The organism is Aureimonas psammosilenae, from assembly GCF_009176975.1.
In the GTDB taxonomy this organism is placed as follows: Bacteria; Pseudomonadota; Alphaproteobacteria; order Rhizobiales; family Rhizobiaceae; genus Plantimonas; species Plantimonas psammosilenae.
The window spans coordinates 388237-500111 of the sequence record NZ_WEZG01000002.1 but is presented as its reverse complement, the minus strand read 5'-3'; the positions used below and the strand labels follow the sequence as shown (position 1 = coordinate 500111).

Sequence of the window (111875 nt, the reverse complement as noted above, 5' to 3'; positions counted from 1 at the left end):
AACCCGGCGCTCAGCGAACGGCCCGGCTCGAGGTCGCGCGGCGCATCGCCGACGATCTGAAAATAGGTCCCCTCACTCGAGGCCACCTGCGACAGCGCGGAGTTCAAGAGCGCCGTCGCCAGCGCGCGCTGCGATTCGGCCTGCGCCACGTCGGTGCGGGTTCCCTCGCCCACGTCGAAGCGGGCCTGCGCCGCCCTCACCTGCTCTTCGAGGAAGGCGAGGTTCTGACGACGCAAAAGGGAAATCTGCCTGTCGCGCAGCACGTTCATGTAGGCCGACACGGTATCGGCCAGCGTGTTCTGCTCGGTATTGGCGAGGTTCTGCTGGGCAGCCTTCACCTGCGCTTCGGCGGAACGGACGTTGTTCGGCGTTTGAAAGCCGTCGAAGATCGTCTGGTTGAGCTGGATGCCGCTGTTCAGGGTACCGGAGCGCGAATCCTCGTTCGGAAGACTGTCGCCGTTCTTGGTGAAGGAGCGCACGCCGGACACGGAGCCGGAACCCGAAATGAACGGCCGCAGCCCGGATTTCGCCTGCGGTACCGACTCATCGGTGGCCCGAAGCTGGGCACGCGCGATGTTGAGCGACTGGTTGTTTCGGTAAGCGCGGGCCAGGACGCCGGAAAGGGTTTCGGCACTCACGGGGGCAACGGGCAGAAGCATGCTGCCAGCCGCGAGAACCTGCAGGAGGAGTTTCAAACGCAAGGAACCATACTCCGGAATACCTTTCATTCGAAACGACGGCGACAAAGCACCGTGATTCAATCGACTTCGGAACGACCTATGGGCCGAATCGCGCTCACATTCGCACCATGGTTAGCATCAGTCGAACCCAGCCGATGTGTCCGACGCACCACGCATGGCAGTTTTTCGTCAATTACACGATTAACCGCGCAACCTTTCCCCAGGCTCTGCCCCGCTTGAGAGCAGAGCCGCAGCGCCGTCAGAAGACGAAGGCCGGGGGGCGAGTGAAGCCGGGCAGCATGGGAACGCTGCAGTTGAAGGCGAAGCGGTTCGACACGCCACCCCCTTCCTTCAGATAAAGGCGCGCCGTGGCCGCATTCCCGCGCCCTTCGACAACCACCATCCGGCCACCCTCGACCAGTTGGTCGGCAAAGCCGATCGGAACCTCTTCGACGGCGCCTTCGAAGAAGATGCGGTCGTAAGGCCCTTCGCTCGCCCATCCATCCGTCAGCGGACCGGCAACGAGCTTGACGTTGGAGACCGCAGCGCGTCCGAGCGCGTTTCGCGCCAAACCAACCAGCGCCTCGTCCTCTTCCAAGGCGACCACCTTGCCGGCGAGCGGCGCGATAACGGCGGCGGCGTAGCCGGTGCCGGCCCCGACGATCAGAACCGACTGCCCGCGCTGCACCAGAAGAAGTTGAAGAAGACGCGCAAAAGCCGAAGGCGTCATCAGGCGACGTCCGTTCGGGAGAACGAGATCCTTGCCGATATAGGCCAGCGAACGCTGGTCCTCGGGCACGAACTCCTCTCGCGGCACCGTCAGGAACGAACGCAGCACGTCCCAATCGGTGACGTCCTCCGTCCGGATCTGATTGTCGACCATCGTCGTGCGGGCGTGCGTGAAGTCCATCTGCCGGTCCGGCCTGCTCGATTTCGCTGCCTTGTCCTTAGTCAGGCTCGCCTTCCCGCGCAAGGCTATCGGGCGGCTCGGCGATCCGACTGGCGGGACGGCACAAGATTAACGAAGCGTGAACGAGCAACCGTCAAAGCCATGCAAGACCTGCATATCAGGGGTGCAGGGACTGCACTAAGTTTGAGCAGCAATGCATACTATATGTGCATCATCAGTTTCACGCGTCGAAAGCCGTCCGATGATCAACCACCTCACCTCCCGCATCCGCCAGTACCGCGACTACCGCAAGACCGTCAGCCTGCTCGCCCAGATGGATGATCGCCAACTGTCCGACATCGGCGTCAACCGTGGCGATATCGACCTCGTGGTCCGCCGCGGACGTCTGGCTCTTTAAGAACCGCGCCCTTCTCGATCGCGGGAATGAACGAGCGGCCCGGAAGGGCCGCTTTTGTTTTGAGCGCAGGCGAAACACCGTCCTGCATTCCACGTCTTGCCAACCGGCCGGAATCGTCCATTAGTCGCACCATGAACGAACCGACCGGCCAATCCAGCCCAGGCAGCGCCCGCATCCTCGTGGTGGACGACGACGCCCTTGTCGCGATGAGCATGGTGTCGCTTCTGGAAGACCTCGGACATTCGGTGGTCGAGGCCACGTCCGGCGCGCAGGCCCTGGCGATCATCCAGGGCGACGCCGCGATCGATCTCGTGATCACGGACCAATCCATGCCGGGCATGTCCGGCACGGAACTCGCGCGCGCCGTGTTCCTGCTACGCCCTTCCTTGCCCGTGATGCTCGCGACGGGTTATCGCGAGGTTCCGGAAGGCTCTGAGTTGCGATTGCCGCAGTTGATGAAGCCCTACGATGACGAGGCCGTCGGCAAGGCGGTGACGCAGGTATTGTCGCGTACCGAACCTCGCTGAGGTCGGGATACGTCCCAACATCCGATCACCCCGTCGTCCCCTGCCGCTACCTGCTTCCGGCGAGTGAGCCCCGTGAGAACAAGCTCGGTCATCACCCTTTTTGCCATGCTGACGCTTGCCGGCTGCGAGAACTTCGACGCGATGCATCGCACCGACCGCGAACCCGGCACCGACGCAACGCGTGCGTCCTCGAAAAAAACCGAGAGCGCCGAACGCCGAACTTCTCGCCGATCGCGAACGGTCTACGGCGCGGTCAGCGCCCATGCCTCACCGCCCGACGACGATCCCGGCGCGAAACCCGGTCCCTATGTCCTGCCGAAATTCGTCACCGTCCCGGTGATCAGCATTGAGGACAGCCGCAGGATTCTGACCGACGGAGGCTCGGCTCGACAGCGCGAGCGCCAGATGGCGGAAGACCGCGCACGCTAGGCGAAAGCGGGGCGCGGGTCGTAGCAGATCAGCAATGTACGATGTTTGGAGGCCTCGTCCGGAATCGAACCGGAATACAAGGATTTGCAGTCCTCTGCGTAACCACTCCGCCACGAGGCCTCACGAGGGCTGTACCTACTGAAGGCGGCGGCGATCCGCAAGAGAGGATTTCGCTGAAACCGACCGGACCGGCTCTTCCCGGCGGGGGTGGATATCCGAAGCCAACGGCAAGCTCGGAACCGAATTCTCGTTGGAGAAGTCAGCGGGTGTTCGCTTGAGCCTTCGCGGCTGCTTTGCGAAGTTTGCGCCGCTCCCACCAGATCTCGGTCCGCCTCCGCCAGCGCCGCACGATGGGGATGTCGATGGACAGAACCATGAAACCGAGCGGCAGCATCCAGACGCCGAGTATGGGAAGAAAGGACAGGCAGCCCCCGACCAAAAGGAGGATGCCGATGACGATCCGCGCGATGCGCGATGCCGGAAGGTCGAAGCCGCGGCCGAAGACCTCGATCCGGCGGCCCTGCATTCGGAAGAAGCGCCGCTTTTGAAGTTCGTTCGGTTGGGTCATCGTCCTCGCGTTCGGTTTCGAGCCTTGGTCCCTCTCCGGCCAATGTGGGGGCTCCGGCCTTGTTCCCAAACCCGTTGCCCGGAAAGTTTCAAAAGTGGCTTGGCAAGCGCGATTTGGTTCGCTATACGCTGCCTCACGCTCAACAGAGCAAGCGTTCCCCGATAGCTCAGTTGGTAGAGCATTCGACTGTTAATCGAATGGTCGTAGGTTCGAGTCCTACTCGGGGAGCCACTTTTCCAAAACTCCCGGCTGTATGTCCTGACCTATCGGTCAGGAAACGAATGCCAGTTGCAGGGGCGGCAGGTCACGCTCTTCGCGCCGCGTCGTCCAGTCCGATCCGATATCGTGCGAGCGCGCCATGGCGAGGGTGATCTCGTCGTTCCAGTGCATGCCGTAGAGCGGACGCACCGGGTCGAAGCCGCGCCATTCGCGCATCAGCATGTCCCACACGCTCGGCGTCTCGTGGAAGCGACCCAGCATCCACAAAAGCTTGCTTTTCTTGATTCGCACCGATCCGTAGTCGCGAATGTCGTGGAAGAGGGATTGAAGAAGTTCGGGTTTCATCATGGATTTCCGGGCAGGTTGGCGGTCATCCCGATATGGTGATTTTGTCCATTATTTACAATGGAATGAGAGGAATTGCCGAGCCAAGGCCGAGGGCGCGAATTTCGGCTCGCAATCTCCCCTTGCGGCGCTGGGCGTCCTTGCCTTGGGCCGGGGGCGGCAATAGTTTCACGCTACCTTTGCATAGTTCGGCCGCGTATCTTCATGTCCAGGCATCTCAACGTTCTCGGCGCGATCGGCAACACGCCGCTGATCCGACTCAATCGCGCTTCCGAAGAAACGGGATGCGAGATCTACGGCAAGGCCGAGTTCATGAATCCCGGCCAATCTGTGAAGGACCGCGCCGGCCTCTTCATCGTCAAGGATGCCGAACAGCGTGGCCTTCTGGAGCCGGGCGGAATCATCGTCGAGGGCACGGCGGGAAACACCGGCATCGGCCTGTCGCTCGTGGCCGATGCGCTCGGCTACCGCACCGTGATCGTGATTCCGGAAACCCAGAGCCAGGAGAAGAAGGACGCCCTTCGCCTTATGGGCGCGGAACTGGTGGAAGTGCCGGCCGTCCCTTACCGCGATCCGAACAACTACGTGAAACTGTCCGGCCGCCTCGCCGAGCAACTGGCCAAGACACATCCACAAGGCGTGATCTGGGCCAATCAGTTCGACAACACCGCCAATCGCGACGGCCATATCGTCACCACGGCGGAGGAGATCTGGGCGACGACGGGGGGCCAGATCGACGGCTTCATCTGCGCCGTCGGCACCGGCGGCACGCTGGCCGGCGTCGCCCAAGGGCTGAAGAAGCATAGCGGCCACATCAAGATCGGCATCGCCGACCCGATGGGCGCGGCGCTCTACAGCTACTACACGACCGGCGAGATGAAATCGGAAGGCTCCTCGATCACGGAAGGCATCGGCCAAGGCCGCATCACCGCCAACCTCGAAGGCTTCACCCCCGACTTCGCCTACCAGATCCCGGACGAGGAAGCGGTGCGGATCATCTTCGACCTTCTCACCGAGGAAGGCCTGTGCCTTGGAGGCTCGTCGGGCGTGAACATCGCGGGCGCCATCCGCATGGCGCGCGAGATGGGTCCCGGCCATACGATCGCGACCGTGCTCTGCGACTATGGCAACCGCTACCAGTCCAAGCTGTTCAATCCGGATTTCCTGCGCAACAAGAACCTTCCCGTTCCAAGCTGGCTGGAGAAGCGCGCCTTAAGTTTCGACATTCCCTTCATGCCGGCCGGTTGATGGAAACCGAGCAGCTTCACGCGCAGGATGCCTATCTGCGATCGGCGGAGGCGAAAGTCCTGCGCATCCATGGCGAGCGCGGCCTCGTTTTGGATCGCACCCTCTTCTTCGCGGCAGGTGGCGGGCAACCGGGCGATACCGGTTTCGCGACGCGCGCGGACGGCACGCGGCTCGCGATCGTGGATACGGCCTACCTGCCGGATCGCTCGGCGATCGTGTCGACGCTTGCGGAGGGCTCGCAACTGCCGGCGCCTGGCGAAAGCCTGCATCTGACGCTCGATTGGGAGCGCCGCTTCAAGCTGATGCGGATGCACACCGCCTGCCATCTCCTGTCCGTCGTCTGCCCCTTCCCGGTCACCGGCGCGGCCGTCGGCGAGGAGGAGAGCCGCGTGGATTTCGACATTCCCGAAGCGGATGTGGACAAGGCGGACGTGACGGCGCGCTTGATGGCATTCGTGTCCGCCGATCACCCCGTTTTCACGCGCTCCATCACGGATGCCGAACTCGACGCCAATCCGGGTCTTGTGAAATCCGTCAATGTGCGCCCGCCGCGCGGGTCGGGCCATATCCGGCTCGTCTGCATCGGCGAGAACGGGGCGGTGGACGCACAACCCTGCGGCGGCACGCACGTTCGCTCCACGGCCGAGATCGGCCTCATTCATGTCGGCAAGATCGAGAAGAAGGGTCGGAGCAATCGCCGTTTCCGGCTACGTTTCGGCAGCCCATCCGTTTGACGCGGAGAACATTTTCATGAGCGATAACCCCCACATCATTTCAAGCGAAGAGCTGGCCGGCATGCTGGGCCGAGCGAACCTCTCGGTCGTGGATGCTTCCTGGTATCTGCCGGCGCAGAAGCGCGACGCGAAGCAGGAGTTCGCGGCGGCGCATCTGCCGAATGCCGTGTTCTTCGATCAGGACGCGGTGGTGGACCCGGCCTCCGCCCTTCCCCACACCCTGCCGCCCGCCGAACTCTTCGCGGCGAGCGTCGGCCGGCTCGGCATCGCGGAAAGCGATACGATCGTGGTCTATGACGGGCTCGGTCTCTTTTCCGCGCCGCGCGTCTGGTGGCTTTTCCGCACGTTCGGCGCACGGGACGTTCGGGTCCTCGATGGAGGCCTCCCGGCTTGGGTCGCGGCGGGATTGCCGACCGAAAGCGGTTCCGTCGACCCGGCCCCGCGCGTCTTCACGCCTCGCTTCGACCGGCAAGCGGTGGTGTATCTGGACGAGATGCGCCAGCGTGTGGCCGCCGGCGATGTGCCGGTCGCCGATGCCCGTTCCGCAGAGCGCTTCGAGGGAAGCGCGCCGGAGCCGCGCGCCGGGGTGCGCGGCGGCCATATGCCGGGGGCCCTGTCGCTGCCCTTCGGGGACCTCGCTTCGGACGGTCGCTTGAAATCGCCGGCCGAACTGAGGCAGGCCTTCGAAGCGGCGGGGCTCGATCCGCACGCGCCGGTGATCACGTCCTGCGGCTCGGGCGTTACCGCCGCCGTGATCAATCTCGCGCTCGCCACGCTCGGTAACGAGAAGGCGCGGCTCTTCGACGGCTCCTGGACCGAATGGGGCTCGGCCACCGACACGCCGATGGAAACGGGGCCAGCGCGACGGGCGGTGCGCTCTTGAGGCATCTCGTCAGCGCGGCGGTTTCGCAGATGGAGCTTCGCGGGCCGACGCCGCCCACACGGAAGCCCCAAACGGCCGAGACCCTGACGCTGCGAAGCATTCCTGAAATCCCGCTCGACCTGTATCGCAGCCTCTACGACGCCGTGGGGCGGCCCCATCACTGGACCTCGCGCCGGCTGCCGGACGATCTCCTTCGTGCCGAGATCCATGCGCCCGGCATGTCGGTTCACGTTCTGGAAGCCGATGGCGAGCCGGCAGGCTGGTTCGAACTGGAAGCCGGACGGCGACCGGGGCGAACGCGGATCGTCCATTTCGGCATCATGCCGCGCTTTCGCGGGCGCGGGCTCGCGCCCTATCTCCTGGGCGAAGCCATCGCGGCGGCCCGGGCGACAGGCGTGGAACTGGTGACGCTGGAAACCAATTCCCTCGATCATCCCGCGGCTTTGCCGCTCTACGAAAAAGCCGGCTTCGTCTGCGTCGACAAGCGCTTCGTTGCAACGCCCGCTATCGAGAGCTGAAGAATGGCGAAACGCCGGTTCCGCACGATCCTCAAGGTCGTGGTCGTTCTGTTGTCGATCCTGATCGTGGCAGGAGGTGCGCTGTGGCTCTTCGGCCCGCGCGACTCGTCAGAGTATTCGATCGCGTTCGATCCGGCTCTTATCGGCGACGACCCTGCCGCCTATCTGGCGCGAACCGAAGTGGACGTGCCCAATCTGCGAGCCGACGCGCAGAAGGAGATCGTTTGGGCCTATCCCGCAAGCCGCGCCCGAACGCCCATCGCGATCGTCTACATCCACGGTTTTTCCGCTTCCAAGAACGAGCTGCGGCCGCTGCCCGATCTCGTGGCGAAGAAGCTCGGCGCCAACCTCTTCCTGACGCGCCTTGCCGGGCATGGCCGCGACGGCGCGGCGATGGCGGAAGGCAGCGTGAACGACTGGATGAACGACTATGCCGAAGCGCTCGCCATCGGGCGACGGCTCGGCGAGCGCGTGGTGGTGATCGGCAATTCCACCGGCGCGACGCTGGAGGTGATCGGTGCGAGCGATGCTGGCCTGATGAAGGATGTCTCGGGGCTCGTGATGCTGTCGCCCAATCTCGGTGTCGCCAATCGCTGGGGTTTCGTTCTCGACCTGCCCTATGCCCGCGACTTCGCGCCGAAGCTTTTCGGCGAGGAATGGGGTGGCGACACAAGCGATCCGGCAATCGCGGCGGTCTGGACCATGCGCTATCCGTCAGTCGCCCTCATGCCCATGGCAGCGGCCGTGCGCGGCGCCTGGGCGAGCGATTTCTCGTCCGCCACGATACCGGCCTTGTTCATGTTCTCGGCCCGCGACACGGTGGTCGATCCCGCCAAGACGCGCCGTCTTATCGGTGAATGGCAAGGCCCGAAGGAGGTTGAGGAACTTTCCGACAGCCAGGACCCGAACCAGCACATCCTGGCGGGTGACATCGTTTCGCCGACAACGACCGCCCCCTTGGCCGATCGCATCACCGCATGGATCGAGACCCTTCCGAAAAGCTGAGGAGCTTCGTCAATCAAGGTGGAAGGAGCGGCTCGCTTCCCGCTTCGCCGCCTCGCGGGTAACGCCGATATCCTGCAACTGATCGTCCGTCAGTTCGATGAGTTGGCGGCGGGTGCGTCTGAGGAAAGCGGCGCGCAGAAAGCTCCTGAGTTCTCGTAACGCGACTTCGGAACGCGACGGAACGCGAAGCCCACCCGCAACGAGGCCCGTCGGCCACCAACCACGCCGAACGCCCGGCTCCCATTCATCGTCGAACATATTGTCACCATATCAATTGACATTCAAGAGTGACAATTTATAGATACGGGAAGTCGAAGGATGCAATAAGCTGAATTGTCCTCATGACACGATCATCGATTCAACCCCGCGATGGCGAAGGTCCCTATTATACACGGTTGGCTGACGCCCTCGAGACGGCTATCGAAGCTGGTGACCTTGCGCGTGGTGAAAAGCTTCCGCCGCAAAGGGACCTTGCTTACGATCTCGGGGTGACAATCGGTACAATCGGTCGAGCCTATACCCTGCTCCGCGAGCGCGGGCTGGTCAGCGGAGAAGTCGGCCGGGGAACCTATGTCCTGGAACGCAGCGGCGGCGTTTCGCAGGAGGCCTCCGACTCCTTTTCGCGGCATTACGCCGGCACCCGTTATCCAGACGCGCCGCCCGGCAAGCTGCGGATGGATACGACTGCCGCGCCCGATCTCGGGCAAAGCACCGTCGTCAGTTCCGTCTTCGCCTCGGTGATCGCCGATCATCCGCTGGAGATCGCCAGTTACTCACGCACCCATCACGCCACATGGATGGAAGCGGGTACGCGCTGGCTTGCGCGCAACGGCTGGGAGCCGGAGGCCGAGAACGTCGTTCCGACGCACGGCGCCCACGCGGCGGCGCTGGCGGTGATCGCAGCCGTCACCGCGGCGGGGGACCGGATCGTTTTCGAGAACCTCACCTATAGCCAGATCAGCCGCGCCGCCCGGCTGATCGGGCGCCGCACCGTGACGGTGGAAACCGATGCCGAGGGCATGGTGCCGGACGACTTCGAGCGGGTCTGCGCCCGTCAGCATCCCAAGCTCGCTTTCCTGATGCCGGCCGCGCAGAACCCGACGCTCGCCGTCCTGCCCGAAGACCGTCGTCGCGCCATCGCCGAGATCGCGAAGCGCTATGGCGTCTGGCTGATCGAGGACGAGGTCTATGGTCGCATGTCGTCGGATCAAACCCCGCTTCTCGCCAGCTTCGCCCCGGAACGCACCTTCGTCGTCGGCGGCTTGTCGAAGGCGGTGGCGGCCGGGGTTCGCGGCGGCTGGGTGGCCTGCCCGCCGCATTTCGGCAACCGCCTGCGCGTGACGCACAAGATGACCACCGGCGGCCTGTCCTTCATCCTGGCCGAAGCGGGCGCGCGGCTCGTTCTGTCGGGAGCCGCGAGCGAGTTGCGCGAGCGTGTCGCCGGCGAGATCGCCGCGCGCGAAGCGCTGGCGCGGACGATCCTGTCGGGCGCGGAGTTCACTTCCGATCCGCGCATTCCGTTTCTGTGGCTGAAACTGCCCGAGCCCTGGCTGTCGGGCACCTTCAAGAACGCCGCGAACCGCGAAAACGTCCTCATCGACGACGAAGACGAGTTCAAGGCCGACCGGCTGGACCGCAGTTATCACCGCGTGCGCGTCGCCTTCTCCGGCTCGTCGCGCGGTGACATGGAAACGGGCCTCGGCCGGCTCCGGCAGCTTCTGGAAAGCGGCGCTGCCGGCTACGACGGCGAGGAATGACGGCGCGTCAGATCAGGAGATCGGCCATGATCGGGTCGTCGGTGATGTCGCGATAAGCGGTGCCGCTTTCGTCCAGGCGGCGGAAGATCGCGTCGAAGCTCGCCGGGTTCTTGGTTTCGATGCCGATCAGGATCGAGCCGAAGTCGCGGGCCGATTTCTTCAGATACTCGAAGCGCGAAACGTCGTCGTCCGGTCCGAGATTTTCGAGGAAGTCCCGCAAGGCCCCCGGCCGCTGCGCAAGGCGCAGGATCAGGTACTTCTTCAGCCCATCGAAGCGCAGCGCCCGCTCCTTCACGTCCGGCAGGCGTTCGAAGTCGAAGTTCGAGCCCGACACGACCAGCACGACGGTCTTGCCCGCGATCACGGGCGCGAGGTCCTTCAAGGCATCGATGGCGAGCGCCCCGGCGGGCTCCAGCACGATGCCCTCGATGTTCAGCATTTCCAGCATCGTGCCGCAAAGCCGGCCTTCCGGCGAAAGCACCACGTGTTCGGGCCGCACGTCGCGCAAGGTTTCGAACGGAATCGCGCCGATCTCCGCAACGGCCGCCCCGTCCACGAAGCCTTCCACCTGCTTCAAGCGCACCAGCCGGCCTTCGCTGAGGCTGGTCCTGAGACTCGCCGCACCGGCGGGCTCGGCGTAGCGGATCGCCGGCCGCGATCCCGCATTCTCGCGGAAATAGCGCGTGACGCCGGACGAGAGACCGCCGCCGCCGACCGGCAGAACCAGCATGTCCGCGTTTTCATCGCCGAGTTGTTGGACGAGTTCAAGCGCCACCGTCGCCTGACCCTCGATGATATCCTCGTGGTCGAACGGCGGCACGAGGGCCGCCTGCCCCGTCGCGGCATAGGCCTTGGCGGCGGCATAGCAATCATCGAAATAATCGCCGATCAGTTCCACCTCGATCGCGTCGCCGCCGAAGATCTTCGTTTTCTGGATCTTCTGCTGCGGCGTCGTCACCGGCATGAAGACGCGGCCCTTCAACCCGAAGAAGCGGCAGGCGAAGGCGAAGCCCTGGGCGTGGTTGCCGGCGGAAGCGCAACAGAAGGCCCCCGACGACAAACCCGCTTCGATGCGCTTTCGCATGAAATTGAACGCGCCGCGGATCTTATAGGAGCGGACCGGCGTCAGATCCTCGCGTTTGAGAAAAATTCGCGCCCCGTACTTTGCCGACAGGTGCTCGTTGAACTGCAGCGGCGTTGCCGGAAAGAGTTCGCGCAACGCCGTTTCGGCTTCGCCCACGCGGGAATGGAAGGTGATCTCGCTCATGTGTTTCCGGCTAATCCGGCGGGAGGCCTTTGTCCACTCCGCGCTGCGCGAAGTGCTTTCCAAGCGGGCGATCGCCCTCTAGAGAGGTGAGCGGGCGGACGTGGCGGAACTGGTATACGCAGCGGACTTAAAATCCGTCGCCTTCGGGATTACGGGTTCGATTCCCGTCGTCCGCACCAAGCCGATCCGACGGCGGGTTCGGCCAGCACGGCAGCGACGGCCCGCGTATCCTGCGACTCGTTGTCTGGGGCCGGAAATTTAGGCTTGGCAGCCCTTGGCGCGGGCTCGGCTTTCATGCCTAATTCCGTCAGGGCCATGTTCCGGCGCGTAGAAGCCAGCCGTCCGGAGAAATGATCGTGACGTTGCTCTTCCCCCCGTCTCTCGCACTGCTTTCCGACCTTGAAGCTCCGATGCTCGACCTTTCGAGCGGTGCCGCGCCGGAAGCGGTGCTCGACCGTCTTCGACTCCAGAACTTCGCGCTGGAGCGCCTTCGCGAAGCCTTGGCGCGCGAGGAAGTGCGTCCGCGAGGAGACCTCAGCCTCGTCGCGTGACGCTTCGTTGAGCATGAAGCTCGTTCAGCCGAAGAGCTTCGTCGCAATTTCAGCGATGTGCTTGCCCTGGAAGCGGGCGCCGTCGAGTTCCGTTTCGCTCGGTTGGCGGGAGCCGTCACCGCTGGCGATCGTCGTCGCGCCGTAGGGCGAGCCACCAACAACGGTGCTGGTGTCCAACTGTCCCTGGAAAGAATAAGGCAGCCCGACGATCACGAGGCCGTGGTGCAGCAGCGTCTTGTGAACCGAGAGCAATGTCGCTTCGTTGCCGCCGTGCTGGCTCGCGCTGGAGGTGATGGCGCCGCCGACCTTGCCGATCAGCTTGCCCTGCGCCCAAAGCCCGCCGGTGCGGTCCCAGAACGATGCCATCTGCGAGGCCATGTTGCCGTAGCGCGTCGGGACCGCGACGATGATCGCGTCATAGGCGGCGAGGTCGTCGGGCTGGGCTTCGGGATGCGACGTGTCGGTCTGGAAATGGGCAGCTTCCACGACTTCGCGCGGGGCGGTTTCCGGCACGCGCTTCACGTGCGCTTCGGCGCCGGCCGATGTGGCCCCCTCGGCCGCGGCGACCGCCATCTGCCGCACATGGCCGTAGCTCGAATAATAAAGGACGAGGACCTTCGCCATGAACTGCAACTCCGTTTGCGTTTCGGGCGAACTACCGCGCCGACCGGTGGCGGCAAGAAAGCCGATGGCGAGGGGAAACGAAAGGGGCCGGCCGGCGACAAACCGTCTTCGCCCTGAAGACGCCAAGTCCTCGCCGCTTGCCTTTTGGCCAAGCGCCCCTTCCTAATCGCCATCCGTTTCGAGAGATTCACCGATGACGCAGAGCCCCGCCCCCACCGCCGCGATGATCGCCATCGGCGACGAGGTTCTGTCCGGGCGCACCAAGGACCGCAATATCGGGCACCTCGCCGAGCTTCTGACCATGGCCGGAATCGACCTCAAGGAAGCGCGGATCATCGGCGACGAGCCGACGCAGATCGCCGACACGGTGAACACGCTGCGGCGGGCCTATGATTTCGTGGTCACCTGCGGCGGCATCGGCCCGACGCATGACGACATCACGGCGGATGCGATCGGCGCGGCCTTCGGCTTGGGCGTCATCGAGCACCCTGAAGCCTTGCGGCGCTTGGCCGAAACTTACGAAAAACGCGGCGTGGAATTCACCGAGGCGCGCCGGCGCATGGCGCGGATGCCGGAAGGCTCGACGCTGATCGACAATCCGGTTTCTACCGCGCCCGGCTTTCGCATCGACAACGTCTTCGTTCTGGCCGGCGTGCCGTCCGTGTTCCAGGCGATGGTCGACAACGTGCTGAAGGAACTGCCGACCGGCGTGCCAATCCTCAGCGAAGCCCTGCCCTGCCGCTTCCCCGAAGGCGATATCGGCGGGCCCTTGCGCGACATCCAGAAGAACCATCCGGGTGTCGCCATCGGCTCCTATCCGCGCTTCGACGGAACGCGCCATTCCACTGAGCTCGTGATGCGCTCGCGCGACCGCGAGGCGCTGGCCGCCGCGAAGGCCGACGTTGCCGCCATGCTGGCCGCCTTCGAAGCGGCGGGCGCGAGCGAGAAGGTTTGAGGATCGGGCCTGCCCATCCCCATGATTCGAAACGAGCCGGCTTGCATGGAGCCCGGTGATTCGCGTAACGGCACGCCCACGAAAGAGCGTGAGGCCGGTTTGATGACGCCAGACAAATCCTTCCCGGTTTCCTGGGAGCAGTTCCACCGCGACGCGCGGGCCCTCGCCTGGCGGCTCGCCGGTGTGCGGGCGGAATGGAAGGCCATCGTCTGCATCACGCGCGGCGGGCTGGTGCCGGCCGCGATCATCGCCCGCGAACTCGGCACCCGGCTGATCGAGACGGTCTGCATCGCCTCCTACCATGACTATGACGAGCAGGGTGAGTTGAAGGTCCTGAAGGACATCGCGCCCCAGCTTCTGGAAGGCGAAGGCGAAGGCATTCTGATCGTCGACGACCTCACCGACACCGGCAAGACCGCCGGTCTCGTGCGCGCGATGCTGCCGAAGGCGCATTTCGCCACCGTCTACGCCAAGCCGAAGGGCCGTCCGCTGGTGGATACGTTCATCACGGAAGTCAGCCAGGACACCTGGATCTTCTTCCCCTGGGACCTCGGCCTCACCTTCCAGGCCCCGCTCGCCAAGAACACGGCGGGCTGAGGCTCGCGGGAGTCCACGCTCCTTCCAGCGTTACTTTCCCTCGCCCCCCGTTGTGCCGGCCGGATGTTTGCGTCCGGCACCTTGCCCAAGAGTTCGAGTCTCCGGAGAAACCGATTCGCGGTAGACGGACTCCGTTGGGACGCGTTGTCGAGTCTAATTCGGCATCCACGACCGAGAACTACTTAATTCTTCGTTGATGTTCCAAGACTGTGGATAAGCTGAGCTTCCCCGGAACCTTCGGTCCCCGCCGCGCTTGAGTCCATCGTGCAGAACCGGGCCGTCTGACGGTTAACTAAGACTTTAGACGATTTTCGGTACACTGGACGAATGGGGCGGGCTCAGCTAAGGCTATATGTAGTAGCCGCGAGCTTTATCGGGCACTAGATATCGGTTGACCTCGGCTATAGTCGCGACCAGACTCCTCTGGCCGCTCGCTTAATCGCGTCCGACCGAATTTCGAACTGGAAGGTTCAGGGCGATGGGTATGAAGATCGAACGCCGCTACACTAAAGCGGGCGAAGGCGCCTATGCCGCCGTGGAGTTCCGCAAAGCCACCAGCGAGATCCGCAATCCGGACGGCTCGGTCGTGTTCCGCCTCGCCGATATCGACGTCCCCGCGCAGTTCAGCCAGGTAGCGTCCGACATCCTGGCGCAGAAGTATTTCCGCAAGGCCGGCGTTCCGAAGGTCCTGAAAAAGATCGAGGAGAATGACGTTCCTTCCTGGCTCTGGCGCTCCGTCGCCGACGAGGAAGCGCTGGCCGCCCTGCCGGAAGGCGAGCGCTTCGGTTCCGAAATGGACGCGCGCCAAGTCTTCGATCGCCTCGCTGGCACCTGGGCCTATTGGGGCTGGAAGGGCGGCTACTTCACGGATGAGGAAGACGCGGCCGCCTTCCGCGACGAACTCGCCTTCATGCTCGCGACCCAGAAGGTCGCGCCGAACTCCCCGCAATGGTTCAACACCGGCCTGCATTGGGCCTATGGCATCGACGGCCCTGGCCAGGGCCACTTTTATGTCGATTACCGCACGGGCGAACTGACGCGCTCGACTTCGGCCTACGAGCACCCGCAGCCGCACGCCTGTTTCATCCAGTCCGTCGCCGACGACCTCGTGAACGAGGGCGGCATCATGGACCTTTGGGTTCGCGAAGCGCGCCTCTTCAAATACGGCTCAGGGACAGGCTCCAACTTCTCCCGCCTTCGCGGCGAGGGAGAGAAGCTGTCGGGCGGCGGCAAGTCCTCCGGTCTCATGAGCTTCCTGAAGATCGGCGACCGCGCGGCGGGCGCCATCAAATCCGGGGGCACGACGCGGCGTGCGGCCAAGATGGTCGTGGTCGACATCGATCACCCGGATATCGAGGCCTATATCAACTGGAAGGTGCGCGAAGAGGAAAAGGTCGCCGCGCTCGTCACCGGCTCAAAGACCGTTTCCAAGCACCTCAAGGCCATTCTGTCGGCCTGCGTGAACTGCGAAGGCACGGGCGACGACTGCTTCGACCCGGCCAAGAACCCCGCGTTGAAGCGCGCGATCCGCGACGCCAAGCGCGCCCAGGTGCCGGAGAACTACGCCAAGCGCGTGATCCAGTTCGCCCGCCAAGGCTACACGCAGATCGAGTTCCCGATCTACGACACCGACTGGGATTCGGAGGCCTATCTGACGGTCGCCGGGCAGAACTCCAACAACTCCGTCCGCGTCACCGACGAGTTCCTCCAGTCGGTGGAGAACGACGGCGACTGGAACCTCACCGCCCGCATCACCGGCAAGACCATCAAGACCCTGAAGGCCAAGGAACTGTGGGAAAAGATCGGCTACGCCGCCTGGGCTTCCGCCGATCCGGGCATCCAGTTCCACACCACCATCAACGACTGGCACACCTGCCCCGAGGCGGGCGAGATCATCGCGTCCAATCCGTGTTCGGAATATATGTTCCTGGACGACACGGCCTGTAACCTCGCCTCGATCAACCTTCTGCAGTTCCGCGAGAGCGACGGGCGCTTCGATACGGTCGCGTTCGAGCATGCCACGCGTCTTTGGACCGTTGTGCTCGAAGTCTCCGTGCTGATGGCGCAGTTCCCGTCCAAGGAAATCGCGCAGCGCTCCTACGACTACCGCACGCTCGGCCTCGGCTTCGCCAATATCGGCGGTCTCCTGATGACGGCCGGCATCCCCTACGACTCGGCCGAGGGCCGCGCGATCTGCGGCGCGATCTCGGCGCTGATGACGGGCGTGTCCTACAAGACCTCCGCCGAGATGGCCGTTGTCCAGGGTCCCTTCCCGGACTACGAGCGCAATGCGGAAGCCATGCTGCGCGTCATGCGGAACCATAGCCGCGCCGCCCACGGCATCGCCAACGGCTACGAGGGCCTGTCGGTCGATCCGGTTCCGCTCGACCATTCCAACATCAAGGACAAGCGCTTGTCGGGCCGCGCCAAGGCCGCCTGGACGGAGGCCGTGGAACTCGGCACCCGCAACGGCTACCGCAACGCGCAGGTTTCCGTCGTCGCCCCCACCGGCACGATCGGCCTCGTGATGGATTGCGACACGACGGGCATCGAGCCGGACTTCGCTCTGGTGAAGTTCAAGAAGCTCGCCGGCGGCGGTTACTTCAAGATCATCAACCGCGCCGTTCCCGAAGCCCTTCGCACCCTCGGCTATTCCGAAGCGGAGATCGGCGAGATCGAGGCCTATGCCGTCGGCCACGGCAACCTGAACCAGGCGCCGTCGATCAATCCGGGCTCGCTCCGCGCCAAGGGCTTCACGGAGGAGGAAGTCGAGACTTTGAACGCGGCGATGAAGTCGGCCTTCGACATCAAGTTCGTGTTCAACCGCTGGACGCTCGGCGACGACGCGATGCGCCGTCTCGGCGTGTCGGAGGAACAGCTCGGCGACATGACCTTCGAGCTCCTGCCCTTCCTCGGCTTCACGCGGAAGGACATCGAGGCTGCGAACGTCCATGTCTGCGGTGCGATGACGCTGGAAGGCGCGCCGCATCTGAAGGACAAGCACCTGCCGGTCTTCGACTGCGCCAATCCGTGCGGGCGCATCGGCAAGCGCTACCTGTCAGTGGAAAGCCACATCCGCATGATGGCCGCCTCGCAGCCCTTCATTTCGGGCGCGATTTCGAAGACCATCAACATGCCGAACGACGCCACCGTCGAGGACTGCAACAACGCCTATATGTTGTCGTGGAAGCTCGCGCTGAAGGCGAACGCCCTTTACCGCGACGGCTCCAAGCTGTCCCAGCCCCTCAACGCCTCCCTCATCGAGGACGAGGAGGACGAGGACGATTTGGTGGAGGAAACCGCCGCCGCCCTCGCTCAGGCTCCTGCCGCCGCGAAGGCCGCGGAGGTTGCCGAACGCATCGTGGAGCGGATCGTCGAGCGCACGGTGGAGCGCGTGTCGCGTGAGCGCGAGAAGCTGCCGAACCGCCGCAAGGGCTATACCCAGAAGGCGATCGTCGGCGGGCACAAGGTCTACCTTCGCACCGGCGAGTTCAACGACGGCCGCCTCGGCGAGATCTTCATCGACATGCACAAGGAAGGCGCCGCCTTCCGCGCGATGATGAATAACTTCGCCATCGCGATCTCGCTCGGCCTGCAATTCGGCGTGCCGCTGGACGAGTATGTGGAGGCTTTCACCTTCACCCGCTTCGAGCCGGCCGGCATGGTGCAGGGCAACGACGCGATCAAGAATGCGACGTCGATCCTCGACTACGTGTTCCGCGAGCTCGCCGTGTCCTATCTCGGCCGCAACGATCTGGCCCATGTCCAGCCGGAGGACATCGCCGCTTCCACGATCGGGCGCGGCGTCGAGGGCGACAAGCCGGCGCCTTTGCCGATCTCCTCCGGCATGGTGCGCGGCCAGACGGCGAAGTTCCGCGTCGTGTCTTCCAACGAACCCGCAGGCTCTTCAACCGTCGCACCGGCAACGGGCGCGGCAACGCCGGCGGCTCCGGTTCGCGCGGCCTTGTCGGGGCCGGTGCCCCGCGCAGCCACGACCTCCCGCCCGACGGCGCTTGCCGTCGCCGCGAAGTCAGAGCCCGCGACGAGCTTCCGCCGCGATCTCGACCCCGTCTCGGAGCCGGCGCCCACCGCCGACATCTCGCCGGCCCAGGGCATCTTCGACACGCCCCTCGCCTTCCCGGCGACGGAGCGCGAAGTTCAGGCCACGGCCACCGCGCCCAAAGCCTCGCAGGCCGACCGGCGCACGCTCGCGATGATGAAGGGCTACACGGGCGATAGCTGCTCGGAATGCGGCAACTACTCCATGGTCCGCAACGGCACCTGCCTGAAGTGCGACACCTGCGGCTCCACGAGCGGCTGCAGCTAAGGCCTGAAGACAAGCTTCGATGAAAGGCAGCGCTGCTTCGGCGGCGCTGCCTTTTTCGTTTTTGATCCGATCGCTCTACCAGCTTGACGGGACCGCTCGAAGCATCGAGCTATGAGTGGTCATGACTGCCGCTCCCAGAAACATCCGCGCTTTGACCCGGTCGGAAGCCCGCCGCATCTGGCTTCGGGCGCAGCGGTTGGATGAGCGGGAGCCGTTCGGCGGGGGGCTGGAAGCGGTGCCGCTGGCGGTGCGGCATCTGGGTTATGTGCAGATCGACACGATCAACGTGATCGAGCGCTCGCACCATCATATCCTCTGGACCCGCATTCCGAGCTACAAGCGCGAGCATCTCGTGGCCGCGCAGAGCGTCGAGCGCAGCCTCTTCGAATACTGGACGCACGCCCTTTCCTACGTGCCGACCGAGGACTACCGCTTCTTCATGCCGGCCATGCGCCGGCATCGGCAGAACCCGAACTCCTGGTTCTCTTCCGTTTCGCCGAAGGACCTCGCCAAGGTCATGCGGCTCGTCCGGGAGGGTGGCGCGCTGTCGATCCGGGAGATCGAGGACGATGTTCTGGTCGAGAAGGACCATGCCTGGGCGAGCCGCAAGCCGTCCAAGCGCGCTCTGCAACTCGCGTTCTATACCGGCGCGCTGACGATCAGCGCGCGCTCAGGCATGCTGAAGAGCTATGAACTCGCCGAGCGTCATTTCGGCTGGGAAACGCGTCCGAGACCTGCGACGGAAACGCAGACCCTCGACTACATGCTCGACCGGGCCTTGCGTTCCCAAGGCGTCGTGAGCCTGGACTCGATCTGCCATCTTGTCCCGAGCCTGAAGAGCGCGGTGCGCGGGCGGATCGAGACGCGCCTGCGGCGCAGGAGTCTGGTCCCGGTGGTGATCGACGGCGCTGAGAAGGTGGAGCACTGGGCCACGCCCGAAGCCCTGGAGGATGGATCGGCACCAGACGGCGAACCGATGATCCATCTCCTGTCACCCTTCGATCCCCTGGTGATCCAGCGCAGACGGCTTGCCGTGTTTTTCGGGTACGAGCATCGCTTCGAAGCCTATGTGCCGAAGGAAAAGCGGCTTTTCGGCTATTTCGCCCTGCCCGTTCTTCTCGGCGACCGGATCGTCGCGGCGCTGGACCTCAAGACGGATCGGCTCGCCCGCCGCCTCCTGATCCAGAAGGCGACGTGGTTTGAGGAGCCGTCAGTCGAGTCGAAGGCGCGCATCGACGATGAACTCGGCCGTTTCGAGCGTTTTCAGCTCGAAAGCTGATGCGTCAAAACGCGGGATGCCTGGCGGCTGGCGGGGCAACCGTCGCCGGCTCGCTTTCCGTTGCATCGAGGCGCACGAAGACGGCGCCCGCCTGTTTCAGGGCGAGGATACCGGCGGCGACGCCCGCGCCGGCCGAGCGCGTCGGCTGGTTGATATGGGCGATCACCACGTCCCCGCTTTTCGCCCCGGACAAGCGCTTGGCAACACTCGCGGCGGGAAGCGATGCGCCCATGTCGGCGTTCAGCGAATAGCCCGCGATGCGATAGCCTTCCGCCTCGATGGCCGTGGCCGCATCGGTGCTGTAGCGGGCGGTCGCGCCGCGAAACCAGTGCGGCGTGATGGCGAAGACGCGGCGGATGGATTGCGCGCCGCCATCCACCTCGGCGCGCACGGCCTCCAGCGAGCCGGCCGAGGCGATGCCGAAGACCTGCGGCCTGTCGGTGACGGCCGGGATGTGATGATCGCCATGATTCTCAATCTCGAACAGATCGGGATGAGCCTTCAGCACCGCGACCGTTTCGGCATTGCGCTTCAGCCAGCGCGAGGTGACAAAGATCGTCGCCGGAATGCGCTCGTTCAGGAGAACATCGAGAATGCGGTGATCGACGGCGCCCGAGCAGGCATCGAAAGTCAGCGCCACTTCGCGCGCCGGCCCGGCGTGAACGAGGTGCAAGGCAGGTTCGATATCCTTCGCGAAAACCGGAGAGGTGAGCGTCGCGCAAAGCACGGCGGCGGCGAAAGCAAGACGATACATCAATTGTCCGAAGGCGATGGGAGCTGTCCGTCGAGGCGGCTTCATAGGTCGTCGAGCTTGCGCGGCGCGAGTGCCGCGCGAAACCTCGAATGTTCAGGCGGGAATGTCCGCTTCTTCTGCCTCCCGCATCCGAATCGGCGATGCGGCGGAAGGCGGGCGGCGCAGCCAGCTCGGCACGATGCCTGCGGCGGCGAGAAACGCCGCAAAGCCGAGCGCTGCGACGAAACGCTGGTCCGGCAGGAGGCCGAAGATCACCGCCGCAAAGGCGACGCCCATCGACTGCCCGACGAGCCGGGCGCTGGACTGGATGCCGCTTGCCCCGCCGCTGCGCTCGCGCGGCGCGCTGGTGATCAGAACCTTGTTGTTCGGTGTTTGGAAAAGCCCGAAGCCGAACCCCGACAGCACCAGCCGCCAAAGGAGATCGGCATCGGTAGGATCGATGGACATCAAAGCGAGGGAAACGAGGCCGGCCGCGAAAAGGGCGAGGCCGAGGGCCGATAACTTGCCGGGATTGAAACGGTCGGCGAGACGCCCGGCGATGAACGCGGCCGCTGCCGTTGCGATGGGCCAGGGCGTCATCAGGAGGCCGGTTTCCGACGCCGAGCGGTCGAGCTGGTCGTGAAGCAGGAACGGCAAGGTGACGAAGGCCAGCCCCTGCGCGCTGAAGGAGCAAACGGATGTCGTGGCGGAAAGGGCAAAGATGGGCCGGGCAAGAAGATCCACCGGCAGCATGGGCGCGGCCAACCCCAACTGATGGCGCACGAAGACGATGCCGATGCAAATGCCCCCGACGATCTGCAGGAGGGCAAGGCCGAGCCCTTCCGAATGGCCGAGCGCGTTGACGCCGGAGATCACCAGCCCGAACGTCGCCGCGCTCAAGGCCGCACTCTTGAAGTCGAAGCGGCGCGCGGCGCGCGGCGTGTGCGGCAAGGTGAGCGAGCCGACCACGAGCGCGAGGACGCCGACCGGCAGGTTGACGAGGAACAGCATCTGCCAAGGCGCGACGGCGAGGATCGCGCCGGCAATGGACGGGCCGGCGGCCGAGGAGATGCCGACGATCATCGCCACATAGCCGACCGCGCGGCCGAGCATGGCATGGGGAAACACGAAGCGCACCAGTGCCATGTTGATGCTCATCACGCCCGCCGCGCCGAGCCCTTGGAGAGCTCTGGCCGCGATCAGTTCCGGAAGCGACCCGGAAAGCGCGCAGAAAAGCGAGGCCAACGTGAAGATCGCGAGGCCGCCGATATAGACCTTCCGGTAGCCGACGATCTCGCCGAGGCTGGCGAGCGGCAGGAGCGCCACCGTGACGGCGAGCTGATAGGCGTTGACGATCCAGATCGCGTCCACCGGCTCGATGCCGAGTTCCATGGTGATCGGCGGCAGGGCGATGTTGGCGACGGCGCTGTCGAGCACCGCCACGAAAAGCGCCATCGCGATCGTGGCAAAGGCAAGCGAACGCTGTGGCTGGGCAAGTCCGTCGGTCATGAGGATAGGCTCGGGTGTTTTCCGAAAAAGGCAGCGACAGGCGCTGGGCGTCGAGCGGCGCGAAGAGCCCGTCTATCTGCCTCCCGGCCGCAGAGCGCAACCACTTGGCACCCGAAAGAATATTGCTCAAAGCGACGCAGGCTGCATTTCCACGTCGCCGCGCGCCCGCCTGTCGAGGAAGCGCCGGTCGATCTCGGGCAGCGGCTCGCCTTTGATCAGTGCTTCGAAGCCATGGAGGCGCTTGTGGATGGACAGGAGTTCCACCACCGTCGTCCACGAATTGACGAGATACTGGAAGGACCCGCGCACCTGATCGAAGGCCGCCGTGATCTGCTGCAGGACGCCGAGCGTGATCGCGCCCGCCACGATGGTCGGCGCGAGGGCAAGGTAAGGAAAGACGTTGTCGATCTGGAGGTAGCCGATGCGGGCGACGTTGAAATAAACGTAGTGGAAGTAAAGGCGAAAATAGTTCTGCCGTACATCGTGGAACAAGGCTCCGACCGTCGGCGGACGGGCCGCCTGCGGGTCGTTCTCGCCTATAACCAGTTCCTTTCGATAAGCCGCCTCCACCCGCTGGTTGCGAAATTCGAGGCCCGGCAGCTTGATGCCGACCATGGCCAGAAAGGCCGTGCCGAAGGCCGCCCAAAGGATCGACGTGACGACAAGCGGATGCGGAATGGCCCCGACCAGCGGCAGTTCGGTGACGTTGGCGGAAAGATGCACCAGCACAGGGACGAAGGCGATCAGGGTCATGACGGCGGTGACGAGCTTGACGCCGAGCGTTTCCATCGTCGTGGAAAAGCGCATCGCGTCTTCCTGAACGCGCTGTGACGCCCCTTCGATATGGCGCAGGCGATCCCAGTAGCTCATGTAATATTCGTTCATCGCCGTGCGCCACCGGAAGATGTAGTGGCTGACGAAGAAGCCGGTGAGAACGCCGACGACGACAGCGACGAGCGCGATTTCCAGAAAGGTCTCGATCTGGGCGTAGAAGGCGGAAAGGGTAACATTGCCGGTCTTGGACACGGCCGCCTGAATGAGATCGTAGAACGGCCCGTACCAGCCATTAATCGCCACACTGACCTCGACATCGAAATAGGTGACGAAGAGGATCAGTGCCGATCCGAGCACGGACCATGTGGCCCAGGGATGGGGCGCCTTCCACCGCCAGAACAAATGGAAGGCGAGAACGGCCGCGCCGTAGAAAACGTAGAACCACAGAAACGGCGGCGACCAGAACAAGGAAACCCCGACCGCCGTCTGCGCATCGCCTGCCGCCGCGCCGAAACCGATATGGCTGCCGAGATCTCTGAACCCCGCATACCACGCGACGATGGTAAGAACGGTCCAGCCGATGGCCGAGAGGAAGAAGGGCTTCGGCTGCGGAAAGAAGGATCTGAACATCGACCGCACTCGGACGGGTTATGACCAGCCTCCATAGGCCGAACCCGTACGCGTGGTTAGTGAACTCGCGGTAATCCTCCTACCCCAGAAGGAAGTCCGTGATCAGCTTCACGTTCAAACCGGCGATCACCAGAGCGATCAAAACCGCGATGGCGGAGAGCCAGCGCGGCGCGACGAGATCGCCCATCTTCGTGCGGTCGGCGGTGAAGAGAACGAGCGGGAAAACAGCGAAGGAAAGCTGAAGGCTGAGAACGACCTGCGTCAGCACCAGAAGCTCGGCCGTTCCGGCATCGCCGTACCAGATCGTGACGAGCGCGGCCGGCACGATCGCGATGATGCGCGTCACGAGCCGCCTGATCCATGGGGCAAGCTTGATGTTGAGGAAGCCTTCCATGACGATCTGACCGGCCAGCGTCGCTGTGACGGTGGAGTTCAGCCCGCAGCAAAGAAGCGCGATGCCGAAAAGCGTCGGCGCGATGGCGGCGCCCAGAATGGGGGACAGGAGGCTATGCGCTTCGCCGAGCTCGGCGATCTCGGTGCGGCCCGTATGGTGGAAGGCGGCCGCCGCGAGGATCAGGATCGAAGCGTTGACGAAAAGCGCGAAGCAGAGCGCCACCGTGGAATCCAGGGTGGCGAAGCGCAGTGCCTGACGCTTTTCCGGCAGCGTCGTGCCGAAGTCGCGCGTCTGCACGATGCCGGAATGGAGGTAGAGATTGTGCGGCATCACGGTCGCGCCGAGAATGCCGAGCGCGAGATACAGCATGTCTGGGTTCTTCACGATCTCGGTGGTCGGTGCGAAGCCCCGGATGACCTCGCCCCAGTTCGGGTCGGCCAGCGCGATCTGGATGGCGAAGCACGCCGCGATCACGCCGAGCAGCGTGATGATGAAGGCTTCCACCCAGCGAAACCCGAGCTTCTGCAGATAGAGGATCAGGAACACGTCCGTCGCCGTGATCAGAACGCCGATTTCCAACGGAATCCCGAACAGGAGATTGAGGCCGATGGCGGTGCCGATCACCTCGGCGATGTCGGTGGCGATGATCGCGATCTCGGCCAGGAACCAGAGCGGATAGGCGACGAAGGCGGGATAAGCGTCGCGGCAGGCCTGCGCCAGATCGCGGCCCGACGCGATGGCGAGGCGCGCGCAGAGCGACTGGAGGATGATCGCCATGATGTTGGAGATCAGCGCGACGCTGAGGAGCGTATAACCGAAGGCCGAACCGCCGGCGATCGACGTCGCCCAGTTGCCGGGGTCCATGTAGCCGACCGCGACGAGATAGCCCGGACCGAAGAAGGCGGCGGCCTTCCGCCAAGGCTTGGCCGTGCGTGACACCGCAACCGTGCGGTGCATATCGAGAAGCGATCCCTCCCGGTTCTTCTGCCGCCAACCGTCTTCGCGATCGGAGCGGATCGTCGTCGTCATGAATGGCAGCCTTGTCTCGAAGCGTTCCAGACAAACTGTCCTTCGGCATAAGGTTTGTCCAGTGGCAAACTTTGCCGAAACCGGAAACATCCGCTAGGAGCGAGGGCGATGGAAAGCGACCCGATCAAACTCTCCCCCACTCAGCCCGGCGACGGCCCGAGCGATGCCGAACGTTTTGCGCGCGTGCGGCAGGCCAACCAGTCCGAGCTGGCCGAGGACTACGTGGAAATGATCGCCGAGCTGATCGAGCTGCATGGCGAAGCGCGCGCCACCGATCTCGCGGACCGCTTCGGCGTTTCGCCGGGAACGGTCGCGCGAACCATTCAGCGGCTGGCGCGCGACGGTCTGGTGGAAAGCCAGCCCTATCGTTCGATCTTCCTGACATCCAAGGGACGCGAACTCGCGGCCGCAGCGCGCGAGCGCCATCTTCTGGTGCGAGACTTCCTTCTGGCGATCGGCGTCGGGGCGCACGCGGCGGAAATGGATGCCGAGGGTCTGGAGCATCATGTCGGCGAGGAAACCCTTGCGGCCTTCCGCCGTTTTCTGGATCGCGGAACCGCCTGACGAGGCGTTCGTGATGCAGCGCAGCAACAGTCGTTGGTCGGCTTTCGATCCAGCGATGGAACGTCCGCGCAAATGCTCACTGACAGGGAACGCGGACAGGGCTTTTGCTCTTTAGGGATTGGCCATTCGAATCCGGAGCCGGTTCCACGTGAACATCCAACTGCCTTCCACACATCTGAAGTCCTTCCAGTCGAGACCCGCGCTGCGGCGGTCCCGTATCGAAGAAGGCAGGCCCTACCCGCTCGGCGCGACATGGGACGGCCTCGGCGTGAACTTCGCCATCTTCTCGGCGCATGCCACCAAGGTCGAACTCTGCATCTTCGATCAGGAGGGCGAGACCGAACTGGAGCGGATCGAGCTTCCCGAATACACCAACGAGATCTTCCACGGCTATCTGCCGGAAGCCCGCCCCGGTCTCACTTACGGCTATCGCGTCCATGGCCCCTACGAGCCCGATGCCGGCCACCGCTTCAACCACAACAAGCTGCTTCTCGACCCCTATGCCAAGCAGCATGTGGGCGAGGTGAAGTGGGACCATGCCCTGTTCGGCTACACGATCGGCCACAAGGATAAGGACCTGTCCTTCGACGAGCGCGACAGCGCGGCCTTCGTGCCGAAGTGCCGCGTGGTGGACCCGGCCTTCACTTGGGGCGACGAGATGCGCCCGAAGGTGCCGTGGGAAAAGACGATCTTCTATGAAACCCACCTGAAGGGCTTCACCCAGCTTCACCCCTCCGTTCCGGAAGAGCACCGCGGTACATTCCTCGGCATGGCGAACCGCGACGTCATCGGCTACCTGAAGAGCCTCGGCGTCACCTCGGTGGAGTTCCTGCCGATCCATTCCTTCGTGGACGACAGCTATCTGGTCGAGAAGGGTCTCAGGAACTACTGGGGCTACAACTCCATCGGCTTCTTCGCGCCGGAGCCCCGCTATTGCGGCACGCCGTTCATCGGCGAGTTCAAGGAAATGGTCTCGCAGTTCCACAATGCCGGCCTCGAGGTCATTCTCGACGTGGTCTACAACCACACGGCGGAAGGCAACGAGCTCGGGCCGACGATCTCCTTCAAGGGCATCGACAACGCCACCTACTACCGCCTGCTGCCCGACCAGAAGCGCTACTACATCAACGACACGGGCACGGGTAACACCGTGAACACGAGCCATCCGCGCGTGATGCAGCTCGTGACGGACTCGTTGCGCTACTGGGCCGGCGAGTGCCGCGTCGACGGTTTCCGCTTCGATCTCGCCACCATTCTCGCCCGTGAGCCCTACGGCTTCGACGAGGGATCGAGCTTCCTCTACGCCTGCATGCAGGACCCCCTCCTGTCCTCGGTCAAGCTCGTCGCCGAGCCGTGGGATTGCGGTCCGGGCGGCTATCAGGTCGGTCGCTTCCCGCCGGGCTGGGCCGAGTGGAACGACGGCTACCGCGACACGATCCGCTCCTTCTGGCGCGGCGACGAGGGCAAGATTCCGGCGGTCGCCGACAAGATCAGCGCCTCAGCCGGCATCTTCAACCAGCGCGGCCGCAAGCCGTGGGCGTCGGTGAACTTCATCACCGCCCATGACGGTTTCACGCTACACGACCTCGTTTGCTACAACGAGAAGCACAACGAGGCGAATGGCGAAGACAACCGCGACGGCCACTCGCACAATCTCTCGAACAATTACGGCGTCGAGGGGCCGACGGACGACGAGGAGATCACGGAAACCCGTTACCGGCAGCTCCGCAACTTCTTCGCGACATTGCTCTTCTCGCGCGGCACGCCGATGATCCTGGCGGGCGACGAGTTCGGCCGCACGCAGGGCGGCAACAACAACGCCTATGCGCAGGACAACGAGATCGGCTGGGTGGACTGGGACGTGACGGACGAAAGCCGTGACCTCGCGGAATTCGTCCAGAAGCTGATCCTGCTGCGTCAGTCCCTGCCGATGCTGCGTCGTGGCAAGTTCCTGACCGGCGCCTATGACGAGGAATTCGGCATCAAGGACCTTGCCTGGATCACACCGGCGGGCGTCGAGTTCAGCCAGGAAAACTGGAACGATGGCGGCGCGCGCTGCTTCGGCATGCTGCTCGACGGCCGAGCGCAGTCCAGCGGCATTCGCCGTCCGGGCAACGACGCGACCATGCTGATCGTCATGAACGCCCACCACGACGTCGTGAACTTCAAGCTGCCGGAAGCGCCCGGCGGCGAGCGCTGGCACTGCGTGATCGACACCAACCTGCCCGATCGCTCGGAACTCGTGCCCTTCGACTTCGGCACCGACTACATGGCGACGGGCCGGTCGTGCCTGATCTTCGTGCTGGAGCCGGTCGACGACGAGGATCACGTAACGGCGCAGCGTTCCTTCGCCCATATCTCCCGTGCCTTCGCCAAGGCGGCGGCCAACCAGATCCACTTCTGGAACCGCTGACCCGAAAGCAGATAGCTAAAATGAAAGGGCTCGGCTTCGGCCGGGCCCTTTTCGTTTGCCTCGGCTTTGAGAGCGCCTAACAATACCTCCGGGCGGAGGATGGCCGGAGGATTTTCGTTGTCCCGCGAGGCGCCAAACGCAGTCGATGCCGGCGGCATCGGCGGCCCGAAGGGCGGGCGAGACAAGTGGCTCGCCCCGAGGCAACGAAGCGGGCGACGGAAAGACCCGGCCAGCCGACCCCGCGAGGTTTTGTTAGGTGCTCTTAGTGCGCGCCGCCGGCGCCCTGCTTCTTGCCGAGGTCGATGTTCTTGAGGATCAGCGCCAGCGGGATCGCAGCGGCCGAGATCAGCATCAGCGTGAAGAATACGTCGATATAGGCGAGATAGCCGCGCTGGGTGTCGACCATTTGGCCGATATAGGCGGTGGCCTGTTCCTGCGCCTGCGGCAGGCTCGCGCCTCGCTCCGAAAAGAACTGGGTCAGCGTCTTCAGCGTCTCTTGGTAGGCCGGTTCGGACGGCGCGACATGCTCCACCAGCCGGCTTTGATGCCACTGTTCGCGATGGGCGAGGACGTTGGAGGCGATCGACACGCCGATGGAGCCGCCTGTATTGCGCGCGCCGTTGAGAAGCGCGGAGGCCTGATCCGTCTGGTCCGGCCGCAGACCGAAATAGGACGCGGACGTGATCGGGATGAAGATCAGCGGCAGGCCGAGGCCGATGATGATGCGGGACTCGGCGAAGAACCAGAAGTTCAGATCGGCATAAAGGCGGGTCAGGTCGTACATGGCCCCGGCGATGATCGCCGCGCCGATGGCAATGAGATATTTCGGCTGGAACTTGGACGAGAGCCTCCCGACCACGAACATCATCGCCATGGTGACGACCCCACCGGGAGACAGCGCGAGACCCGCCCAGGTGGCGGTATAGCCGTAGAAGTCCTGTAGCAGTTCGGGAAGGAACTGGGTCGTGGAAATAAGGATCGCGCCCGTTGCGCCCATCACCAGAAAGCACGAGCCGAACTGTCTCTGCCCCAGAAGCCGGGCATCGAGCACCGGGTTCTCCTTCGTCAAAAGCCAAGGGATCGAAAGAAGGAAAGCCGTGGCGCTGATGCCGGCGGCGATCAGGATGAAGGTCGAGTTGAACCAATCGTCGGTCTGGCCGCGATCCAAGACGACTTCCAACGCGCCGAGGAATATGGCGACCAGCCCGAAGCCGACATAGTCGAAGCGGATGCCTTTCTCCCGCATTTTCGCCCGCTCCTTGCGCAGGGATGCCGGCTCCTTCACCAGATACCAGACAAGGGCGAAGGCGAAGACGCCGACCGGGCCGTTGATCAGAAAGCACCAGTGCCAGGAATAGTTGTCCGATAGGAAGCCGCCGAGCGTCGGGCCGATCACGGGCGCGACCACCACCGCCACGCCGAACAGGGCGAAGGCCTGTCCGCGCTTTTCCGGCGGGAAGCTGTCGGCGAGAATGGATTGCGAGATCGGTACCATGCCACCGCCCGCAAAACCCTGGATGACCCGGAAGAACAGGAGGGATTCGAGATTCCAGGCAAAGCCGCACAGAATCGAGGCGGCTGTGAATGTTGCAAGGCAAGCGAGATAGAAACGACGACGCCCGTACCGCTTCGCGAAGAAGCTCGACGCCACCAGAACGATAGCGTTCGAAACCAGATAGGACGTGACCACCCAGGACGCCTCGTCCGAACTGACCCCGAGGCCGCCGGAAATGTAGCGCAGCGCCACATTGGCGATGGTCGTGTCCAGCACCTCCATGAAGGTCGCAAGCGAAACGACGAGCGCGATCAGCCACGGGTTCGTCGGCCGATCCCCGGCACCGCCCTCAGCAGTGGCCGCCATCTCAGTTCCTCGGCCGGACGGTGGCGGTCGGCACCACCGACATGCCGGGGCCGATGGACACGTCCTGCGGCCAGTTGTCGACCACGATCTTCACCGGAACGCGCTGCGTGACCTTCACGTAGTTGCCCGTCGCGTTCTCGGCCGGCAGCAGGGAAAAGGCCGTGCCGGAACCGGGCTGAACGGAGTCGATCCGCCCTTTCAGCGGGTGGTCGGGATAGGCGTCGATGGTGATATCCACCGCCTGACCGGGCCGCATGTCGGTGATCTGCGTTTCCTTGAAGTTCGCCGTCACCCATTTCTCGTCCGGCACGAACATGGAAACGCTCTGGCCGGCATCGAGAAACTGTCCCTTGGCGCCCGACAGCCGCACCACGCGGCCGGGCTGCGCGGCGGAGATCGTCGTATAATAAAGGTTCTGCTCGGCCTGCTCGACCTGGGCATCAGCCTGATGCCGGCTGGCGACGGCATTGGCCTTTTGGGCCTGCGCCGAGGCAACGTTCTTCAAGGACGACGCCAACCCCGCCTGCGCTTCCTGGAAGCTGCCTTGGGCTTGAAGGAGGTTGGAGCGCGCCTGCTGCGCCGCCTGCAAGGTCCCCGCCCCCGACTTCACAAGCGCATCCTGGCGCGACGCTTCGTCCTGCGCGAATTGCAACGCGGCGTTGGCCGAATTGATCTGCGCCTTCGACTGCTCGACGGAAGCCTCTGCGGCGGCAATCTGTGCTTCGGCATTGCGGATGCCGGCATCGGCCGATTCCACCTGTGCCTTCGCCTGATCGAGCGCGATCCGGTAATCGCGCGGATCGATCTTCAGGATCACGTCGCCGGCCTGGACATGCTGGTTGTCGGTCACCGGCACATCCACCACGTAGCCCGAGACCTTGGAGGCGACGGAAAACTGGCGGGCGTCCACGAAGGCGTCGTCCGTCGTCTCGTAGGGGTGAAAGAAGACGAGCCAGGCAAAATAGCCCGCAACCGCCACGGCTGCGAGAACGACAAGCCCGAGCACGATCCAGACCGGATGCCGGCGGATCAGCGACGGCTTCTTTTGCCGAGCGTCGTCGGTTTTATCTTCCGTCTCGTCGGCGGGCATTTCGTCCTGCCCTTCACCGCCGCCCCGCGCCTTGGCGACGGCGTCGCGCTGCCAGTCGTCGATGTTGCGCCGGTCACGAGGGGCCTCCGCGTCGCCGACCGTCTTCTTCTGATCGCTCGGCAGGGCCTGATCGTCGGGCATGGCGTCTTTTTCCGAGAATGTCGCGAAGGGCGAACGAAATCGAACTCACCGGTTCAGTGAAGATAGTTCCAGCTTTCTTCGCTGAAAGGGGCGCGGCGGGCGAATGCCGCACCGCATGAAAGATCTCGTTGGAAATCGGGGGCGATTGCCGAAAAACAGACTTCTCGTTTCTCTGTCGGCAAGCTAATCCAAGACTTCCTCAGCGTCATTCTCCTCGCGCCGGCCAAGGCGATGCCAGATCCCTTCATCCAGCATTTGCTCGACGCCAACCGCATCTTCGCCGACCAGATCAAGGTCGCGGATCAGAAGGCCGCGACGATCTTCACCTTCGTTCTGGCGCTCCTGATCTGGTCGACGGAAACGCGCAAGGCGCTGAACTTCCACAATTTCGTCCTGGCCGACCCAATCAAGCTGCCGGTGACGCTGCTTCTCCTCGCCTCGCTGGTGACGACGCTTTGCGCGGCGATCTGCGTGGTGCTGCCCCGGCGCCGCCCGAGCGGCAGCGTGTTCTACTGGGGTGCATGGCCGGAAGCCGGCAACACCCTCAGCACGGCGCGCGCGCAAGGGGATCACGCCTTTATCGAAGCGGACCTCCTGAAAAGCACCGCGACGTTGGCCGCGATCTGCCAAGCCAAGTACCGGCTCGTGGTGCTGGCCTTCCGGGCGCTTCTTCTGGTTGTCGGCTGCTATCTCGGACTTCTCATCATCTCGAATTGATCCGAGGGCCCACCGCGCGGACCGTCGCGATAGCGGCCGCGACATTCCGCCCTAGTTCGTGTTGAGCGAACGAGGACGAATCCACGATGATCGATCTCTGGTACAAGAACGCCGTCATCTATTGTCTCGACGTCGATTCCTTCTTCGATTCCGATGGCGATGGTGTCGGCGACTTTCGCGGCCTCGCCGATCACCTCGACCATATCGAAGCGCTCGGCGCGACCTGCATCTGGCTCCTGCCCTTCTACCCCTCGCCTAACCGCGACAACGGCTACGACATCTCCGACTATTACGGCGTCGATCCGCGCTACGGCACGCTCGGCGAGTTCGTGGACTTCATGCAGGCCGCCAAGGACCGCGGCTTGAAGGTGATCGTCGACCTTGTGGTCAACCATTCCTCGATCGACCATCCATGGTTCCAGGCGAGCCGCGCGGACCCGAACGGCAAATATGGCGACTGGTATGTCTGGTCGAAGGAGAAACCCGCCAACGCCGAAGAAGGCGTCGTCTTCCCCGGCGTCCAGAAATCGACCTGGACCTATGACCGCAAGCGCGGCGAATATTACTTCCACCGCTTCTACGAGCATCAGGCCGACCTCAACATCGCCAACCCGGCGGTGCGCGAGGAGATCGAGCGGATCATGGGCTTCTGGCTCGCGCTCGGCGTTTCAGGCTTCCGCATCGACGCCGCGCCCTTCATCTTGGAGGACTTGGAGAAGGTAAAGGGCATGGACCCCCATGCCTATCTCGCCGAACTGCAGCAGTTCCTGTCCTGGCGGGAGGCCGAGGCGATGCTGCTCGCCGAAGCCAACATCACGATGGACCAGGCGGACGAGTTTTTCGGCAGCGGCGACCGGCTGCACGTCATCTTCAACTTCCCTCTCAACCAGAAGCTCTTCCTGGCCTTCGCGCGGGGTGACGCGACGCCGGTCGCCGGCTTCCTCAAGAACCTGCCGCAGATCCCGATGATCGGCCAATGGGCGACGTTCCTGCGCAATCACGACGAGATCGATCTCGGCCGCCTCGAACCGGCGGAAAAGGCGGAGGTCTTCGCCGCCTTCGGGCCCGACAAGTCCATGCAGCTTTACGAGCGCGGTCTCAGGCGACGACTCGCCCCGATGCTCGGCGGCGACGAGCGGCGCATCGCCATGGGTTTCAGCCTGATGCTCTCGCTGCCGGGCACGCCGGTGATCTGGTACGGCGACGAAATCGGCATGGGCGAGAACCTCGACCTGAAGGAGCGGGATTCCGTGCGCCTGCCGATGCAGTGGAACGGGCGCGGCCATGGCGGCTTTTCCAGCGCCGATCCGAAAAACTGGGTCCGTGTGCCGCAAGCCGATGGCCCCTTCACCCATCGGTTCGTCAACGCGGAAACCCAGCGTACCCAGCCGGCCTCGCTTTTCTCCACGATCCAGAAGCTCATCCGCGTGCGGCGCGGCTGCCGCGAGATCGGCTGGTCGGAGGCGGAGGTTCTGGATGCCGGCGACCCGGCCGTTCTGATGCTTCGCGCTGAATGGAAGGGCGGAACGGTCCTGACCCTTCACAATCTCGCCGAACGGCCGGTGACGGTCGATATCGGCGATGCCATAGGGGCGGACGCCCAAGCACACGATCTTCTGAAAGACGGCGGCGAGTTGCGCCCGGATGCGGACGGGCGCTGCCTCCTGCGCCTTCCAGCCTACGGCTACGAATGGCTGCGCCTTACCCATCGAACGGACCGCTGACGATCAACCTTTACGGGCAGACGCGGGTCGGTCATGCTGCCCTCGCCGGAGCCGGATGCTTCGGCGAAGGAAGGAGGTGAGGCATGTGAGACTTCGGAAGGTGATCTTGGAGATCAGACTGTTTGGCTGGACCCTGACACTGATCTTCGAGTAGCCCAAAGGGGCCGGCGCGAATGCCGGTCCCACCGAAGGCGAAGTGCCTCACCTCCTCCGATCGACAACATAACACACGCCTAAAGCGTATCAACACCCCGCCCATACACGAAATTCACGTATGGGTGTGCTGCAGCCGTACTGATGAGTGGACCGCGTTGTTGACACCTCAAGCCACCATCGCGCCAAGGCGCGAGCGGCGGAAGGAGCGTCCGTCCTCTCCGAAGACGTGCAGGTCGTCGGGGTCGGCGGACAGCGAAACCCTCTCGCCGCGCTTGATCCGGCTTTCGCCATCGAGCTTGGCGACGATCGGCTCGCCCGCTCCGATATCCACATAGATCAATGTCACCTCGCCGAGCTTCTCCACGAGATCGACCGTTCCCGAAAACAGTCCCGGTCCGTCGGAGAGCGCCAGGTCTTCGGGGCGGACGCCCAGCGTGACCTTGCCCTGCCTCGCACCGGCCGGCAGTTCCACCGAAGCCGCGACCTTCGCACCATCATTCAGTTCCACCGTTCGGCCGTCGCCGATACGGGCTGCCACGAAGTTCATGGCGGGCGAGCCGATGAAGCCGGCGACGAAGAGGTTTTCGGGGTGATGGTAGAGTTCCATCGGCGCCCCCACCTGCTCGACCTTGCCGCCGTTCAACACCACGATCCGGTCGGCGAGCGTCATCGCCTCCACCTGATCGTGGGTGACATAGATCATCGTCGTGGTCGGCATGGTTTCATGGAGCTTGGCGATCTCGATGCGGGTCGCGACGCGGAGCGCGGCATCGAGGTTGGACAGTGGCTCGTCGAACAGGAAGACCTTCGGATCGCGGGTGATGGCGCGGCCGATGGCGACGCGTTGGCGCTGGCCGCCCGATAGCTGCTTGGGCAGGCGGTCAAGATATTGCGTCAGTTGCAGCATCTCGGCGGCGCGGCGCACGCGCCGGTCCACCTCGCCCTTGTCGGCCTTGGCGAGCGTCAGACCGAAAGCCATGTTCTGGTAGACGGTCATATGCGGATAAAGCGCATAGGACTGGAACACCATCGCGATGCCGCGCTGGGCCGGCGGCAAGCCGTTCACCACCTGTCCGTCGATGGCGAAGGTGCCGCCCGAAATCTCCTCCAGCCCCGCGATCAGCCTCAGAAGCGTGGACTTGCCGCAGCCGGACGGGCCGACGAACACGATGAACTCGCCCGACCGGATGTCGAGATCGACGCCCTTGATGACATCCACCGCACCGAAGGTCTTGCGGACATTGGTCAGCTTCAGATCGGCCATCTGCCTGCACCCTACCCTTTGACGCCGCCGGCGGTGAGGCCGGAAATGATCTTGCGCTGGAACACGAGCACCAGGGCGATCAGCGGCACCGTCACGATGATCGACGCCGCCATGATGAGGCCCCAGGGAATTTCGAAGGACGTCGCGCCGGACAAAAGCGCGATCGCGACCGGCACGGTGCGCTGATCGTCGCCGGAGGTGAAGGTCAGCGCGAAGAGGAACTCGTTCCACGCGGCGATGAAGGCGAGGAGCCCGGTCGTCACCAAGGCCGGCCACATCAAGGGCAGGAACACCTTCACGATGATCGTCCAGGGAGACGCCCCGTCGACGATCGCCGCCTCCTCGATCTCGATCGGCAGGTCGCGCATGAAGGTCGTCAGCACCCAGACCGTGAAGGGCAGCGTGAAGATCATGTAGGAGAAGATCAGCGCGAACGGCGTGTTGTAGATGCCGAGCGCCCGAATGATCTCGAAGAGACCCGCCAGCACCGCGATCTGCGGAAACATCGACACCGACAGAACGGTGAGCAGCAGCAGCCCCCGCCCCCGGAACGAGATGCGCGATAAGGCGAAGGCCGCCGTCAGCCCAAGCAGCATCGACAAGGCCACGACCGCCGCCGCGACCACGACGGAGTTCAGGAAGTTTCGCGGAAAGGCGCCGCCGCCGAGCACCGCCTGGTAGTTCGTGAGTGAAAAGGCTTTCGGAATATAGTCGATCGCGAAAAGCGACGAGCCCATTTTGAACGAAGTCATCACCGCGTAGTAGAACGGAAACACCGCCTGGAAGACGATGACGGCGACCAGAAGATAGAAGCCTGCGGTCTTCAAAGCCTTCATCGCGTCACCGCCCTTCCGAGCCGAGATCGACCCGGCCGATCTTGATGTAAGCGATGGTGATGAAGGCGATGGTCAGGAACAGAAGAGTCGAGGACGCGGACCCGTAGGCGAACTGGTCGAACTGGAAGAGGTTTTCCTGCGCGAAGACTGACATGGTCTTGGTCTGATCGTTCGCCGGGGTCAGCACATAGATGAGATCGAAAACGCGAAGCGAGTCCAGCGCCCGGAAGATGATCGCGACCATCAGCGCGGGGCGGATCAGCGGCAGCGTCACCTTCCAGAACACCTTGACCGGATGGACGCCGTCGATCTTCGCCGCTTCGTAGATATCGCCCGGCACCATCTGAAGGCCCGCCAGGATCAGAAGCGCCATGAAGGGCGTCGTCTTCCAAACGTCCACGATGATGACCGCCCACATGGCGGTGTCGGGATTGGCGGTCCAGGCGATCGGCGCTGCGATGAGACCGATCCGCATCAGCATGTCGTTCAAGATGCCGAACTGGTCGTGCATCATCCAGGCCCACATCTTGGCCGAAACAACGGTCGGGATCGCCCAGGGGATCAGAACGGCGGCGCGCACGAGACCACGCCCCTTGAACTCGGCGTTCAGGACCAGGGCGACGACGAGGCCGAACACGGTTTCGAGCGCCACCGAGACGAGGGTGAAGTAGACGGTGTTCCACACCGCGTTCCACCAGCCGGGCTCGGCGAGAAGTCCGAAATACTCGCCGGTTCCGTCGCCGTAATCGACATATTCGAGATAGTTGGTGAAGCCGACGAAGGCTGCCTCCCCGAGCGAGGAAAGCTTGGCGTCAGTGAAGGAAAACCAGATCGTGCGCACCAGCGGCCAACCGGCGGCCGCCGCCAGAACGAGCAGCATCGGCAGAAGGAAGAGCCAAGCCGAGCGGATACGTTGCGCCCGCAACTGCGAGCGCCCCGCGCCTGCCGCCAGATCGATCTGCGCGTCGGACGCTCTCGGCCGTTCGGCGGAGGTCATGGCCATGGTGGCTATCCCCGAAGAGCGTTCACCATTCCTTGCCCTTCAAGCGCTTCAGCTTGGCGTCGAGGCGCTTGAAGTTCGACGCCGCGTCGCCATTGCCCGCCAGGGTGTTGTTGACCGCCGTCCAGAACTCGCTGGATGTCTCGTTGTATTTCGCCTTGGTCGGTGCCGAGGGGCGCGGTACGGCGGCGAGGAAGACTTCCTGCCAGCGCGCGATCAAGGGCTGCTTTTCCTTGATCTCGGCGTCTTCGTAGAGGGACGGAACGGTCGGCAACCGCGAATTGCCGAGCGCGCGGATCTTCTGCTCCTCTTCCGAGGTCCAGAATTTCACGAAGGCCACCGCCGCGTCCTGGTGCTTCGAATATTTCGACACGGCGACGTTCCAGCCGCCGATGGTCGCGGAAGATGAGCCGCCCTCTCCGGCCGGCAAAGGCGCGACGTCGAACTTGCCCTTGATGGCGCTGTCGCCACCGTTGCCGAGCGCATAGGCATAAGGCCAGTTGCGCATGAACACCGCCTTGCCCGTCTGCCAAACGCCGCGCGCATCCTCTTCCTTGTAGGCGAGGCTTCCGGGCGGTGAGATGGTTCCGATCCAAGACTTGGCCGCGTCGATGGCGGCGGCGGCTTTCGGGTTGTTGATCGAGATCGTGCCGTCCGGCTCGACGATCCGCCCACCGCCGGACGAGGCGATCCATTCCAGGGCGTTGCAGGTCAGTCCTTCATACGGCGCTGCTTGGAACAGGTAGCCCCACAGGTCGCTCGCGCCGCCGGCCCGCTCCTTGTCCTGAATCTCCTTGGCCGTCGCGGCGAGCTCGGACCACGTCTTCGGCGGTTCCTTGCCGTATTTCTCCAGAAGATCCTTGCGGTAGTAGAGCGCCGGCGCATCGGCCCAGGTCGGCAGGGCGACGAGCTTGCCGTCCACCGTCTGACTCTCGATCACCGCCGGAAAATGCTTGGAGACCACATCGCCGAGAAGCGGCTTCAGGTCGATGAAATGCTCGGCAAGCTGCGGCGCCCAGATCACGTCCGTGCGGTAAACGTCGATATCCGCATTCCCGGCCGCGAGCCAAAGCCGATACTGGCCGAACTGGTCGGTGGAAGAGGCCGGCATATTCACGACCTTCAGCGTGTGGCCGGTTTGTTCCTGGAAGCGCTTTCCGGCCTCCTGAAGCTCTTGGATGTCGGTGCCGACGGAGCCGGAAGCGACGGCAACCTCGTCGGCGAGCGCACCGGAAACGGACGCCAAGCACATCACGCTCGCGAGAAGCGCAGACTTCAAGCCATAGGTCACAGCCATCCTCCCAGAAGCCTCGCCCTCGAAAGGGGTACGCCAGAACAGATCCGACCGGCGATCGCCGTCCGGCCCTCCCCCGAGAAAGCTCATTCCCGGAACCGAACTCGCCCTGTCCTTCACCACTCAGGATGGTGCCAAACCTTGCGGTGCTCAGTCAACTGAAAGCTTGACCAGCCGGCAGCGATGTCAAGACCAGCGCCTCCTGGCGACGCCAGCTTCCTCGAAACTCGCGAATGTTCGGCTGAGGGAACCGTCGAGATCGATGGCGCGACAGGCATCCTCGGCAACGATGACCTCGAACCCGGCGCCTCGCGCATCAAGCGCCGTCCAGGCGACGCAGAAATCAAGCGCGAGACCCGCGACGACGACACGCTCGACGCCGCGCTCCCGCAGATAGCCCGCCAATCCGGTGGGACTGCGCCGATCCGCTTCGGTGAAACCGGAATAGCTGTCGATGCCGGCGCGGAAACCCTTGCGCACGATCATCTGCGCCATCGTGGCATTGAGAGCGGGATGGAAGGCGGCGCCCGGCGTGCCCTGCACGCAGTGGTCGGGCCAAAGGACCTGTGTCCCGTAGGCGAGTTCGATCGTGTCGAAAGGCGCAAGACCGTGGGTCGAGGCGAAGGAGGCATGGCCTTCGGGATGCCAGTCCTGCGTGAAGACGACGGTCTGGAAGTGGCGTGCCATCTCGTTGACGAGCGGCACGACCTCGTCGCCCCCCGACACGGCCAGCGCGCCTCCAGGGCAGAAGTCGTTTTGTACGTCCACGACGATCAGCGCGTCGGTTTCTCGCGTCTCGATGGCCATTCTTCGCACGCCTTCGTGTTTCACGTCCGACGCCACCTAATCTTTTTCGCGTCGCTCGCGCTAGATCGCCCGTGAAGAGCAACGGATCACGGGCATGGACGAGCGGAAAATCTATCGGTTCGGCTTGGGCGCACCCAGAACGGTCGCGGGCTGGGCATCGCATTTCATCGGCACGCGGATGATGATCGGCCTCCTGGCGATCGCGGGCGCGCTCGGCTTCTTCATTTTTCTGGCCGAGGCCGTCGCGGAAGGCGAAACCCGCGCCTTCGACGAGGCGGTTCTTCTGGCGATGCGCAATCCGCTCGATCCGCAGATGCCGTTCGGACCGGGATGGCTGCAGGAACTGATGCGCGACTTCACGGCCTTCGGCGGCGTCGGCATCCTCACCCTCGTGACGCTGTTTGCCGCGAGCCTTCTCTGGATACAGGGCAATCGCCGGTCGATGATGTTGACGATCGCGGCGGTGGCGAGCGGCATGTTGGTTTCGTCGGCGCTGAAGGCGGTCTTCGAGCGCCCTCGCCCGGACCTCGTGCCGCACGGCTCGATCACCTATACGGCGAGCTTTCCGAGCGGCCATGCGCTGCTTTCCGCCGTGACCTATCTCACCATCGCCGCGCTTGTGGCGCGCGTGCAGGTCAAGCGCCGGATCAAGATCTATATCCTGTCCGTCGCCGCCCTTCTCAGCATCACCATCGGGATCAGTCGGGTTTATCTCGGCGTCCATTGGCCGAGCGACGTCGCGGCGGGCTGGGCGGTCGGCAGCGCTTGGGCGCTTCTCTGGTGGCTCATCGCGCGGCGCTTGGAAGAGCAAGGCGTGGTGGAGCCGGAGCGGGACGAACCGGGCCCAGCCGACAAAACAAAGGGCTGAAAACGAAAAGGCCCCGCCCGATGCGATCGGGCGGAGCCTTGTTTCTTCGATACGCTTGAGACCGATCAGGCCTTGTTGCGGTTGTAGACGTCGAAGCAGACGGCAGCCAGGAGTACGAGGCCCTTGATGACCTGCTGGTCGTCGATGCCGATGCCGAGGATCGACATGCCGTTGTTCATGACGCCCATGATGAACGCGCCGATCACCGCGCCGAGCACCTTGCCGACGCCGCCATAGGCCGAAGCGCCGCCGATGAAGCAGGCCGCGATCACGTCGAGCTCGAAGCCGACGCCGGCCTTCGGCGTCGCCGAGTTCAGGCGGGCGGCGAAGATCAGGCCCGCAAGAGCCGCAAGCACGCCCATGTTCACGAAGGTCAGGAAGGTCAGGCGCTCGGTGCGGATGCCCGAAAGCTTGGCGGCCTTCTCGTTGCCGCCCACCGCGTAGATGCGGCGGCCGACCGTGGTGCGTGTCGTCATGAAGCCATAGGCGAGGATGAGCAGCGCCATCAGCACCAGAACGTTCGGGAAGCCGTTATAGGTGGCGAGCAGATAGGTGATCAGCATGATCGCCGCCCCGATGAACAGGTTGCGACCGAGGAAGATGCCAGCAGGCTCGTCCGCCTGCCCGAAGCGCACCTGCTTCTGGCGCCGACGCATGTTCATGACGATGAGAATGGCGACCGCCACCGCGCCGATGGCGAGCGTGGCGAGATGCAGACCGCCGGGACCGCCGACGAAGTCCGGGATGAAGCCCTTGGAAAGCTTCTGGAAGGATTCCGGGAACGGGCCGATGGAGGCCGAGCCCAGAACCTTCAACGTCAAGCCGCGGAACACGAGCATGCCCGCCAGCGTCACGATAAAGGACGGCACCTTGAAGTAGGCGACGAGATAGCCCTGCAGGGCGCCGACGAACGCGCCGACAGCCAGACAGACCACGCAGGCGGTGAAGGCGTCGAAGCCGTATTTCACCATCAGAACGGCGCCGAGGCCGCCGATGAAGCCCGCCACCGAGCCCACCGACAGATCGATATGGCCGGTGATGATGATGAGCAGCATGCCGATCGCCATGATGACGATGTAGCTGTTCTGCAGGATCAGGTTGGTGAGGTTCAGCGGCTTCATCAGAACGCCGTCGAGCAACCCGCCCGTCATGATCTGGAAGAACAGCATGATCACGACGAGCGCGATCAGCATTCCGTATTCGCGGATATGCGATTTGAAAAAGCCGAGGTTGAATGCCGGCTTTCCGCCGGCCGGCACGCCCTCGTCGGCGGTTTTAATGGTCATTTGTCCTCGCTCCCGACCTGATGATCGCTCGCATGATGTTTTCTTGGCTTGCTTCCGAGGCCGGCATCTCGGCCACGATCCGTCCTTCGTTCATCACGTAGATGCGGTCGCACATGCCGAGGAGTTCCGGCATCTCGGAGGAGATCATCAACACGGCCTTCCCTTCGTCGGCCAACTTGTTGATGATCGAGTAGATTTCGAACTTGGCGCCGACATCGATGCCGCGCGTCGGCTCGTCCAGGATCAGGAGATCCGGGTTGGAGAAGAGCCATTTCGACAGCACCACCTTCTGCTGGTTGCCGCCCGAAAGGTTCAGGGTCTTCTGGAAGATGTTGGAGCAGCGGATGCGAAGCTGTTCACGATAGCTGTCGGCGACGGAGCGCTCCTTATGCGTGTCGATCACGCCGCCGGACGAGATGCCGGGAAGGTTGGCGAGCGACACGTTCTGGCGGATATCGTCGTCGAGGATCAGGCCGTAATGCTTCCGATCCTCGGTGACATAGGCGATCCCTGCGTCGATGGCCCGGTTGATGGTCGACACGTCCACGGGCTTGCCGTGCATCGACACTTCCCCGGACACGTTGCGGCCGTAGGAGCGGCCGAAGACGCTCATGGCGAGCTCGGTGCGTCCCGCGCCCATCAGGCCCGCGATGCCGACAACCTCGCCGCGCCGCACGTTGATGGCGACGTCCTTCAAGACCTGACGCTGCGAGTTGAGGTGATGGAACGCGTTCCAGTTCTTCACCTCGAACATCACTTCGCCGATTTTCGGCTCGCGGCTCGGATAGCGGTCGGCGAGGCTGCGCCCCACCATGTCGCGGATGATGCGGTCCTCGCTGACGCCGTCGGTGCGGCAATCCATCGTGGAAACCGTCGAGCCGTCGCGGATGACGGTGATGGAATCGGCGACGCGCGCGATCTCGTTCAGCTTGTGGCTGATCATGATCGAGGAGATGCCCTGCGCCTTGAACTCGAGCAGGAGGTCGAGGAGCGCCTGACTGTCGCTTTCGTTCAAGCTGGCCGTCGGCTCGTCCAGGATCAGGAGCTTGACCTTCTTGGCCAGCGCCTTGGCGATCTCCACGAGCTGCTGCTTGCCGACGCCCAGATCCTTGATCAGCGTCGTAGGCGCTTCCTTCAGCCCGACGCGCCCCAGAACCTCGCGGGTGCGGGCGAAGGCGGCATCCCAGTCGATCACGCCATAGGTGGCGACTTCGTTGCCCAGAAACAGGTTCTCGGCGATCGACAGGAGCGGCACCAGCGCCAGTTCCTGATGAATGATGATGATCCCGAGCTTCTCGGAATCGGCGATGGTGCGGAACTCGCGCGCCTCGCCTTCGTAAAGGATCTCGCCCTCGTAGGAGCCGTGCGGATACACGCCGGACAGGACCTTCATCAAGGTCGACTTGCCCGCGCCGTTCTCGCCGCAGATCGCATGGATCTCACCCTCGCGCACGGCGAGGTTCACGTTGTCGAGCGCGCGAACGCCCGGAAACGTCTTGGTGATGTTGCGCATTTCGAGGATGGTCGTCATCCGCGCCTCCGCCGCGTCGAGCCGGCTGACCGACCCGTCATGCGCCCTCCTTCACGGAAGGCAATTCCCACATGCCGAAAAGGCCCGGACGCCGAATGGCGCCCGGACCTTCATCTGCGGTCTTCTTACTTGAGCTGGTCGGCCGTGTAGTAGCCGCTGTCGACCAGCACCTGCTTGTAGTTGTCCTTGGTCACGAGGACCGGCTTCAGGAGGTAGGACGGAACGACCTTCACGCCGTTCTCGTAGGTCTTGGTGTCGTTGACCGTGACTTCCTTGCCGGCGGCCATGGCGTCGACCATGTCGACGGTGACCTTGGCGAGTTCGCGCGTGTCCTTGAAGATGGTCGAGGCCTGCTCGCCGGCGATGATCGCCTTCACGGAAGGAACCTCGGCGTCCTGGCCGGAGATGATCGGCATCTTCATCTCGCCCGAGCCGTAGCCGACGCCCTTCAGCGACGAGATGATGCCGATGGACAGACCGTCATAAGGCGACAGAACCGCGTCCACCTTCTTGTCGGAGTAGAATGCCGACAGAATGTTGTCCATGCGGGCCTGGGCGACGGACGGGTCCCAACGCAGGGTGCCGACCTTGTCCATGCCGGTCTGGCCGGAGCCCACGACCAGCTTGCCCGAGTCGATGTAGGGCTGCAGGACGCTCATCGCGCCGTTGTAGAAGAAGAAGGCGTTGTTGTCGTCCGGCGAACCGCCGAAGAGCTCGATGTTGAACGGGCCCTTGCCGTCCTTCAGGCCGAGGCCATCGGCGATCGAGGTCGCCTGGAGAACGCCGACCTGGAAGTTGTCGAAGGTCGCGTAGTAGTCGACATTCGGCGTTTCGCGGATCAGGCGGTCATAGGCGATGACCTTGGCGCCGGCGTCGTGGGCCTGCTTCAGGATGTCCGACAGCGTCGTGCCGTCGATGGAAGCGACCACCAGAACCTTGGCGCCCTTGGTGACCATGTTCTCGATCTGCGAGAGCTGGGTCGGGATGTCGTCTTCGGCATATTGCAGGTCGGTGCCGTAGCCGCGATCCTGGAGCTGCTTCACCATGTTGTCGCCGTCCGCGATCCAGCGGGTTGAGGACTTGGTGGGCATGGCGACGCCGACGGTGGTCTTGTCCTGCGCGAAGGCGGCGGGCGTGGCCAAGGTCAGGCCGAGCGCGGCGCCGGCCAGCAGCATCTTGATGGATTTCATAACTCTCCCCTTTGGCATCACGCCGGCGCCGCGACGCGCCCGATGCGCTTCGCGGCTTACTTGAATTCTATGGTCTCAAGACCCCAGTGCATCCATCCCGCTCTGACCTCTTCGGATCGCGGAACGTCCTCCCGACGAGCATCATGCGACGGATGCGGCTGAACTCTTGATTTCGTTTCCTGGAACTGTCAAGGCCGGTTCGGGGATATCATCATATCAATCAGTCGCACTCTTGACGATTATGGTTGCCAAGCCGCCTGGTGGCGGCAATGATAGGATCATTAGACAAGATTACGGCAGCCTGTCGAAGGCTGTCGATCCAGCTCGTGGGACGGCGGGGTTGCGGGGGAATCAGGAAAAGGGCAGTGCGAACCGGACGATGGCGCTCGCCATCGACATCGGTTGCCGGATCACGCATGGCGAGTGGCCCGCCGGCACGGTGCTGCCCACCGAAGGCGAGATCCAGACGCGCTTCGGCGTGTCGCGCACGGTTGTCCGCGAAGCGATCCGCCATCTGGCGGCCAAGGGCCTCGTGGCGGTCGGCCCGAAGGTCGGCACCCGCGTGCGCGCCAGCACCGAATGGAACATGCTGGATGCGGACGTTCTGCGCTGGCATCTGATGCGCGAAACGCAACGGCCGTTCGTCGAGTCGCTCTACGAGATGCGGCTCATCAACGAGCCGGAAGCCGCGCGCCTCGCGGCCGAGCGCATCACGCCGGAGCGGCTGGCCGAACTGGAAGCGGCCCTCCACGGCATGGAAATCAATCCGCGCGGCTCGCCCGAACTGGTGGCCGCCGATCTCGCCTTTCATCGCATCATCCTGGAGGCCACCGGGAACCCGATCCTGCGCTCCCTCGGCACCGTGATCGAGCGCAGCCTGACCATTTCCTTCTCCCTCAGTTGGCGGCAGAACCCGCAGACCGACACCGTGATCCAGCACGCCCGCGTCTTCGAGGCGATCTCGCGCGGCGACGGCGATGCGGCGGCGCTCTTCATGAGGCAGTTGATCGAAAGTGCGTGCGGGGACGTCCTCGCATCGCTCTATGCCGATGGTTCCGACACGGCTCCGCCCGGTCGGCGCCCGGCGCCCGAGCATGCCGTTCTGCCCGAAGGGCCGGCGGCTTCGATACCGGTAACCGTAGACGGTCTTACATGAGCAATATCCGCATCGCGCTCGTCGGCATCGGCAAGATCGCGCGCGATCAACACGTCCCTGCCATCGCAAAGGTCGATGGCGTCGAACTCGTCGCCGCTTGCAGCCGCCATGCCGGTCTCGACGGCGTGCGAAGCTTCTCCGACTTCGGCGAGATGCTGCGCGCTGTCCCGGAGATCGACGCCGTTTCGCTCTGCACGCCGCCGACCGCCCGGCTTTCCTACGCGATCGAAACGCTGGAGGCCGGCAAGCACCTCGTTCTGGAAAAGCCGCCGGCCGCGACGATCTCCGAACTCGCGCCGGTCATTACGCTTGCGGAAAAGAAGGGGCTCAGCCTCTTCACCACCTGGCATTCGCGCTTCGGCGACGGTGTCGCCCCTGCCCGCGACTGGCTGGCGGACGCCGCCATCCGCTCCGCTCGCATCCATTGGCACGAGGATGTGCGACGCTGGCATCCCGGCCAGGACTGGATCTGGGAGCCGGGCGGCCTCGGCGTGTTCGATCCGGGCATCAACGCCCTGTCGATCCTCACCGCCATTCTGCCGCAGCCGGTGTTTCTCACCCGCTCCGAACTTTCCGTGCCGGCCAACCGCGCGACGCCGATCGCGGCCCGGCTCGGCCTCACCGATCGCGCCGGCACGCCGATCGAAGCCGAGATGGATTGGCGTCCCACCGATCGCGACCGTTGGGACATCGTGGTCGAGGCGGATAAGGGACGCCTCGTCCTTTCCGATGGCGGCGGCGCGCTGACGATCGACGGGCAGACCGTCGTCGGTGGCCACGACAACGAATACCCGAACATCTACCGCAGATTCGCCGAGCTCGTCCGCGAAGGACGGTCCGACATCGATCTGACACCGCTGACCCTCGTGGCCGACGCCTTCATGCTCGGCCGGCACGAGAGCGTCGAAGCCTTCAACTGACACCAGACCCGAAGAAGCCTGACCGCCATGCTGAAGAAAAACGATTCCGCCCCCACCAAGCTGCGTTCGCGGGCCTGGTTCGACAATCCCGACAATATCGACATGACCGCGCTTTATCTCGAGCGCTACCTGAATTTCGGCCTGAGCCTGGATGAGCTGCAGTCCGGCATGCCGATCATCGGCATCGCGCAGACCGGTTCGGACCTGTCGCCCTGCAACCGGCACCACTTGGAACTCGCCTCGCGCATCCGCGACGGCATTCGCGAGATGGGCGGCATTCCGCTGGAATTCCCGGTCCACCCGATTCAGGAAACCGGCAAGCGGCCGACCGCCGGCCTCGACCGCAACCTCGCCTATTTGGCGCTGGTGGAAGTGCTCTACGGCTATCCGCTGGATGGCGTCGTCCTCACCATCGGCTGCGACAAGACCACACCCGCCTGCCTGATGGCGGCGGCGACCGTCAACATTCCCGCCATCGCTCTGTCCGTCGGCCCGATGTTGAACGGTTGGTTCCGCGGGCAGCGCACGGGTTCGGGCACCATCGTCTGGAAGGCGCGTGAACTGCTCGCGGCCGGCGAGATCGACAACAAGGGCTTCATCAAACTCGTGTCGTCTTCCGCACCCTCCACCGGTTATTGCAACACGATGGGCACGGCGACGACCATGAACTCGCTCGCCGAAGCGCTCGGCATGCAGTTGCCCGGCTCGGCGGCGATCCCCGCGCCCTACCGCGACCGCCAGGAAGTGTCCTACCTCACCGGCAAGCGCATCGTGGAAATGGTGCACGAGGACCTGAAGCCCTCCGACATCATGACGCGCGACGCCTTCATCAACGCCATCCGCGTGAACTCGGCCATCGGCGGCTCCACCAACGCGCCGATCCATCTCAACGCCCTCGCGCGGCATGTCGGCGTGGAACTGACGGTGGACGACTGGCAGACCTTCGGCGAGGAGATCCCGCTTCTGGTCAATCTGCAGCCCGCCGGCGAATATCTCGGCGAGGACTATTACCACGCGGGCGGCGTGCCGGCGGTGGTCAACCAGTTGATGGGCCAGGGCCTCATCGTGGAAGACGCGCTGACGGTGAACGGCAAGACGATCGGCGAAAACTGCCGGGACGCGAAGATCGAGGACGGCAACGTCATCCGCACCTTCGAAGATCCCTTGAAGAAGCATGCCGGCTTCCGCGTCCTGCGCGGCAACCTCTTCGATTCGGCGATCATGAAGCTGTCGGTGATCTCCGACGAGTTCCGCGAGCGCTATCTGGCGGACGAGAACGATCCGGACGCCTTCGAGGGCCGCGCCGTCGTCTTCGACGGGCCGGAAGACTACCATCACCGCATCGACGATCCTTCGCTGGAGATCGACGAGGACACGGTTCTCTTCATGCGCGGCGCCGGCCCGATCGGTTATCCGGGCGCGGCGGAAGTCGTGAACATGCGCGCGCCGGACTACCTCATCAAGCGCGGAGTCAAAACGCTCGCCTGCATTGGCGATGGTCGCCAGTCCGGAACGTCCGGCTCGCCGTCGATCCTCAACGCGTCGCCGGAAGCGGCGGCCGGCGGCGGTCTCGCCCTTCTCAAGACGGGCGACCGAGTGCGGATCGACCTGAACAAGGGCTCGGCCGACATCCTGATCTCCGACGAGGAGTTGAACGCGCGGCGCGAAGCCCTGAAGGCGGCCGGCGGCTACAAGTACCCGGACCATCAGACGCCGTGGCAGGAAATCCAGCGCTCGGTCGTCGGACAGCTCGCCACCGGCGCGGTTCTGGAGCCCGCCGTCGCCTATCAGCGCATCGCGCAGACCAAGGGTCTGCCGCGCGACAACCACTGAGCGGGCGGGCCGAATGAGCGACAACGCGACGCCCTTCTGCGCGGCGGTGGATTGGGGCACATCGAGCTTCCGTCTTTGGCTTCTGGCCGAGGACGGGGGTGTGCTCGGCGAAAAGCGCTCGCGCGAGGGAATGCAGTCGGCCGTGGCGGCGGGAGGGTTTCCCGCCGTTCTCGACAGCCACCTCGCCTCGCTGTCGGCGCCGCCCGACCTGCCGGTCATCGTTTGCGGCATGGCGGGCGCGCGGCAGGGCTGGGTGGAGGCGCCCTATGTCGAGGCGCCGGCCGCGCTCGATGCGATCGCCCTGAACGCGGTCCGCGTCGAAAGCGTCGCGCGCGACGTGCGCATCCTGCCGGGCGTCGCGCAGCGCGATTCCGCGCGCCCGGACGTCATGCGCGGCGAGGAAACGCAGATCATGGGGCTCGGCGCGGACGGCCTCGTCTGCCTGCCCGGCACCCATTCGAAATGGGCGTCCGTTTCCGACAACCGCATCGAGGCCTTTTCCACCTTCATGACGGGCGAAACCTTCGCCCTCATGGCCGGCCAGTCGATCCTCAGGCACACGGTCGGGGAGAACCACGAAGCCCTGGCGCGGCCGGAGGCGTTCCGCAAAGGCGTTTCGGACTGCCTCGACGCGCCGGAAGCGTGGCTCAACCGCCTTTTCGCTCTTCGCGCCGGGCCGCTTCTGGGAACGGCCACGCCGGAAGACGCTGCCGCCCGGCTGTCCGGCCTTCTGATCGGCGCCGAGATCGCCGGGGCGCGACGGCTTCTGCCCGATGCGCGTTCGGTCGTCCTTTGCGCGTCCGGCCCGCTTTGCGACCTTTACGAGGCGGCGCTCGTCCATGCCGGATACGAGACACGGATCGAGGACGCCGACATCGCGGTCCGGTCCGGGCTTCTCGCGGCCGCGCGCCGTTGCTTCTCCTGATATTCGAAAGAGATCCAAGGTGACCCCTTCCTTCACCCCCTCGGTTCCCTGGCCGAATCTCAAACGCGCCCTCGTCGCGATCCTGCGCGGGTTGAAGCCGCAAGAAGCCGAGGCGGTCGTCGGCGGACTGATCGATGCCGGCTTCGAGGCGATCGAAATCCCGTTGAACTCGCCGGAACCCTTCCGCTCCATCGAGACGGCGGTGAAGCTCGCGCCGGCCGGTGTTCTAATCGGGGCCGGAACGGTTCTCTCCACCCAAGCGGTGGATGCGCTGAACGCCGCCGGCGGCCGGCTTCTCGTCAGCCCGAATATCGATGCCGCCGTGTTGCGCCGCGCCGGCGAGCACGGAATGGTGACGATGCCCGGCTGCTTCACGCCGACCGAGGCTTTCCAGGCCCTGGCGGCCGGCGCTTCGGCGTTGAAGTTCTTCCCCGCCTCGACGCTCGGGCCATCGGGCGTTTCCGCGATCCGTGCCGTTCTGCCGGCCGATGCGACGGTGGGCGTCGTCGGCGGCGTGTCGGACGCCGATTTCGAGGCCTTCTCCAAGGTCGGCGTTCGCACCTTCGGCCTCGGCTCCAGCCTCTTCAAGCCCGGCATGAGCGCGGCGGAAGTCGCGTCCCGCGCCCGCTCGACCGTGGAAGCCTACGACCGCGTCTTCGGCAGCGCTGCCCGATGAGCGGGAGCGCCACGGTCCTCCATAGCGAGCCGTGCCATCTCGGCGAAGGGCCGACCTACGACCACGCTGAAGACACGGCGTGGTGGTTCGACATTCTCGGCAAGACCCTGTTCGAGCATCGCTTCGCCAGCGGTGAAACGCGCCGCCATCCCCTGCCCTTCATGGCGAGCCAGATTTCGCGGATCGACGACCGCCGCCAGCTTCTGGCCGGCGACACGGGCCTTTTCGTCCGCGACCGGGAAAGCGGCCGGCTGGATCTCCTCGCGCCGATCGAGGCCGACGATCCGACGACCCGCTCCAACGATGGCCGCACCCATTCTTCCGGCGCGCTCTGGATCGGCACGATGGGACGCAAGGCCGAGCATGCGGCGGGCGCGATCTACTGGTTCCGCGAAGGCGATGTGCGGCGTCTCTACTCCGGGATCAGCATCCCGAACGCCATCTGCTTTTCGCCGGACGGACGCACCGGATATTTCTGCGACACGCGCGATGCGCGGTTGATGCGCGTATCCCTCGACCCCGCAACGGGCCTGCCGGCCGGCGAGCCGAATATGCTCTACGATGCGCGGGACGAAGACGCCGGTCTCGACGGCGCGGTGGTGGATGCGCAAGGCTCGATCCTCGTGGCGCGCTGGGGCGGCTCGCGCATCGATATCCTCAGGCCCGACGGCACCAAGCAGGGCGAGATCGCGGTGCCCGCCCGGCAGGCGAGTTGCCCGGCCTTCGTAGGGCCCCGGTTCGACAAGCTGCTCGTCACCACCGCCTTCGAAGGCATGGATGGCGATGCCCGAGCCCTGGACCCGCAAGCGGGAATCACGTTTCTGCTCGATCATCGTGTCGATGGCCGCGAGGACCCGCCCGTCCTATTGTGATCGGGCGACACGACGAAGTCGAACTGGGAGGCTCGAATGCCCGCAGAACTCGTTCTCTACACCAACCCCATGTCGCGCGGCCGAACGGCGCGCTGGATGCTGGAAGAAGTCGGCGCGCCTTATCGCGCGGAGGTCCTCGACTTCGGCGATGCGATGAAAGGCGACTACCTTCGCATCAACCGGATGGGCAAGGTGCCGAGCCTCGTCCACGGCGAGGTGGTCGTGACGGAAACGGCGGCGATCTGCTTGTACCTCGCCGACGTCTTCCCCGATGCCAAGCTCGCGCCCACGGTCGGCAGTCCCGAACGGGGCGCCTATTACCGCTGGATGCTCTTTGCCGCCGGACCGCTGGAAGCGGTGATCACCAACCGCGCCCTGCAGATCGAGCCGACCGAACAACAGAAGAAGATGGTCGGCTACGGCGACTACGCCACCACCCTCGCGGCTCTCGAAAGCCACCTTTCGCAAACCCACTACGCCGCCGGATCGGCCTTCACCGCCACCGACGTCTATCTCGGTTCGCAATTGGCGTGGGGGATGGAATTCGGCATGATCGAACGGCGGCCCGCCTTCGAAGCCTATCGCGACCGGCTGAAGGATCGGCCGGCATCCTCGCGCGCCACGCAGCTAGACGATGAACTCATCGCGGCGGCGCAACCGAACTGACGGGCGGCTTTCAGGCGACGCCTGAGAGCGCTTCGGCCGGTGGAGGCACCGCCAGCATGCCTTCCACCGCCGCCAGGGGCACGGGCCGCGAGAACAGGAAGCCCTGAACCTCGGTCACGCCGATCCGCCGGGCGAAAGCCAGTTGCTCCGCCGTTTCGACACCTTCCATCACGGTTTGCATGCGGAGCGAGCGCGACAAGCGCACGATGGTCTCGACGATCTCGGCGTCCCGCTCGTCGTTCGACATGTTGGCGATGAACGACCGATCGACCTTCAAACGATCGAACGGAAAATTCTTCAGCGCGCTGAGGCTCGAATAGCCCGTGCCGAAGTCGTCCATGGTCAGGCGGATGCCGAGCGCCTTCAGGCGGTCGATCGTGGCGCGCACCTTGCCGTTCGCGTCCAGAAGGAAGGACTCGGTGATCTCGATATCGAGACGGCCGGGTGCCAGCCCGCTTTCGCCGAGCGCCGCCTCGATATGGCCGAGAAGGTCGGGGTCCTTGAACTGGACGGATGAAAGGTTCACGCAGACGCCGATGGGCTTCGGCCAAGTCGCGGCCCTGCGGCAAGCTTCGGTCAGCACCTTCTGCCCGAGCGGAATGATGAGGCCCGAATTCTCCGCGGCGGGAATGAACTCGCCGGGCGAAACGATGCCGCGCTCCGGATGGCGCCAGCGCAAAAGCACCTCGAAGCTACGAATTGCGCCGCTCGCGGTGCCCAGAATCGGCTGGTACTCCAGGAAGAACTCGTCCCGCTCGATGCCGAGCCGCATCTCGGACTCCAAGCGCAGACGACGCTCGCTTTCCAGCCGCATTCCCGGTTCGAAGGCCTGGAAGGCATCCCCGACCTGAGACTTTGCCTGGTAAAGCGCGAGATCGGCCGCCTTCAGGACGTCCGAACACGTCATCCCGTCATGGCCCACCCGCGCGAAGCCGATCGAGATGCCCGGAACGATGTGAGCATTGGCCAGGAGGATGTCACGGCCGACGGAGGCCATGACCCTCGTCGCGAAATCGGCGCTGTCATTCACGTCCGCTGCCGCCGGGAAATGCACGATCACGAACTCGTCGCCACCGAGCCGCACGGCGAAGTCGGCGCCCGTACAAACCGAACCGATACGCCGCGCGATCTCGATCAGGACCGCGTCGCCGACATCGTGACCGTAAGTGTCGTTGATGAGTTTGAAGTCGTCGAGATCGGCCAGATAAAGCACCGCCCCGGCCTGCATCCATTGCCGGGTCGCCAAGCCTTCTTCCAGGCGCTGCATGAGATAGGTGCGGTTGAACAGGCCGGAAACCGCATCGCGGATCGACCGCTCGCGGGCGATTGTTTCGAGGTCCCGCGTCATCCGCAGCGTCTGGTCTACCCGCTGCCGCCACCGCCCGACGAAACTCAGGCCATAGCCGAGAATGACCGGCATCAGCAGGGCGGCGCTGTGCATGGATGTAGACATGAAGGTTTCGGACCAACTCGACCCGAGGCCCATCATGCCGCGCACCTGGGCATCGACAGCAAGACCGGTGAAGCTGATCGAAGCGCCCAGGAAAATGCCGGCCGCGGAATAGCCGATCTCGTATTTGCGATCCCCGAAGCTCTGCTTCCAGAATTGCCGCGACATTCGACTGATTTTTCCCGCTCATGAAACGCTGTCGATGACCCGATCCGGCCATTCCGGAAAGCATGCGGAAAAACGCTGAAACAACCGTGAATATCACCGGAACATGACGATGAACCTGCGGATACATACCGAACAGGCGAAAAAAAGGGCGGCTCGAGGCCGCCCGCAATCGACTGGAGTATCAGGTCCATAAGAAACCCGATGCGTGAAGAATCCATTCAAAACGAAATGGTTGCGTATGGCGGGCCGATATTGCCGGCATCGTGATCCACAGATTTCGGGTGCCGGCCATCGGGGCTTGGTGCTTGCCAAGCACGACTCGCAACCAAGGTATGGATGCAGCGTTAGCCTCGCGCCGGGCGACATCGAACGCCAGGCTGTTCAACTGCGGCACGAAGCCGCTTCTCTCGGAGTTCTCCATGTTCCGCGACAAGTCTACAGCGTATGAGCGGTTATCCGAAAAACTGTCGGACATCGGAGACAGGCTCGTGGAACTCGAGCATGGCGTGGCGGAGCGCCTGAGCCCGACACCCTCGGCCACCGAGCGCGCTCGCCGTGCGATCGTCGATATTCTTCCGGGCCATCAAACGGGTGTGCGCCGTTATCTGCCGGATTTCGCACGGGGATGGTCGATGCCGTCCGCCGACGATGCCCGCTCGGCCTATCATCACGCCGCCGGTTCCCTGTCGAGCCTGCGCTCGTCCCTCCCCGATCTCGCGGATTATCTGCCGGACATCCGCCGCACCGCGCGCGATGCGCGCCAAAGCCTGCCCGATCCCCGACTGCCGCGCCTTTCGAGCTTTCAGCGCGGGATGCGCACGCAGCGCGGCGTCGATCGCCTGCGCGACAACGACACGCTGACCACGCTTCTGATCGCCGGCGGGGCGCTCGTCGCGGTGGGCGGGGCCATCTACATCACCAAGAAGATCGCCGACCATACCGAGGAGCCGGACTACGACGTCGTGCGCCGCGACGGCGAGATCGAGGTGCGCGACTACGACGCGATGGTGGTCGCCGAAACGGTGAAGACCGGTTATCACGAGAAGGCCCGCAAGGCTGGATTCAACGCCCTTGCCGATTATACCTCCGCCCATAACCGGGGCGGGAAGAAGATCCCGATGACGGCCCCGGTGCTGCAGCAGCTCGCCGAAGCCGACGGCCAGACCAAGGGCTGGGCGATCCGCTTCGTGATGCCCAAGAAGTTCTCCGTCGCGACCCTGCCGCCTCCGGGCACGAACGAGGTCAAACTCCGCGACGTGCCGGCCAAGCGCATCGTGTCGATCCGATTCAACGGAAACTTCACGGCCAGCCTCGCCTCCAAGAAGCTGATGACGCTTTACAACTACCTCGCGGACGAGAACCTGAAGCAGAAGGGCGATCCCGAATACGCCTTCTACAATCCGCCCTGGACGCCCGGCTTTCTGAAGCGCAACGAGATCTTCATCGAGATCGACCGCTGAGTCCGAGGCAGTGACGATGAAGGCGCCCGCCCATCCCGGCGGGCGTTTTCGTTTCCGATGATCGTGCTTTCGCGGCGAACCGGCTAGATGGGCGCCATGGAAACGCACCACTCAGAACCTTTGCCGGACAGTCTGTGCATCGAGCGGAGCGAGGTTTCCCTCGACCCGCGCGATCCGAGCTTCTTCCAGAATCCCTATCCCGCCTATCGCCGCCTTCGCGAACTTGGCGATTTGTTCCACTGGGAGGAAGTCGGCTGCCGGGCGAGCGCGCGACACGCGGTGGTATCGGCGCTTTTGCGCGATCGTCGCTTCGGGCGTGTTCTGCCCGAAGGCGAGGACGGGCGCGTTTCCTATGCGAACAAGCCGGATCACACGCGGAACTTCTACGCGATCGAGCGGCATTCGCTGCTGGATCTCGAACCGCCGACCCATTCGCGCATCCGCGCCCTCGTTCTGAAGGCTTTCGTGTCCCGGCAGGTCGAAAGGCTGGAGCCGCGCATCGCCCGCCTTGCGAACGATCTGATCGACCGCTTCGCCGCCGAGGGCCACGCGGAACTGGTCGAGGATTTCGCGACGCCCCTCCCCGTAATCGTCGTCGCCGAGTTGATCGGCGTCGATCCGGTTCACGCGTCGAGCCTCCTCGACTGGTCGCACCGCATGGTCGCCATGTATCAATTCGGGCGAAGCGAGGCGGTCGAGCGCGCGGCCGACGAGGCTGCAGCCGAGTTTTCCGCCTTCGTCCGCGAGATCATCGCCGCCAAGCGCCGCCGGCCCGGTGACGACCTCATCTCGGCGCTGATCGCCGCAGAAACGGAGCGCGGCAGCTTGTCGGAAGACGAGATGGTGTCGACCGTCGTGCTTCTGATGAATGCCGGCCACGAGGCGACCGTCCACCAGATCGGCAACGGGATGAAGGCGATCCTCCAATCCGGCATCGCCGACCCGCAAGCGCTGTTCACGGACGACACCGGCGCGGCGCGCTGCGTCGAGGAAGTCTTGCGCTTCGACACGCCGCTTCACCTCTTCCGCCGTGTCGCGCTTCAGGACCTGACACTCGGTGACGGTTCCTCGTTCCATCGCGGCGAAGAAGTCGCCTTGCTTCTCGGGGCGGCCAATCGCGACGCGGCCATCTTCGCCGCGCCGGACGTCTTCGACCCAACAATCTCACGCCAGGCCCCGACCTCTTTCGGCGCCGGCATCCATTTCTGCGTCGGCGCTCCGCTGGCGCGGCTGGAGCTTCGCATCGCCCTGTCCATCCTGTTCCGCCGCCTGCCCGGTCTGAAACTCGCGGCCACGCCGCGCTACCGCGATAGCTGGCATTTCCGGGGGCTGGAACGGCTCGACCTCACCTTCGAGCCGACGCGTCAGGTCTTGATGACGTAAAGCTTGCGGGTCGTTTCCACGACGCGCCACGTGCCACGAAAGCCCGGGCGGATCACGAAGCTGTCGCCGGCCTTCAGTTGGACGGGCTCTTTGCCGTCCTCCGTCAGGACCGAGACGCCGGAAGCGATGTGGCAGAACTCCCATTCCGTGTAGTCGACGCGCCATTCACCGGGCGAGGATTCCCAGATGCCCGAATAAAGGCCGGTGCCGTCGTCCTCGAAGTTCCAGGTGCGGTTCGTCGGGGTGCCTCCAACGATCCGGTCGGGCGACGGTGCGCCTTCTTCGGGCTCGATGGATGATGGGTCGAGGACGAGCAGGATTTCGGTCATCGGTTCCGCTTCAGGTTCGCGCCAAGGCTTGGTCGAGATCGGCGATGATGTCGTCGACATTCTCGATGCCGACCGACAAGCGCACGACATCCGGCCCGGCACCCGCCGCAATCTGCTGGTCCGAGGCGAGCTGGCGATGCGTCGTGGAGGCCGGATGGATGACGAGCGAGCGCGTATCGCCGATATTGGCGAGATGGGAGAAGAGCTTCAGCCCTTCCACGAAAGCGACGCCCGCCTCGTATCCCCCCTTCAGCCCGAAGGTGAAGACCGCGCCGGCACCCTTCGGCGAATAGCGCAGCATGTTGGCGTGGTTCGGATCGTCGGGGAGGCCCGCATAGGAAACCCAGGCGACCTTCTCATGCGTCCTGAGATGCTGCGCCACGGCGAGCGCGTTGTCGCAATGGCGCTGCATCCGCAAGGGCAGCGTTTCGATGCCGGTGAGGAGCATGAAGGCGTTGAAAGGCGAGATGGCAGGCCCGAGATCGCGAAGCCCCAAGACGCGGCAGGCGATGGCGAGCGCGATATTGCCAAAGGTCTCGTGGAGAACGAGCCCGGCATATTCCTCGCGAGGGCGGGACAGCATCGGATAGCGGGTGCTCGCCGACCAGTCGAAGGTGCCGCAATCCACGATGACGCCGCCCATGGAATTGCCGTGGCCGCCCATGAACTTCGTCAGCGAATGGACGACGATGTCGGCCCCGTGCTCGGCCGGGCGGCAGAGATACGGCGTCGCCATGGTGTTGTCGACGATGAGCGGCAGGCCGTGGCGCTGCGCCACCGCCGCGATGGCCTCGATATCCACCACGGCGCCGCCGGGATTGGCGATGGACTCGATGAAGATCGCCTTGGTCCGTTCGCCGATCGCCACCTCGAAGCTTTGGGGATCAGCCGGATCGGCCCATTTCACGTGCCAGTCGAAGGACTTGAAGGAATGTCCGAACTGGTTGATCGAACCGCCATAGAGCCTGCGAGAAGCCACGAACTCGTCGCCCGGCTGCATCAGGGCATGAAACACGAGGAGTTGCGCCGCGTGGCCGGACGCCACGGCCAAGGCCGCCGTGCCGCCTTCCAAGGCGGCCACGCGCTCTTCCAGCACGGCCTGCGTCGGGTTCATGATGCGCGTATAGATATTGCCGAACTTTTGGAGGCCGAAGAGCGCGGCGGCATGGTCCACGTCGTTGAAGACGAAGGACGTGGTCTGGTAGATCGGCGTCGCCCGCGCGCCCGTGGTTGGGTCCGGTTGCGCCCCGGCGTGGATCGCCAGCGTTTCGAAGCCCTGACTGCCTGACATCGCCTTGTTCTCCTTGCCGACTGGTTGGGGATGATGAAGGAGCGGTCGCGGTCAATCGGAAAACCCAGAAGAGCGCGCCCTGCGATCACAATCGAGCGCTGTGCATCCCTGCTGCGTGAACCACCGCCAGAATACTGACGCCCTCCTCCGTCTCCTCGTAGAGGATAACATGGGCTTCGTGCTCATGCCGCCGAACGTTCGGACCGAAATTCGAAGCCGGTCGACCCATGCGTGGGTGATGCGCCAACCGCTGAAAGACCTCTTCGAGTTCCTCAGCGTAGCGATCACCTTGGCGTTCGCCGAACCGTTCGTAGCCGAAGATCAGAATCCGCTTCAAATCGGCCTCGGCACGATTTGTGATGGAGTAGCTAGCCACGCAGGCGGCCGCGTTCGCGCACGACCGCCTTTGCCTCTTCGGCGATATCCTTCACCGTTTTGGAGCCGACACCGCTTGCCCGCGCATCGCGGACGATCTGGCGTACTGCTTCGATCGTGTACGGGCGCTCGTCGGGCGGCGGGGAACCATCATCGGTTCCTTCCGTCGTCTGCGTTTCAGCCTTGTCCCGGATCACCAGCGTTCGGAAGTAGTCGTTGAGGCTCGGATAAACGCCGTCCCGGATCTGGCCTTCGACCCAATCCACCATCGGGTCGGGAAGCGATATGGTCACGGTGCCCATCAGCTCATCTCCGTCTGCGGAAGGAAAACCCAACCGCTCCGCATCCAAGGATCTCAAAATCCGAGACGAGCGTATTCGATCTTCGGGCAACGATCCATGACGACTTCGATGCCGGCCGCCGCTGCCCGCTCTGCCGCGTCGTCGTCGCGCACGTCGAGCTGCGTCCAGATCACCTTCGGCAAGGGATCGAGCACCAGCGCCTCCTCCACCACGCTGCGCACCGCGTCGCTCGCGCGAAACACGTCCACCATGTCGATCGGCTCGGGCACGCTCGCGAGGTCGGGATAGAAGACGGTGCCGAGGATGGGCTTGCCGACTTGGCCGGGATTAATCGGATAAACGCGGTAACCCCGTTCCAGAAGGAAGTGCAGCACGCCGAAGGACGGTCGCTCGGGCTTGGGGCTCGCGCCGACCATGGCGATGGTCTTCACCCCGGTCAGGATGCGGCGGAGATCGTCGGCGGAAGGCTCTTGGATCGGCATCGCTTCGTCTCCTTCACTTGGTCCTCGCCCCTAGCGATTGCCCTCCATGCTAGGCGCCAAACAAGCGCGAACAAGGGAAGCAAGCACGCTTCCAAGCGTCGTAGTGCGGCAAAATCGGTACGGTATCCAGTTACTTCATTTATAGACCGCTGTTTTCGCTAGATTTTCCATATATGGCTTCTGCAGAGCGGGCTTGACGAGCGGCGCCGTCAACCGCTAATGACACCCCAGACGCAGCGGCGCGTGCCGCATCCTCTTCGGCGCATCCGGACGGACGCGGCGTCGCCCCGCAATATCCTTAGGATTTCTCGATGAAGACCTTCTCGCAGAAAAACGAGACGGTAGAGAAGAAGTGGATTCTGATCGACGCCGAAGGGCTCGTCGTCGGCCGCCTCGCCTCTCTCGTCGCGCTTCGCCTTCGTGGCAAGCACAAGGCCACCTACACCCCGCATATCGACGATGGCGACAACGTCATCATCGTGAATGCCGACAAGGTGGTCTTCACCGGTAAGAAATATACCGACAAGACCTACTATTGGCACACCGGCCATCCGGGCGGCATCAAGGAGCGCAAGGCGCGCCAGATCCTCGAAGGCCGCTTTCCGGAGCGCGTCGTGGAAAAGGCCGTGGAGCGCATGCTTCCCGAGGGCCCGCTTGCTCGCCAGCAGCTTCGCAACCTTCGCGTTTACACCGGCTCGTCCCACCCGCATGAGGCTCAGAAGCCCGAGTCGCTCGACGTCGCGGCCCTGAACTCGAAGAACAAGAGGGCCGCCTGATGTCGCAGCTCAACTCCCTTCAGGACCTCCAGCAGGTCGAGACGGTCGCTGACGCCCCGGTTCACGTCCAGAAGATCGACGCCCAAGGCCGCGCCTATGCCACCGGCAAGCGCAAGGACGCGGTCGCCCGCGTCTGGGTCAAGCCCGGCAGCGGCAAGATCACCGTGAACAACAAGGAGTTCGAGGCCTACTTCGCGCGCCCCGTCCTCCAGATGGTTCTGCAGCAGCCGATCGTCGCGGCGGCCCGCGACGGCCAGTTCGACATCGTCGCGACGGTGGCCGGCGGCGGTCTGTCCGGCCAGGCCGGTGCGGTCCGTCACGGAATCTCCAAGGCGCTGACCTATTATGAGCCGGGCCTGCGCCCCGTTCTGAAGAAGGGCGGCTTCCTGACGCGCGACAGCCGCGTGGTCGAGCGCAAGAAGTACGGCAAGGCGAAGGCCCGCCGCTCCTTCCAGTTCTCGAAGCGCTAAGAGAAGCGCTTCGTTTCGAACCCGAAGGCCGCGGAGCGATCCGCGGCCTTTTTTGTTTGGTCAATCGAACACGCGAATGGACGGACCATGGCGGCTAAGACCATCGATCACGCCTTCACCGCGACGGAGACGCTCGGCGCCGCCGGCGACCCGACCTATGCCGGCATCGCCTCATTCATGCGCCGCAAGCTGACGAAGCGCCCGGAAGGGGCCGACGTCACTGTCTGGGGCATCCCGTTCGACGCTTCCGTTTCCAACCGGCCGGGCGCGCGCTTCGGACCGGCCGCCATCCGCCGCGCCTCGCAGATCTTCGACAACGATCCGCAATATCCCTTCATGCGCGACCTCTTCGAGGCGTTGTCGGTGGTCGATTACGGAGACTGCCTTCTCGATTATCGCCTGCCAGAAACCGTCCACGAGACGATCCGTGGCGAGGCCTCCCGCCTCCTGAGCGAGACCGGCTTTCTGCTGACGCTCGGCGGTGACCATTCGATCACCTTCCCGCTTCTCCAGGCCCATGCCGAAAAGCACGGGAAGATGTCGCTCGTCCATTTCGACGCCCATCAGGATACCTGGCCGACGGCCGGTGAGCGGATTGACCACGGCTCGTTCCTGACCGGCGCGGTGCGTCAGGGTCTGGTCGACCCGGACACGTCCATCCAGATCGGCATCCGCACCCATGCGCCCGAAACCTTGGGTATGGAGATCATCCACGGCAACGAGGTGGAGGACCTGACGAGCCTTGCCATCGCCAAGCGCATCTACGAGCGCACCGGTGGCACGAACGTTTATCTGACCTTCGACATCGATTGTCTGGATGCCGCCTTCGCGCCCGGCACCGGCACGCCGGTCGCCGGCGGTCCGTCCAGCGCCAAGATGCTGGCCGTTCTGCACCATCTGAAGAACTTGGCTGTCGTCGGCGCGGACGTGGTGGAAGTCTCGCCGCCCTTCGACCATGCCGACATCACGGCGATTGCGGGCGCGACGGTCGCCATGTACCTCATCGGCATTCTGGCGGAAAAGAAGGCGGCTTGATCCCATGGCACCGCGCATCTTCATCGACGGCGAACACGGCACGACGGGGCTTCAGATCCGCCAGCGCATGGCGGGCCGGCGCGACGTCGAGCTTCTGTCCATCCCCGAGGCCGAGCGGCGCAACGCCGCGATGCGCGAGGATCTTCTGAACTCGGCAGATGTCGCCATTCTCTGCCTGCCGGACGACGCGTCGCGCGAGGCGGTGACGCTGATCGGCTCGAACAAGACGAAGATCATCGACACCTCGACGGCGCACCGTACGGACCCGAACTGGGTCTATGGCTTCGCCGAGATGGACAAACGCCAAGGCGAACGAATCGCCGCGTCATCTCGCGTCGCCAATCCCGGCTGTTATCCGACAGGCGCAATCGCGCTTCTGCGCCCCCTTCGCGCGGCGGGCCTCGTCGCCGAGGACTATCCGGTCTCCGTCAACGCCGTGTCGGGCTATACCGGAGGCGGCAAGCAGATGATCGCGCAGATGGAAGATGCCGCCAACCCGGACCACATCGCCGCGCCACATTTCCTTTATGGTCTCGACCTCCGGCACAAGCATCTGCCGGAAATGCGCACCTATGGCATGCTGGCCGCCGATCCCCTCTTCGCGCCCTCCGTCGGTCGTTTCGCGCAAGGCATGATCGTGCAGGTGCCGATCCGCATCGAGGACGGCAAGGCGACCCCCGCCGACTTCCACGCGGCCCTCGCCGAGCACTACGCCGGCCAGGACCTCGTGACGGTGGTGGACGCGAAGGAAGCCGCCGCCATCAAGCGGATCGATCCGACCGAACTTGCAGGCACCGACCGCATGAAGCTTTTCGTCTTCGCCTCGCCGGACGGCCACCTCGTCAACCTCGTGGCGCTGCTCGACAATCTCGGCAAGGGCGCGTCCGGTGCCGCCGTGCAGAACCTCGACCTGATGCTGAAGAACTAGAACCCTTCAGCGCGCGAAGGCGTAGGGGCCGGCAAGGCCCCTCGCATGGGCGACAGCAAAGCCCAGCACGATCAGCGCGCCCGCCTGATGGAGAAGCGCCCAGCCGATCGGCACGGCGAGAAGCAGCGTCGTGATGCCGAGCGCGGCTTGGCAAAGCACCAGCCCCAGCAGGACGAAGGCCCGGCGGGAATGCGTCGTGCCGGGCGCTTGCAGAAAGGCGGCGACGGCGTGGATCGCCACGACGGCGAGGAGGAGATAAGCGCCGAGACGGTGTACGAACTGGACGGTCATCACGTTCTCGAAGAAGTTCCGCCATGCCGGCTGCATGGTCAGCAGCCCGTCGGGCAACAAACGCCCGTCCATCAGCGGCCACGTGTTGAACGTCAGACCCGCGTTCAAACCGGCGACCAGACCCCCGAGATAGATCTGGCACATGGCCAGGAAGAGGATGAAGCCGGCCGCATAGACCGAGCCCGAGGACGGCGGGATGTCATCGGAATGACGCGCCAGCCCCCGCGCCACCCACAAGGTCGCGGCGAAGATCAGGCAGGCGGTCGTCAGATGCACGGCCAGCCGGTATTGGCTGACATCGGTACGGTTCACGAGGCCGGAGGCCACCATCCACCAGCCGATGCCGCCCTGCAGCGCGCCGAGCGCCAGGATGCCGAGAAGACGCGGCTTCAGCTTGGGGTGCAGACGCCCGGTCGCCCAGAAGAAGGCCAGCGGCAAAGCGAAGACGAGGCCGACGAGCCGGGCCAGCACGCGGTGCGTCCATTCCCACCAGAAGATCGTCTTGAACTCGTCGAGGCTCATGCCCCTGTTGATCTGCTGATATTGCGGAATCTGGCGGTAGAGGTCGAATTCCTCCTGCCATTCGGCGGCCGACAACGGCGGCACGACGCCGTGGATCGGCTTCCATTCCGTGATCGACAAGCCGCTTTCCGTCAGCCGCGTCGCACCGCCCACGAGAACGATCGCGAACACCATGAGGGCGACGGCGTAGAGCCACCAGCGAACCGGCCGGGTGGTACGGGAATGGAAACGCGGCGGCGAATAGTCGGAAGGGAGAGAAGCGCTTGTCATGGTCGGCGAGGGTCGATCCGCAACATGGCGCGCGGGTCGCACGCCGGACCGCTCGGGTTTGGCCCGAACGCGGAAAGGACGCAAGCGCCATTGGGGCCGCAGGCGATGGGCTCTGGTGTTTCGCCAAGCGGGCCGTCATAAACCGCCTACCGGGAGAAGAGCCATGCGTCTGCGCGTCCGCAAACTGGTCGGGACGGTTTTGATCGTCCTCATCGTCATCGTCTACGCGATCTTCGCGACGGCCTTCGCTTCGCTTTATCTCGGGCAGTCGAGCGGCTGGGTGCACCTCGCCTTCTTCCTGGTCAGCGGGCTCCTGTGGGTGGCGCCGGCCGCCCTTCTGATCCGCTGGATGGAGGGCTATTCGGGCAAGGCCCGCCCTCCCCGCTGAAGACGAGTCAGGCGGCTTTGGCCTGCGCGACCGGCATCGCCGGCAAAGCGAGCGTGACGAGATCGGCGAAGCCGAACAGCGCGAGACGCTCCCGCATCGAAGCCTGACCGCTTAGCCCGCCATCGTCCGGCAGAACGAGCGCCGTGTTCTCATCAACGAGAGCAGGCAGGAGTTCGAACGGCACCTCGCCGAACACCACGACGCTTCGCGAATAGGCCTGCGACAAGGCGGCCAACACGGCCGCTGCGGCCTCCTCGACCGCCTCCTTCGGCGTGCTCGTTTCGAAAAGCCGGGCGGCCAGGACATGCGTGCGGCCGGAACGATCGCGGTGGATGGCGTGGGCGAAGGTCGACGGGCTCGCCGCCATGGTGGCGACGTCCTCGGGCCAGCCGATCGCGCCCATGTCGCTCGCGGCGCCCAACGGATCGGCGAAATCCACCAGCACCGTGGAAGCGCCCGCGCCCGCCAGCCGCCGCGCGAGAAGCACGCCGGCGGCCCGGTTCGCTTCCGGCGTTCCGACGAGGAGGACCCGCGCGATCTTGGCCGCCCGCATCGCGTCGCCGAGTTCCGCCAGCGTCACGATATCCGAGACCGGGGGCGCTTCCACGAAGGCCGCGGGCGCTTCGATCGGTGCAGCGACTGCATCCGGGGCAACGGTCTGCGGAGAAGCGCCCGAAACAGGGCGCCGCTTCAGGAGATTGCGCAAACCCGACCCGATACCCATGCCCGTCCCCGACCGTTCCTCGATGGCCGGATTGTCGCGTTCCTTGGTTAGCCCTTCGTCAAACGCGGGTCCTCACGCGCGTCTCGAGGACAGTTAACTTAGCGGTAAGCTTAACGAGATACTAATCGCCTCGCCCCTGCCAGCGACGCGCGGGGGACATCGAGTTTTGCGCGAGGTTCGGGGACATGCGGCTTCGAGATCTGGGGATCGCGATCTTCCTCGGCGCTGCCCTTTCCGGCTGCGTTTCCGGCAAGGTGGGAACGCCTGCCATTCACGAAAGCCTGAACGAGCCCTATCGGCTGGACAGCGGCGATCGCGTGCGCGTCACCGTCTTCGAGCAGGCGAGCCTTACCAACAGCTATTCGGTCGACAAGGGCGGCTATGTCGCCATGCCGCTCGTCGGCAACGTTCCGGCGCGCGGCCAAACCACGGACGAGCTGGAAAAGGCCATCGCGACCGAGCTCGCCGGCGGCTACCTGCGCAACCCGGAAGTCGCGGTGGAAGTCGACACTTACCGGCCCTTCTTCATCATGGGCGAGGTGACGCAAGGCGGCCAATACAGCTACGTTCCCGGCATGACGGTGCAGAAGGCGGTCGCCATCGCCGGCGGCTTCACTCCCCGCGCCGCGCGCACGGATGTCGATCTGACGCGCCAGGTGAACGGCCGGATCGTTTCGGGCCGGGTTCCGGCGTCCGACCCGATCCAGCCCGGCGACACGATCAACGTGCGCGAGCGCTGGTTCTGAACATCGGCCCGATCGCTAAAGTCCTAGCCGTCGCCTTTATCGGATCGGGAACTCTCTTCGCCTAAGGTCTTGCGGATCGTCCCTGGCGGGCGATTCCCGACCGCTCTCGTCGGTCGCGCGGAACAAGAAATCCGTGGAGAGCGGCACATGGGAGCGATCACGAACCGGCACACGCCTGAAACAGGCTTCCGCGACGCGTCCTCGATTCCCGTTTCCCGAACCCACCTGCCCTTTTCGGCCGCCGCCATTCGCGCCACGAAGGTCAGCGCGCCGACCGGGCCCACGGTCTTGAACGAACGCGCCAGCGAAGCGGCGACACGCTACGCGACGCAGGTCATCTCCGCGTCCCTGTTGGCCGGGCTTTGGCGCACCGTCGAATTCCTGTGCCTCGCCAGTCTGTCGCTCGCGCTGATCGCCTTCTACGACATGCCGGGTCCCTCCCTCTTCGCCCGCTACGCCGTGGTTTCCGTCTGCGGAGCGTTGGCCGGCGTTTCCATGATCCAGGCCTTCGGCGGCTATGACGCAGCGACCTTCCGACGAAGGTTCGGGCAGATCGTTCCTGTCGCCACCGGATGGGCCGTCGCCCTTGCGGCGCTCGCTCTCGGCATTTTTTTCCTGCGCATCCAGAACGACCTGTCGCGCGCCTGGCTGGCGCTTTGGTATGCCTGCGGGCTCGGCATCCTGACGGTGCTGCGCATCTGCCTCGGGTTCAAAGTCAGGGCTTGGAGACAGGCCGGGCGCATGGAGCGACGCGCGGTGATCGTCGGCGGCGGGCCGGCGGCCGAGGAACTGATCGCCGAAATCGACCGGGAACCGAACAACGATCTGAAGATCTGCGGAATCTTCGACGATCGCAACGACCGTCGCTCGCCGGCCAGCGTCGCCGGCTGCCCGAAACTCGGCAATGTGCGCGAACTCGTGGAGTTCGTGCGCCGCACCCATATCGACATGCTGATCGTGACGATCCCCGTGACGGCCGAGAAGCGCGTCCTGGAACTCCTCAAGACCCTTTGGGTCCTGCCCGTCGATATTCGCCTGTCGAGCCATAGCTCGCAGATGCGCTTTCCGTCCCGCTCCCTGTCCTATGTGGGGCGGGTGCCGCTGCTCGAAGTCTTCGACAGGCCGATCACGGAATGGAACAGCATCGCCAAGCGCGTCTTCGATATCGTCATCGCCGGCGCGGCACTGGTCGCCCTTTCGCCGGTTCTGGCGGCGACGGCCATGGCGATCAAGCTGGACTCGAGGGGACCGGTGCTCTTCCGCCAGAAGCGCCATGGCTTCAACAACCAGATCATCGAGGTTCTGAAGTTCCGCTCGATGTATCACGAGATGGCGGACCCGACCGCGGCGAAGGTCGTGACGCGCGGCGACGCGCGGGTGACCCCGGTCGGTCGCTTCATTCGCAAGAACTCGCTCGATGAACTGCCGCAACTCTGGAACGTCGTTCGCGGCGACCTGTCGCTCGTCGGCCCCCGCCCGCACGCCGTCCATGCGCGGTCGAGTTCGAACGAGGCCTTCATCGAGATCGTCGACGATTATTTCAGCCGCCACCGGGTGAAACCCGGCATCACCGGCTGGGCGCAGATCAACGGTTATCGCGGCGAGATCGACCACCCGGACAAGCTGAAAAGCCGGTTCGACTACGATCTCGAATATATCGACAAGTGGTCGATCTTCTTCGACGTCAAAATCCTGGCTCTGACGCCGATCCACCTTTTCCGGGCCGAGAACGCCTACTGAAAAAGCAGAAAGCCCGGCCTTCGAGCCGGGCTTGCGTCTTGAAGATGATGCCGCGGCCGATCAGGCGAAAGCGTGGTCCGCACCGGCATTCACGATATGCGCCATGGCCAGCGGCGGCTTGGCGGTGAAGCCATCGGCATTGCGAACCGGCGTTCCCCGCCCTTCCCTCACCGCCGACACCGCCCCTTCCGAATCGTCGGCGCTCGGCACCGCGAAAATGTCGATCGCGCTTTGCATATGGTCGTCATCACGCTCCACCGCCCAACGCTTGGCAGACTGGGAATGACGGAAAGCCCGAAAGACGGTCGCTTCGTCGTTTTCGATCCGAACAACGAACATGATAGCCCCCTTCGCTCGCCTGATGCGGGTCGTATGGTTAACGCCCGCTAAGAGCTTCGGTTCCGGACAGTTAACGCGGAGTTAATCGCGTGATCACCGGGATGCCCGACGCAGCCGACGGACACAGGGCACCGTTTGCCAGATCAACGGCTCAAGCGACGGCAATTTCGTTAGGGGTTTTCGGGCGAATGGTCGGAGCGATAGGATTTGAACCTACGACCCCTTGGACCCCATCCAAGTGCGCTACCAGACTGCGCTACGCTCCGACTGCCAGAACCCGTAGCGAAAGCGGGCATTGAAGGCAACCCGCTTTCGACGGGATCGGCCGAAAAGAGGACGGTGGCCGGCAATGTGGGAGCTTTGGGACCAGAAGTCCCACGCCGGCCCGTCTGTTTTCGAAAAGGAAGAACGGCCTGCAACCCGTGCCGACCGACCGACGGTTCGGCGGAGAGCGGCTAGCGCGACTGGTCCAGCAGACGCTTGCATTCCAGGAGTTCGATCAGCACGTCCTGCAACGTCGCGACGCTTTCCTTCGCGAGACCGACCGGTGCTTCGTCACCGCCGCGCGCACTGCGCAGGAAGGACGAAAAGGCCCCTCGCCGTTCCGGCGGTGCCTCGGCCACCGGCTCGACGGGAGAAGCGTAGCTCGGCGGCACGTCGTCGGCATCGTCATCGACCGTTTCCGGCCCTTCAGCGTCGCTCCGTCCGAGCTGGATCGAGTCGATGGAAGCGACATCGCCCGCGCCGATCGACATGACGAAGCGGTTGCCGCTTTCCTTCAGGATGCGCTGAACACCCTTGATGGTGAAGCCGCGCACGTAAAGGAGATAGCGGATGCCCTTCAAAAGCTCGACATCGTCGGGCCGGTAGTAGCGCCGTCCGCCGCCGCGCTTCATCGGGCGGATCTGCGTGAAACGCGTTTCCCAGAAGCGCAGGACGTGCTGCGGCAGGTCGAGTTCTTCGGCGACCTCGCTGATCGTTCGGAAGGCGTCCGTGCTTTTGGAAGTCATGCTGGGTCAGCGGTCCTGCGCAGGGCTATTCGGCGGCCTTCAACGCAGCCTCGTCCCCATCGCCCCGCTTGAGATGGGCTTCGAGGATTCGGTCCTTCATCACGTTGGACGGCTTGAAGACGGCCACGCGGCGCGGAAGGATCGGCACTTCCTCACCGGTCTTGGGGTTACGACCGACGCGTTCGTTCTTGTCCCGAACGAGGAAGGAGCCGAAGGACGAGATCTTCACCGACTCGCCGCGCGCGATGGTGGTGCACATCTCTTCGAGGATCATTTCAACGAGGGACGCGGACTCGGTTCTGGACAAACCGATCTTACGAAATACGGCCTCAGCGAGATCGGCTCTCGTGATCGTCTTCTCGCTCATGCGAACCCCTAGTGTCGAACGCCGCGGCCCCTTCCGGCAGCCTCGATTGCGGCGCCAAGATACGCTTTCCGATTAGTGAATCAAGGCTGAAGCGATGGCGGGCACCATTGAAAACAGCGCCTTCACCAGCGAACCACCACGGCGCCCCAGGTAAAGCCGCCGCCCATCGCCTCCAGAAGAACGAGATCGCCCCGCTTGATCCGCCCGTCCCTTGCCGCAACGTCAACGGCGAGCGGAATCGAGGCCGCCGACGTGTTGCCGTGGTCCTGCACGGTCATCACCACCTTTTCGGGCGCGATGCCGAGCTTCTTGGCGGACGCCTCGATGATTCGCCGATTCGCCTGGTGCGGCACGAACCAGTCTACTTCCTCGGCGGAGATCCCGAGGGCGGAAAAGGAGTCCTCGATGACGTCGGTGATCATGCCGACCGCATGCTTGAAGACTTCGCGCCCCTGCATGCGAAGCTTGCCGACCGTTCCGGTGCTGGAAGGACCGCCATCGACGAAAAGCTTTTCCTCGTGGTTGCCATCCGCGCGCAGCCGCGAAACGAGAACGCCGCGCCCGTCCGCCTTCGATGCGTCCACCGCTTCCAGCACCATCGCGCCCGCGCCGTCGCCGAAAAGCACGCAGGTCGTGCGGTCTTCCCAATCGACGATCCGCGAGAAAGTCTCGGCGCCGATCACCAAAGCGCGCTTCGCCATGCCGGATCGCAGGTACAGATCGGCCGTGGTCAGCGCATAAACGAAGCCGCTGCACACGGCCTGCATGTCGAAGGCAAAGCCCTTGTCGATGCCCAGACGCCGCTGCACCTGCACGGCGGAAGCGGGAAAGGTGTTGTTCGGCGTCGCCGTCGCCAGGATCACGAGATCGAGGTCCGTGGGCTTCAGCCCGGCGGCGTCGAGCGCCCGCCGGGCCGCGCCTTCGGCCAGGGAAACCGTGGTTTCACCTTCTCCCGCGATATGGCGCTGGCGGATGCCGGTGCGCTGGGTGATCCATTCGTCGGAAGTCTCGATCCGCTTTTCCAGATCGGCATTGGTGAGGACGGTCTCGGGCAGGTAGGAACCCGTCCCGAGAACGACCGAGCGCAGGGCGTCCATCATATCGTCTCCGGCGCGACCTCGACGGTCGGCCCGTTGGTTGTCAGGCGCTCATGATAGATGCGCATGGCTTCCTCGACCTGTCCGAGGAGACCGTTCTCGCCCATGGCGCAGGCGAGGTCGATGGCGGCGGCGATGCCCTCGGCATCCGTGCCTCCATGGCTCTTGATGACGATGCCGTTGAGGCCCAGAAATACCCCGCCATTGACCTTGCGCGGGTCCATCTTGTCGCGCAGCCGGTCAAAGGCGCTCTTCGCCAGAATATAGCCGAGCCGCGCCATCCAGGTCTGTGTCATCGCGGCTCTGAGATAGCCGGCGATCTGCTTGGCCGTGCCTTCGGCGGTCTTCAAGGCGACATTGCCGGTGAAGCCTTCCGTCACCACCACGTCGACGGTGCCTTTGCCGAGATCGTCGCCTTCCACGAAGCCGCGATAGGACAGGCCCGGAACCGGGTTCTCCTTCAGGAAGCGCGCGGCCTCGCGCACTTCCTCCTGGCCCTTCACCTCCTCCACGCCGACATTCAGAAGGCCGACGGTCGGCTGCTCGATGCCGAACAAAGCGCGCGCCATGGCCGCGCCCATCATGGAGAAATCGACGAGCTGCTGGGCGTCCGCCCCGATGGTCGCGCCGATATCGAGGACGATGCTTTCGCCCCGCACCGTCGGCCAGATGCCGGCGATGGCCGGCCGCTCGACCTTCGCCATGGTGCGCAGGCAGAATTTCGACATGGCCATCAGCGCGCCGGTATTGCCGGCCGACACCGCGACATTGGCCTCGCCGGTCTTCACCGCCTCGACCGTCTTCCACATGGAGGACTTGTAGCGCCCCTGGCGCAACGCCTGCGACGGGCGCTCGTCCATGCGGATCGACACATCGCAATGATGGAAGGTGGAGGCTGCCTTCAACTCGGGATGCCGGTCGAGGATCGGCAGAACCACCGCTTCCTCGCCGTAGATCACGAAGCGGGTCTTGGGTCGGCGCTGCAAGGAAATCGCCGCGCCCGGCACGACCACCGACGGACCGTGATCGCCGCCCATTGCATCGAGGGAGATCGTGACGCCTGACGTGGAACTCAAATCGCGCTCGCTTTCCTGTTTCGCTGCGGCTGCCCCATCCCTGATGAAATGGTCGATTTCTCGGCAGATGCGCGAGCGCCTGCGACAAAAGCCGTCTTCCGCATTCCCGGCGTCATTAGAACTTTTCCGGTGGGTTCCACCAGAGGGCGGCGGCCCTTACCCATCCGTCTTGCGGAGCTTGTCGAGGACGGCGAAGGGCGAGGGTTCCTTTTCCGGCTCCGCCGCCGACTGGAATTCGACATCGGCGGCGCGCGGATAGGGATCGAGCGCCAGCCCTAGGAACTGCACCAGGGCTTCGCCGAGATCGACCCGGTCGCCGCGGAAGGTTTCGGGCTCGTCCTCGGCGAGATCCACGTCAACCTCGGCCAGATCGTCGTTGGCGGGACGGGCGAGACGCGAATGTTCGGGAACGAAGAAAAGCTGCAGCTCCTCGTCGATGCTCTGCGGCACCGGATCGAGCGTCACGACATCGCTTTGAACGACATCCGCGACGAACCGCCCCTCGACGCAAACGCCGCCCGCCTGCCAGGGCTTGACTAGGAGATCGGCCTCAAAGCGCTCCACACCCAGAATGCCGAAGCGCCGTGCGATGGCAGCGCGCTCCTCCGCATCGGCCTCGAAGCGCAGAGGTTCGCCATCGGCGCCCAAACGGAGCACGCTGAAGGAAAAGGAGATTTCGCTCTCGCCCCGGGCCTTGTCCGCGCTCATGCCGTTTCCTCGAAAATCTCGCCGCGAAGAAGCCGATCCACCGGCACGGCGTCCAGTTCGGCCTTCGTCGCGATCATATAGTTCGCCAATGCCCCGGCATCTCCCTTTCCGGGCGGGCAATCCTTCAGGGCGCGATCGAGAAGCGCCCGGCCGAGCGCATCGGCGTCGCTGGCGCGAAGCGGCGCGTCGTAGCCGGCAACCCGCTCGTAGAACAACCCCGCCAGCCGGCGCATCCGCTTGGGCACGGCGACATCGCCGATGCCGATCTCCCGGATCGAATCCTCCACGTCGGAAATGAAGCGATCCACCAGATCCTGTGCCAACGGCGCGGCTTGCCGCTCGTCCCGGCAGCGGGCGAGAAACAAGAAGACGTGGATAGAAAGCGATTCGAAGCGCCCCATCACCGTGTCCGGCAATCCGCATTCGACGAAAAACTGAGGCTTGCGTGAGCGCGCGACGATGCCCGCATAGATCGCGTCCACGATCTCGCGGTTGCGATGGCGTCGCTTGAAGCGCGACAGCAAGTTGGCGGCCAGCGTCATGTCGCCGGTGCCGTCGCATGGCTGCGACGCGATTGCAACAAGGCGTCCGGTGCTTTACCAACCCTGCCGCGCACGGACGAAATTCTTTGCCGCACTGCCGCTTTTATGTCGCGGGTGAGGCTTAGGGAGCGCCAAAATCGCTCCAAGGGGAGGCATCAGCTTGAGTCGTCACCGCTTACGCTCCGCCGTCATGGCATCAGCCGGGCTTCTCGCCCTGTCGTTCGCGGGCGGCTGCACGAAGGAAGTCCTGAACCAGGGCTATATCGTCGACGACCAGACGATCCAGCTCGTGCCCGTCGGCTCGAGCCGCGAGCAGGTGCTGACCGCGCTCGGCACGCCCTCCACCAAGGCGACCTTCGACAATGAGGTGTTCTACTACATCTCGCAGAAGCGCGTTCGCCCGGTCGCCTTCATGAACCCGCATATCGTGGATCAGCGCGTTCTCGCGATCTATTTCGGCAAGGACGACACGGTCAGCCAGATCGCCAATTACGGCCTTCAGAACGGCCGCGTCTTCGATTTCATCTCCCGCACCACGCCGACGGGCGGCAAGGATGTGAGCTTCCTCGGCCAGATCCTCCAGCCGGGCGGCGCGCCGGCCGGCGTCGGCACGATCGGCAACCAAGCCGGCGTCGATCCAAACCGACCGGCCGGTCAGTAGGCTTTCCGCCAAGTCTTTCGAAAAGCCCGCGAAGCACCTGCCTCGCGGGCTTTTTCGTGGCTCAGAGTGCCTAACATAACCTCAGGGCGGAGGATGGCCGGGAGGTTTTCGTCCGTCCGCAACGCGCCAAACGCAGTCGATGCCGGCGGCATCGGCGGCCCGAAGGGCGGGCGAGACAAGCGGCTCGCCCCGAGGCAACGAAGTGGACGGCGGAAAAATCCGGCCAGCCGACCCCGCGAGGTTTTGTTAGGCGCTCTAACCCCAGTGCGACAGGACGGCGAGCAGGAGAAGCGCGACGATGTTGGTGATCTTGATCGCCGGATTGACCGCGGGCCCCGCCGTATCCTTGTAGGGGTCGCCGACCGTGTCGCCGGTGACGGACGCCTTGTGCGCGTCCGACCCCTTCAAGTGCCGGGTTCCCGCCACGTCCACGAAACCGTCCTCGAAGCTTTTCTTGGCATTGTCCCAGGCACCGCCGCCGGAGGTCATCGAGATCGCCACGAAAAGGCCCGTGACGATCACGCCGAGCAGCATCGCGCCGAGCGCCGAGAAGGCCTGGCTCTTGTCCGCGATGAGAAGCACGGCGAAATACACCACGACCGGCGCCAGCACCGGCAGAAGCGAGGGCACGATCATCTCGCGAATCGCTGCCCGCGTCAGCATGTCGACCGCGCGGGCATAGTCCGGCCGCTCCGTGCCCTGCATGATGCCCGGCTTCTCGCGGAACTGCCGACGCACCTCTTCCACCACCGCGCTCGCCGCGCGGCCGACCGCCGTCATGGCGATGCCGCCGAAGAGGTAGGGGATGAGGCCGCCGAGCAGGAGCCCGACCACGACAAAGGGGTTGGTGAGCGAAAAGTCCGGTTTCACGCCCTGGAAATAAGCGTAGCCCCTGCCCGCTTCGGCCTCGGCGACGAAATATTGCAGGTCGTAGTTGTAGGCGGCGAAGAGCACCAGCGCGCCGAGGCCCGCCGAGCCGATCGCATAGCCCTTGGTCACCGCCTTCGTGGTGTTGCCGACGGCATCCAGCGCGTCGGTGGACCGGCGCACGTCCGGCGACAGGCCCGCCATCTCGGCGATACCGCCCGCATTGTCCGTCACCGGACCGAAGGCGTCGAGCGCGACGATCATGCCGGCAAGGCCGAGCATGGCGGTCACCGCGATGCCCGTGCCGTAGAGGCCGGCGAGCTGGTTGGTCGCGATGATGCCGGCGACGATCACGATCGTCGGCAGCGCCGTGGATTCGAGCGACACGGCGAGGCCCTGGATGACGTTAGTGCCGTGGCCCGAAACGGACGCCTGGCTGATGGAGCGCACCGGCCGGTAGCCGATGCCGGTATAGAACTCGGTGATGAAGACGATGAGCCCCGTCACGGCGAGGCCGACGAGACCGCACAGAAAGAGGTTCGTTCCCGACACCACGGTTCCGGGCGCTTGGCCCACATCGCCGAAGCCGACGGTGGCCAGTGTCGCCAGCGCGATGCCGACGACCGACAGAAGCGTCGTCACCCAAAGGCCCTTGTAGAGCGCGCCCATGATCGAGCCGTTGCGGCCGAGCCGGACGAAGAAGGTGCCGGCGATGGAGGTGACGATGCAGGCCGCGCAGATCGCGAGCGGATAAAGCATCACCGTACCGATCACGGGGGTGCCAGCAAAGAAGATCGCGCCGAGCACCATGGTCGCGACCACCGTCACCGCGTAGGTCTCGAACAGATCGGCCGCCATGCCGGCGCAGTCGCCGACATTGTCGCCCACATTGTCGGCGATGGTGGCAGGATTGCGCGGATCGTCTTCCGGGATGCCCGCTTCCACCTTGCCGACGAGATCGCCGCCGACATCGGCACCCTTGGTGAAGATGCCGCCGCCGAGCCGCGCGAAGATCGAGATCAGGGACGCGCCGAAGCCGAGCGACACGAGGCTGTCGATCACGGTGCGGTCGGCCGGCTGGAAGCCGAGCATTCCCGTCAGCACCAGGAAATAGGCCGCAACGCCGATCAGCGCGAGGCCAGCGACGAGCATGCCGGTTATGGCGCCGGACTTGAAGGCGACGGAAAGGCCGGCCGCCAGCGAGCGGGAGGCGGCCTGCGCCGTGCGAAGATTTGCGCGCACCGAAACGTTCATGCCGACGAAGCCGGCGATGCCCGACAGAACGGAGCCGATCAGAAAGCCGATCGCGGCATAAAAGGACAGAAGCGCCCAGGTGCCGAGAAACACCACCGCGCCGACGATGGCGATGGTGGTGTATTGGCGGGCGAGATAGGCCTGCGCGCCCTCGCGGATCGCGCCGGCGATCTCCTGCATCCGCTCCGTTCCGGGGTCGGATGCCAGAACGGAACGCGCGGCGAAGGCCGCATAGGCGAGCGATAACCCGCCGCATAATATAACGATGACCAATGCGATCGACATGACGCTCCCTCGCCGCCGATCGACACGCGATCGGTCGATTCCTCCCCTGTCGAACCTCTGATGGCGGGTTCGATCAGTTGGGACGCGAGGTTAACGGAGCGCCCAGCCGCGTCAAGCGACGCGAGCGGACTCTATTCCTCTTTGGGATCGTTGCCCTTGCCTTCGCCGCGCGTGCGGCGGGCGACGCGGTCGAGAACGGCATTCACCAGCCGCATCTCCTCGTCGCCGAAAAAGGCGCGGGCGATGTCGACATATTCCGTGACGATCACGGCGGTGGGCACGTCCTTGCGGTTGGTGATCTCGTAGGTCCCGGCACGCAGAATGGCGCGCAGCGTCGTGTCGAGACGCGACAAGGGCCAGTCGGAGGTGAGCGACGTGTGGATCATCGGATCGATGGTGGTCTGCGCGCGCACCACGCCCGACACGATGTCGCGGAACCAGGCAGCGTCGGCTTCGCGATAGGTGTCGCCGTCGATTTCCTGGCCAAGGCGCATCGCCTCGTATTCGGCCACCGTTTCAAGAAGGCCGGTGCCGCCGACATCCATCTGGTAAAGCGCCTGAACGGCCGCGAGGCGCGCCGCGCCCCGTTTGTTGGCCGGTCGGATCTCGCGCGTATCGGGGTTGCTCACCGCTCAGGCTCCGAAGCGGTCGCGGAGCGCGATCATCGTCAGCGCGGTTTCGGCCGCCGATCCACCCTTGTTCTTCTCGGAAATGCGTGCCCGTTCCAAGGCCTGCTCCTCGTTCTCGACCGTCAGGATGCCGTTGCCGACTGCAATGCCCTCCTCGACCGAAAGCTCCGTGATGGCGCGGCAGGATTCGTTCGCGACGATATCGAAATGGTAGGTTTCGCCCCGGATGACGCAGCCGAGCGCGACATAACCGTCGAAGGCGGTCCCGCCTTCTTCCTCGCCGGTCAAGGCGAAGCCGATGGCCGCCGGGATTTCCAGGGCGCCCGGCACCGTCACGACCTCGTAGGTCGCCCCGGCCTCGTCCAGCGCCTTGCGCGCGCCTTCCAGAAGCGCGTCGGCGATATGGTCGTAGAAGCGGGCTTCCACGATGAGGATATGCGGAGCGGCCATGGATCACCCTATCGTCTTCAAGCGAACGCGATGCGGAACTCGCGGCGAAGCGGGGTCCTTAGCGCAGATCGAGCCCTCCATGTAAGGGCACATTTCGGGAAGCAGGAATGCGCCGATCAGCGGGCCGGCGCATCCACCGAGAAAAGCCGCGCCGCATAGCGCGCGATCTGGTCCACCTCCAGATTGATGTTCTCGCCGGCCCGGCGCTCTCCCCAGGTCGTCACGTCCAGGGAATGGCGAATCAGAAGAACATCGAAGACGTCGTCGTCCACGGCATTGACGGTCAAGGACGTGCCGTCGAGGCAGACCGAACCCTTCTGCGCGATAAAGCGCTTCAACTCAGTCGGCACACGGATGCGGAAGCGAACCGCCTCGCCCTCGTCTTCGCGCGACAGGATCTCCGCCTGCCCGTCGACATGGCCGGACACGAGGTGGCCGCCGAGCTCGTCGCCAAGCTTCAGGGAACGTTCCAGATTGATGCGGGTGCCCTCGCTCCAGGTTCCGGCGGTGGTGAGGCGCAGCGCCTCCTCCCAGGCCTCGACCTCGAACCAGCGCTCGTTCGCGCCCTCGCCCGGCAGGGCCGTGACGGTCAAACAAGTGCCCGAGCAGGCGATGGACGCGCCGATCGCGATCGACGCGGGGTCGTAAGCGGTTTCCACGCGAAACCGGCGGCCCTGATCGAGCGGAACGACGCTCCCGATGCGGCCGACATCCGTGACGATCCCGGTGAACATGGTTCTATCCTTCATCCGTGGAAACATCCGGCTCGCGCCGTTCCCATTCCCGCCAGCGATCGGCGCCGAGCAGGTACTCGCGCGTCGGCGCGAAGCTTTCCGGCAGATGGTCACTCGATACCGGCGCGGCAACGCCATCCGCGCCGATCACGCCCTGCCCCTCGATCAGGATCAACCGGTCCACCAAATCCTGTTCCAGAAAAGCGCGGCCGAGCTTGGCACCGGCTTCCACCAGAAGCATCGAAATCCCGCGCGCGGCGAGGTCCTCCAGAAGTTCGGGCAGCGCGATCCGCGTCGTGCCGGGCTCGGCCTCGCAGGCGATGATCTCGCATCCCGCCAGCCGGAAGGCATCGGCCTCGACATCGTCCACTTCCAGCGTGGCGAAGGCTGCCGGTACCTCACGCGCCGAGCGCACGATCCGGCTGTTCAGCGGTGACAACAGCGCGCCATCGAGCACGATCCGAAGCGGCGAGCGTTTTTCCAGCCCGGCCAAGCGGCATGTGAGGATCGGATCGTCCTCGATCAGGGTGGCCGCGCCGATCATGATGGCGTCGGTGCGGGCGCGAAGAAGATGGGTCTGCGCGTTCGCCGCCGGACCGGTGATCGCGACCTGCCCCCCGCCGATCCGGCCGATCATGCCATCGGCGGAAACCGCAATCTTCATCGTGACTTCCGGCCGCTTCTTCGTCACGCGCGAGAGATAGCCGGCGAGCGAACGGCGCGCTTCCTGCGCCATCACGCCGGAGGTCACCTCGATCCCGGAGGCGCGCAGCATCGCCGCACCTTTGCCGTCCACGCGCGAATCCGGGTCGCCGGCCGCCACAACGACGCGGGCGACTCCGGCGCGGATCAAGGCTTCGGCGCAAGGGGGCGTGCGGCCATGGTGGGCGCAGGGCTCCAGCGTCACATAGGCCGTCGCACCGCGCGCCAGTTCGCCGGCTTCCGCCAGAGCGACGGGCTCGGCATGGGGACGCCCGCCGAGCGCCGTGACGCCCCGTCCGACGATCCTCGGTTCTTCCCCGTCGTCGCGCACGATCACGGTGCCGACGGAAGGGTTCGTGCCGGTGCGGCCGGAATGGCGTTCCGCGTAGCGGATCGCCGCCGCCATGAAGCGCAGGTCGGTTTCGCTCGGGCGCTCAGTCATCCGCGCCCAGCGTCGGCCGGTCGGCATCCCCGCCTCCGATCGGGTCCATTTCCGGCGGGCGCGCCAATTCGTCGATGACGTCGGTGAAATCCTTGGCGTCGCGGAAATCGCGATAAACCGATGCGAAGCGCAGATAGGCCACATCGTCGAGCCCGCGCAAAGCTTCCATTGCCAGAAGGCCGATCTGGCGCGAGCCGACATCCGATTCGCCGGTGGATTCGAGCTGGCGCACGATGCCGGAAATCAGCCGCTCGACGCGGTCGCGCTCCACTGGCCGCTTGCGAAGCGCAACCTCGATGGAACGGGCCAGCTTGTCGCGCTCGAAAAGCACGCGCCGGCCGGACTTCTTCACCACCATCAGCTCACGTAATTGAACGCGCTCGAAAGTGGTGAAGCGTCCGCCGCAATCGGGGCAGACGCGGCGGCGGCGGATCGCGGCGCCGTCTTCGGCCGACCGCGAGTCCTTCACTTGGCTGTCCTGCGAGCTGCAATAAGGGCAGCGCATCGTTTCGCGGCTCGCTTCTCAGACTTTCGCGGCGCGTTTCAGCTCGCCGCTCCGCCATAGATCGGGAACCGGCTGGTCAGCGCCAGAACCTTTTCCTTCACCTCCGCTTCGACACGGGAATTGCCCTCGTCGGAATTGGAGGTGCGCAAGCCGTTCAGCACCTCGACCACGAGCTGGCCGACCTCGCGGAACTCCTGCGGGCCGAAGCCGCGCGTGGTGGCGGCCGGCGTGCCGAGACGGATGCCGGAAGTGATCGCCGGCTTCTGCGGGTCGTTCGGAACGCCGTTCTTGTTGCAGGTGATCGCCGCGCGGCCGAGCGCGGTCTCGGATGCCTTGCCGGTGAGGTTCATCGGGCGAAGGTCGACCAGCATCAGATGCGTGTCCGTGCCGTCCGACACGATGTCGAGGCCGCCTTCCCGGATCGTCTGCGCCAGAACCTTGGCGTTCTCCACCACGGCCGCCGTGTAGGCGCGGAAGGCCGGCGTCAGCGCTTCGCCGAACGCCACGGCCTTGGCCGCGATGACGTGCATCAGCGGGCCGCCCTGAAGGCCGGGGAAGATCGCCGAATTGATCTTCTTGGCGATGTCCTCGTCGTTGGTGAGAACGAGGCCGCCGCGGGGCCCGCGCAGCGTCTTGTGCGTGGTCGAGGTCGCGACATGGGCATGCGGGAACGGGTTTGGATGCTGCCCGCCCGCCACGAGGCCGGCGAAGTGCGCCATGTCCACCCAAAGATAGGCGCCGACCGAATCGGCGATCTGGCGGAAGCGGGCGAAATCGATGATGCGCGAATAAGCGGAGCCGCCCGCGATGATGATGCGCGGCTTCTTCTCCACCGCCAGCCGCTCCACCTCGTCGTAGTCGATGAGGCCGGTGGCGTTGTCGAGGCCGTACTGCACCGCGTCGAACCAGCGGCCGGAAAGGTTGGGCTTGGCGCCGTGCGTCAGATGGCCACCGGCGTCGAGGCTCATGCCGAGAATCGTCTCGCCCGGCTTCGACAGGGCCATCAGAACGGCTTGGTTCGCTTGGCTGCCGGAATTAGGCTGCACATTGGCGAAGTCGCAGCCGAAAAGCTGCTTCACCCGATCGATCGCCATTTCCTCGGCGATGTCGACGTAATGGCAGCCGCCGTAATAGCGCCGGCCCGGATAGCCTTCGGCATATTTGTTGGTGAGAACGGACCCCTGCGCTTCCAGAACGGCGCGCGACACGATGTTCTCGGAAGCGATGAGCTCGATTTCGGTCTGCTGGCGATTGAGTTCGCCCTTGATCGCACCGAAGAGTGCCGGGTCGGTCGACGCGAGACCGCCCGAGAAGAAGGTGTCGAATTCGGCGGCGGCTTCCGGCTTGCGCAGTTCGGACATCGGGGTCCCTCCTTTGTCGGACTGGGGTCCTTATCGGATAGGACGGCGCGATAGCACGGCCAGCGGCTGGAACCAACAGCCCCGACGCGAAACAGGGCCGAGGCGGTGACGCCCCGACCCTGTCGGTCATGCCTCGATTCGAAGGTGGATCAGTTCACGAAATCGGCGGCCTGCGTCTGCACCTGCTCGCCGGGCTGGTAGGCCTGCGGCGCGACATCGTTCATGGCGAGCTGCTCGGACCCGTCGCGGTGATAGATGTCGTCGCGAAACTGCACGACGTTCGGATCGGTCGCCCAGGCGGTCAGGTAGGTGAAGTAGACCGGAACCTGATGCGTCAGGTTGATGTCCTGGCGCGTGCGGGCGGCAATGATCTGCTCGATGCGCTGGCGATCCCAGCCCGGCTCGTCGCGGGCCAGCCAGACGATGAGGTCGCGCACGTTCTGCACGCGCACGCAGCCCGACGAGTCGAAGCGCATGAGCTTGGAGAACAGGCTCTGCTGGGGCGTGTCGTGCATGTAGGTCGAGTACGGGTTCGGGAAGTTGATCTTCACCGACGCCATCGCGTTGTTCTTGCCCGGCTCCTGCCGGAAAAGGTAGCGCACCGCCTCGTTGGTGTTCCAGTCCACCGCGCTCGCCGGAATCTCCTGCTTGTCGGGCCCGAAGATCTTGATGTCGTTGCGCTGGAGATAGGTCGGGTCCTTCCGCATCAGCGGAATGATGTCCTTCTCCACGATGGAGGCCGGCGCATGCCAATAGGGATTGAGGTTCAGGTTGGTGATCTTGGAGTTCAGGATCGGCGTTTGGCGGTCGATCTTGCCGACGATCGCGATATGGCGCTGCGCGACGCGGCCGTTCTCCACCGCCTCGAGGGCCGCCGCCGGCACGTTCACCATCACGAAGCGCTCGCCGAGGAAACCGCCCATCGACTGGAGACGAACCAGATTCGTCTGCATCTGGCCGACGCGCACGTCCACCGGCACGTTCAGGGCCTTGTAGGTCATTTCGGCCACGACGCCCTCATCCGGCAGACCGTGGCGCGTCTGGAAGCGCTTCACGGCTGCGTCGACATAGGTGTCGAAGGCATTGGACATGCCGGCGGAGCGCGGCAGGTCGCCGGAAATCGCGAGGCGCTGGCGCAAGGGGCCGACGGCCGCATTCTCGACACCGAGGCGCAGCTTGCCGCCGTCCGGCACTTCCGGCCAGCCGCCCGACGCCAGGATGCCGCGATAGTTCGAGATCGCCTGGTTGAGCGAGTTGATCGTGTTCTGCGAGAAGACCGGCTGGTTCGAAACGACCTTGGCGACGCTCGAAGAGCCCGTATCGAACTGGTCGTCCCAGTTGCCGCGACGCGGCGCCTGCAGAAGATCGCCCAGCGCTTCCTGCGCGAAGGCCGCACCCGGAAGAAGAGCCGCGCCGGCGGCGGCCGTCCCGGCGATGAACCGGCGGCGGGACATGCGACCGGAGCCAAGGCGCTTGTCGTTCAGCATTTATTTCCCTCGTCGACGCTTCACTGACTTAGGCCGGATTATCGGTCGGCCAGGGTAAACGGACTCACAACGCTCGAAGCCGATTTCGCCGCAACGTCGCAATGCCGGGATCGAAGGGTCAGGCTTCGCCATCCCAATATGGCTAAAGCAAGGATATCACGAGGTTGGCGGTCGGTTTTGCGGCTGCGGCGTGGCGGATCGGCAACGACGAAACCCTCGCGCGCCTTCCGGCTCACGAGGGTTTGATCGGACGGGGCGCAGCGCCCCGCTGGGTGCGGATCAGAGGCGGTAGGCGATCGTGTCGTTCCAGAAGCGGTCGAGCCGCTGCAGCGCCTTGTTGAGCTTCTGGAATTCCTGCTCGTCGAGCCCGCCGACCTTGTCGATCGAACCGATATGGCGCTGGTAGAGATCGGCGACGATGGCGGCGACTTCCGCTCCGGCCTTGGTCAACTGAACCCTGACGGCGCGGCGGTCGACGCGCGAGCGCTGGTGGTCGATGAAGCCGAGATCCACCAGCTTCTTCAGGTTATAGGAAACGTTGGAGCCGAGATAGAAGCCGCGGGTGCGAAGCTCGCCTGCGGTGAGAACCGAGTCGCCGATGTTGAAGAGAAGCAGGGCCTGGACGGCGTTGATGTCGGTGCGGCCGGCGCGGTCGAACTCGTCCTTGATGACGTCGAGCAGGCGGCGGTGAAGACGTTCGACCAGTTGGACCGTTTCGAGGTAGAGGGTCTTGAGTTCGCTGCCGCCGTCCGTCACCTGCTCCGGCTGCATCATGGCCTGCGTCTTCATCGGTCTCGTGCTCCGCTGTTGCTTGTGGCGGATGCTCTGTCGGCCCCGCCTTGAACATCACCCTACGGTGCGCGGCTAAAGTTCGACTTAAAGTGCAGGCTTAAAAGCACCTTACTGTTTCGTCTGGCATTTTCCATTTGGAAAGGCTCCGCCCCGCCTTACGCCTTACGAGGCCGCGAGATCCACCAGCGCAATGCGCGCAGGGCCGCGAACAGCGTCAGCCCGCCGGCGTGGAAGGCGAGCTCGATGCCGGGCGGCCCGAAATCACGCGCCAGCACGAAGTGCATTCCCGCCTGCAGAACCGCGATCAGCACCCAGACCACCCCGCCCCAGGACACCGCCAGCCACAGGCCGACGCCCGCCACGGGGCACAGGACGGCCAGCGTCGACGCCGCGACGCGCCAGGGCACGGACATCAGGTCGAAGCGCCAGCCGGGCTCGGGATAGATGCCGACGAGCCGGACCCAGTAAAGAAGGCCGATGCCGAACAGGACGAGGCCGGACAAGCGGAGCACGAGGAGGATCGCCAGCCGGACGAGCCGCCTTGCTCCTTCGTTCGATGCGGGAGAAGTCTTCATTACGCCCTATCAGCCAGAAGCGGACGCGAAGCGCCAGTGCGTTCCGCGACGCTTCTGCCCGCCCCGCACGATTCGCGAGAGTTGAAAGCGGGGAACGAAGGGCATAACCACCTGCGGGAAAGCCGCCTCGACGGCGCGAATTTCTCGACGGTGGCGGGAGCACGAATGACCTTCGAACACGATCGCCGGACCCTTTCGGCCCGAATCGACGCCGCGACGAGCGGGCGGCGGATGCGGCGCCTGCGCCAGCACGACTGGACGCGCCGGCTCGTGCGCGAAACGAGCCTGACACCGGCCGACCTCATCTGGCCGATCTTCGTGCGCGAGGGCTCGGGCACTGACGAACCGGTCGCCTCCATGCCCGGCGTTTCACGCTACAGCGTCGAGCGCGCGGTGGAGGTCGCCCGCGAAGCGCGCGATCTCGGCATCCCGGTGATCGCGCTTTTCCCCTTCACCACGCGCGACAAGCGCGACGAAGGCGGCACGGAAGCGCTGAACGAGGGCAATCTCGTGTGCCGCGCCACGCGCGCCATCAAGGAAGCCGTGCCGGAAGTCGGCGTTCTCTGCGACGTGGCGCTCGACCCCTATACCAGCCACGGCCATGACGGGATCGTGCGCGAGGGCCGGATCTGCAACGACGAAAGCGTCGATGTCCTTTGCCGGCAGGCGCTGACGCAGGCGAAAGCCGGCTGCGACATCCTCGGCCCTTCCGACATGATGGACGGGCGCATCGCCATGATCCGCGAAGCGCTGGACGCGGAGGGCTTCCGCGACACGATGATCATGTCCTATGCCGCCAAATACGCGTCCGCCTTCTATGGCCCGTTCCGCGATGCGGTGGGCTCCAACGACCTCCTGAAGGGCGACAAGCGGACCTACCAGATGGACTACGCCAACCGCGACGAGGCTCTGCGCGAGGCGGCGCAGGACATCGCGGAAGGGGCGGACATGATCATGGTGAAGCCGGGCCTGCCCTATCTCGACATCGTGGCGCGGCTGGCGGCCGAGTTCGAGATGCCGACCTTCGCCTACCAGACCTCCGGCGAATACGCGATGATCGCGGCGGCGAGCCAGAACGGCTGGATCGACGGCGAACGCGCGATGATGGAAACGCTGTCGGCCTTCAAGCGCGCGGGCGCGGCGGGCATCCTCAGCTATTTCGCACCCAAGGCGGCAAGGATGCTGCGCGAAGGCTGACGGAACAGGAGGGGCGTTGCACGGGGCCCCTTGCCTTCCCACATCTTGGGTGACGCCGGCAATTTCGCCGGCCTCAAATCCGGGAAGGCCATGAGCAACCAAGGCACGATCTACCGAAACGACATCCGCACCGACCTCGACGCGCCGAGGCTCTACGACGGCGTGCGCACGCGCCGCGTCATGTCATTCGTGTACGACTACCTGATCGTCCTCGCCCTTTCAGTGCCGGCGGCCGTGGTCGTGTTCCTGCTCGGCATCCTCACCCTCGGGATCGGTTGGCACCTCTACGCCATCCTGATCCCCGCCATCGCGGTCATCTATATCGGCTTCACCATGGGCGGCTCGCGCCAGGCGACGGTCGGCATGCGGATGGCGGGCCTTCGCGTTGAGAAGCTCGACGGCACCCGCATGGAGCCGCCGCTGGCCGTACTGCACGGCGTCCTGTTCTGGGCGTCCGTCAGCCTCCTGACGCCTTTCGTGCTCCTCGTGGCTTTGTTCACGCGGCGCAAGCAGCTTCTCCACGATGTGCTTCTCGGCACCGTGGTCGTGCGCGACCGTTAAGCGCATCACCCGCCTTATCCACTTGAAGATCAACGCATCGGGGCGTCTCGCTTGTTTCCAGGCGAGGCGCTCTGTGCTTTAAAACTCACTATCCCGTGCGAATGCGATGGCGGGACCCGAGGCCCGACGCATCGATGACCATTCACTCGCAGACGCCGCAGTTCTTTCTGACCTCGCCGTCTCCCTGCCCCTATCTTGCCGGACAGTTCGAGCGGAAGGTCTTCACCCATCTCATCGGCGAGCGCGCCCCTGACCTTCTCGATCTTCTGACGCAGGGTGGCTTTCGTCGCAGCCAGAACATCGCCTACCGGCCCGCCTGCGAGCGGTGCCGCGCCTGCACCTCGGTTCGCATCCTGGTGGACGAGTTCGAGCCGACGCGCTCCATGAAGCGCGTGTCTGCCCGCAACCGCGACATCGTCGGCCGGATCGGCGACCCGGAACCCTCCAGCGAGCAATATTCGCTGTTCCGACGCTATCTCGACAGCCGCCACGCGCTCGGCGGCATGTCCGAGATGTCGGTTCTCGATTATTCGATGATGGTAGAGGACAGCCAAGTCGACACCCGCATCGTCCATTATCGTCGGCGCGGCCCGGACTCGCGCTTTTCCGAACGCTCCGACGGCGCGCTGATCGCCACCGCACTCACCGATGTCATGGGTGACGGGCTGTCGATGGTTTATTCCTTCTTCGATCCCGACGAGTCCGAGCGCAGCCTCGGCACCTTCATGATCCTCGACCATATCGAGCGGGCGCGGAAAATGGGCCTGCCCTACCTCTACCTCGGCTATTGGGTGAAGGAATCGCCCAAGATGGCCTACAAGATCCGATTCCAGCCGCAGGAGCATCTCGCCCCGCGCGGCTGGGAACGCTACGGCGGCTGACGCCGCCGCCCGTTTCGAGATCAGAACTCTTCCCAGTCGTCCTTGGCGGGCGTCGCCTTCGGCGCAGCGCCGCCGTTGCCCATGGCGCGAAGCTGGGGCACCGGCCGGCTGGGCGTCGGCCTGGCGGCCGGGGCGCGGCGCATGGAATGAACCGGCGCGGCCGAATTGGTCTGGAAGCGATCGGCGAGTTCCGTCAGAGAGCGCGTTTCCTCCATGAGGGTCCGCGCGGCGGCCGTCGTTTCCTCCACCATCGCCGCGTTCTGCTGCGTGACCTTGTCCATCTGATCAGCGGCCGTCGACACTTCGCGAAGCGAAACGGCCTGTTCGCGGGCCGAACGGGCGATGTCGGACACGACCCGGTTCATTTCCCCGACGCCGGCCACGATATCGTCCAGCGAGCGACCGGAAGCGGATACCAGCTCGACGCCCTTCTCGACCTGCGCCGACGAGGTCGAGATGAGGTCCTTGATCTCCTTGGCGGCTTCGGCGGAGCGCTGCGCGAGGCCGCGAACTTCCTGCGCCACAACCGCGAAACCGCGTCCCGCTTCGCCGGCCCGCGCGGCTTCCACGCCCGCATTCAAGGCGAGGAGGTTGGTCTGGAAGGCGATCTCGTCGATCACGCCGATGATCTTGCCGATCTCGGCGGACGAGCGCTCGATCTCGTTCATCGCCGACACGGCCTGCGCGACGATCGCGCCGCCTTTCTCGGCGTTCTTCTGGGCCGTGGTCGCGACGCCCTGCGCCGAAACCGCCGCTTCCGCCGTGCCGTTCACGCCGCGCACCACTTCCGACAGCGCCGCGACCGTTTCCTCCAGGCTCGCCGCCTGCTGCTCGGTGCGCTGGGACAGATCGGAGGACGCGGTATTGATCTCCTGCAGACCGTTGCTGATCGAACCCGTCGCGCCGACCACCGCGCCGATCGTCTTTTCCAGCGATCCGACGCTTTCGTTGAATTGCTGGCGGATCTGCTCGAACTCCGTCGCCATCGCTTGCCCGATCCGAATGGTCAGGTTGCCGGCAGACAAGTTTTCGAACGCAGTGGTCATGGTCCGTACGAACATATCGATCGACGTGTTGCGTTCGCTGTCGCGTTCCTCGGCGGCCTTGCGTTCGTGAATATCGCTGAGCGAACCACCGATCCGGATCGCGACGCCCTGTGCATCGCGGGTGCAGCCGCCGGTCGCGTTGAACCACCGGTAGCTGCCGTCCTTCATCTTCAGGCGGTATTCGACATTGTAGGGCGTGCGGCCCGACTTATCCGAAATGAACGCACCGAATGCCGCGAAGACCCGCTCCGCATCGTCCGAGTGCAGCTTATCGGACCAAGCGTTCATTTTATTGGGGAACTCTGCAGGCAGGTAGCCGATCAGCCGCGCGAATTCAGCCGACCAAGTCCACCGGCTCGTCGGCAATGTGGCATCGCCCTTGTCCACGATGCAGTCCCAAAGCCCGATACCGCAATGGTTGTCGAGGATCGCAACGCGCTGTTTCACGTCGTCGAGTTCCTGCTCAAGCTGCCGGATACGATCCTTTCCACCTGCGAGTATGTTCAACATCTGACGCGCTTTCGTTCACGGCTAAAGGTTTCGTGATCATTGAGCACAAAACCCTTTAACCATACGTGAAACTCAACCCGCCCTAGTGGCGCGGCTTATCCGAAACGGTTCGCTTTCGGGAAGCCGTTGGGCACCATCCGGCCGGCCTGCGCGCGGTCGCCGCGCCATTCGAAGAGGTCCTCTTCCGTGCGGTGGAAGCTGCGCCCGCCCGCTCCCTGCCATGTCAGCCCCTCCGCCATGCGGAAGACCTTGGCATCGGCAAGCCCGCCATCCTTGAAGCGCTGAAGCCGGACACCCTTGCCGCGCGCCATCTCGGCCACCTGGATCAGTGGGAAGACCAGCATCTTGCGATTGTCGCCGAGGGTGACGACCGTGTCGCCTTCCGCCGGAACCGCGAGCTTCAGGACCGTGTCGCCGCCGACATTCAGCACCTGCCGCCCTTTGCGCGTTCCCGACAGGAGTTCGCTTTCCGAAACCACGAAGCCGCTGCCATCGGATGCCGCGACGAGGCGCTTGCGGCCCGTCACCGCGACGAAGGCGAGAACGATGTCGGCGGTGTCCTCCAGATCGATGGCGAGGCGGATCGGCTCGCCCTGCCCGCGCCCGCCCGCCAGCTTGTCGGCGCCGAGCGTATAGGCGCGTCCGTCCGTCGACAGGAACACGAGCTTGTCCGTGGTCATCGCAGGAAAAGCGAGCTTCAGCGAATCGCCTTCCTTGAAGGCGAGCGCCGTGAGGTCGGCGACATGGCCGCGCAGCGAGCGCAGGAAGCCCTTCTGCGACAGGACCACCGTGATCGGCTCGCGCTCGATGAAGGCGTTGTTGATCTCTTCCAGATTGCGCGCGGGGGCGTCGGCGAAGGTGGTCCGGCGTTTGCCGAGCTTCGTCTTCTTGGAGAAGGTTTCCTTGACCTCGCGCACTTCGCCGGCGAGCGCCTGCCATTGCTTGTCGTCGGAGCCGAGCAGCGCCTCGCGCTCCTGCTTTTCCGCGGCCAAGGCCTCGTGTTCGCGCTTCAGCTCGAACTCCTCGAGCTTGCGCAGGGAGCGCAGGCGCATGTTCAGGATCGCTTCGGCCTGAACGTCGGTCAGCGTGAAGGTGCGGATCAGTTCCTGCTTCGGCTCTTCCTCCTCGCGGATGATGCGAATCACCTCGTCGAGGTTGAGGAAGGCGATGATGTAGCCGCCGAGCACCTCCATCCGCCGCTCGATGGCGGCGAGGCGGAAGCGCGTGCGGCGAAGCAGCACTTCGCGCTGGTGCGCCAGCCATTCCACCAGAACCTCCTTGAGGTTCAGGACGCGCGGCACCTTGCCCCCGGACAGGACGTTCATGTTCATCGGGATGCGCGATTCGAGATCCGTCAGCCGGAACAGCGATTCCATCATCAGTTCGGCATCGACCGTCCGGCTTTTCGGCTCGAAGACGATGCGGACGTCTTCCGCCGATTCGTCGCGCACATCCGCCAGGAGCGGCAGCTTCTTGGCCGTCAGAAGCTCGGCCACCTTCTCGATCAGTCGCGACTTCTGCACGAGATACGGGATCTCGGTGACGACGACCTGATAGCCACCCTTGCCCAGAGGCTCCGTTTCCCAGCGCGCCCGGACGCGGAAGCCGCCCCGGCCCGTCGCATAGGCTTCACGAATGACGGCGGCCGAATCCACCACGATGCCGCCGGTCGGAAAGTCCGGGCCTTGCACATATTTCAGAAGCTGGTCGAGATCCGTGCCTGGATTCTCGATGAGCTTCAGCGCCGCGTCGCAGAGCTCGGCCGCGTTGTGGGGCGGGATCGAGGTCGCCATGCCGACCGCAATGCCGGAGGAACCGTTCGCGAGGAGGTTCGGGAAGGCGCCCGGCAGGACGACGGGCTCCTCGTCTTCCTCGTTATAGGTCGGCTTGAAGTCGATCGCGTCCTCATCGATGCCGCGCAGGAGAAGCGTCGCGACATCGGTCATCCGCGCTTCGGTGTAGCGCATGGCCGCCGGGCTATCGCCGTCGACATTGCCGAAATTGCCCTGGCCGTCGATCAGCGGATAGCGGATCGCGAAATCCTGGCTGAGACGCACCAGCGCGTCGTAGATCGAGGCGTCGCCATGGGGGTGGAACTTGCCCATGACATCGCCAACGATGCGCGCCGACTTCTTGTAGCCCTGCCCCGGATCGAGCTTCAGCGCCCGCATGGCATGGACGATACGCCGGTGCACCGGCTTCAAACCGTCGCGCACGTCCGGCAGGGCGCGGCCCATGATGGTCGACAGCGCATAAGCGAGGTAGCGCTCTTCCAGCGCCGCCTTGAGATCGACGAGCTCGATATTCCCGCCCCCGGCCGGCGGATCGTTCAACTTACCCATGGTAGACATCTACGGTAGCGGCAGGACAGGAACAAGAGGAGAACAAACGCGCGATGCTTTTCTCCGCCCCTTGGCGAAAACCCGTTGCGCCTCATCTTGGCAGCGCAGGCCGCCACAGTTTACCTGCAATTCGAAGATGAGTCTTGCCCGACCCTTTCCGCGAGCGATTCGCCTCGGCGGACGGCCCACCAACGCAAAGGTTCTTCATGAGAGTTTCGCGCACTCGCGGCATCCTCGCCGGCCTCGCCCTTGTTCTTGCCGGCTCCGGCTCGGCCATGGCCGCCGACGCCCAGGCCTTCGGCAACCGCGTGAAGGAAGTGACGGCCGAGACCTCCTTCCCATTGAACTTCGCCAGCGCAGAGTCGAGCGGTGACAACGTCGTCCTGAAGGGCGTCACGGCCGGCACGGGCGATGGGGCGGCCAAGCTCGGCGACGTCACGTTCGAAACCGTGACCGGTTCGGACGCGGAGGGCTGGAAGGTCGCGCGCATCCCCTTCGCCGATATCAATACGACGGAAAACGGCCGGCAGATCGTGGCGAACGGCATGGCGGTCGAAGGCCTGCAGATCGCGGGGAAGACCGGGCCTTCCAAACTGCCGGGCGAAGCGCCGTATTATTTCGACAGCGCGGCGGTGAACGGCCTGAAGGTTTCCGAGGGTGGCAAGGACGCCCTCACGCTCGGCGCGACCAGCCTCACCAACGCCGTCGACACTGATGGCAAGATCGCGACGGAAGCGACCCTCGGCGACTTCACCATCGCCCTGCCGCAGGATGACGAGGCGGCAAAGACGCTGCGCGACATCGGCTACGAGAGCTTCACCGGCACCGGCTCCATGGAAATGAACTGGGACCCGAAGACGGGCGCGCTGGCCGTCGAGCCGCTCCAATTCACGGTCGAGAATGTCGGTGCGGTGGATCTCGCCTATTCGATCGGCGGCTACACCCCCGCCTTCGCGCGCTCGCTCGCCACGATCCAGAAGCAGATGGCGGCCGATCCGCAGGCGGCGCAGTCTTCCGGCATGGCGATCATCGGGCTCATGTCGCAGCTCAATATCGGTAATCTGCAACTGAGCTTCACCGACGCTTCGCTGACCGGCAAGCTTCTCGACTACTACGCCAAGAAGAACAACCAGAGCCGCGATCAACTGATCTCAGCGCTGTCGCAGCTCGTGCCGCAGTCCTTGGCAAGCCTCAACAACCCGGCCTTCCAGGCGCAGGTCACGAGCGCCGTGGATGCGTTCCTGAAGGACCCGCAATCGCTGACCGTCTCGATCGATCCGGCGCAGGCCATTCCGGCGACGCAGATCCTCGGCGCGGTGATGGGCGCGCCGCAGACCCTGCCGAACGTCCTCCAGCTTCGCGTCACCGCGAACGACCAGACGACGGACGAGCCCGACGAAGCGCAGGACGGCGACGCCGGAACGGCCACGGACGTGCCAGCCGCGCAGTGACGGGAGCACCGGCACCGCTCATCCTGACGCTCGGCTTCGATGAGCGGAGCTTTGCCTTCTTCGACGAGGCGCGCCGGCGGTATTTTCCGCCGGAGCGCAACCATATCCCGGCGCATCTGACGCTGTTCCACCACCTGCCGGGCGAGGATCTGGCCGACATCGCCGCCACCTTGCGCGAGGTCACGGTGCAGATGGCCGCCCTGCCGCTTCGCGTTTCGGGTCTCGTGTTTCTCGGCTACGGCTCGGCCTATCGCCTTGAGAGCCCCGAACTGACGCAGGTCCGCAAGGATCTCGCGGCGCGCTGGGCCGGCCGCCTGACGCCGCAGGACGCAGCCGGCTTCCGCCCGCATGTCACGGTCCAGAACAAGGCGCCGTCGCGCGAGGCCAAGCAACTCTTCGCCGAGCTTCAAGCCGGCTTCCAACCCTTCGAGGCCACCGGCACCGGCCTTCTTCTTTGGCACTACCGGGGCGGGCCGTGGGAAGCAGCCGGCGAGTTTCCTTTCGCGGCCCCGTAAGCCGTTCGTCGCGCGCTATTTTCCAAAGTCGATAAACCAAGGAACATCGATGCCCGATTCCTTCTCCGAACGATTGCGGAGCGAAAACGAGCAGACATGGACGAAGGCGGTCTCGCATCGCTTCGTCACCGAGATCTTCGACGGAACGGTATCGGCTGAGGTGATGGGGTCCTATCTCGTTCAGGACCACCGCTTCCTGGACAGCTTCCTGACCCTGTTGGGAGCCGCCATCGCGTCTTCCGACAGTTTTCCTGCGCGCCTCAGGCTCGGCCGCTTCGTTGGGATGGTGTCGGGCGAGGAGAACACGTACTTCCTGCGCGCCTTCGAGAAACTCGGGATCAGCGAGGATGAGCGCCGGGCGATCCCCGACACTGCGCCGACGAGCGGCTTCAAGGCGATCATGTTTGAGGCGAGCGAAACGCGATCCTACGCGGCGGCCCTCGCCGTTCTCAACGTCGCGGAATGGCTTTATCTCGACTGGGCTTCACGCGCGCCGAGTCCGCTCCCGGCCGATTTCGTCCACGCGGAATGGATCACGCTTCACGACAATCCCGACTTCCGGGATTTCGTCGCTTTCCTTCGATCCGAACTCGACCGCGTCGGCCCCGCCGAACAGGAAACAGCGCGGGACTTCTTTTCCCGCGCCGTGGATCTGGAACTCGCATTCTTTGAGGCCGCCTACGCCCCGGCGAACCACCAAGGCGCGTGACCGGGGCGATCCCGGCCGCTTTCGGCGCGCCGGGATCAGCCTTTGGGCGCTTGCGGCGCGACGCGAAGGCCGAGTTCGCGAAGCTGCGCGGGCGTCGCCTCCGCCGGGGCGCTCATCAGAAGGTCGTAGGCCTGCTGATTCATCGGGAACATGGTGATCTCGCGCAGGTTCTTCACGCCGCACAGAAGCATCACCACGCGGTCGATGCCCGCCGCCATGCCGCCATGGGGCGGCGCGCCGTACTGGAACGCACGGAAGAGGCCGCCGAAGCGCTCCTCGACATCGGCCCGCGTGTAGCCAGCAAGCTCGAAGGCCTTCACCATGGTTTCCGGCAACTGGTTGCGGATGCCGCCCGAGGCGATCTCGAAGCCGTTGCAGACGATGTCGTACTGGAACGCCTTGATCGACAGCGGGTCCTGGCTTTCCAGCGCCTCCATCCCGCCCTGAGGCATGGAGAAGGGATTGTGCGAGAAGTCGATCTTCTTCTCGTCCTCGTTCCATTCGTAGAACGGGAAGTCCACCACCCAGGCGAGCTTGAACTGGTCGCGGTCCACAAGGTTCAGTTCCTCGCCGACCTGCGTGCGCGCCGCGCCCGCGAAGGCGGTGAAGGTCTTCGGGTTTCCGGCCACGAAGAAGCAGGCGTCGCCGGCCTCCAGGCCAAGCGCAGTTCGGATCGCATCGGTGCGCTCGGGGCCGATGTTCTTGGCCACCGGGCCGGCGCCCTCGATCTTGCCCGCTTCCTCGCGCCAGAAGATGTAGCCGAGACCCGGCTGGCCCTGCCCCTGCGCCCAGGAGTTCATGCGGTCGCAGAAAGCACGGGAGCCGCCGGTCTTGGCGGGGATCGCCCAGACTTCCACCGCCGGATCGTTGGCGATCATGTTGGCGAAGACCTTGAAGCCGGAACCTGCGAAGTGCTCCGTCACCGCGCTCATCTCGATCGGGTTGCGCAGGTCCGGCTTGTCGGAGCCGTATTTGCGGATGGCTTCCGCATACGGAATGCGCGGGAAGCTTTCCGTCACGCGCTTGCCGTCGGCGAACTCCTGGAAGACGCCGCGAATCACCGGCTCCATCGCCGCGAAGACGTCGTCCTGCGTCACGAAGCTCATTTCCACGTCGAGCTGGTAGAACTCGCCCGGCAGGCGGTCGGCGCGCGGGTCCTCGTCGCGGAAACAGGGCGCGATCTGGAAATAGCGGTCGAAGCCCGACATCATGATGAGCTGCTTGTACTGCTGCGGGGCCTGCGGCAGCGCGTAGAAATTGCCCGGATGAATGCGGCTCGGCACAAGGAAGTCGCGCGCGCCTTCCGGCGAGGAGGCCGTCAGGATCGGCGTCGAGAACTCCGTGAAGCCCGCCTCGCCCATCCGGCGGCGCATGGCGGCGATGATCCGCGTGCGCTTCACGATGTTGGCGTGCAGCGTTTCGCGGCGCAGGTCCAGGAAGCGGTACTTGAGGCGCACGTCCTCCGGATAGTCCGGCTCGCCGAAGACCGGCAGCGGCAGTTCCTTGGCTTCCGACAGAACCTCGATCTCGGTCGCGAAGACCTCGACCTTGCCGGTCTCGAGGCGCGCGTTCTCGGTTTCGGGGCTTCTCGCCTTCACGAGGCCGTCGATCCTGACCACCCATTCCGAGCGCAGCGTTTCGGCTGTCTTGAAGCCGGCGGAATCGGGGTCCACCACGATCTGCGTCAGCCCGTAATGGTCGCGCAGGTCGATAAACAGAAGGCCGCCGTGATCGCGCACGCGATGCACCCAGCCCGACAGGCGAACGTTCGTGCCGACATCGGCCTCGCGGAGGGCTGCGCAGTGATGGCTGCGATAGCGATGCATGGCGTTCTCAGTCTTTCCGGTTACCGTTACGCCGTAATGCGGCGCGGATCGCGCGTCCAGCCTTCGGCGAAGTTGCGGGGAAAAGCACATCAAGCCCCCGTCCTGTCAAGATTCGGTCGCCGCTTTGCTTCCCCTCGCCCGCGCGCTTCGTTTATGGAAGGACATGGACACGATCACCACGACAGATGCCCTCGCCGAGGCCTGCGCCGTCCTGGCGCAGGCGCCGTTCGTCACCGTCGACACCGAATTCATCCGCGAAACGACCTTCTGGCCGGAGCTCTGCCTCGTGCAGATGGCTTCCGACGACCTCGCGGTTCTGGTGGACCCCTTGGCGCCCGGCCTCGACCTCGCGCCGTTCTTCGCGCTGATGGCGGACGAGAACGTCGTCAAGGTGTTCCACGCGGCCCGGCAGGACATCGAGATCATCTACAAGCTCGGCGGCATCATTCCGCAGCCGCTGTTCGACACGCAGGTCGCCGCGATGGTTTGCGGCTTCGGCGAATCCGTCGCCTACGATCAGCTCGTCGCCAAGACCACGAACGGCCAGATCGACAAGACCTCGCGCTTCACCGACTGGCGTCGCCGGCCTTTGTCGGCCGAGCAGCTTTCCTACGCGCTGGCGGACGTGACCTATCTGCGCGACGTCTACCGCCTGCTGCGGAGCCGGATCGAATCGGAGGGGCGCGAGCGCTGGCTGGACGAGGAGATGGCCGTTCTCGCCTCGCCGGAGGTCTACGACGTGCATCCCGACGACGCCTGGAAGCGGCTCAAGATGCGGGCGCGAAAGCCCATCGAACTCGCCGTCCTGAAGGAGATCGCCGCTTGGCGCGAGCGCGAGGCGAGGAGCCGCGACGTGCCGCGCGGCCGCATCCTGAAGGACGACGCGCTCTACGAGATCGCGCAGCAGCAGCCGCGCGACGAAGCGGCGATGGGACGGCTTCGCGCCTTGCCGAAGGGTTTCGAGCGCTCCGCGACCGGGGCGGCGCTTCTGGCGGCCGTCGCCAAGGCTCATGCCCTGCCGAAATCCGAGCTTCCGCCGATCCCGAGGCAGCCGAACTATCCGGAAGGCACGGCGGCGGCGGTGGAGTTCCTGAAGGTCCTTCTCAAGATCGTCGTGGACGAGGAAGGCGTCGCCGCCAAGCTCATCGCGTCGACGGACGACCTGGAGAAGCTGGCGGTCGAGGGCGACAATGCCCGCGTGCCGGCGCTGGAAGGCTGGCGCCGCCGCATCTTCGGCGAACGGGCGCTCGATCTTCTGGACGGCCGCGCGGCGCTTTGCTTCCGCGACCGCAAGGTGGCCGTGGTCGGCCTGCCCTGACGCGACCCGAGGCCTTCCCTTCGTGGGAAAGCCTCGCCTTCAGCCGATATCCAGGCGAAGGCGGCGATCCACCAGCTTGGCGAACTGCTCCAGCCGCCCGAGCGGCTTCTCGCTGACGAGGCCGGCGAGATCGGGCGGCAGCAGGAGGCGGAAGCCGCCGCGCGCATCCGGCCGCCAACGCAGCCGATCCAAGATGCCGGGCGTCGAGGCGGTCAGCACATAGGCGACGCGGAACAAGCTCGCGAGAAGCTGCGCCCGCGCCATCAGCCGGGGGCCGGCGAGCGTCTGCATCTCGGGCATGGCGTTCTGCAGGAAGTCGCCCTCGTGCCGGTAATAGCTGGCGAGGCCCAGATAAGCGCGGCCGGCATGATCCACCGCCGAGAAGGACGCGTGCGCCAGCATCGAAAGGCTCTGCGGCCCGCGATAATCGGGATGGGCGCGCCAGCCGACATCGGACAAAAGGCAGGCGGCGGCGCGAAGTCGCTCCTCGTCGGGCGTTTCCTCGATGCCGAGCGTCTCGAAGGTACGCTGGCAGAAGGACACCAGTTCTTCCGAATGGCGCGGCGAGCGCGAGCGCAGAATGGAGAATTCGCGCGAGGCCTCCAGCAAGGGGTCCTTGCGCCGTTCTTCTTCGGTCAGAAGCGTATGAAGGAAGCCTTCGCGCACGCCGAGCGCGGATAGAACGACGCTCGATGGGCGCAGGTGGCGCAAGACCGCCTGGAGCGCCACCGCGCCATAGGCCAGAAGCGCCCGGCGCGGCTTCGACACGGCGGCGATGCCAGGAAGCTTCTCGGGATCACCCTTCACCACCATATCGAGGAAGGTCAGCCAGTCGCTCGCCGCCACCTCGTAGCCGTGCATCACGTGGAGCGGATAACGGCGCTGCTCCATGTGAAGCTTAGCGAGGTTGCGCCACGTGCCGCCGACGGCGAAGAAGGGACGGCCCTCGGCAAGCCCCGTCATGCCGCAATTGGCGACTTCGGAATCGGCGATCGCTTTCGCCTTGGAAATGTCGTTGCCGGACAGATCCTGAAGCCGCAGACCGCCGAGCGGCAGGGTCAGCCCCGTGCCGATTCGCCCATTCGCCATGTCCACGAGTTCAAGGCTGCCGCCGCCCATATCGCCGGCGACGCCGTTCGGCACATGGAAGCCCGCTATCACCCCTTGCGCGGCATAGAAGGCCTCATCCTGGCCGGAAAGGATGCGGATCGGCGTGCCGATCGCTTCTTCGGCGGCGCGCACGAAGTCCGGGCCGTTGGAGGCTTCGCGGGCGGCCGCCGTCGCGAGCGGATAAACCTCCTCGACGCCGGCCTGATCGATCAGCTTGCGAAAGCGCTTCAGGGCGCCGAGCGCGCTCGCGACGGAGCGCTCGTCCAACTTGTTGGTCTGCGCGATGCCCTTGCCGAGACCGGACAGGACCTTCTCGTTGAACAGCATGGTCAGCGCGCGGTTGTTGCCCTCGTAGAGGACGAGGCGCACCGAGTTCGAGCCGATGTCGACCACGGCGACAGGCTTTCGTCCTGCGATGCGCCCCTGCGCGCTTTGTTCAATCGTAGCGGGAATGTTCTGCACGCTGCCTTGCGATCAGTCTCGGCGCGTCCGACTTCAGGGCCTTGCCGCGCCCCGAAAGGCTCGGATTGGTCATGAAATAGCGCTGGGTGTTGAAGGGTTGCTCGTTCTCGGACGGAACGATGCGACGCGATGCGCCGTCGGAAAGCACCGACCAGCTTTGCTGGTTGTCGAGAATGTTGCCGAGCATGATCTGCGACAGGATCTGGCTGTGAACGGTCGGATTGGTGATCGGAACCATGACTTCCACCCGGCGGTCCAGATTGCGCGGCATGAGGTCGGCGGAACTCATGTAGACTTTCGCCCGGTCGGAAGGCAAGCCGACGCCGTTGCCGAAGCAATAGATGCGGCTGTGCTCCAGAAAACGGCCGACGATCGACTTCACGCGGATGTTGTCGGACAGGCCCGGAACGCGCGGTCGGAGGCAGCAGATGCCGCGAACGATCAGATCGATCTCCACCCCCGCCTGGCTGGCATGGTAGAGCGCGTCGATGATCTGCGGATCGACCAGCGAATTCATCTTCATCCAGATCTGGCCGGGGCGCCCTGCTCTTACATGCACGACCTCGGCCTCGATCTCGTCGAGGATGCGCTTGCGCATGGTCAGCGGCGACACGGCGAGCTTCTTCAGGCTCGTCGGCTCGGCATAGCCAGTGATGTAGTTGAATACGAGAAGCACATCGTGCGCGATGTCCGGATCGCAGGTGAAGTAGCTGAGATCGGTATAGATCTTCGCCGTGATCGGGTGGTAGTTGCCCGTTCCCACATGCACGAAATTGACGAGCTTGCCTTCCTCGCGGCGCACCACGAGGGACATCTTCGCGTGGGTCTTCTTCTCGATGAAGCCGAAGACCACCTGCACGCCGGCACGCTCCATGTCGCGCGCCCAGCGGATGTTGGCTTCCTCGTCGAAGCGCGCCTTGATCTCGATCAGCGCCGTGACGGACTTGCCGGCTTCCGCCGCATCCACCAGGGCGCGCACGATCGGCGAGTCGGCCGAGGTACGATAGAGCGTCTGGCGGATGGCTATGACGTTCGGGTCGTGCGCCGCCTGCCGCAGGAACTGCGCCACCGCGTCGAAGCTCTCATACGGGTGGTGGATCACGATATCCTTCTGGCGGATGGCCGCGAAGCAGTCGCCGTTCTGCTCGCGGATGCGCTCGGGAAACCGCGGGATATAAGGAACGAACTTCAGGTCCTCGCGCGGGCATTTGACGATCTGCGACACCGCTTCCAGCGCCAGCATGCCGTCCAGAACCGAAATGCGCGATTCCGACACTCCGGCCTCGCTAGCGACGAAGTTGCGCAGGTCTTCGGGCATGGACGCATCGAACTCGATGCGGATCACCCGGCCCCGCCGACGGCGCTTCAAGGCGGTTTCGAACAAGCGCACGAGGTCCTCGGCCTCTTCCTCGACCTCGATGTCCGAGTCGCGGATGATGCGGAACGTGCCCGACCCGCGCACGCGGTAGCCGGGGAAGAGCCGGCCGATAAAGAGCGCCACCACGCTTTCCATCGGCACGAAGCGCAAGGAAGCGGCGGCGTCCTGCTGCGGCGGCAGTTCCACGAAGCGCGGCAGCGCGACCGGCAAGCGCAGAAGCGCGCTCATCTTCTGCCCGTCGCGATCGCGCACCAAGGCCAGCGCGACGGAAAAGCCGAGATTGGGGATGAAGGGGAACGGGTGCGCCGGATCGACCGATAAGGGCGTCAGCACCGGGAAGATGCCCTCGTTGAAATGCTGCTCAAGCCATTGGCGCTCGGACGGCGGCAGGTCGCCGGCTGACACGATGTGGATATTCTCGGCGCTCAGTTCCTTCACCAGAATGGCGAGCGAGGCCTGCTGCTGCTGCTGGAGTAGATCGACCTCGGCCAGAACCGAATTCAACTGCTCCTGCGGGGTCAGTCCGTCGTCGCTCTTCAGGGTGATGCTGGCGCGAACCTGCGCGGCGAGGCCCGCGACGCGCACCATGAAGAACTCGTCGAGGTTGCCGGCCGAGATCGACAGGAAGCGCAACCGTTCGAGGAGCGGATGCGAGGTGTTCTGCGATTCCTCCAGAACGCGGCGATTGAACTGCAGCCAGGAAATCTCGCGGTTGATGAAGCGGTCGGCCGGAAGTTCCACCGCCGAAGCGGGTTCGGAAAAGACCGGCGACTTCGCATCCGCGAGATTGGCTTCCAGTCGCTCCTTGATGCTGGCGACATCGGCGATGGTTTGCGGCGACGCCGTTCCTTCCGCCTCGGGCTTACGCCGGGCGGCCGGGCGTCGGCGCGGCTCCGCGACGACAGTCGCCGTTTCCACCGGATTGTCGTCCCGCGCCACCGAGCTTTCCACTTCCGCCGATCCGTCAACCTTCTGCACTGGTCCCCGCCCTTCCCGAATCAGAAGCCCCGCCTGTCGGAGCGCATTTTCGCGCCTCTTTATGCGAGTTTCACGACAATCTTTCGGCGTCGCCGGATTCTTCCTCCGCCAGTACGCGCCCGATTAACCCACGCGTCACACGCGCCTTGTCCGCAAGGGCCTGCTGGTCGATGCGATCCACGAGACGACGTGCGGCGGCGAGCGAGCGTTCCATGCGATCGGCCAGATAGTCGATCAGCTTCGGCTCGACGGCAAGCTGACGGTCCGCGAAAAGCTTGGCGAGAACGCCGCGCAGCAGATCCTCGTCCGGCGGCGCGATGTCTGTCAGCGTCGCGGCGCGAAGGCGCGACAGGAGATCGGGCAGGCGAAAACTCATCTCGGTCGGGCGACGCCGCGCCGTGGCCAGCACGAATCCGCCACCGAGACGCGCGGCGTTGAGGAGATCGAACAATCGCTCCTCCGCCCCGTCCCAGTTATCGAGATCGTCGACCACGACGGCGAAGCGTCGTTCTTCCGGAAGACGCCCGTCGAAATCAATCGCCCCTGCCATTTCGCGCCACGCCGCCGCCAGATGCGACTTGCCGGCGCCTTCCGGGCCGACCACCAGCGTCACGGGATGCTGCCATTCCGGCCAAGCATCGACGGCCGCGACCGCCATGGCGTTGGCGTCCGTCACGATGAGATCGTCGCGCGTCAGCGAAGGATGATGGGGCAGATGAAGGGGGAACTGCCGGGACGAGCCGCCCTTCATGCGCCGGGCCGTCCGGGTTCCGCACGCGGATCGAACTCGGCTTCCAGCATGGTGCGCATCGGACCTTTCTCCACCGTCTGGACGCCCGGATCGAGCGGCTCGGCAACGCGGCCGAAGAACATCTCGCTTTCCAGATATTGCTGAATCGCAAAGCGCACGAGAACGCCGATGGCCGCCGCCGCCGGCACCGCGATCAGGAGCCCGACGAAGCCGAACAAGGCGCCGAAGGCAAAGAGCGCGAACATCAGCCAGACGGGATGGAGGCCGACGGACGCGCCGACGAGCTTGGGCTGGAGAATGTTGCCTTCGATGAACTGGCCGGAAAAGAACACCGCCAGGGTCGCTGCGACCCAGATCCAGTCCGGCGAGAACTGCACGAGCGCGACGCCGGTGGCGAGCAGCAGCCCGGTGAGCGAACCGACATAGGGGATAAAGGAGATGATCCCCGCGAACATGCCGATCAGCAGCCCGAAGTTCAGGCCGATGAGGCTGAGGCCGATGGCGTAATAGCTGCCGAGAATCAGGCAAAGGCTGCCCTGCCCGCGCACGAAGCCCGCCACCGACCCGTCGATCTCGCGCGCGAGCCGGCGAACGGTCAGGAGGTGCTGGCGCGGCACCCAGGAATCGACCTTGGCGATCATCCGGTCCCAATCGAGCAGAAGATAAAAGGCGACCACCGGCGTCACCACGAAGAGCGACAGGAAGTTCACCAGCGCAAGGCTGGAACGCCAGAGCGAGGACAGGAGCGAGGTCGCGACGCTGCTGACCTGCCCGACCATGCCGGAAATATCCTCCTGCAAACGCTGCTGATCGGTGGCGAGAAGCCAGCCGAAGCGGCCTTGGCGAAGTTGTTCAGCCAGTGCTTGAATTTGCTGCAGGTATTTCGGAAGATTTTGCGCGAAGCTGTTGAACTGGCTGGCGATCACCGGCGCCACCACGAGCACGAAGGCGACCAGCAACACCACGAACAGAACGAGGATCAGCAGTGTCGCCATGAGCCGCGACAGGCCGAGCCGCTCGAAGGCGTCCGCCACCGGGTCGAGGAAGTAAGCGAGGCACATCGCCAGGACGAAGGGCAGGAGGATCGAGGAGAAGACGAAAAGGAGAGTGACGAGAACGAGCGCCGCCAGGCTCCAGAACAGAACCTGCCTGCGCAGAAGGCGGCTGCGATGGGCCGTATCCAAATCCGCTTCTCCGAAGAAGGCGCCGGCGGCTCGTGTTTCGAACCGCGCGCGTGGTGGTGGAGATAGGGGCCGGGCCGGCAAAGGGTCAAGGGCGCGTGAAGGAAGGCTCTTGCCCCAACGCGCACTCCATGCCAGTCCCGCGCCATGTTCCGGCAGGCGAGACGGCGATGAGCGACACGCGAAACGGTCTGACCTATGCGCAAGCGGGTGTCGATATCGACGCCGGCAACGAACTCGTGCGACGCATCAAGCCGCATGTGAAAGCGACGCGGCGGCCGGGCGCCGATGGCGAGATCGGCGGCTTCGGCGGCTTGTTCGATCTGAAGGCCGCCGGCTTCACCGACCCGGTGCTGGTCGCGGCCAATGACGGCGTCGGCACCAAGCTGAAGATCGCCATCGATACCGGCCTTCACGACACGATCGGCATCGATCTCGTCGCCATGTGCGTCAACGACCTCGTGGTGCAGGGTGCCGAGCCCCTGTTCTTTCTCGATTATTTCGCCACCGGCAAGCTCGATCCGGCGCAAGGCGAAGCCATCGTCAAGGGCATCGCGGATGGCTGCCGGCTGGCCGGCTGCGCGCTGATCGGCGGCGAAACGGCGGAAATGCCGGGCCTTTATGCCGAAAAGGACTACGACCTCGCCGGCTTCGCGGTGGGTGCAGCCGAACGCGGCCAGCTTCTGCCGAGCGCCGACCTTGGCGTCGGCGACGTGCTTCTCGGCCTCGCCTCGTCCGGCGTCCATTCCAACGGCTATTCGCTGGTGCGGCGCATCGTGGAGCTTTCGGGCGCCGCTTATGACGCCCCCGCCCCCTTCAAGGCCGGCGGCCGGACGTTGGGCGAAACTCTGATCGAGCCGACGCGCATTTATGTGAAGCCGCTTCTCGCCGCCATTCGCGAAACGGCCGGCGTCAAGGCGCTCGCCCATATCACCGGCGGCGGCTTCGTCGAGAACATCCCGCGCGTTCTGCCGGACGGTCTTGCGGCGAGCGTCGATATGAGCGCCATCGAGGTCCCACCGGTCTTCCGCTGGCTGGCGGCCACGGGCGGCGTGTCGCGGGACGAGATGCTGCGCACCTTCAATTGCGGCGTCGGCATGGTGGTCGCGGTCGGAGCGCAAGCGGCGGACGAGGTCGAAGCGGTTCTGCGGCGCGAGGGCGAAAGCGTCATGCGTCTCGGCACCCTCATAGACCGGACCGATCGCAGCGTGGTCTTTCAGGGCGAGCTGAAGCTTTGACACCCCTCAGAAAGCGCGTCGCCGTTCTGATCTCCGGGCGCGGCTCCAACATGGCCGCGCTGGTGGAAGCGGCGCGGAACCCGGCCTTTCCGGGGGACGTGGTGCTGGTTCTCTCCGACCGCGCGGACGCTGCCGGCCTCCATTTCGCCGCCGACAACGGCATCGCGACGAGCGCCTTTCCCCGAAAGGCCTATGCCTCCAAGGCCGAACACGAGGCTGCTTTCGTGGCAGCGATCGAGGATGCGAGAATCGACGTGATCTGCCTCGCCGGCTTCATGCGGCTTCTGTCGCCCGGCTTCACCGAGCGCTTCGCGGGGCGGATGATCAACATCCACCCATCGCTTCTCCCGAAGTTCCCCGGCCTCGACACCCACGCCCGCGCCATCGCGGCGGGCGAAGAGCGCCACGGCTGCACCGTCCATTTCGTCACCGCTGAAATGGATGCCGGACCGGTGATCGCGCAAGCCGACGTGCCGGTTCTGCCCGGCGACACTGCCGAGGCCCTCTCCGCCCGCGTGCTGGTGGAAGAGCATAAGCTCTATCCAAGGGCGTTGGCGGCAGTGCTGTTGGCAGAAACAGAAGCGAGGCTCTGAGATAGAGCACCTTCAAAAACGTCAGCGCAAATCGAGACCGTCGAGATCCCGATAGCCGCTGATAACGCGCGTGACGATCAAGGTGTCGTCCGCCAGACGGTAGAACGGGACGTAGTTCGCCACCGGAAAACTGCGCAATCCGGCGTCGATTTCCGATCGGCTGCGACCCGCTTGCGGGTGCTCGCCGAGCATATCGAGAATCTTTTCGACCCTATCGAAAAAGCGATCCGCAGCATCCTCGCTTTCTTCGGCGATACGGCTCCAGATCTCGATCAGGTCCTCGCGAGCCTTCGGCCGGCGGAGAATAGCCAGCGTCACTGGTCGCTCGATCCGTTCCTCGTGCTTTTTCGCGCTTCCGCCCGGATGGAGTCGAGATCGAGCGGTTCGGCTGGCCCGCTCTCATCGCCTTCACGGATCACACCCCGCAAATCATCGATCCGCGTCCGGCGCGCCTCTTCCTGTTGTTCGAGAAGCCGCAGACCTTCACGCAAAACGGCATTACGCGTCGTGAAGCGACCGCTCCGCAAAAGCTGAGCGATCCAGGCTTCGTAGCGATCCCCTAGCTCAACCGTCGCCATTCTACCGGCTCCCTCGTTCCCGACTTCAATCTAACCGATGCCTCAGCCGGCCGCCAATCGAACAACGGCCGTCACCCCGCCCGCACCCAGACCTTCGTGTCGTGGAACGCCGCGCCGCCGCAGGGGGCGACGGGGTCGGAGCCGACGAGGGTGTTGATGCCCTCCCCGTCGAGAAAGTCCGAATTGCCCCAAAGCCCTTCGTGGATCACGACGCCGGAGCGTACGCTGTCCGTGACCTTGGCGTGTAGACGCACCTCGCCCCGGTGATTGCCGATCGTCACAACCGTCTCGTCGGCGAGATGAAGGCGCGAAGCGTCGTCGGGATGCACCATGAGTTCGGGCCGCCGTTCGCGCGAACGTGAGCCGGCGGTTTCCGAAAAGGTCGAGTTGAGGAACTGGCGCGCCGGCGATGTGGCGAGCTTGAATGGGTGCTCGGCGTCCTCCACCTCGTTCAGCGCCGCGTGGTCCGGCCATTCAGGCAGACCTGCGACCGGCCCCTGAGGCCCGAGCGAGTTCGGCGGCGTGTTCGGTCCGAGCGCCGCGCCGTTCCAGTCGGGCCGGAAGCGGAAGCGCTTGTCGGCCCAGCCGAAGCCGTCGAGATAATGCGCGCGCTCGAACTCCGGCTGGCAGTCGATCCAGCGGCCTTCCTCGATACTTTCGAGCGTTCCCCGGTTCGAGCGGCGTAGCATGTCGTCCACGAGATCGCGCTCGCTGAGACCAAAGCCCGGCCGGTCGGCGACGCCGAGGCGCTTGGCCAGTTCCTCCACGACGAAATGGTTGGAGCGCACCCCTTCCGGCGCATCGACCAGCTTGGGGCCGAGCGTGATGTGGTTCTGCCCGCCACCGCGATAGATGTCGTCGTGCTCCAGAAACATGGTGGCCGGCACCACGAGATCGGCGAGCTTTGCCGTGTCCGTCATGAACTGCTCGTGGACGCAGGTGAAGAGATCGTCCCGCAGGAAACCCTGGCGCACCAGCCGCTGTTCGGGCGCGACATTGGCGGGGTTGGTGTTCTGCACGATCATCGCCGTCACCGGCGGCCCATCGGATAGGGCCTCGCGGTCGCCGGTCAACACCTTGCCGATCCGCGACTGGTCGAGAAAGCGCACGGACGGATCGCGCATCGCCGTGCCCATGATGAGGCTCTTGTCGAGACCGAAGATGTCGGAATTGGTGTGGAAGGCGCCGCCGCCTTCATGTTGCCAATGGCCGTAGACGGCGGGCACCGAAAGGGCCGCGTGCATGGCCGGCGCGCCGTTGCGCTGGCGGGTGAAGCCGTAGCCGAGACGAAAGAAGGTGCGGGGCGTGCGGCCGATCAGCCCCGCGAACTCTTCGATCTGGCCAACAGAAAGACCCGTGATCGCCGCCGCCCATTCCGGCGTTCGGCTCCCCAGATGCGCTTCGAGCCCGGCCGGATCGTCCGTGTAGCGCGCCATATAGGCGCGGTCGGCTGTCCCGTCGCGGAAGGCGACATGCATCAGCGCGGCGGCGAGCGCGCCGTCCGTGCCGGGTCGCAGCTTCAGGGCGAGATCGGCCTGAGCCATCGTGGCGTTGTCGTAGATGTCGATCGCGACGATGACCGCGCCACGCTTGCGCCGCGCTTCCACAGCGTGGGTCATCACGTTGACCTGCGTCGCCACCGCGTTCGTGCCCCAGATCACCACGCAATCGGATGCAGCCATCTCGCGCGGGTCGACGCCCGTCAGCCGCCCGGTGCCGACGAACCAACCCGTCCAGGCCATGTTGGTGCAGATCGTGTCGAACTGGTTGGAATAGCGTTTGGCATGGCGCAGCCGGTTGATGCCGTCGCGCTGCACCAGCCCCATCGTGCCGGCATAGAAGTAAGGCCAGACGCTTTCCGCGCCGTGCCGCTGTTCGGCTGCCACGAATTTCTCGGCGACGAGATCGAGAGCATCGTCCCAGCCGATCTCCCGCCATTCGCCGCTTCCCTTCGCGCCGACGCGCTGAAGCGGTTGCAGAAGGCGGTTCGGTGAATGGATGCGCTCGGCATAGCGGGCGACCTTCGCGCAGATGACGCCGGCCGTGTAGCTGTTGTCCTTCGCGCCGCGCAGGCGGCCGACCGTGTTCGGGCCGAGGATCTCGACATCGAGCGCGCATGTCGAGGGACAGTCGTGCGGACAAGCGCTGTGGCCGGTGCGGATGGGAAGAAGCTGGTTCATGGCTCCTCGGCATACACCCGACCGGCCGCCGCCCCAAATTCATTCCGGCGATGCCTTGGATCGGCGAAGGGCGGGATCGCCCGCCCCTCGCCGCTTGCTCTCAGGCGGCCTGCACGTAGCGGGCCTTCTCCTCCGGCGTCAGGGCCGGATAGTCGGTGTAGCCGCGCTCGTCGCCGCCATAGAACGTGTCCTTGTTGGCCTCGGCCAGCGGCGCGCCGAGGCGCAGGCGCGTGACGAGATCGGGATTGGCGATGAAGGGCCGCCCGAAGCACACGAGATCGACCTTGCCCTCGTCCAGACGCCGGATCGCGAGGTCGAAGTCATATTCGTTGTTGCCCATGTAGGGCCCGTCGAAGCGCTGGCGCAGCGCGTCGTAGTCGAAGCCGTCCTTGGCGCGGTCGCCCTGCGTCTGGCCCTCGATGACGTGGAGATAAGCCAGACCACGCTTCGAAAGCTCCTCGACATAGGTGTTGAAGACGCCCTGCTGATCGCTTTCGCTGGAGCCGCCCATCACCGTCACCGGCGAGATGCGGATGCCGACATGCTCCTTGTTCCAGGCGCCGACCACGGCATCCACGACTTCGAGCGGCAGGCGCATCCGGTTCTCCACCGAGCCGCCATAGCGGTCGGTGCGCTTGTTGGTGCCGTCGCGCAGGAACTGGTCCAGAAGGTAGCCGTTCGCCGAATGGACCTCGACGCCGTCGAAGCCGGCCGCGCGGGCATTGCGCGTCGCCTTCACGTAATCCTGGATCAGGCGCGGAAACTCGGCTTCCTCCAGGGCTCGCGGCTCGACATGATCCTTGAAGCCTTCTTCCGTGAAGGCCTTGCCGGATGGCTTCACGGCGGAGGGCGCGACGGGCAGCCCGCCGTTCGGTTGAAGATCGGGATGCGAGATGCGCCCGACATGCCAGAGCTGGAGCACGATCCGGCCGCCCTCGGCGTGAACGGCGTCCGTCACCTTCTTCCACGCCGTCACCTGTTCGTCGGAATAGATTCCGGGCGTCCAGGCATAGCCGCGCCCTTCCTCCGTGATGTTGGTGGCCTCCGCGATGATGAGACCGGCGCCCGCCCGCTGGCGGTAATATTCGACATGCATCTCCTTCGGAACGCCGTCCGAACTCGCGCGCGAGCGGGTCAGCGGGGCCATCACGGCACGATTCCGAAGGTGGATGGGTCCGAGATCGAAGGGCTCGAACAGTTTCGACTGGGCCATGAAGGGCTCCTTGAATTCTGATACGGACGACCGGCCGGCGGCGCCGTCCGCCATAGATAGGGAGCTTCTTCCGCAATGCAGCGACAAACGCGCGGAACGATCCGTTCGCCGGGAAAACCACTTTGAACTACCGCCACGCCTTTCACGCCGGCAACTTCGCCGATGTCGTCAAGCACGCTCTTCTCGTGGAGATCGTGGAATACCTGAAGAGGAAGGAAAAGCCGTTCAGGGTGATCGACACCCATGCCGGCATCGGACGCTACGACCTGTCCGCCGACGAGGCGCGGCGCACCGGCGAATATCTGGAAGGCATCGACGCGCTTCTGTCTTCCCCTGCGGCCACGGCTCCCGAGCTTGCCGACTACATTCGCCTCGCGACCGGCGAAGGCGTGGACGCCTATCCCGGCTCCCCTCTCATCGCGCGCCGTCTTCTTCGGCGCCAGGACCGGTTGTCGGTCTACGAGTTGCATCCCGCCGATGCCGAGCGGCTGGCCGGCCTTTTCGCCGGCGATGTCCAAGTGAAGACCTTCGCGCTCGACGGCTGGCTGGCGCTGAACGCCCATCTGCCGCCGAAGGAAAAGCGCGGGCTGGTGCTGATCGACCCGCCCTTCGAGGAGGTGAACGAGATCGAGCGGATCGCGGATCGGCTGGCGGCGGCCCATCGGCGCTGGCCGGGCGGCATCTACGCGATCTGGTATCCGATCAAGCGCCGCGCCGACCGAGACAGGCTGCATGCCGAACTGGCGCAAACGGAGATTCCCAACATCTGCGCCGCCGAATTCATGCGCGAGCCCTTCGCGACGGATGTCGATCGGCTGGTCGGCACGGGGCTGGCAGTGGTGAACCCGCCCTACACTTTCGCGGAAAAAGCGACGCGAATCATGGCAATTCTGGAACAACCCTTGGGAAAAAGCGGTCGCGCCTCGGCCCAAGTCGTTGCGATCACGGCAGAGCGGCCCTAACACTGCGTTAAGGGCCGCGAATTTTCATGCGGCAGCGTTTTGTCCGGAGTCGCCGCGCGATGCGCATTCTGCACAGCCTCGTTCTTGCCGCCACCTTGGCCGGCGCACCGTTCTCCGGCGCCAAGGCGGCGGACTACCTGCGGGAAAGCCCCGCGCCCCAGTCGGTCGAGGGCATCGTCCCGGCCTGCAACGATCCGCGGGTTCTCGGACAGGTCGAGGACCAGTTCGAGCACGGCGCGGTTCACATGCTCCAGTCGGACGTCACCGTCGCCGAGTTCTCCAATCTCGCGGAAAAGGCTTTCTTCCCCCGCACCGACAACGCCTCGATCGAGCGGCGCTACTGCCAGGGAAGCGTGATGCTGTCGGACAACCAGCGGCACACGGTCTATTACCGTGTGTCCTATCCGCAGGGCTACGCGTCCTTCGGCTGGAAGGCGGAAGGCTGCGTGCTCGGCCTCGACCGCTGGTACATCTACGGGGCGAACTGCTCGTCGCTGCGTCGTTTCTGATCGGATGCGCCTTCTCCACGCTCCCGCTTCGCCCTTCTCCGCCAAGGTGCGAATGGCCGCGATCCGCTGCGATGTCGCCTTCGACGAACAGGTCGTGGTCGACACCGTGTCGGAACCGGCCGACCTCCTCGACGCCAACCCGCTCGGCAAGATTCCGACCGTTCTTCTGGACGACGGAACCGCGCTCTACGACAGCCGGGTGATCTGCGAATATTTCGATCGCATATCGGGCAACGCAATCGTGCCCCAGACCGACGCCGAATGGATCGCCGACAGACGCCTGGAAGCAACCGCCGACGGCGTGGCGGATGCCGCCATTCTTCTGCTCTACGAGGCCCGCTTCCGGCCGGAAGAAAAGCGCCATGAAGCGTGGACGGATCGGCAATGGCGGAAAGCCTTGCGCGGGCTGGCGGTTCTGGAAACGCTGATCGGCGAAGTTTCGCGGAAGCCGACGCTCGGCGACCTTTCCGTCGCGGCGCTCACCGGATGGCTTGCCTTGCGCTTTGCCGGACGCTGGGAAGCCGAGCATCCGCGCCTCGCCCGCTGGAACGAGGAGTTCTGGGCCGCCCATCCTGATCTCGACGCCGTCAAATCGAGAGTCTGAGCGTGGGACAAAAGGTTAACATCACCTTTATTTGTTCCAGCTAAGCAAGGTCCGCACCATCCCCATTTCGGAAGATGGACCCGCAGCCGAGTTCGAGCAGCGGGTCTAGACTTCCAGGATTTTCAGGGCGATGGGTTTTTCATCAGCGATTTCACGCGCCGCCACCCGTCGGGTGCGTCGGGGCCGTTCGGCCAATCTGCCCGTCATCTCGATCGGATCGATCAAGAGCGCGGGAACATCCACGCTGGCGCTGACCATCGCTTCGGCCGCCGCCTCGGCCGGCGTTTCCGTTCTTCTCGTGGATGCGGGCCCGGACGGCGATCTGTCGAGCTGGGCCGCCAAGCCCGGACGGCCGAACGGGATCGAACTCGTTCAATGCGACAAGCCGAGCCGCCTCGCCGCCCTCGTCAATGACGGCATCGACCGGCAGATGCTGGTGGTGATCGACGCAGGGCGCACGCAGGACATGCTGCGCGCCGGCGCGCGGGTCGCCGACACGGTGCTGGTGCCGGTGCGCTTTTCGCCGCTATCGGCCCTCGCGGCGGCTGCCACCGATCAGTTCCTCAGCTTGGAAACGAAGGACAGCGAAATCCGGCAGGCTTTCGTCGCCACCGCCATCGCGCAGATTCCGAGCCGGATCGCCCGTGCCGTCGAGAAGCAGATGGAGAACCGGCCGACGGAGCGCCTGCCCATCGGCCTCGCGCAGCGCGCCGCCTTCGAAGCGCCTTTCATGTATGGCGGCACGATCTTCACGCTGACGGAGAAACAGGCGCCCGGCCTCGTGCGCGCGCAGGCCGAAGCACGGGCGCTGGCAGCGGAACTCGACGCCCTGAAATCGAACGGCGCGAAGCTCGCCGCCCGCGCAGCCGAAGCCGTGATGATCGGACGCCGCCAGGCGGCCTAGCCGTTACAGGCGGTGCCAGCGATCCATGGCGGCCGAGTCGGACGCCTTGGCGTCCACCCAGCCTCCCTCCCCGCCGCCGATCAGATGCTCCCTTTTCCAGAAGGGAGCCTCGGACTTCAGATAGTCCATCAGAAACGACGCGCCGTCGAAGGCGGCTTGGCGGTGTTCGGCCGCGCAGGCGACGAAAACGATCTCCTCGCCAGGAGGGATCTTGCCGTGGCGGTGGAGAACCGAAGCGGACAGAAGGCCGAAACGCTCGGCCGCTTGGGTCGCGATGCGCTCCAGTTCCTTTTCCGCCATGCCGGGATAGTGTTCGAGTTCCAGCGCCGCCAAGCGCCCGCCCTCGTCGCGGCAATAACCGGTGAAGGTGACGACCGCGCCGATCCGCCCGCCGTCCTCCACCCGCCGCGCTTCCGCGCCAAGATCGATCCGCCCCGGCAGCACCTCGACCCGCAGCTTTGCCGCCATCACGCTCAGCCCCCCGTCATCGGCGGGAAGATCGCGATCTCGGTCGCGCCGGCCAGCGGCTCGGAATGGTCGACATGCTCCTGGTCGATCGCGACGCGGATGGTTTCCGGCGATACGAGCGCGGCCTCGTAGCCGACGCCCCGCCCCTTCAGCCAATGAAGAAGATCGCCGACCGTCACCACGCCGGCCGGCAGCGCGACCACCTCTTCGGCCACGCCGATCCGCTCGCGCACCCAGGCGAAATAAACAAGCTTCATGCCATTCTCCCGCGAAGGTCTGCCCCTGTTTGGACGCGAAACGTCTCAGTCGGGGAAATGGCGCAGGCCTGCGCGGAAGTAATCGTAGCCGGTATAAAGCGTCACGATCGCCGAGGCCCAAAGCGCGGCGATGCCGATCTCGGTCATATACGGCATCAGCTTGTCGCCGGCCGGCCCCGCCAGGAGAAAGGCGACGGCGATCATCTGAAGCGTCGTCTTCCATTTGGCGAGCTGCGTGACGGGTACGCTGACCTTCAGCTCGGCGAGATATTCGCGAAGCCCCGACACGAGGATTTCGCGGCAGAGGATGATGATCGCCGCCCAGAGCGACCAGCCCTTGATGGTTTCTCCCGCCGCCAGAAGAAGCAGGCAGGCCGCGACCAAGAGCTTGTCGGCAATGGGGTCGAGCATCCGGCCGATGGTGGAAGTCTGCTGCCAGGCCCGCGCCAGATAACCATCGAGATAGTCCGTGATGCTTGCGATCACGAAGATGCCGAGCGCCCACCAGCGCGCGTTGTCGCTGGCGTCGAAGCTCCCTCCCCAGAAGAAGCAGACAACCAGAAGCGGCACGGCAAGGATGCGCGCATAGGTCAGGAGGTTCGGAAGGTTGAAGGTGCGAGTGGCCATTGCGACTTTCGTACGGGAGGCACTCTCCCTTCAATCCATCACTGTGGCGAAAATCAACGGCTGGATGAAAGAAGACAGAGGAAAAGCGTGCGTCAACGCTCGTGGAAATGATCGTAGACGATCTGCGCGGTCGCCGCCGAGATGCCCTCGACCTTCTGGAGATCGCCCAACCCGGCGCGCGACACGGCCTTCGCCGTGCCGAAATGGTGCAGAAGCGCGCGCTTGCGGGATGGTCCGATGCCGGCGATCTCGTCCAGCGGATTGCGCGTCAGTTCCTTCTTGCGACGCGCCCGGTGCGAGCCGATGGCGAAGCGATGCGCCTCGTCGCGCAGGCGCTGCACAAAATAAAGCACCGGATCGCGTGGCGGCAACGTGAAGGGATCGCGCCCCTTCGTGATGAACCGCTCGCGTCCCGCATCGCGGTCGACGCCCTTGGCGATGCCGATGGTGGTGACCTTCTCGGCGATGCCGAGTTCCTCCAGGATCGCGCGCACCGCCGTGATCTGCCCCTTGCCGCCGTCGATGAAGACGAGGTCCGGCCAGTCCGGCATCTCAGAATGCAGGATATCCTCCTTGTCCTCGCTTTCCACGACCGGCGTCGGACCCTCACCATGCTCCTTCACGAGGCGCGAGAAGCGGCGCGTCATCACCTCGCGCATCATGCCGAAGTCGTCGCCGGGCGTGATGTCGGCGCCCTTGATGTTGAACTTGCGATACTGGTTCTTGGCAAAGCCCTGCGGCCCCGCCACCACCATCGCGCCGACGGCGTTGGTGCCGGAAATATGCGAGTTGTCGTAGATTTCGATGCGGCGCGGCGGGTTCGGCAGCGAGAAGGTCTCGGCCAAACCGGCCAGAAGTCGCGCCTGCGACGAGGTTTCCGCCAGCCGTCGCCCCAGCGCCTCGCGCGCATTGGCGAGAGCATGATCCACCAGATCGCGCTTCTCGCCGCGCGCCGGCACCGCGAACTGCACCTTGCGGCTCGCACGGACCGACAGGGCCTCGCCGAGAAGCGTGCGGTCCTCGAAGTCGAGCGATGACAGGATCAAGGGCGGCGTCGGCTTATCGTCGTAGAACTGCGCGATGAAGGCGCCGAGCACTTCGGCCGGCTCCAGCGAAACGTCGGCGCGCGGGAAGTAAGCGCGGTTTCCCCAATTCTGGCCGGTGCGGAAGAAGAAGACCTGGATGCAGGTCAGGCCGCCCTCGCAATGAATGGCGAAGACATCCGCTTCCTCCACCCCATGCGGGTTGATGCCCTGATGACTCTGGATATGGGCGAGCGCGGACAGGCGGTCGCGGAGCACGGCGGCGCGCTCGAAGTCGAGCTCCTGCGAAGCGTCCTGCATGGCCTGCGACAGCCCCTGCTTGATCTGGCTGGAGCGCCCGGACAGGAAGCCCTCGGCCTCTCCGACGAGGCTGCGATAATCCTCCAGCGATATTTCCCGCGTGCAGGGGCCGGAGCAGCGCTTGATCTGGTAGAGAAGGCAGGGCCGGCTGCGCGTCTCGTAGACGGAGTCCGTACAGGTACGCAGGAGAAAGGCGCGCTGCAGCGAGTTGATCGTGCGCGTCACCGCGCCGGCCGAGGCGAAGGGGCCGAAATAGCTACCCTTTCGCGAGCGCGCGCCCCGGTGCTTCACGATGGCCGGCGCCTCGTGCGCATCGCCGATGAGGATATAGGGGAACGACTTGTCGTCCCGCATCAACACGTTGTAGCGCGGCCGCAAACGCTTGATGAGATTGGCTTCGAGCAGCAGCGCTTCCGTTTCGGTGCGCGTCGTCACGAATTCCATGGCCCGCGTTTCGCGGATCATCCGCATGATGCGGTTGGTGTGGCCGG

The 111875-nt window shown here is 64.8% G+C and carries 111 protein-coding genes and 4 tRNA genes (2 of these 115 only partly in view); 51 read left to right on the top strand and 64 right to left on the bottom strand.

Annotated elements, in window-relative coordinates; genetic code table 11:
* Both F9929_RS06305 and F9929_RS06300 read right to left on the bottom strand, forming a co-directional pair.
* A protein-coding gene (locus F9929_RS06305) for a TolC family outer membrane protein (protein WP_328595981.1) crosses the window boundary here: on the bottom strand, positions 1-659 show its 5' end (the start). Its footprint begins 748 nt before the window's first position; only the first 659 of its 1407 coding nucleotides appear in the window; its start codon is at positions 657-659; its stop codon lies off the left edge, out of view.
* A gap of 280 nt (positions 660-939) precedes the next feature.
* Complete coding sequence (locus tag F9929_RS06300) at positions 940-1590, bottom strand: protein-L-isoaspartate O-methyltransferase family protein (protein ID WP_152045676.1); 651 nt, start codon at positions 1588-1590, stop codon at positions 940-942.
* 241 nt (positions 1591-1831) lie between these two features.
* Here F9929_RS06300 and F9929_RS06295 point away from each other — a divergent pair, with 241 nt between their 5' ends.
* The 3 genes from F9929_RS06295 to F9929_RS06285 all read left to right on the top strand — a co-directional run bounded on the left by F9929_RS06295 (position 1832) and on the right by F9929_RS06285 (position 2943).
* On the top strand, positions 1832-1987 hold the full coding sequence (locus F9929_RS06295; protein ID WP_152045675.1) for a DUF1127 domain-containing protein: 156 nt from the start codon (positions 1832-1834) through the stop codon (positions 1985-1987).
* Positions 1988-2118: 131 nt separating this feature from the next.
* Positions 2119-2514, top strand: a complete 396-nt coding sequence (locus F9929_RS06290; RefSeq protein ID WP_235919057.1) for a response regulator — start codon at positions 2119-2121, stop codon at positions 2512-2514.
* Between the two features lie 105 nt (positions 2515-2619).
* Complete coding sequence (locus F9929_RS06285; RefSeq protein WP_152045673.1) at positions 2620-2943, top strand: hypothetical protein; 324 nt, start codon at positions 2620-2622, stop codon at positions 2941-2943.
* 46 nt (positions 2944-2989) lie between these two features.
* On the opposite strand, the gene F9929_RS06280 is transcribed toward F9929_RS06285, so the two are convergent.
* Positions 2990-3063 (bottom strand) — tRNA-Cys (locus F9929_RS06280).
* A gap of 139 nt (positions 3064-3202) precedes the next feature.
* Entirely contained in the window at positions 3203-3511 is a 309-nt protein-coding gene (locus F9929_RS06275) for a hypothetical protein (protein WP_152045672.1), read from the bottom strand.
* A 155-nt stretch (positions 3512-3666) separates the two neighbouring features.
* Between F9929_RS06275 and F9929_RS06270 the strand changes: the two genes are divergently transcribed.
* Positions 3667-3742 (top strand) — tRNA-Asn (locus tag F9929_RS06270).
* Positions 3743-3781: 39 nt separating this feature from the next.
* Here F9929_RS06270 and F9929_RS06265 read toward each other — a convergent pair.
* Positions 3782-4075: a hypothetical protein gene (locus F9929_RS06265; RefSeq protein ID WP_152045671.1), complete on the bottom strand. Its 294-nt coding sequence runs from the start codon at positions 4073-4075 to the stop codon at positions 3782-3784.
* A gap of 204 nt (positions 4076-4279) precedes the next feature.
* On the opposite strand from F9929_RS06265, the gene F9929_RS06260 reads away from it, so the two are divergent.
* From F9929_RS06260 to F9929_RS06240, 5 genes are read left to right on the top strand one after another with little or no spacing between them, the layout of a single operon-like run.
* A complete protein-coding gene (locus F9929_RS06260) occupies positions 4280-5323 on the top strand; it encodes a cysteine synthase A (RefSeq protein WP_152045670.1) in 1044 nt (347 codons plus the stop codon).
* Positions 5323-6057 carry an alanyl-tRNA editing protein gene (locus tag F9929_RS06255; protein ID WP_152045669.1) on the top strand — a complete coding sequence of 245 codons (735 nt, stop codon included), beginning with the start codon at positions 5323-5325 and terminating at the stop codon, positions 6055-6057. Before F9929_RS06260 ends, F9929_RS06255 begins: the two co-directional genes overlap by 1 nt.
* Before the next feature lie 16 nt (positions 6058-6073).
* Complete coding sequence (gene sseA, locus F9929_RS06250) at positions 6074-6940, top strand: 3-mercaptopyruvate sulfurtransferase (protein WP_152045668.1); 867 nt, start codon at positions 6074-6076, stop codon at positions 6938-6940.
* Positions 6937-7458, top strand: coding sequence for a GNAT family N-acetyltransferase (locus tag F9929_RS06245; RefSeq protein ID WP_235919055.1), 522 nt, complete (start codon positions 6937-6939; stop codon positions 7456-7458). The genes sseA and F9929_RS06245 overlap by 4 nt, the downstream gene beginning before the upstream one ends.
* A gap of 3 nt (positions 7459-7461) precedes the next feature.
* Positions 7462-8463, top strand: coding sequence for an alpha/beta hydrolase (locus F9929_RS06240; protein WP_152045667.1), 1002 nt, complete (start codon positions 7462-7464; stop codon positions 8461-8463).
* A gap of 9 nt (positions 8464-8472) precedes the next feature.
* On the opposite strand, the gene F9929_RS06235 is transcribed toward F9929_RS06240, so the two are convergent.
* On the bottom strand, positions 8473-8721 hold the full coding sequence (locus F9929_RS06235; RefSeq protein WP_152045666.1) for a DUF1127 domain-containing protein: 249 nt from the start codon (positions 8719-8721) through the stop codon (positions 8473-8475).
* An 83-nt stretch (positions 8722-8804) separates the two neighbouring features.
* Here F9929_RS06235 and F9929_RS06230 point away from each other — a divergent pair, with 83 nt between their 5' ends.
* Complete coding sequence (locus tag F9929_RS06230) at positions 8805-10220, top strand: aminotransferase-like domain-containing protein (RefSeq protein ID WP_152045665.1); 1416 nt, start codon at positions 8805-8807, stop codon at positions 10218-10220.
* 7 nt (positions 10221-10227) lie between these two features.
* Here F9929_RS06230 and ilvA read toward each other — a convergent pair whose 3' ends face one another.
* The gene (gene ilvA, locus F9929_RS06225; protein WP_152045664.1) at positions 10228-11487 is read right to left on the bottom strand and encodes a threonine ammonia-lyase IlvA; all 1260 of its coding nucleotides are present in this window, start codon (positions 11485-11487) and stop codon (positions 10228-10230) included.
* Positions 11488-11581: 94 nt separating this feature from the next.
* On the opposite strand from ilvA, the gene F9929_RS06220 reads away from it, so the two are divergent.
* Positions 11582-11666 (top strand) — tRNA-Leu (locus F9929_RS06220).
* Between the two features lie 177 nt (positions 11667-11843).
* Complete coding sequence (locus F9929_RS06215; protein WP_152045663.1) at positions 11844-12038, top strand: hypothetical protein; 195 nt, start codon at positions 11844-11846, stop codon at positions 12036-12038.
* 24 nt (positions 12039-12062) lie between these two features.
* Here F9929_RS06215 and wrbA read toward each other — a convergent pair whose 3' ends face one another.
* Positions 12063-12662, bottom strand: coding sequence for an NAD(P)H:quinone oxidoreductase (gene wrbA, locus F9929_RS06210; protein WP_152045662.1), 600 nt, complete (start codon positions 12660-12662; stop codon positions 12063-12065).
* 193 nt (positions 12663-12855) lie between these two features.
* Between wrbA and F9929_RS06205 the strand changes: the two genes are divergently transcribed.
* From F9929_RS06205 to F9929_RS06190, 4 genes are all read left to right on the top strand, one after another.
* Positions 12856-13617, top strand: coding sequence for a competence/damage-inducible protein A (locus F9929_RS06205; RefSeq protein ID WP_235919054.1), 762 nt, complete (start codon positions 12856-12858; stop codon positions 13615-13617).
* A 99-nt stretch (positions 13618-13716) separates the two neighbouring features.
* The gene (gene gpt, locus F9929_RS06200; protein ID WP_152045796.1) at positions 13717-14214 is read left to right on the top strand and encodes a xanthine phosphoribosyltransferase; all 498 of its coding nucleotides are present in this window, start codon (positions 13717-13719) and stop codon (positions 14212-14214) included.
* A gap of 484 nt (positions 14215-14698) precedes the next feature.
* A complete protein-coding gene (locus tag F9929_RS06195; protein ID WP_152045795.1) occupies positions 14699-18541 on the top strand; it encodes a vitamin B12-dependent ribonucleotide reductase in 3843 nt (1280 codons plus the stop codon).
* Positions 18542-18662: 121 nt separating this feature from the next.
* Positions 18663-19820, top strand: a complete 1158-nt coding sequence (locus tag F9929_RS06190) for a winged helix-turn-helix domain-containing protein (protein WP_152045661.1) — start codon at positions 18663-18665, stop codon at positions 19818-19820.
* A gap of 4 nt (positions 19821-19824) precedes the next feature.
* Here the strand turns inward: F9929_RS06190 and F9929_RS06185 are convergent, their stop codons facing one another.
* The 4 genes from F9929_RS06185 to F9929_RS06170 all read right to left on the bottom strand — a co-directional run bounded on the left by F9929_RS06185 (position 19825) and on the right by F9929_RS06170 (position 24889).
* Positions 19825-20574 (bottom strand): polysaccharide deacetylase family protein, encoded by a 750-nt coding sequence (locus F9929_RS06185; RefSeq protein WP_152045660.1) that lies wholly within the window; start codon positions 20572-20574, stop codon positions 19825-19827.
* Between the two features lie 93 nt (positions 20575-20667).
* Entirely contained in the window at positions 20668-22062 is a 1395-nt protein-coding gene (locus tag F9929_RS06180; protein ID WP_193227624.1) for an MFS transporter, read from the bottom strand.
* Positions 22063-22188: 126 nt separating this feature from the next.
* Complete coding sequence (gene sbmA, locus F9929_RS06175; RefSeq protein ID WP_152045658.1) at positions 22189-23466, bottom strand: peptide antibiotic transporter SbmA; 1278 nt, start codon at positions 23464-23466, stop codon at positions 22189-22191.
* Positions 23467-23545: 79 nt separating this feature from the next.
* Entirely contained in the window at positions 23546-24889 is a 1344-nt protein-coding gene (locus F9929_RS06170) for an Nramp family divalent metal transporter (protein WP_152045657.1), read from the bottom strand.
* A 108-nt stretch (positions 24890-24997) separates the two neighbouring features.
* On the opposite strand from F9929_RS06170, the gene mntR reads away from it, so the two are divergent.
* Positions 24998-25453, top strand: coding sequence for a manganese-binding transcriptional regulator MntR (gene mntR / locus F9929_RS06165; protein WP_152045656.1), 456 nt, complete (start codon positions 24998-25000; stop codon positions 25451-25453).
* Positions 25454-25607: 154 nt separating this feature from the next.
* Positions 25608-27866 carry a glycogen debranching protein GlgX gene (gene glgX, locus F9929_RS06160; protein ID WP_407922210.1) on the top strand — a complete coding sequence of 753 codons (2259 nt, stop codon included), beginning with the start codon at positions 25608-25610 and terminating at the stop codon, positions 27864-27866.
* Between the two features lie 262 nt (positions 27867-28128).
* Here the strand turns inward: glgX and F9929_RS06155 are convergent, their stop codons facing one another.
* Together F9929_RS06155 and F9929_RS06150 are read right to left on the bottom strand one after the other, a co-directional pair.
* The gene (locus F9929_RS06155) at positions 28129-29727 is read right to left on the bottom strand and encodes a DHA2 family efflux MFS transporter permease subunit (protein WP_152045654.1); all 1599 of its coding nucleotides are present in this window, start codon (positions 29725-29727) and stop codon (positions 28129-28131) included.
* A gap of 1 nt (position 29728) precedes the next feature.
* Positions 29729-30958, bottom strand: coding sequence for an HlyD family secretion protein (locus F9929_RS06150; RefSeq protein ID WP_152045653.1), 1230 nt, complete (start codon positions 30956-30958; stop codon positions 29729-29731).
* 231 nt (positions 30959-31189) lie between these two features.
* Here F9929_RS06150 and F9929_RS06145 point away from each other — a divergent pair, with 231 nt between their 5' ends.
* Both F9929_RS06145 and F9929_RS06140 read left to right on the top strand, forming a co-directional pair.
* Positions 31190-31675: a Pycsar system effector family protein gene (locus tag F9929_RS06145; RefSeq protein WP_152045652.1), complete on the top strand. Its 486-nt coding sequence runs from the start codon at positions 31190-31192 to the stop codon at positions 31673-31675.
* Positions 31676-31761: 86 nt separating this feature from the next.
* Complete coding sequence (locus tag F9929_RS06140) at positions 31762-33399, top strand: alpha-amylase family protein (protein ID WP_152045651.1); 1638 nt, start codon at positions 31762-31764, stop codon at positions 33397-33399.
* A gap of 322 nt (positions 33400-33721) precedes the next feature.
* On the opposite strand, the gene F9929_RS06135 is transcribed toward F9929_RS06140, so the two are convergent.
* From F9929_RS06135 to pncA, 5 genes are all read right to left on the bottom strand, one after another.
* The gene (locus tag F9929_RS06135) at positions 33722-34819 is read right to left on the bottom strand and encodes an ABC transporter ATP-binding protein (protein ID WP_152045650.1); all 1098 of its coding nucleotides are present in this window, start codon (positions 34817-34819) and stop codon (positions 33722-33724) included.
* Positions 34820-34830: 11 nt separating this feature from the next.
* Positions 34831-35655 carry a carbohydrate ABC transporter permease gene (locus F9929_RS06130; RefSeq protein WP_152045649.1) on the bottom strand — a complete coding sequence of 275 codons (825 nt, stop codon included), beginning with the start codon at positions 35653-35655 and terminating at the stop codon, positions 34831-34833.
* Positions 35656-35659: 4 nt separating this feature from the next.
* Positions 35660-36658 carry a carbohydrate ABC transporter permease gene (locus F9929_RS06125; RefSeq protein WP_152045648.1) on the bottom strand — a complete coding sequence of 333 codons (999 nt, stop codon included), beginning with the start codon at positions 36656-36658 and terminating at the stop codon, positions 35660-35662.
* A gap of 22 nt (positions 36659-36680) precedes the next feature.
* On the bottom strand, positions 36681-37952 hold the full coding sequence (locus F9929_RS06120) for an ABC transporter substrate-binding protein (RefSeq protein ID WP_407922205.1): 1272 nt from the start codon (positions 37950-37952) through the stop codon (positions 36681-36683).
* Between the two features lie 183 nt (positions 37953-38135).
* On the bottom strand, positions 38136-38756 hold the full coding sequence (pncA, locus tag F9929_RS06115; protein ID WP_152045647.1) for a bifunctional nicotinamidase/pyrazinamidase: 621 nt from the start codon (positions 38754-38756) through the stop codon (positions 38136-38138).
* Positions 38757-38850: 94 nt separating this feature from the next.
* On the opposite strand from pncA, the gene F9929_RS06110 reads away from it, so the two are divergent.
* Positions 38851-39624, top strand: coding sequence for a phosphatase PAP2 family protein (locus F9929_RS06110; protein ID WP_210251309.1), 774 nt, complete (start codon positions 38851-38853; stop codon positions 39622-39624).
* A gap of 65 nt (positions 39625-39689) precedes the next feature.
* Here F9929_RS06110 and mmsB read toward each other — a convergent pair whose 3' ends face one another.
* The 3 genes from mmsB to chvE all read right to left on the bottom strand — a co-directional run bounded on the left by mmsB (position 39690) and on the right by chvE (position 43631).
* Positions 39690-40910 carry a multiple monosaccharide ABC transporter permease gene (mmsB, locus tag F9929_RS06105; RefSeq protein ID WP_152045646.1) on the bottom strand — a complete coding sequence of 407 codons (1221 nt, stop codon included), beginning with the start codon at positions 40908-40910 and terminating at the stop codon, positions 39690-39692.
* Positions 40900-42441: a multiple monosaccharide ABC transporter ATP-binding protein gene (gene mmsA / locus F9929_RS06100; RefSeq protein ID WP_152045645.1), complete on the bottom strand. Its 1542-nt coding sequence runs from the start codon at positions 42439-42441 to the stop codon at positions 40900-40902. Before mmsA ends, mmsB begins: the two co-directional genes overlap by 11 nt.
* 125 nt (positions 42442-42566) lie before the next feature.
* Positions 42567-43631 (bottom strand): multiple monosaccharide ABC transporter substrate-binding protein, encoded by a 1065-nt coding sequence (gene chvE, locus F9929_RS06095; protein ID WP_152045644.1) that lies wholly within the window; start codon positions 43629-43631, stop codon positions 42567-42569.
* Positions 43632-44010: 379 nt separating this feature from the next.
* Here chvE and F9929_RS06090 point away from each other — a divergent pair, with 379 nt between their 5' ends.
* The 7 genes from F9929_RS06090 to F9929_RS06060 are packed head-to-tail and all read left to right on the top strand — an operon-like array spanning position 44011 to position 50679.
* The gene (locus F9929_RS06090; RefSeq protein WP_235919053.1) at positions 44011-44787 is read left to right on the top strand and encodes a FadR/GntR family transcriptional regulator; all 777 of its coding nucleotides are present in this window, start codon (positions 44011-44013) and stop codon (positions 44785-44787) included.
* Positions 44784-45707 (top strand): Gfo/Idh/MocA family protein, encoded by a 924-nt coding sequence (locus F9929_RS06085; RefSeq protein ID WP_152045643.1) that lies wholly within the window; start codon positions 44784-44786, stop codon positions 45705-45707. Before F9929_RS06090 ends, F9929_RS06085 begins: the two co-directional genes overlap by 4 nt.
* Before the next feature lie 27 nt (positions 45708-45734).
* Positions 45735-47540 (top strand): IlvD/Edd family dehydratase, encoded by a 1806-nt coding sequence (locus F9929_RS06080; protein WP_152045642.1) that lies wholly within the window; start codon positions 45735-45737, stop codon positions 47538-47540.
* Between the two features lie 13 nt (positions 47541-47553).
* Positions 47554-48465, top strand: a complete 912-nt coding sequence (locus F9929_RS06075; protein WP_152045641.1) for a 2-dehydro-3-deoxygalactonokinase — start codon at positions 47554-47556, stop codon at positions 48463-48465.
* A gap of 19 nt (positions 48466-48484) precedes the next feature.
* Positions 48485-49141 (top strand): 2-dehydro-3-deoxy-6-phosphogalactonate aldolase, encoded by a 657-nt coding sequence (locus tag F9929_RS06070; protein ID WP_235919052.1) that lies wholly within the window; start codon positions 48485-48487, stop codon positions 49139-49141.
* Positions 49138-50013 carry an SMP-30/gluconolactonase/LRE family protein gene (locus F9929_RS06065; RefSeq protein WP_152045639.1) on the top strand — a complete coding sequence of 292 codons (876 nt, stop codon included), beginning with the start codon at positions 49138-49140 and terminating at the stop codon, positions 50011-50013. Before F9929_RS06070 ends, F9929_RS06065 begins: the two co-directional genes overlap by 4 nt.
* 36 nt (positions 50014-50049) lie before the next feature.
* On the top strand, positions 50050-50679 hold the full coding sequence (locus F9929_RS06060; protein ID WP_152045638.1) for a glutathione S-transferase family protein: 630 nt from the start codon (positions 50050-50052) through the stop codon (positions 50677-50679).
* Between the two features lie 10 nt (positions 50680-50689).
* Here the strand turns inward: F9929_RS06060 and F9929_RS06055 are convergent, their stop codons facing one another.
* Together F9929_RS06055 and F9929_RS23925 are read right to left on the bottom strand one after the other, a co-directional pair.
* Positions 50690-52297, bottom strand: a complete 1608-nt coding sequence (locus F9929_RS06055) for a putative bifunctional diguanylate cyclase/phosphodiesterase (protein WP_152045637.1) — start codon at positions 52295-52297, stop codon at positions 50690-50692.
* Positions 52298-52478: 181 nt separating this feature from the next.
* On the bottom strand, positions 52479-52772 hold the full coding sequence (locus tag F9929_RS23925) for a hypothetical protein (protein ID WP_193227634.1): 294 nt from the start codon (positions 52770-52772) through the stop codon (positions 52479-52481).
* A gap of 13 nt (positions 52773-52785) precedes the next feature.
* Between F9929_RS23925 and F9929_RS06050 the strand changes: the two genes are divergently transcribed.
* Positions 52786-53757 (top strand): SOUL family heme-binding protein, encoded by a 972-nt coding sequence (locus F9929_RS06050; RefSeq protein WP_235919051.1) that lies wholly within the window; start codon positions 52786-52788, stop codon positions 53755-53757.
* A gap of 87 nt (positions 53758-53844) precedes the next feature.
* Positions 53845-55140 (top strand): cytochrome P450, encoded by a 1296-nt coding sequence (locus F9929_RS06045; RefSeq protein WP_328595980.1) that lies wholly within the window; start codon positions 53845-53847, stop codon positions 55138-55140.
* Here F9929_RS06045 and F9929_RS06040 read toward each other — a convergent pair.
* The 5 genes from F9929_RS06040 to F9929_RS06020 all read right to left on the bottom strand — a co-directional run bounded on the left by F9929_RS06040 (position 55122) and on the right by F9929_RS06020 (position 57919).
* Positions 55122-55469 (bottom strand): cupin domain-containing protein, encoded by a 348-nt coding sequence (locus tag F9929_RS06040; protein WP_152045636.1) that lies wholly within the window; start codon positions 55467-55469, stop codon positions 55122-55124. The genes F9929_RS06045 and F9929_RS06040 overlap by 19 nt on opposite strands.
* 10 nt (positions 55470-55479) lie before the next feature.
* Positions 55480-56760: an O-acetylhomoserine aminocarboxypropyltransferase gene (locus F9929_RS06035; RefSeq protein ID WP_152045635.1), complete on the bottom strand. Its 1281-nt coding sequence runs from the start codon at positions 56758-56760 to the stop codon at positions 55480-55482.
* Positions 56761-56845: 85 nt separating this feature from the next.
* Positions 56846-57136 (bottom strand): type II toxin-antitoxin system RelE/ParE family toxin, encoded by a 291-nt coding sequence (locus tag F9929_RS06030; RefSeq protein WP_152045634.1) that lies wholly within the window; start codon positions 57134-57136, stop codon positions 56846-56848.
* On the bottom strand, positions 57129-57485 hold the full coding sequence (locus F9929_RS06025) for a ribbon-helix-helix domain-containing protein (protein WP_235919049.1): 357 nt from the start codon (positions 57483-57485) through the stop codon (positions 57129-57131). The genes F9929_RS06030 and F9929_RS06025 overlap by 8 nt, the downstream gene beginning before the upstream one ends.
* Positions 57486-57490: 5 nt before the next feature.
* Entirely contained in the window at positions 57491-57919 is a 429-nt protein-coding gene (locus tag F9929_RS06020; RefSeq protein WP_152045633.1) for a CoA-binding protein, read from the bottom strand.
* Positions 57920-58230: 311 nt separating this feature from the next.
* On the opposite strand from F9929_RS06020, the gene rplM reads away from it, so the two are divergent.
* The 4 genes from rplM (at position 58231) to argC (ending at position 61128) form a co-directional block, all read left to right on the top strand.
* A complete protein-coding gene (gene rplM, locus F9929_RS06015; protein WP_152045632.1) occupies positions 58231-58695 on the top strand; it encodes a 50S ribosomal protein L13 in 465 nt (154 codons plus the stop codon).
* The gene (rpsI, locus tag F9929_RS06010; RefSeq protein ID WP_152045631.1) at positions 58695-59165 is read left to right on the top strand and encodes a 30S ribosomal protein S9; all 471 of its coding nucleotides are present in this window, start codon (positions 58695-58697) and stop codon (positions 59163-59165) included. The genes rplM and rpsI overlap by 1 nt, the downstream gene beginning before the upstream one ends.
* An 87-nt stretch (positions 59166-59252) precedes the next feature.
* Complete coding sequence (gene speB / locus F9929_RS06005; RefSeq protein ID WP_152045630.1) at positions 59253-60200, top strand: agmatinase; 948 nt, start codon at positions 59253-59255, stop codon at positions 60198-60200.
* Between the two features lie 4 nt (positions 60201-60204).
* The gene (argC, locus tag F9929_RS06000; protein WP_152045629.1) at positions 60205-61128 is read left to right on the top strand and encodes an N-acetyl-gamma-glutamyl-phosphate reductase; all 924 of its coding nucleotides are present in this window, start codon (positions 60205-60207) and stop codon (positions 61126-61128) included.
* Positions 61129-61134: 6 nt separating this feature from the next.
* Here argC and F9929_RS05995 read toward each other — a convergent pair whose 3' ends face one another.
* Positions 61135-62211 carry a COX15/CtaA family protein gene (locus F9929_RS05995; RefSeq protein WP_152045628.1) on the bottom strand — a complete coding sequence of 359 codons (1077 nt, stop codon included), beginning with the start codon at positions 62209-62211 and terminating at the stop codon, positions 61135-61137.
* 163 nt (positions 62212-62374) lie between these two features.
* On the opposite strand from F9929_RS05995, the gene F9929_RS05990 reads away from it, so the two are divergent.
* Complete coding sequence (locus F9929_RS05990) at positions 62375-62599, top strand: DUF2842 domain-containing protein (RefSeq protein ID WP_152045627.1); 225 nt, start codon at positions 62375-62377, stop codon at positions 62597-62599.
* A gap of 7 nt (positions 62600-62606) precedes the next feature.
* Here the strand turns inward: F9929_RS05990 and F9929_RS05985 are convergent, their stop codons facing one another.
* Complete coding sequence (locus F9929_RS05985) at positions 62607-63323, bottom strand: hypothetical protein (protein ID WP_152045626.1); 717 nt, start codon at positions 63321-63323, stop codon at positions 62607-62609.
* A 185-nt stretch (positions 63324-63508) separates the two neighbouring features.
* Here F9929_RS05985 and F9929_RS05980 point away from each other — a divergent pair, with 185 nt between their 5' ends.
* Both F9929_RS05980 and F9929_RS05975 read left to right on the top strand, forming a co-directional pair.
* Positions 63509-64069, top strand: a complete 561-nt coding sequence (locus F9929_RS05980) for a polysaccharide biosynthesis/export family protein (RefSeq protein WP_152045625.1) — start codon at positions 63509-63511, stop codon at positions 64067-64069.
* A 147-nt stretch (positions 64070-64216) separates the two neighbouring features.
* Complete coding sequence (locus F9929_RS05975; protein WP_152045624.1) at positions 64217-65809, top strand: undecaprenyl-phosphate glucose phosphotransferase; 1593 nt, start codon at positions 64217-64219, stop codon at positions 65807-65809.
* A 60-nt stretch (positions 65810-65869) separates the two neighbouring features.
* Here F9929_RS05975 and F9929_RS05970 read toward each other — a convergent pair whose 3' ends face one another.
* The 8 genes from F9929_RS05970 to F9929_RS05935 all read right to left on the bottom strand — a co-directional run bounded on the left by F9929_RS05970 (position 65870) and on the right by F9929_RS05935 (position 70948).
* Positions 65870-66148, bottom strand: a complete 279-nt coding sequence (locus F9929_RS05970) for a hypothetical protein (RefSeq protein WP_152045623.1) — start codon at positions 66146-66148, stop codon at positions 65870-65872.
* Positions 66149-66337: 189 nt separating this feature from the next.
* A tRNA-Pro gene (locus tag F9929_RS05965) sits at positions 66338-66414 on the bottom strand.
* Between the two features lie 189 nt (positions 66415-66603).
* Positions 66604-67158, bottom strand: coding sequence for a MerR family transcriptional regulator (locus F9929_RS05960; protein ID WP_152045622.1), 555 nt, complete (start codon positions 67156-67158; stop codon positions 66604-66606).
* Between the two features lie 25 nt (positions 67159-67183).
* Entirely contained in the window at positions 67184-67525 is a 342-nt protein-coding gene (locus tag F9929_RS05955; RefSeq protein ID WP_152045621.1) for an integration host factor subunit alpha, read from the bottom strand.
* Between the two features lie 122 nt (positions 67526-67647).
* Complete coding sequence (locus F9929_RS05950) at positions 67648-68622, bottom strand: beta-ketoacyl-ACP synthase III (RefSeq protein ID WP_235919087.1); 975 nt, start codon at positions 68620-68622, stop codon at positions 67648-67650.
* The gene (plsX, locus tag F9929_RS05945; protein ID WP_235919086.1) at positions 68622-69659 is read right to left on the bottom strand and encodes a phosphate acyltransferase PlsX; all 1038 of its coding nucleotides are present in this window, start codon (positions 69657-69659) and stop codon (positions 68622-68624) included. Before plsX ends, F9929_RS05950 begins: the two co-directional genes overlap by 1 nt.
* A 195-nt stretch (positions 69660-69854) precedes the next feature.
* Positions 69855-70406: a YceD family protein gene (locus tag F9929_RS05940; protein WP_152045618.1), complete on the bottom strand. Its 552-nt coding sequence runs from the start codon at positions 70404-70406 to the stop codon at positions 69855-69857.
* Positions 70403-70948: a ubiquinol-cytochrome C chaperone family protein gene (locus F9929_RS05935; protein ID WP_152045617.1), complete on the bottom strand. Its 546-nt coding sequence runs from the start codon at positions 70946-70948 to the stop codon at positions 70403-70405. Before F9929_RS05935 ends, F9929_RS05940 begins: the two co-directional genes overlap by 4 nt.
* Positions 70949-71138: 190 nt before the next feature.
* Between F9929_RS05935 and F9929_RS05930 the strand changes: the two genes are divergently transcribed.
* The gene (locus F9929_RS05930; RefSeq protein ID WP_152045788.1) at positions 71139-71609 is read left to right on the top strand and encodes an outer membrane protein assembly factor BamE; all 471 of its coding nucleotides are present in this window, start codon (positions 71139-71141) and stop codon (positions 71607-71609) included.
* Between the two features lie 255 nt (positions 71610-71864).
* On the opposite strand, the gene F9929_RS05925 is transcribed toward F9929_RS05930, so the two are convergent.
* The 10 genes from F9929_RS05925 to F9929_RS05880 all read right to left on the bottom strand — a co-directional run bounded on the left by F9929_RS05925 (position 71865) and on the right by F9929_RS05880 (position 81692).
* Positions 71865-74015: a sodium-translocating pyrophosphatase gene (locus tag F9929_RS05925; RefSeq protein ID WP_152045616.1), complete on the bottom strand. Its 2151-nt coding sequence runs from the start codon at positions 74013-74015 to the stop codon at positions 71865-71867.
* Between the two features lie 131 nt (positions 74016-74146).
* A complete protein-coding gene (nusB, locus tag F9929_RS05920; protein WP_152045615.1) occupies positions 74147-74644 on the bottom strand; it encodes a transcription antitermination factor NusB in 498 nt (165 codons plus the stop codon).
* Between the two features lie 3 nt (positions 74645-74647).
* Entirely contained in the window at positions 74648-75094 is a 447-nt protein-coding gene (locus tag F9929_RS05915; protein WP_152045614.1) for a 6,7-dimethyl-8-ribityllumazine synthase, read from the bottom strand.
* Positions 75095-75210: 116 nt separating this feature from the next.
* Positions 75211-75828, bottom strand: a complete 618-nt coding sequence (locus F9929_RS05910) for a riboflavin synthase (RefSeq protein WP_152045613.1) — start codon at positions 75826-75828, stop codon at positions 75211-75213.
* A gap of 4 nt (positions 75829-75832) precedes the next feature.
* On the bottom strand, positions 75833-76999 hold the full coding sequence (gene ribD, locus F9929_RS05905) for a bifunctional diaminohydroxyphosphoribosylaminopyrimidine deaminase/5-amino-6-(5-phosphoribosylamino)uracil reductase RibD (protein ID WP_235919048.1): 1167 nt from the start codon (positions 76997-76999) through the stop codon (positions 75833-75835).
* Positions 76965-77477: a transcriptional regulator NrdR gene (nrdR, locus tag F9929_RS05900; RefSeq protein ID WP_152045612.1), complete on the bottom strand. Its 513-nt coding sequence runs from the start codon at positions 77475-77477 to the stop codon at positions 76965-76967. Before nrdR ends, ribD begins: the two co-directional genes overlap by 35 nt.
* Before the next feature lie 38 nt (positions 77478-77515).
* A complete protein-coding gene (gene glyA / locus F9929_RS05895) occupies positions 77516-78838 on the bottom strand; it encodes a serine hydroxymethyltransferase (protein ID WP_152045611.1) in 1323 nt (440 codons plus the stop codon).
* Between the two features lie 149 nt (positions 78839-78987).
* Positions 78988-80325, bottom strand: coding sequence for a L,D-transpeptidase family protein (locus F9929_RS05890; protein ID WP_152045610.1), 1338 nt, complete (start codon positions 80323-80325; stop codon positions 78988-78990).
* A gap of 279 nt (positions 80326-80604) precedes the next feature.
* Positions 80605-81099 carry a transcriptional regulator LdtR gene (gene ldtR / locus F9929_RS05885; protein WP_407922209.1) on the bottom strand — a complete coding sequence of 165 codons (495 nt, stop codon included), beginning with the start codon at positions 81097-81099 and terminating at the stop codon, positions 80605-80607.
* 173 nt (positions 81100-81272) lie between these two features.
* Positions 81273-81692 (bottom strand): DUF6163 family protein, encoded by a 420-nt coding sequence (locus tag F9929_RS05880; RefSeq protein ID WP_152045608.1) that lies wholly within the window; start codon positions 81690-81692, stop codon positions 81273-81275.
* Positions 81693-81923: 231 nt separating this feature from the next.
* On the opposite strand from F9929_RS05880, the gene hemB reads away from it, so the two are divergent.
* The 3 genes from hemB to F9929_RS05865 all read left to right on the top strand — a co-directional run bounded on the left by hemB (position 81924) and on the right by F9929_RS05865 (position 84331).
* On the top strand, positions 81924-82889 hold the full coding sequence (gene hemB, locus F9929_RS05875; protein ID WP_235919085.1) for a porphobilinogen synthase: 966 nt from the start codon (positions 81924-81926) through the stop codon (positions 82887-82889).
* A 90-nt stretch (positions 82890-82979) separates the two neighbouring features.
* A complete protein-coding gene (locus F9929_RS05870; RefSeq protein WP_152045606.1) occupies positions 82980-83450 on the top strand; it encodes an RDD family protein in 471 nt (156 codons plus the stop codon).
* 134 nt (positions 83451-83584) lie between these two features.
* Complete coding sequence (locus F9929_RS05865; RefSeq protein WP_152045605.1) at positions 83585-84331, top strand: arginyltransferase; 747 nt, start codon at positions 83585-83587, stop codon at positions 84329-84331.
* Between the two features lie 20 nt (positions 84332-84351).
* Here the strand turns inward: F9929_RS05865 and F9929_RS05860 are convergent, their stop codons facing one another.
* Both F9929_RS05860 and parC read right to left on the bottom strand, forming a co-directional pair.
* A complete protein-coding gene (locus tag F9929_RS05860; RefSeq protein WP_152045604.1) occupies positions 84352-85887 on the bottom strand; it encodes a methyl-accepting chemotaxis protein in 1536 nt (511 codons plus the stop codon).
* Between the two features lie 95 nt (positions 85888-85982).
* Positions 85983-88229, bottom strand: a complete 2247-nt coding sequence (gene parC, locus F9929_RS05855; protein WP_152045603.1) for a DNA topoisomerase IV subunit A — start codon at positions 88227-88229, stop codon at positions 85983-85985.
* A 206-nt stretch (positions 88230-88435) separates the two neighbouring features.
* Between parC and F9929_RS05850 the strand changes: the two genes are divergently transcribed.
* Genes F9929_RS05850 through F9929_RS05840 form a run of 3 tightly spaced genes read left to right on the top strand, consistent with a single transcriptional unit; the run spans position 88436 to position 90904 of the window.
* Positions 88436-89680: a hypothetical protein gene (locus F9929_RS05850; RefSeq protein ID WP_152045602.1), complete on the top strand. Its 1245-nt coding sequence runs from the start codon at positions 88436-88438 to the stop codon at positions 89678-89680.
* Entirely contained in the window at positions 89677-90195 is a 519-nt protein-coding gene (locus tag F9929_RS05845) for a 2'-5' RNA ligase family protein (RefSeq protein ID WP_152045601.1), read from the top strand. Before F9929_RS05850 ends, F9929_RS05845 begins: the two co-directional genes overlap by 4 nt.
* Before the next feature lie 49 nt (positions 90196-90244).
* The gene (locus tag F9929_RS05840; protein WP_152045600.1) at positions 90245-90904 is read left to right on the top strand and encodes a TenA family protein; all 660 of its coding nucleotides are present in this window, start codon (positions 90245-90247) and stop codon (positions 90902-90904) included.
* 35 nt (positions 90905-90939) lie between these two features.
* Here F9929_RS05840 and aspS read toward each other — a convergent pair whose 3' ends face one another.
* Positions 90940-92730, bottom strand: coding sequence for an aspartate--tRNA ligase (aspS, locus tag F9929_RS05835; RefSeq protein WP_152045599.1), 1791 nt, complete (start codon positions 92728-92730; stop codon positions 90940-90942).
* 163 nt (positions 92731-92893) lie between these two features.
* Between aspS and rnd the strand changes: the two genes are divergently transcribed.
* Positions 92894-94048, top strand: a complete 1155-nt coding sequence (gene rnd / locus F9929_RS05830; protein ID WP_152045598.1) for a ribonuclease D — start codon at positions 92894-92896, stop codon at positions 94046-94048.
* Between the two features lie 39 nt (positions 94049-94087).
* Here the strand turns inward: rnd and F9929_RS05825 are convergent, their stop codons facing one another.
* The 4 genes from F9929_RS05825 to F9929_RS05810 form a co-directional block, all read right to left on the bottom strand.
* The gene (locus F9929_RS05825) at positions 94088-95599 is read right to left on the bottom strand and encodes a Ppx/GppA phosphatase family protein (protein WP_152045786.1); all 1512 of its coding nucleotides are present in this window, start codon (positions 95597-95599) and stop codon (positions 94088-94090) included.
* A complete protein-coding gene (locus F9929_RS05820; protein WP_235919084.1) occupies positions 95595-97739 on the bottom strand; it encodes an RNA degradosome polyphosphate kinase in 2145 nt (714 codons plus the stop codon). Before F9929_RS05820 ends, F9929_RS05825 begins: the two co-directional genes overlap by 5 nt.
* A gap of 307 nt (positions 97740-98046) precedes the next feature.
* Positions 98047-98727, bottom strand: coding sequence for a P-loop NTPase family protein (locus tag F9929_RS05815; protein WP_152045597.1), 681 nt, complete (start codon positions 98725-98727; stop codon positions 98047-98049).
* Positions 98724-99911, bottom strand: coding sequence for an AI-2E family transporter (locus F9929_RS05810; protein ID WP_152045596.1), 1188 nt, complete (start codon positions 99909-99911; stop codon positions 98724-98726). The genes F9929_RS05815 and F9929_RS05810 overlap by 4 nt, the downstream gene beginning before the upstream one ends.
* Positions 99912-100078: 167 nt before the next feature.
* On the opposite strand from F9929_RS05810, the gene purM reads away from it, so the two are divergent.
* Together purM and purN are read left to right on the top strand one after the other, a co-directional pair.
* A complete protein-coding gene (gene purM, locus F9929_RS05805) occupies positions 100079-101146 on the top strand; it encodes a phosphoribosylformylglycinamidine cyclo-ligase (RefSeq protein ID WP_152045595.1) in 1068 nt (355 codons plus the stop codon).
* Positions 101143-101739 (top strand): phosphoribosylglycinamide formyltransferase, encoded by a 597-nt coding sequence (gene purN / locus F9929_RS05800; protein ID WP_152045594.1) that lies wholly within the window; start codon positions 101143-101145, stop codon positions 101737-101739. The genes purM and purN overlap by 4 nt, the downstream gene beginning before the upstream one ends.
* Before the next feature lie 21 nt (positions 101740-101760).
* On the opposite strand, the gene F9929_RS05795 is transcribed toward purN, so the two are convergent.
* The 4 genes from F9929_RS05795 to F9929_RS05780 all read right to left on the bottom strand — a co-directional run bounded on the left by F9929_RS05795 (position 101761) and on the right by F9929_RS05780 (position 105710).
* On the bottom strand, positions 101761-102057 hold the full coding sequence (locus tag F9929_RS05795; RefSeq protein ID WP_152045593.1) for a type II toxin-antitoxin system RelE/ParE family toxin: 297 nt from the start codon (positions 102055-102057) through the stop codon (positions 101761-101763).
* On the bottom strand, positions 102054-102317 hold the full coding sequence (locus tag F9929_RS05790) for a type II toxin-antitoxin system ParD family antitoxin (protein WP_152045592.1): 264 nt from the start codon (positions 102315-102317) through the stop codon (positions 102054-102056). The genes F9929_RS05795 and F9929_RS05790 overlap by 4 nt, the downstream gene beginning before the upstream one ends.
* A 71-nt stretch (positions 102318-102388) precedes the next feature.
* A complete protein-coding gene (locus tag F9929_RS05785) occupies positions 102389-104497 on the bottom strand; it encodes a molybdopterin oxidoreductase family protein (protein WP_152045591.1) in 2109 nt (702 codons plus the stop codon).
* A gap of 100 nt (positions 104498-104597) precedes the next feature.
* Positions 104598-105710: an alkene reductase gene (locus F9929_RS05780; RefSeq protein ID WP_152045590.1), complete on the bottom strand. Its 1113-nt coding sequence runs from the start codon at positions 105708-105710 to the stop codon at positions 104598-104600.
* A 122-nt stretch (positions 105711-105832) separates the two neighbouring features.
* Here F9929_RS05780 and F9929_RS05775 point away from each other — a divergent pair, with 122 nt between their 5' ends.
* The 4 genes from F9929_RS05775 to F9929_RS05760 all read left to right on the top strand — a co-directional run bounded on the left by F9929_RS05775 (position 105833) and on the right by F9929_RS05760 (position 108689).
* Positions 105833-106672 (top strand): 23S rRNA (adenine(2030)-N(6))-methyltransferase RlmJ, encoded by an 840-nt coding sequence (locus F9929_RS05775; protein ID WP_152045589.1) that lies wholly within the window; start codon positions 105833-105835, stop codon positions 106670-106672.
* Between the two features lie 59 nt (positions 106673-106731).
* Positions 106732-107181, top strand: coding sequence for a hypothetical protein (locus tag F9929_RS05770; protein WP_152045588.1), 450 nt, complete (start codon positions 106732-106734; stop codon positions 107179-107181).
* Positions 107182-107185: 4 nt separating this feature from the next.
* A complete protein-coding gene (locus F9929_RS05765) occupies positions 107186-107785 on the top strand; it encodes a glutathione S-transferase (RefSeq protein ID WP_152045587.1) in 600 nt (199 codons plus the stop codon).
* 130 nt (positions 107786-107915) lie between these two features.
* Positions 107916-108689: a chromosome partitioning protein ParA gene (locus F9929_RS05760; RefSeq protein WP_152045586.1), complete on the top strand. Its 774-nt coding sequence runs from the start codon at positions 107916-107918 to the stop codon at positions 108687-108689.
* A 3-nt stretch (positions 108690-108692) separates the two neighbouring features.
* Here the strand turns inward: F9929_RS05760 and F9929_RS05755 are convergent, their stop codons facing one another.
* The 4 genes from F9929_RS05755 to uvrC form a co-directional block, all read right to left on the bottom strand.
* Entirely contained in the window at positions 108693-109157 is a 465-nt protein-coding gene (locus tag F9929_RS05755) for a molybdenum cofactor biosynthesis protein MoaE (protein WP_152045585.1), read from the bottom strand.
* Positions 109158-109162: 5 nt separating this feature from the next.
* Positions 109163-109414 (bottom strand): molybdopterin converting factor subunit 1, encoded by a 252-nt coding sequence (gene moaD / locus F9929_RS05750; RefSeq protein WP_152045584.1) that lies wholly within the window; start codon positions 109412-109414, stop codon positions 109163-109165.
* 45 nt (positions 109415-109459) lie between these two features.
* The gene (pgsA, locus tag F9929_RS05745) at positions 109460-110041 is read right to left on the bottom strand and encodes a CDP-diacylglycerol--glycerol-3-phosphate 3-phosphatidyltransferase (RefSeq protein WP_152045583.1); all 582 of its coding nucleotides are present in this window, start codon (positions 110039-110041) and stop codon (positions 109460-109462) included.
* Positions 110042-110133: 92 nt separating this feature from the next.
* On the bottom strand, positions 110134-111875 hold the 3' portion of the coding sequence (uvrC, locus tag F9929_RS05740; RefSeq protein WP_152045582.1) for an excinuclease ABC subunit UvrC. 310 nt of this gene lie beyond the right edge of the window; 1742 of the gene's 2052 nt are visible here — the last part of the coding sequence; its start codon lies off the right edge, out of view — the gene reads right to left on this strand; it ends in the stop codon at positions 110134-110136.

What these genes read in the sequence shown, in the direction of transcription:
- F9929_RS06300 (WP_152045676.1), bottom strand. Translation starts at nt 1,590, where the DNA reads ATGGACTTCACGCACGCCCGCACGACGATGGTCGACAATCAGATCCGG.
- F9929_RS06295 (WP_152045675.1), top strand. Translation starts at nt 1,832, where the DNA reads ATGATCAACCACCTCACCTCCCGCATCCGCCAGTACCGCGACTACCGC.
- F9929_RS06290 (WP_235919057.1), top strand. Translation starts at nt 2,119, where the DNA reads ATGAACGAACCGACCGGCCAATCCAGCCCAGGCAGCGCCCGCATCCTC.
- F9929_RS06285 (WP_152045673.1), top strand. Translation starts at nt 2,620, where the DNA reads ATGCTGACGCTTGCCGGCTGCGAGAACTTCGACGCGATGCATCGCACC.
- F9929_RS06275 (WP_152045672.1), bottom strand. Translation starts at nt 3,511, where the DNA reads ATGACCCAACCGAACGAACTTCAAAAGCGGCGCTTCTTCCGAATGCAG.
- F9929_RS06265 (WP_152045671.1), bottom strand. Translation starts at nt 4,075, where the DNA reads ATGAAACCCGAACTTCTTCAATCCCTCTTCCACGACATTCGCGACTAC.
- F9929_RS06260 (WP_152045670.1), top strand. Translation starts at nt 4,280, where the DNA reads ATGTCCAGGCATCTCAACGTTCTCGGCGCGATCGGCAACACGCCGCTG.
- F9929_RS06255 (WP_152045669.1), top strand. Translation starts at nt 5,323, where the DNA reads ATGGAAACCGAGCAGCTTCACGCGCAGGATGCCTATCTGCGATCGGCG.
- sseA (WP_152045668.1), top strand. Translation starts at nt 6,074, where the DNA reads ATGAGCGATAACCCCCACATCATTTCAAGCGAAGAGCTGGCCGGCATG.
- F9929_RS06240 (WP_152045667.1), top strand. Translation starts at nt 7,462, where the DNA reads ATGGCGAAACGCCGGTTCCGCACGATCCTCAAGGTCGTGGTCGTTCTG.
- F9929_RS06235 (WP_152045666.1), bottom strand. Translation starts at nt 8,721, where the DNA reads ATGTTCGACGATGAATGGGAGCCGGGCGTTCGGCGTGGTTGGTGGCCG.
- F9929_RS06230 (WP_152045665.1), top strand. Translation starts at nt 8,805, where the DNA reads ATGACACGATCATCGATTCAACCCCGCGATGGCGAAGGTCCCTATTAT.
- ilvA (WP_152045664.1), bottom strand. Translation starts at nt 11,487, where the DNA reads ATGAGCGAGATCACCTTCCATTCCCGCGTGGGCGAAGCCGAAACGGCG.
- wrbA (WP_152045662.1), bottom strand. Translation starts at nt 12,662, where the DNA reads ATGGCGAAGGTCCTCGTCCTTTATTATTCGAGCTACGGCCATGTGCGG.
- F9929_RS06205 (WP_235919054.1), top strand. Translation starts at nt 12,856, where the DNA reads ATGACGCAGAGCCCCGCCCCCACCGCCGCGATGATCGCCATCGGCGAC.
- F9929_RS06195 (WP_152045795.1), top strand. Translation starts at nt 14,699, where the DNA reads ATGAAGATCGAACGCCGCTACACTAAAGCGGGCGAAGGCGCCTATGCC.
- F9929_RS06190 (WP_152045661.1), top strand. Translation starts at nt 18,663, where the DNA reads ATGACTGCCGCTCCCAGAAACATCCGCGCTTTGACCCGGTCGGAAGCC.
- F9929_RS06185 (WP_152045660.1), bottom strand. Translation starts at nt 20,574, where the DNA reads ATGTATCGTCTTGCTTTCGCCGCCGCCGTGCTTTGCGCGACGCTCACC.
- F9929_RS06180 (WP_193227624.1), bottom strand. Translation starts at nt 22,062, where the DNA reads ATGACCGACGGACTTGCCCAGCCACAGCGTTCGCTTGCCTTTGCCACG.
- sbmA (WP_152045658.1), bottom strand. Translation starts at nt 23,466, where the DNA reads ATGTTCAGATCCTTCTTTCCGCAGCCGAAGCCCTTCTTCCTCTCGGCC.
- F9929_RS06170 (WP_152045657.1), bottom strand. Translation starts at nt 24,889, where the DNA reads ATGACGACGACGATCCGCTCCGATCGCGAAGACGGTTGGCGGCAGAAG.
- mntR (WP_152045656.1), top strand. Translation starts at nt 24,998, where the DNA reads ATGGAAAGCGACCCGATCAAACTCTCCCCCACTCAGCCCGGCGACGGC.
- F9929_RS06155 (WP_152045654.1), bottom strand. Translation starts at nt 29,727, where the DNA reads ATGGCGGCCACTGCTGAGGGCGGTGCCGGGGATCGGCCGACGAACCCG.
- F9929_RS06150 (WP_152045653.1), bottom strand. Translation starts at nt 30,958, where the DNA reads ATGCCCGACGATCAGGCCCTGCCGAGCGATCAGAAGAAGACGGTCGGC.
- F9929_RS06145 (WP_152045652.1), top strand. Translation starts at nt 31,190, where the DNA reads ATGCCAGATCCCTTCATCCAGCATTTGCTCGACGCCAACCGCATCTTC.
- F9929_RS06140 (WP_152045651.1), top strand. Translation starts at nt 31,762, where the DNA reads ATGATCGATCTCTGGTACAAGAACGCCGTCATCTATTGTCTCGACGTC.
- F9929_RS06135 (WP_152045650.1), bottom strand. Translation starts at nt 34,819, where the DNA reads ATGGCCGATCTGAAGCTGACCAATGTCCGCAAGACCTTCGGTGCGGTG.
- F9929_RS06130 (WP_152045649.1), bottom strand. Translation starts at nt 35,655, where the DNA reads ATGAAGGCTTTGAAGACCGCAGGCTTCTATCTTCTGGTCGCCGTCATC.
- F9929_RS06125 (WP_152045648.1), bottom strand. Translation starts at nt 36,658, where the DNA reads ATGGCCATGACCTCCGCCGAACGGCCGAGAGCGTCCGACGCGCAGATC.
- F9929_RS06120 (WP_407922205.1), bottom strand. Translation starts at nt 37,952, where the DNA reads ATGGCTGTGACCTATGGCTTGAAGTCTGCGCTTCTCGCGAGCGTGATG.
- pncA (WP_152045647.1), bottom strand. Translation starts at nt 38,756, where the DNA reads ATGGCCATCGAGACGCGAGAAACCGACGCGCTGATCGTCGTGGACGTA.
- F9929_RS06110 (WP_210251309.1), top strand. Translation starts at nt 38,851, where the DNA reads ATGGACGAGCGGAAAATCTATCGGTTCGGCTTGGGCGCACCCAGAACG.
- mmsB (WP_152045646.1), bottom strand. Translation starts at nt 40,910, where the DNA reads ATGACCATTAAAACCGCCGACGAGGGCGTGCCGGCCGGCGGAAAGCCG.
- mmsA (WP_152045645.1), bottom strand. Translation starts at nt 42,441, where the DNA reads ATGACGACCATCCTCGAAATGCGCAACATCACCAAGACGTTTCCGGGC.
- chvE (WP_152045644.1), bottom strand. Translation starts at nt 43,631, where the DNA reads ATGAAATCCATCAAGATGCTGCTGGCCGGCGCCGCGCTCGGCCTGACC.
- F9929_RS06090 (WP_235919053.1), top strand. Translation starts at nt 44,011, where the DNA reads ATGGCGCTCGCCATCGACATCGGTTGCCGGATCACGCATGGCGAGTGG.
- F9929_RS06085 (WP_152045643.1), top strand. Translation starts at nt 44,784, where the DNA reads ATGAGCAATATCCGCATCGCGCTCGTCGGCATCGGCAAGATCGCGCGC.
- F9929_RS06080 (WP_152045642.1), top strand. Translation starts at nt 45,735, where the DNA reads ATGCTGAAGAAAAACGATTCCGCCCCCACCAAGCTGCGTTCGCGGGCC.
- F9929_RS06075 (WP_152045641.1), top strand. Translation starts at nt 47,554, where the DNA reads ATGAGCGACAACGCGACGCCCTTCTGCGCGGCGGTGGATTGGGGCACA.
- F9929_RS06065 (WP_152045639.1), top strand. Translation starts at nt 49,138, where the DNA reads ATGAGCGGGAGCGCCACGGTCCTCCATAGCGAGCCGTGCCATCTCGGC.
- F9929_RS06060 (WP_152045638.1), top strand. Translation starts at nt 50,050, where the DNA reads ATGCCCGCAGAACTCGTTCTCTACACCAACCCCATGTCGCGCGGCCGA.
- F9929_RS06055 (WP_152045637.1), bottom strand. Translation starts at nt 52,297, where the DNA reads ATGTCGCGGCAATTCTGGAAGCAGAGCTTCGGGGATCGCAAATACGAG.
- F9929_RS23925 (WP_193227634.1), bottom strand. Translation starts at nt 52,772, where the DNA reads ATGTCCGACAGTTTTTCGGATAACCGCTCATACGCTGTAGACTTGTCG.
- F9929_RS06045 (WP_328595980.1), top strand. Translation starts at nt 53,845, where the DNA reads ATGGGCGCCATGGAAACGCACCACTCAGAACCTTTGCCGGACAGTCTG.
- F9929_RS06040 (WP_152045636.1), bottom strand. Translation starts at nt 55,469, where the DNA reads ATGACCGAAATCCTGCTCGTCCTCGACCCATCATCCATCGAGCCCGAA.
- F9929_RS06035 (WP_152045635.1), bottom strand. Translation starts at nt 56,760, where the DNA reads ATGTCAGGCAGTCAGGGCTTCGAAACGCTGGCGATCCACGCCGGGGCG.
- F9929_RS06020 (WP_152045633.1), bottom strand. Translation starts at nt 57,919, where the DNA reads ATGCCGATCCAAGAGCCTTCCGCCGACGATCTCCGCCGCATCCTGACC.
- rplM (WP_152045632.1), top strand. Translation starts at nt 58,231, where the DNA reads ATGAAGACCTTCTCGCAGAAAAACGAGACGGTAGAGAAGAAGTGGATT.
- rpsI (WP_152045631.1), top strand. Translation starts at nt 58,695, where the DNA reads ATGTCGCAGCTCAACTCCCTTCAGGACCTCCAGCAGGTCGAGACGGTC.
- speB (WP_152045630.1), top strand. Translation starts at nt 59,253, where the DNA reads ATGGCGGCTAAGACCATCGATCACGCCTTCACCGCGACGGAGACGCTC.
- argC (WP_152045629.1), top strand. Translation starts at nt 60,205, where the DNA reads ATGGCACCGCGCATCTTCATCGACGGCGAACACGGCACGACGGGGCTT.
- F9929_RS05995 (WP_152045628.1), bottom strand. Translation starts at nt 62,211, where the DNA reads ATGACAAGCGCTTCTCTCCCTTCCGACTATTCGCCGCCGCGTTTCCAT.
- F9929_RS05990 (WP_152045627.1), top strand. Translation starts at nt 62,375, where the DNA reads ATGCGTCTGCGCGTCCGCAAACTGGTCGGGACGGTTTTGATCGTCCTC.
- F9929_RS05985 (WP_152045626.1), bottom strand. Translation starts at nt 63,323, where the DNA reads ATGGGTATCGGGTCGGGTTTGCGCAATCTCCTGAAGCGGCGCCCTGTT.
- F9929_RS05980 (WP_152045625.1), top strand. Translation starts at nt 63,509, where the DNA reads ATGCGGCTTCGAGATCTGGGGATCGCGATCTTCCTCGGCGCTGCCCTT.
- F9929_RS05975 (WP_152045624.1), top strand. Translation starts at nt 64,217, where the DNA reads ATGGGAGCGATCACGAACCGGCACACGCCTGAAACAGGCTTCCGCGAC.
- F9929_RS05970 (WP_152045623.1), bottom strand. Translation starts at nt 66,148, where the DNA reads ATGTTCGTTGTTCGGATCGAAAACGACGAAGCGACCGTCTTTCGGGCT.
- F9929_RS05960 (WP_152045622.1), bottom strand. Translation starts at nt 67,158, where the DNA reads ATGACTTCCAAAAGCACGGACGCCTTCCGAACGATCAGCGAGGTCGCC.
- F9929_RS05955 (WP_152045621.1), bottom strand. Translation starts at nt 67,525, where the DNA reads ATGAGCGAGAAGACGATCACGAGAGCCGATCTCGCTGAGGCCGTATTT.
- F9929_RS05950 (WP_235919087.1), bottom strand. Translation starts at nt 68,622, where the DNA reads ATGGACGCCCTGCGCTCGGTCGTTCTCGGGACGGGTTCCTACCTGCCC.
- plsX (WP_235919086.1), bottom strand. Translation starts at nt 69,659, where the DNA reads ATGGGCGGCGATCACGGTCCGTCGGTGGTCGTGCCGGGCGCGGCGATT.
- F9929_RS05940 (WP_152045618.1), bottom strand. Translation starts at nt 70,406, where the DNA reads ATGAGCGCGGACAAGGCCCGGGGCGAGAGCGAAATCTCCTTTTCCTTC.
- F9929_RS05935 (WP_152045617.1), bottom strand. Translation starts at nt 70,948, where the DNA reads ATGACGCTGGCCGCCAACTTGCTGTCGCGCTTCAAGCGACGCCATCGC.
- F9929_RS05930 (WP_152045788.1), top strand. Translation starts at nt 71,139, where the DNA reads ATGGCATCAGCCGGGCTTCTCGCCCTGTCGTTCGCGGGCGGCTGCACG.
- F9929_RS05925 (WP_152045616.1), bottom strand. Translation starts at nt 74,015, where the DNA reads ATGTCGATCGCATTGGTCATCGTTATATTATGCGGCGGGTTATCGCTC.
- F9929_RS05915 (WP_152045614.1), bottom strand. Translation starts at nt 75,094, where the DNA reads ATGGCCGCTCCGCATATCCTCATCGTGGAAGCCCGCTTCTACGACCAT.
- F9929_RS05910 (WP_152045613.1), bottom strand. Translation starts at nt 75,828, where the DNA reads ATGTTCACCGGGATCGTCACGGATGTCGGCCGCATCGGGAGCGTCGTT.
- ribD (WP_235919048.1), bottom strand. Translation starts at nt 76,999, where the DNA reads ATGCCGACCGGCCGACGCTGGGCGCGGATGACTGAGCGCCCGAGCGAA.
- nrdR (WP_152045612.1), bottom strand. Translation starts at nt 77,477, where the DNA reads ATGCGCTGCCCTTATTGCAGCTCGCAGGACAGCCAAGTGAAGGACTCG.
- glyA (WP_152045611.1), bottom strand. Translation starts at nt 78,838, where the DNA reads ATGTCCGAACTGCGCAAGCCGGAAGCCGCCGCCGAATTCGACACCTTC.
- F9929_RS05890 (WP_152045610.1), bottom strand. Translation starts at nt 80,325, where the DNA reads ATGCTGAACGACAAGCGCCTTGGCTCCGGTCGCATGTCCCGCCGCCGG.
- ldtR (WP_407922209.1), bottom strand. Translation starts at nt 81,099, where the DNA reads ATGATGCAGCCGGAGCAGGTGACGGACGGCGGCAGCGAACTCAAGACC.
- F9929_RS05880 (WP_152045608.1), bottom strand. Translation starts at nt 81,692, where the DNA reads ATGAAGACTTCTCCCGCATCGAACGAAGGAGCAAGGCGGCTCGTCCGG.
- hemB (WP_235919085.1), top strand. Translation starts at nt 81,924, where the DNA reads ATGCGGCGCCTGCGCCAGCACGACTGGACGCGCCGGCTCGTGCGCGAA.
- F9929_RS05870 (WP_152045606.1), top strand. Translation starts at nt 82,980, where the DNA reads ATGAGCAACCAAGGCACGATCTACCGAAACGACATCCGCACCGACCTC.
- F9929_RS05865 (WP_152045605.1), top strand. Translation starts at nt 83,585, where the DNA reads ATGACCATTCACTCGCAGACGCCGCAGTTCTTTCTGACCTCGCCGTCT.
- F9929_RS05860 (WP_152045604.1), bottom strand. Translation starts at nt 85,887, where the DNA reads ATGTTGAACATACTCGCAGGTGGAAAGGATCGTATCCGGCAGCTTGAG.
- parC (WP_152045603.1), bottom strand. Translation starts at nt 88,229, where the DNA reads ATGGGTAAGTTGAACGATCCGCCGGCCGGGGGCGGGAATATCGAGCTC.
- F9929_RS05850 (WP_152045602.1), top strand. Translation starts at nt 88,436, where the DNA reads ATGAGAGTTTCGCGCACTCGCGGCATCCTCGCCGGCCTCGCCCTTGTT.
- F9929_RS05840 (WP_152045600.1), top strand. Translation starts at nt 90,245, where the DNA reads ATGCCCGATTCCTTCTCCGAACGATTGCGGAGCGAAAACGAGCAGACA.
- aspS (WP_152045599.1), bottom strand. Translation starts at nt 92,730, where the DNA reads ATGCATCGCTATCGCAGCCATCACTGCGCAGCCCTCCGCGAGGCCGAT.
- rnd (WP_152045598.1), top strand. Translation starts at nt 92,894, where the DNA reads ATGGACACGATCACCACGACAGATGCCCTCGCCGAGGCCTGCGCCGTC.
- F9929_RS05815 (WP_152045597.1), bottom strand. Translation starts at nt 98,727, where the DNA reads ATGAAGGGCGGCTCGTCCCGGCAGTTCCCCCTTCATCTGCCCCATCAT.
- purM (WP_152045595.1), top strand. Translation starts at nt 100,079, where the DNA reads ATGAGCGACACGCGAAACGGTCTGACCTATGCGCAAGCGGGTGTCGAT.
- F9929_RS05790 (WP_152045592.1), bottom strand. Translation starts at nt 102,317, where the DNA reads ATGGCGACGGTTGAGCTAGGGGATCGCTACGAAGCCTGGATCGCTCAG.
- F9929_RS05785 (WP_152045591.1), bottom strand. Translation starts at nt 104,497, where the DNA reads ATGAACCAGCTTCTTCCCATCCGCACCGGCCACAGCGCTTGTCCGCAC.
- F9929_RS05780 (WP_152045590.1), bottom strand. Translation starts at nt 105,710, where the DNA reads ATGGCCCAGTCGAAACTGTTCGAGCCCTTCGATCTCGGACCCATCCAC.
- F9929_RS05770 (WP_152045588.1), top strand. Translation starts at nt 106,732, where the DNA reads ATGCGCATTCTGCACAGCCTCGTTCTTGCCGCCACCTTGGCCGGCGCA.
- F9929_RS05765 (WP_152045587.1), top strand. Translation starts at nt 107,186, where the DNA reads ATGCGCCTTCTCCACGCTCCCGCTTCGCCCTTCTCCGCCAAGGTGCGA.
- F9929_RS05760 (WP_152045586.1), top strand. Translation starts at nt 107,916, where the DNA reads ATGGGTTTTTCATCAGCGATTTCACGCGCCGCCACCCGTCGGGTGCGT.
- F9929_RS05755 (WP_152045585.1), bottom strand. Translation starts at nt 109,157, where the DNA reads ATGGCGGCAAAGCTGCGGGTCGAGGTGCTGCCGGGGCGGATCGATCTT.
- moaD (WP_152045584.1), bottom strand. Translation starts at nt 109,414, where the DNA reads ATGAAGCTTGTTTATTTCGCCTGGGTGCGCGAGCGGATCGGCGTGGCC.
- pgsA (WP_152045583.1), bottom strand. Translation starts at nt 110,041, where the DNA reads ATGGCCACTCGCACCTTCAACCTTCCGAACCTCCTGACCTATGCGCGC.